Genomic DNA, 111881 nt, shown 5'->3' on the forward strand with positions numbered 1-111881 from the left:
TGCTGATCATCCTGGGCCTGCTGATCTCGATCCCGATCATCGTGTGGGGTTCGCAGCTGGTCATCAAGCTGATGGAGCGTTACCCGCTGATCATCGTCGCCGGCGGCATGCTGCTGGGCTGGATTGCCGGCGGCATGTTGGTGACCGACCCGCTGTTCGTGAACCCCGACCAGTGGACCTGGGCGCCCAAGTTGCTGGACTACAACGCTGAAACCAAGATGGCCGTGTTCAACGCGTCCATGCCCATCTACTGGGTGGCCCACGTGGGTGGCGCACTGCTGGTGCTGGCCATCGGCAAGATGGTGGCGGCCAAGCAGAAGAAGTCTGAAGCGGCCCACTAAGCCCTGTGATCGGCCGGCAGCCCCCGTGTGCGGGCTGCTGGGCAGATCCCCGCAGCCCTGCTTGTGGCGGCAAATGGAACCTCAGGCCCATTTGTGAGTCACAGCAGGGTTGTTTTTTCTTTACGAAGTCACCAAGGAGGGGTGCATGGACACCATCATCGTCTACGTAGATGACGCAGAGTACGCCAAACCATTGCTGCAGGCCATGGCCCAGGCACCGGGTGCGGACCGCCGCCACTGCGTGCTGGTGGCATGCGCGCCCCGCATCACGCACCGCGTCAGCCGCTTTGTCAGCAACCGCGCGCGCGAGAATTGGCGCAACAAGTGGGCCGACAAGTTGTTCGAAGCCTGTGCGCCCGCGCTGGCCCAGGGCGGCGGCCTGCAGGTCAGCACGATGCTGGCGCGTGGACCGTTGCCGGACGTGCTGGCCCAGCTGCAAGCCGAGCATGGCACGGCCGCACAGGTCGTGGACCTGCGCCGTCCCAAGCTGGAAGTGGCCGCCCCCAAGGCCGAGGCGCCGATGCTGCGCAAACTGGCCGGCACCCTGGCCGGCATTGGCGCGCTGTGGAGCGTGCTGATCGGCGAGACACTGGCGGCTTAAGCCCGCTGCGCCCAGGTTCTGGCCCGGGATGCCGTGATGGCATCGCCGGGCTTTTTTGTGGCCTGGCCGTGCCGAGCCCAAGCGGCTGCTTGGGGCCTGGGATCACGCGCCAACACCTGCGCGGGGCGGCTGGCGCATGCCCAGGGGTCAGGCCATGTGTACGCACCATGCTGCTATGCTGTGGCGCATGAAACTCTTGCTCAAATGGTTGTTGAATGCCGGGGCCCTGCTCCTGGTGGCGGCGGTGTTCAGTGGCGTGCAAGTGGAAAGCTATGCCTCTGCCCTGTGGGCCGTGGTGGTGATCAGCCTGCTGAACACCCTGGTGCGGCCCTTGTTGGTGTTGCTGACCTTGCCGGTGACCTTGCTGACCGTGGGCCTGTTCCTCTTCGTCATCAACGGGCTGATGCTGTGGGCGGCCTCGGGCTTGCTGGGCGGGCTGCACGTGGCAGGCTTCTGGGCTGCTGTCTGGGGGGCGATTCTCTACTCCCTGCTGGGTATGGCCATCGACTCACTTCTCGCGCGCCTGTTCCCGCAATAAGGCTTCCACGGCACGCAGGCGCGTGTCGATGATCGAGACCTCGATGTAGTCGGCGGCGCCCTGGCTGCGCCGTGCAGCATCCTGGCCGGCCTTGAAACGGTCCACGGCCGCCGCGTAGTCGTAATGCGCCGCATGGGCTTCGGCTTCCGCACGGATGGCGCGCAGCGTCTGGTGCTGCGCCTGCCAGGCCTGCGACAGTAGGCGCCAGGCGGCGGCATCGTGCGGGTGTGTGACCACCCAGGTCTGCAGGCGTTCCGCCACGGGCTGGGCCCGCCCGGTGGCCAGCAATGCCTGGCCGGCCAGCAGCAGCTGAGGGCGTGGCACATCGCCCCGCAGGCTGGCATCACCCAGGGCGCGCAGGGCCGCCTGGGGCTGCTGTGCGGACAGCTCCAGCTCAGCACCCAGCCATCGCACCTGTTGCTGCGCCGCACGGTCACCCTGGGCTTGCGCATGGCGGCCCAACTGGGTCCAGGCCTGGCGCGCGGCCTCCCAGTCTTTGAGCTGGATCTGGCTCAGGACCGCCGCGTACAGCTGTCCGGCTTGGTCGATGGCCGACAGTTGGGCGAACTCCGGCATCAGGGGCTGGCGGCTCCATTGGCGCAGCTTGTCCGTGCCTGGGCGGCTGAGCACCCGTGCACGTGCTGCCATCATGGCGTGTTCCATGGTCGGCTGTGCCGCCTGCTGCTGACCGTGCGGGATGCGCGCCTGCATGTCGGCAATGCGCTCGGTGGTCAGGGGGTGGCTGCGCAGATAGGGCCAGCTGCCGTTGTCGTTCAGGCGGCTGGCGTGCTGCAGCTTCTCGAACATGCTGACAGCCCCCTGGGGGGCAAACCCGGCAGGTGCCAGCAGGCTGGAGCCAATGCGGTCGGCCTCGCGCTCCATGTCGCGGGAGAAGCCCAGCTGGTTCTGGATGGCGGCCGCCTGACCACCGACGATCATCGCATTGGCCGCGTCGGGGCTTTTGCTGGCGGCCAGGGCGCCCAGGATCATCCCGGCAATCAACAGGGGTGTGCTCTTCTTTTCCTCGCCGATCATGCGTGCAATGTGGCGCTGGGTGACGTGTGTCAGTTCGTGGGCCATGACCGAGGCCAGCTCATCGCGGCTGGTGACGGCGCCAATCAAGCCCAGGTGCACCCCCAGGTAGCCCCCGGGCAACGCAAAGGCGTTGATGCTTTTGTCCCGGCCCAGCAGGACCTGCCAGGCAAAGCGCTCCTGCAGCTCCTGCGACATGTCGCCGCGGTCTTTGGAGGCCTGTACCAGGGGCAGCCAGATGTCCATCACATAGGCGTGCAGCTGGAGGTCGTCGATGTAGTCCGGGTCACGGTACAGCGAGCGGATGATGCGATCGCCCAGGCGGCGCTCCTCGCTGGTGGTGATGTCGGCACCGTCGCCCATGTTGGGAAGTGCCAATTGGGCTGAAGCCGTGGGAAGGTGTAGCAAAGGGGTGGCGAGGGCCAGCACCAGCAGGGCATGGCACAGGGCAGGTGTTGCCCGGCGAGAAAGCGGAAATGTCATTGGCGATGTAAAGGCACAAGGCCGTCTGAGGCGGGGACAGACTCTTATGATGCCTGCATTGCGCCATCGTTCCCAGCTTTACCAGCCAATCTGGCAGCGGAGCGCGTGGACTTCGTGCGCGGTGCAGGCCTTGCGAGGTGCTGCCCCCCAAGATCCATCCCCCTTCAGCGTCTGCCTGCATGCGCCGCGTCCGCTGAGGATGGTTTTTATGAACCCTGGACCCCTCCGAACTATGAACCCCGACCAGCACCCCAACCAAGGCCTGACCCACTTTGATGCCCATGGCCAGGCGCACATGGTGGACGTAGGTGGAAAAAGTACGACCCACCGCATTGCCGTGGCCGAAGGGCGCATCGTGATGCAGCCCTCCACCTTGGCCATCATCCAGAGCGGCACGGCCAAGAAGGGCGACGTGCTGGGCATTGCCCGGGTTGCCGGCATCATGGCGGCCAAGCAGACCAGCAACCTCATCCCCCTGTGCCACCCCCTGGCACTGACCCGTGTGGCGGTGGATTTTGAAGTGCTGGCCGATGCGAACGCCGTGCGCTGTACCGCCACCGTGGAAACCCACGGCCAGACCGGCGTGGAGATGGAAGCCTTGACGGCCGTCCAGATCGCCTTGCTCACGATTTACGACATGTGCAAGGCGGTGGACAAGGGCATGGTGATGGAGGGGGTCAAGGTGCTGGAGAAGCGGGGGGGAAAGTTGGGGGCCTGGAAGATCGATAAGGGCTGCTTGGGGTGATTGGCTATGGCCCCGGGATTTGTTGAAGCTGTGGGAATTGTTGTTGAAGCAGTTGCCAGCCCTCTTGGGCTTCTGTACAGCGCTGTGGACCATGGATATGGCAAATGCGTTGTAGCGTGATCTCGGCTTCGCGGGGGCGGCCATTTAATCCAGCGGCCAGCGCATAGCGGAACATTGCTGGGGGATATCCAAAGCGCATAGACACTTTGTGCATCCACTCCACTTGCTCGGCGGACATGTCTGGAGTCGCCTCCGTGCGTGCGAAAGTCAGGAAAGCTCTGAGTTGGGTCAGAAGGCGAAAGTTGGGGAGCTCATCGGCAACTTCGGACTCCCCAATCCGTGCCGATTCGAAACCCAGGCTGCGATGGTTGGCTTCGGCAGCAAGCCATTCTGACGCAACAATGATTGAGAGCGCGGAAAATGCGCCAACGCAGCAGGCAAATACTTTGCGTGAAATAGCTATATAGCTGCTTTTGGTTTGTGGGGTATTCGCTTCAATGCAGCCTATGAGTAAACCTGCTGGAATTAAGAAATAAGCATATTCCAACGGAAACTCCAGCATGCCGTGGATACCGAGTCCAATTAATCCTGCTAATAGCCAGCCAGTGCCTGGGTGAGTGTAGTTGCGGATATGCCGGTAAATCCAAGCTATCAGTAGTGCGGCGAGGAAAATTCCTAGAGGAATGCCATTCCAGAGCATCAAGTCCAGCGCAAAATTATGGCTGTGCTCGAAATATTCTCTGCTGGAGGGATGGTCGACAGCCACCATTTGCTGGGCTGAGCCGACTTGCTGCCAGCCGTAACCCCACCAGGGTTCACGCCATAAAGCATCCAACATGGATAGCCAGTATGCCGGGCGAGTTCCTGGATGCATTTGGCTGCTAAAATCTCGGCCAACATTGAATAACAATAAATCATTCAAAGGCTGCCATAACAAAACGCTAGCACAAAATAATACTCCAAGCAGAGCTAACCAAGTCAGAGGAATCCGGTTGTGCATCCGTATATTTTGAATGCCACCCCATGTGATAAGTAGGGCGATTTGCAGCCACCCTGTGCGGGATTGCGATAGCAGCATGCCGCTAGCCAAAAATAAAGTGCCCAGCCAAAAACCGATTTTTCCAGTTTGCCGCTGCTCATACAGCCAAAAAATGGAGCAAACACCCAAAAAGCACAGAGTGTTCAGGTGATTGGGTTGGGCTACATTCCCAAATGGACGACTTCCGGGAGGCAGGTCAGCGCCGTAAATACCCAGTGTAAGCGCTTCCGTCCACTGTACCAGTGCTATGCTTGTGCTAATGATGGCGCTCAATGCGCAGCTACTGGTGAGAGCACGGATGCCTTCTTCGGATCCTGAGGATGTGCGTTGAGTTAACCAGTTTCCTAAGCATACCGCGATTATTGCATAGGAGGCATAAAGGCTAACCATGATGGCGTCACCCATGAAAAATAGATGACCAGTTGCCAGCTGTAGCCAGGGTAGACTAAAAATTGCTAAGAAAAAAAATAGGATTTTTCGTGATATATGTAGCTGAGGCTTTATTGTCCATAGACTATAAAATGCTAATAAAAATAGTCCTGTGATGGATGTTGATTCATTCCATGCAGAAAGCCATGGTGAATAATGATTGGGGAGGAGCCATCCAAAAAAAATCCATCCGCAGAAAAAATAAAGCATAAATGTGCAAAATAAAAGCGTGCCATGCACGCTTTTATTTTATATAAAACTATTAAATAGTTGCTTTGCAGGAGCCGGGCAAATATTTTTTGATCTTCGATGAGCTAGGGGTTCCGCAAACCCATTGATTGATCTGCACAGGCATGTCAGCTGCAGAATATGCATCTGTAGCTGCACCGCCGGCATCACGAGGTTCCAAAATCACTGTTTGGCCGTCAATGTCCGCATCGTTGAAGCCATGCGTTGTTACGGTGATGCGTCCATTTGCATCGGTGACCACACTGTATACATACTTGGTAGGCGCGGAGGCTGTCGATGGATTGGATGCGTTCACTTCACAGCCCCAACCGTTGGCCCCTGGGGCATTTGAAGCAGAACCAGTTTGATAAACCTCGGTGATGGTTGTACGGCATCCCGAAGCAGCCAGAATCACCTCAGACATCTTGGCTTTGATCGTGTAGTCCTTGTAAGCAGGCAGTGCCACGGCGGCCAGAATACCGATGATCGCCACCACGATCATCAGTTCGATCAGGGTGAAACCCTGTTGCATCGTACGCTTCATGAAAAGCTCCTTGGAGTGAAGAAAAATGAAATATGCAGGACTTGGTGCAATTGGCGTGCCAGCAAGCGGTGGCCGGGAAATGGGGCGTTAGTCTGTGTCTTTGAAAAATTTGCTTGCAATTCGGCGTGAAATGTCACTTTTTGGGGATGATTCGCGTCTTGCGGGTGACGTTTTTGTCATGCGGTTATGTGTCTATTGAAAAGATAGCTGTCTGCGCAAATCGGGAAAGCTTTTGAAGCACTAATCACGTTGCATTTCTTTTGGAACCTGCGGAGCCTGCTCTACTTTTTAATTCAACCGGATGCTGCTGGCCGGGCCGCGGCGCCAACCGCTCTGTAGCGCGCACCCATGAAAAAAGCGCCCGAAGGCGCTTGGTGGGACTGAGGGGGCTGGTGGCCACTCAGGTGGCTTGGCTGGTTTGGCGGGTTTGCATCCACTTGCCCACGGCAACGACCAGCAGGGCGCCGGCGGCGGCTGCCGCGTAGTGCAGCCAGGGGTGGGCCAGGGTGTAGCCATGCAGCAGGTTGTCGTTGACGATGGTCTCGCCGCCGACCCAGCCGATCAGGGCGGCGCCCAGGGTGATGATCACGGGGAAGCGCTCCATCAGCTTGATCATCAGGGTGGAGCCGAAGATCACCAGCGGGATGGAAATGGCCAGGCCGAGGACCAGCAGCACCATGTTGCCCTGGGCGGTGGCGGCGACGGCGATCACGTTGTCCAGGCTCATGACCAGGTCGGCGATCAGGATGGTACGGATGGCGGCCACCATGGAGCCATGGCCCTTGGCTTCGCCTTCTTCGTCTTCACCACCGCTGAGCAGCTGGTAGCCGATCCACAGCAGCAGCACGCCGCCGATGACCTGCAGGAACGACAGCTCCAGCAGCTTGGCGGCCACGATGGTCAGCACGATGCGCAGCACCACGGCGGCGCCGGAGCCGAACATGATGGCTTTCTTCTGTTGGGCGGGTGGCAGCGAGCGGGCGGCCAGGGCGATGACGACGGCGTTGTCGCCGGAGAGGATGATGTTGATCCAGACGATCTTCACCAGGCCGATCCAGAAGTCGGCGCTATTGAGAAACTCCATTTTTACTCCACTGTTATGAATTGAAAACGCCAGCCTGCGTGCGCAGACCGGCGTTTCTTGTTGGAAGTGGGCAGTTTACGCCCGGGTGGGGGGCGTGGCGTGCGTAGTTTTGCGTAACCACAGGCGCGGGGGCATCGCCAAATCCATGGGGGCATCACGCGCCTTCCGCACGCTGTGGGCGTGCAGCCAGGCCAGTGTGTGCCGGTCGCGGCCAGCCTTTCCTGCAGGGCAAGGGACAACCAGAGCACCTCGGTGGCCTGCGCACTGCACAAAAAAAGCCGCCCCGACAGGATCGGGGCGGCTGGGGGTCAGCAGGGCGCGCTGGGGCTTACTTCTTCAGCAGGCCTTGCAGCAGGCGGCCCATTTCGGAAGGATTGCGGGTGATGGTGAAACCGCACTCTTCCATGATGGCCAGCTTGGCATCGGCCGTGTCGGCGCCGCCAGAGATCAGCGCACCGGCGTGGCCCATGCGCTTGCCGGGAGGGGCGGTCACGCCAGCGATGAAGCCGACCACGGGCTTCTTCATATTGGCCTTGCACCACATGGCGGCTTCGGCTTCGTCGGGGCCGCCGATTTCGCCGATCATGATCACGGCGTCGGTGTCAGGATCGTCGTTGAAGGCGCGCATCACGTCGATGTGCTTCAGGCCGTTGATGGGGTCGCCACCGATGCCGACGGCCGACGACTGGCCAATGCCCAGTTCGGTCAGCTGGGCCACGGCTTCGTAGGTCAGCGTGCCGGAGCGCGAGACCACGCCGATGCGGCCCTTCTTGTGGATGTGACCGGGCATGATGCCGATCTTGATTTCGTCGGGCGTGATCAGGCCGGGGCAGTTGGGGCCCAGCAGCAGGGTCTTCTTGCCGCCGGCGGCTTCCTTGGCCTTCATCTTGTTGCGCACTTCCAGCATGTCGCGCACAGGGATGCCTTCGGTGATGCAGATGGCCAGGTCCAGGTCGGCTTCGACGGCTTCCCAGATGGCAGCGGCTGCGCCTGCTGGGGGCACGTAGATCACGGACACAGTGGCGCCGGTTTCCTTGGCAGCGTCCTTGACGGAACCGAAGATCGGGATGTCAAAAATGCGCTCGCCGGCCTTCTTGGGGTTCACACCGGCCACGAAGCAGTTCTTGCCGTTCGCGTATTCCTGGCACTTTTCGGTGTGGAACTGACCGGTCTTGCCGGTAATGCCCTGGGTGATGACCTTGGTGTCTTTGTTGATAAAGATCGACATGTTTTTATCTCCGGGGGCGTTTACTTGACGGCGGCAACGATCTTGGTGGCGGCTTCGGCCATGGTGTCGGCCGAGATGATGGGCAGACCGGAATCAGCCAGGATCTGCTTGCCCAGCTGTTCGTTGGTGCCCTTCATGCGCACGACCAGTGGCACGCTCAGGTTCACGGCCTTGCAGGCGGTGACCACGCCGTTGGCGATGGTGTCGCACTTCATGATGCCGCCGAAGATGTTGACCAAGATGCCCTTGACTTCAGGGTTCTTGAGCATGATCTTGAAGGCTTCGGTGACCTTCTCGGCCGTGGCGCCACCGCCCACGTCCAGGAAGTTGGCGGGCTCGCCGCCGAACAGCTTGATGGTGTCCATGGTGGCCATGGCCAGACCGGCGCCGTTCACCAGGCAGCCGATGTTGCCTTCCAGGGAGATGTAGGCCAGGTCGAACTTGGAAGCTTCGATTTCGGCAGCGTCTTCTTCGTCCAGATCGCGGAAGGCCACGATTTCAGGGTGACGGAACAGCGCGTTGGGGTCGAAGTTGAACTTGGCGTCCAGGGCCATCAGGTCGCCCTTGGAGTCGCAGTTCAGGGGGTTGATTTCCACCAGCGACGCGTCGGTGTCCATGTAGCACTTGTAGATCTTGGCGAAGATGTCTACGGCTTGGTCGATGGACTTGCCTTCCAGACCGATGGCAGCTGCCACCTTGCGCGATTGCGCTTCGGTGATGCCGGTCAGGGGGTCGATCATCTCGGTGATGATCTTTTCGGGGGTGGAGTGGGCCACTTCCTCGATGTCCATGCCGCCTTCGCTGGAAGCGATCAGGGCCACCTTCTGGGTCGCGCGGTCGGTGACCAGCGACACATACAGTTCGTTCTTGATGTCGGCGCCGTCTTCGATGTACAGGCGACGGACCTTCTGGCCTTCGGGGCCAGTCTGGTGCGTGACCAGCTGCATGCCGAGGATTTGCTCGGCCAGCTTTTGCACATCTTCGATGGACTTGGCCACCTTGACGCCGCCGCCTTTACCGCGGCCGCCGGCATGGATCTGCGCCTTCACCACCCACACGGGGCCGCCAAGCTTTTGCGCTGCCTCTACAGCTTCCTGGACGGTGAATGCCGGAATGCCACGGGGGACTGGCACGCCGAATTGACGCAAGATTTCCTTGCCTTGGTATTCATGAATCTTCATGAGTTTTGTCTCTCTGAAACGGAGGGGAAATGCCCGTTTTCCTGCTGCCTAAACATGCGGAGCCGGGCTCGTATGACATGGCAATCGAAGAATGTACCATGGTGCAGTGCAACCAAAAAGTGCTTTGTCAAGCGTGATCTACGTATTTGTGTACGTAGGTTAATACGTAGAAAACCTGTGCGGCTAGCGCAATTGCGCGCCATTTGCCGATGAGTGCGCGCACACCGCGAATGCAGTGGACAATCGGCGTTTTTCAGCAGATGGCGCCGCGGCATGTGGCCCAGACACAGATATGCGCCAGAGGGCGCGGGAGCGTTGAGATGTCCAAAGTCTTTATTGATGGCGAAGCCGGCACCACGGGTCTGCAGATTCGTGACCGCTTGCAGGGTATGGCTGGCGTGGAGCTGGTCAGCATTGCGCCCGAGCTGCGCAAGGACCCTGCCGCCAAGCGCGCGCTGATCGCCGGCGTGGATCTGGTGATCCTGTGCCTGCACGACGATGCCGCGCGCGAGACGGCGGCCATGGTGGACGGCATCACCGCCGAGACCGGCCGCGCCATCAAGATCATCGACGCCTCGACCGCGCACCGCGTGGCCCCGGGCTGGGTCTATGGCTTCCCCGAACTGTGTGCCGGCCAGCTGGACGCCGTGAAGACCGCCACCCGCGTGTCCAACCCCGGCTGCTACGCCACGGGCGCGATCGCGCTGCTGCGCCCGCTGGTGGATGCGGGCCTGATTCCAGCGGACTACGGCCTGAGCCTGCCCTCCGTGTCCGGCTACAGCGGCGGTGGCCGCAGCATGATCGAGGCCTATGAGGCGGGTGGCGCTGCACCCTACGAAGCCTACGCGCTGGGCCTGTCGCACAAGCACATCCCCGAAATCCTGCAGTACACCGGCCTGACCCGCCGCCCCGTGTTCATCCCTGCCGTGGGCAACTACGCGCAGGGCATGCTGGTGCAGCTGCCCCTGCACCTGGACCTGCTGCCCGGCGCGCCCAAGGCCGCCGATCTGCACGATGCCCTGACCAGCCACTACGCCCAGACCAACGCGCCCGCGCAGTGGGTCAAGGTGCTGCCGCCCACGGAGGACCACAAGCTGGCCGCTGACACGCTGGCCGGCACCAACCAGCTGGAGTTGCGCGTGTTCGCCAACGAGCAGTACCGCCAGGCCGTGCTGATCGCCCGCCTGGACAACCTGGGCAAGGGTGCCAGTGGCGCGGCCGTGCAGAACCTGCAGCTGATGCTGGGGCTCTGAGCGGGTCGTTGGACCCTGCGCACCAGCGGCCTGCGGGCCGCTTTTTTGCACCCGGTGCCTTGGCATCTGTATAGCGGCTGGCGCAGTACTGGTGAGGGCTGCAGGTAGTTATCTATCTGAAACCTTTGTTGAACCTGCGCAAACTGCTCCTTTTCTTGATTCATCCATGTCTGCACCGTCTGCCCGTTCTGCCGAAATCCGCCGTGCCACCCTGATCGGCCTGGTGGCCGTGCTGTGCTGGAGCGGCACCGTCGGCCTGATGCGCTCGGTGTCCGAAGCCCTGGGCGCCCTGGGCGGCGCGGCTGTGCTGTTCAGCGTCAGCACCGCCTTCGTGCTGCTGGTCCGCGGCCTGCCCACGCGCGCCCAGTTGCGCAGCGTCTCGCGCGTGTACCTGGTGGCCTGCGGCCTGCTGTTTGCCTGCTACGAGATCAGTCTGTCCGTGGCCATCGGCCTGGCGCACGGCCGCCAGCAGGCTATGGAGCTGGGCATGATCAACTACCTCTGGCCCAGCCTGACCATCGTGCTGGCCGTGCTGTGCCGCCAGCAGGCCGCCCGCTGGTGGCTGTGGCCCGGCGCCGCGCTGTGCCTGTGGGGCCTGGGCCTGGTGATGGGCGATGGCGCCCCGGCGGGCGATGCCCCCGGCTGGCAGAGCCTGGTGGCGCACATGGCGGCCAACCCCCTGGCCTATGCCCTGGCCTTTGGCGCGGCGCTGATGTGGCCCGCGTACTCGGTGCTGTCGCGCGTGCATGGTGGCGGCTTCAACGGGGTCGGGCTGTTCCTGCTGTTCACCTCCGGCCTGCTGTGGGCGCAGTGGCTGGCCCTGCCGACTGTGCCCATGCAGTGGAGCTGGGGCGTCGCCGCCCAGGTGCTGGCCGTGGGCGGCTGCACGGCCCTGGCCTACAGCTGCTGGGAGCATGGCATCCAGCGCGGCAACCTGGCGGTGCTGGCCGCGGGCTCGTACTTCACGCCGGTGCTGTCGGCGCTGTGGGCCAGCGTCTGGCTGGCGGTGCGGCCCGGGCTGCCGTTCTGGCAGGGCGTGGTGCTGGTCACGCTGGGCTCCCTGGTCTGCTGGGGCGCCACGCGCGGGCGTTGATCCCGCGCAGCCCCGGTCGTTTGCCCGGCGGCCTGCGCTGCTCTAAGCTGCGGGCTCCTTCTTCCCTTGCTTTGGACCCCCTGGTTTATGGATTGGAATGCCACCAGCCTAGCCCTGCTGACCGCCCTGGGCGTTGGGCTCATGATCGGTGTGGTGCGCGAGCGCACCCAGCCTCCCCACCTGCTGCCGGCCGGTACGCGCACGCATGCGCTGGTGGCCTTGCTGGGCTGCATCACCTGGCTGCTGGGGCCCTGGGTGTTCATCGCGGCGTTGCTGGCACTGGCGGCGCTGACCCTGGCCGCCTACCTGCAGTCGGCCCACGAGGACCCCGGGCTCACCGGTGAGGTGGCCCTGCTGCTGGCGGCCGTGCTGGGCGCCCTGGCCGCGCACGAGGCGGCACTGTCCGGCGCCCTAGGGGTGCTGGTGGCCATCCTGCTGCAGGCCAAGGCGCCGCTGCAAAAGATCAGCCGCGAATGGATCAGTGAGCGGGAAATCCAGGATGCCCTGCTGCTGGGCGCGGCGGCCCTGGTGGTGATGCCGCTGCTGCCGCGCGAGCCCATCGACCCCTGGGGCGCCATCCGCCCCATGCTGGTCTGGCGCATCGTGGTGCTGGTGATGGCGGTGGGGGTGTTCGGCCACTTCGCGCAGCGCATCCTGGGGGCGCGCTGGGGGCTGGCCATCGCCGGCTTCTTCTCGGGCTTTGCCTCGTCCACCGCCGCGGTCAGCAGCCTGGGGCAGCAGGCGCGTGCCGATGCCGCCCTGGTCGTGCCCAGCGCGGCGGCGGCGCTGCTGGCCAACCTGGCCTCGCTGCTGCTGTTTGTGGCGGTGGTGGCGGCGGTGTCGCCCAGGCTGCTGCAGGCCACGCTGTGGAGCTGGGTGGCGGCCGTGCTGGGCTTGCTGGCGGCGATTGCCGCGCTGTGGTGGCTGGGCGGGGTGACGGCGCCAGCGGTGCAGGCCCCGCAGGAAGACCGGGCCTTCAAGCTCTCGCATGCCTTGCTGATTGCCGGCTTGATCTCCGGCGTCTCCTTGCTGGCGGCGTGGCTGGAGCAACTGTTCGGTCACACCGGGGCCCTGGCTGCGGCGGCCATGGTGGCGCTGGCGGAGGTGCAGGCCGCGGCCGCGGGCGTGGCCCAGTTGGTGGCCAAGGGCGGCATGCCGCTGGAGGTGGGGCGCTGGGGCACGCTGGCCGTGCTGGGCGCCAGCTGCGTCAGCAAGGGCGCGCTGGCGTTCGCGGTCGGTGGGGTGCGCTACGGGGTGCTGGTGGCGCTGGGCCTGCTGGCCATGCTGACCGGGGGTGTGCTGGGCCTGTGGGCCAGCGGCGCGGGCGCCTAGGCCCCGCCGTCGGTTGAGTGGCCGTGGTGCCTGGTCACGGCGCCGGTGGCAGGCACTGGCTCAGCCTTCCTCGCCGTCCGGGGACTGACCGCGCAAGACCTTGTTGACCACGTCGCCGCCAAAGCCGCGGCTGGCCAGAAAACGCATCTGCTTCAGGCGTTCCTGCGGCGTGGCGGCCACGGTGCCGAACTTGCGCTGCCAGACGTCCCAGGCGCGGGCGTGTTCCGTGTCCTTGAGCTGCTCGGCCGCCGCGCGCACGGTGGCATCGTCCAGGCCTTTGCTGCGCAGCTCGTGCAGCACGCGGGCATTGCCCAGCTTGCCGCTGCGCCGGTACAGCACGGACTGGGCCACGCGCTCGGGGCTGATGAAGCCCTTGGCCTCCAGCGCATCCAGCACGGCGGCCAGGTCGTCGCCTTCTTCCGCGTGCGGGGCCAGCTTGCGTTCCAGCTCCAGGCGCGCGTGTTCGCGCTGACCCAGCAGTTTGAGGGCGCGACCGGTGAGCGAGAGTTTGTCGAATCCCATGGTGCGAAAGTCTCAAAAAAATAGCTGCCCGCGCTTGCTAGGTCAGCGCTGGCAGCCATTTTGTCGTCGAATGTGATCAGCCGATCACGCCGTCTTCATCGGCCACGGCCTTGTCGGCCTTCTTGCCCTTGGCGGGCTTGGCGGCGGCTTCGCCTTCGGCCACGGGGATCAGGCTGATGCCCAGGCTCTCGCGCACCTTGTTCTCGATTTCCACGGCCAGCGCGGGGTTTTCCTTCAGGAACTCGCGGGCGTTGTCACGGCCCTGGCCGATCTTCTCGCCGTTGTAGGCATACCAGGCGCCGGACTTTTCCAGCAGCTTGGCTTCCACGGCCATGTCCAGGATCTCGCCCTCGCGGCTGATGCCTTCGCCGAACAGGATGTCGAACTCGGCCGTCTTGAACGGGGGCGACACCTTGTTCTTCACCACCTTGACCTTGGTCTCGTTGCCGATGGCGTTGTCGCCCTTCTTGATGGTGCCGGTGCGGCGGATGTCCAGGCGCACCGAGGCGTAGAACTTCAGCGCATTGCCGCCGGTGGTGGTTTCGGGCGAGCCGAACATCACACCGATCTTCATGCGGATCTGGTTGATGAAGATGACCGTGCAGTTGGTCTTCTTGATGGTCGCGGTCAGCTTGCGCAGCGCCTGGCTCATCAGGCGGGCCTGCAGGCCGGGCAGCTGGTCGCCCATTTCGCCTTCGATTTCGGCCTTGGGCACCAGGGCGGCCACCGAGTCGACGACGATCAGGTCCACGGCGCCGGAGCGCACCAGGCTGTCGACGATTTCCAGGGCCTGCTCGCCGGTGTCGGGCTGGCTGATCAGCACCTCGTTCAGGTTCACGCCCAGCTTCTGGGCATAGCTGGTGTCCAGCGCGTGCTCGGCGTCGATGAAGGCGCAGGTGCCGCCCAGCTTCTGCATCTCGGCCACGACCTGCAGGGTCAGCGTGGTCTTGCCGGACGACTCGGGGCCGTAGATCTCGATCACACGACCGCGGGGCAGACCGCCCACGCCCAGGGCCACGTCCAGGCCCAGTGAGCCGGTGGACACGACCTGGATGTCTTCCACGGCCTCGCCCTCGCCCAGCTTCATGATGGTGCCCTTGCCAAACTGCTTTTCGATCTGGGCCAGGGCGGCGGCCAGGGCCTTGGCTTTTTCGCTGTTGGCGTCGGTGTTGCGGGCGATGGCGTTCATGGCGGTTTCCTTGCAAAAAGACAGAGAGGGGTGGAAGTTGGCACCCCTGTGCATGTTCACAGGCTGGATGCTTGAACAGTAGTGTAGGTGCTTTCTGAAAAATATATAGTCAAGTTGTTTGACGTTTCTGAAAACTGACCATGTCAAAGATTGTGACCCCCTCGCTGCCCGATGAAGCCTGGCGCCACCTGCACCTGGGGCGCCTGCTGGGCCATGCCCAGCGCAAGTTCGATGCGCGCGTGCGCAGCCTGATGGCGCAGGACGACGAGACGCCGCTGGCCTTGTCCAACCTGGCGGCGCGCGACAAGGTGGGCGCGGCGCACATCCACATCACGCGGCACCTGTCGCTGCAAGGCGACCGCATCACCGACCTGGCCGAGCGCGCCGGCATGAGCAAGCAGGCCATGCTGGACCTGGTGGACCAGTGCGAGGCCTGGGGCCTGGTCACGCGCCAGGCCGATCCGCACGACCGCCGGGCCAAGCGCGTGGTCTACACCGAGGCCGGGCGCGAGTGGCACTGGGCCTTTCAGCGCGCCGTGCAGCAGGCCGAGGCGGAGTTCGTCGAGTCCGTCGGCCAGGAGGTGGCCACCGTGGTGCGCCTGGGGCTGGACGCCTATGGCAGCGAGGCCGGCGACCTGGCCTAGTGCGGGTGGCTTGATGCGGGTCAAGACTGCCGGGCTGCTGCACTGCAGCACCCGCGTAAACACCTGTAGGGCGCCTGCAGTGCGGCTCCTAGAATGGCCCGATGGACGGCGCAGGGAGTGCCGTTGGTGACAAGGCAGGCACGACGCCGCAGCCCGTGGCAGCAGATCGCGGCGCGGCAAGGAGACGAAGCGATGCGCATCCTGATAGCAGAAGATGACCAAGTGCTGGCCGACGGCCTGCTGCGCAGCCTGCGCGGCGCCGGGGCGGTGGTGGACCACGTGGCCAGCGGGACCGAGGCGGACACGGCCCTGGTCACCAACCACCATTTTGATTTGCTGATCCTGGACCTGGGCCTGCCGCGCATGCACGGGCTGGAAGTGCTCAAGCGCATGCGCGGGCGCGGCGATGCGCTGCCGGTGCTGATCCTCACCGCCGCCGACAGCGTGGAAGAGCGCGTGCAGGGCCTGGACTTCGGGGCCGACGACTACATGGCCAAGCCCTTCGCGCTGTCCGAGCTGGAAGCGCGCGTGCGTGCGCTGACGCGCCGTGGCATGGGCGGGGCCAGCAGCACCATCAAGCACGGGCCGCTGGTCTACGACCAGTCCGGGCGGGTGGCCACCATCGACGGCAAGATGGTGGAGCTGAGCGCGCGCGAGCTGGGTCTGCTGGAGGTGCTGCTGCAGCGCGCCGGGCGCCTGGTCAGCAAGGACCAGCTGGTCGAGCGCCTGTGCGAGTGGGGCGAGGAGGTGAGCAACAATGCCATCGAGGTCTACATCCACCGCCTGCGCAAGAAGATCGAACGCGGGCCGATCCGCATCGCCACGGTGCGCGGTCTGGGCTATTGCCTGGAGAAAATCACAGAATAGTTGATAGCTGTCGGCGCTTGCTGCATCGGCGCTGGAGGCTGAAAACACCCACATTCCAGGTCGCAGCCCGTGAAAATCTTCCAGCGCGAGCAGCGCTCCCTGTTTGGTGAAATCCTGGACTGGATGCTCACCCCCTTGCTGCTGCTGTGGCCGGTGAGCCTGGTGCTGACCTGGCTGGTGGCGCAGTCGCTGGCCAACAAGCCCTTTGACCGCGCGCTGGAGTACAACGTCCACGCCCTGGCCCAGCTGATCATGGTCGAGGACGACGGGCGCATCCAGTTCAACCTGCCGCTGCCGGCCACCGAAATCCTGCGCGCCGACGAGTCGGACATGGTGTTCTACCAGGTGCTGAACAACAAGGGCGAGCACCTGTCGGGCGACCGTGATTTTCCGGCCGCGCACCCGCGCTACGAGGTGCCGGCCGGCGAGGTCGTGCTGCGCGACGACGAGCTGCGCGGCGTGGACATCCGCGTGGCCGCCATGTGGGTGCGCCTGCCCCTGGTGGGCGACGACGAGCTGGCCCTGGTGCAGGTGGCCGAGACCCGCGAAAAGCGCAGCGTGCTGGCGGCCGAAATCATCAAGGGCGTGATGCTGCCGCAGTTCGTCATCCTGCCGCTGGCCGTGCTGCTGGTGTGGCTGGCACTTGCGCGCGGCATCAAGCCGCTGCACCGGTTGGAAGAGCGCATCCGGGCGCGCAAGCCCGAGGACCTGTCGCCGCTGAACCACCGTGGCGTGCCCATGGAGGTGGTGCCGCTGGTGGATGCGGTGAACGACCTGCTGCGCCGCCTCAACGAATCGCTGGCCACGCAAAAGCGCTTCCTGGCCGATGCGGCACACCAGCTCAAGACGCCGCTGGCCGGTCTGCGCATGCAGGCCGACCTGGCGCAACGCGATGGCAACAGCACCGAGGAGCTCAAGCGCTCGCTGGAGCAGATCGGCCGCTCCAGCATCCGCGCCACCCACACCGTGAACCAACTGCTGTCGCTGGCGCGGGCCGAGGCCGCCGGGGCTGGCCTGCAGCGCGCGCCCTGCGACCTGGCGCAGCTGGTGATCGAGGTGGTGCAGGAGCTGTTGCCCCTGGCCATGGACCGGCATGTGGACATGGGCTACGAGGGCGCCGATCCGGGCAGCGCCGGCGTCTGGCTGCACGGCAATGCCACCTTGCTCAAGGAGCTGGTGCGCAACCTGCTGACGAACGCCATCCACTACAGCCCGTCCAGCGCCGAGCAGCCGGCGGTGGTGACGGCGCGCGTGCTGCCCGACCCGCTGGCGCGCATGGTGCTGCTGCAGGTGGAGGACACCGGACCGGGCGTGCCGCCCGAGGAGCGCGAGCTGGTGTTTCAGCCGTTTTACCGCGCCCTGGGCACGGGCGCCGACGGCTCGGGCTTGGGCCTGCCCATCGTGCAGGAGATTGCCCGCCAGCATGGCGCCGAAGTGGTGCTGGACGACGCCCAGCCACAGCGCCAGCCGTGCGGCGCCTTGTTCAGCGTGCGCTTTCCGGCGTTGCGCAAAGCGCCTGTTTTGGAAGCAGTGGGCGATTGACGGACCAGGCCTGGGCCCTGTTTTACGTGAAGTCCGAACCGCTGCCGCGCAGCTTGGTGCGGCTTTTCTGCTGGGCGGCCAGGCTGGTGGTGGTTGGCTCCCTGTACGGGCGCGCCTGGGTCAGCAGCCAGTTGCGGAAGGCCACCAGCGGCGCGATGTTGGCGCGCGATTCGGGGTAGCACAGCCAGTAGCCCAGGTTGCTGACCAGGCCGTGCTCGGGCAGGGGTTCGCTGACCAGGCCGGCGGCAATCTTGTCTTCCACCAGGCAGCGCGGCACCAGGGCCACACCCATGCCGGCCATGACGGCCTGGATGATGGTCTGGAACTGGTCGAACTGCAGCCCGGCCAGCGGGTCCAGGTTCTCCACGTCCCAGGCGTGGGTCCAGGTCAGCCAGGCGTGCGGAATCGTCAGGTGACGCAGGCGCGTGTACTGGGCCACGTCGTGCGGGCTGCGGATGGGCGGGCCGCCAAAGCTGGCCGGCGGCGCGATCAAGGCCACATCCTGGCCGTCCAGGTAGTGCGCGCGGGCGCCGGGCCAGTGGCCTTCGCCGAACAGGATGGAGCAGTCCAGGTTGGGGCTCTCCAGGTCGTAGCTGTAGGGCACGAAGTGCAGCGTCACCTGGGGGTGCTGCTGCTGGAACTGCGGCAGGCGCGGGATCAGCCAGGTGGCGCCGAACGTGGGCAGGCTGGACAGGTGCAGGGCGCCGCCGCCGTCGGTGCTGGTGATCAGCTCCAGCGTGGCCGATTCCAGTTGCGACAGCAGCGCGCGCACGGCTTTTTCATAGCGCTCGCCCGCCGGTGTCAGCGTCAGGCGTTTGCGGCTGCGCTCGAACAGGTCCACGCCCACCCATTTCTCCAGCTCCTGGATCTGTTTGCTGACGGCGCTCTGCGTCAGGTGCAGGGCCTCGGCCGCGCGCGAGACGCCGCCGAACCGCGCGACCGTGGAGAAGGCGCGCAGCAGGTGGATGGGGGGCGTGAGCCGGCGAAGGGGGAGCAAGCTGGTGGACATGTTGATTCATTCCTTGCGGGAATAATAACAATAGGAGTATTTGTTTGGTCGCAACCCGGATTTACCCTAACCTTATGTGCTGGTCTTATAGATAACCCGCTTTCTCGACATAGGAGCCCACACGATGCAACGTCGTCACTTCATCTCCGCTGTTGCCGCCGCTGCAGCAGTGTCTGTCTCCGGCATGGCTGTGGCCCAGGATACGCGCCCTCTGCGCATCATCGTGCCTTTCCCTGCCGGTGGCTCGACCGACATGGTGCCCCGTAACCTGCAGGACGTCCTGGGCAAGCTGCTGGGCCAGCCCGTGATCGTGGAAAACAAGGCCGGCGCCGGCGGCTCCATCGGCATGGCCGAAGTGGCCCGTGCCACTGACGGCCTGACTTTCGGCATCGCCACCCTGTCGACCCACGGCGTCAACCCCGCCGTCTACACCAAGCTGCCCTACAACGCGACCGAAGATTTCGTCGGCGTGACCGAGATCGTGAAGGCCCCGGGCGTCATCGTGATCAACCCCAAGCTGATTCCTGCCAAGAATTTTGCCGAACTGGTGGCCTACCTGAAGGCCAACCCTGGCAAGGTCAGCTATGCCACCCCCGGCAACGGCACCATCGGCCACATGTGGGGCGCGCAGTTCATCAAGGCCACCGGCGTGGACATGCTGCACATTCCCTACCGCGGTGCGGGCCCTGCCATCAACGATGTGCTGGGTGGCCAGGTGCCGGTGTACTTCGACCAGGTGGCATCGTCGCTGCCCCACATCCAGGGCGGCAAGCTGCGCGCGATCGCCGTGTCCTGGAACGAACGTCTGGCCGTGCTGCCCGATGTGCCCACCTACAAGGAAGCTGGTCACCCCGAGCTGAACGATCCTTCGTGGTTCGGTCTGGTCGCCCCCAAGAGCACCCCGGCCGAGACCGTGGCCCGCGTGCAGAAGGCCGTGGCCGAAGCCCTGAAGGACCCCGCTGTGAAGAAGCGCATGGATGCCCAGGGCATGTACATCTCGGGCACGTCCAGCGCCGATTTCACCAAGCAGATCGCCAGCGAAGTCGCCAAGATGAAGAGCGTGGCCGCCTCGGCCAACATCAGCGTGAACTGATCCGGTCCTCCCGGTCTCCCGCCCACCCGCAGTGCCCAGCGCCTGCGGGTTTTTTCATGCCCGGCGCAGCCGTGGGGCATGGCACGCAGCTTGCATACCAGTCGACCTCCAAGGCGCGCCGTCGCGCCGGTTTTGATGGTTTGAAAGGTCTGTCTGATGCAACGACGCACATGGTTTGCTTCCCTCTCCGCCGCGGTGCTGGCCGCCAGCCTGCCCCTGGGCGCGACCGCCCAGGAATCGGGCGCGCTGCGCATTGTGGTGCCCTTCCCACCGGGCGGGGCCACCGACATGGTGCCGCGCAACATGCAGGATGTGTTGTCCCGCCTGCTGGGCCAGCCCGTGGTGATCGAAAACAAGGCCGGCGCTGGCGGCTCGATCGGCATGACCGAGGTGGCACGCGCCACCGATGGCCTGACCTTTGGTGTGGCCACCCTGTCCACGCACGGGGTGAACCCCGCCGTCTACAAGAAGCTGCCCTACGACGCGGTCAAGGACTTCGTCGGGGTGACCGAAGTGGTCAAGGCGCCGGGCGTCATCGTCATCAACCCCTCCATCATTCCGGTCAAGAACTTTGCCGAGCTGGTGGCCTACCTCAAGGCCCACCCCGGCAAGGTGAGCTATGCCACCCCCGGCAACGGCACCATCGGCCACATGTGGGGCGCGCAGTTCATCAAGGCCACCGGCGTGGATATGGTCCACATCCCCTACCGTGGGGCCGGTCCGGCGGTCAATGACGTGCTGGGCGGCCAGGTGCCGGTGTACTTCGACCAGGTGGCGTCCTCGCTGCCCCACGTCAGGGCGGGCAAGTTGCGCGCGATTGCTGTGTCTTGGAGTGACCGCCTCGCCGTGCTGCCCGATGTGCCGACCTACAAGGAGGTCGGCCACCCCGAGCTGAACGATCCCTCATGGTTCGGCCTGGTCGCCCCCAAGAGCACGCCGGCCGCGCAGGTGACCCGCGTGCAGAAGGCCGTGGCCGAGGCCCTGAAGGACCCCGCCGTGAAGCAGCGCATGGATGCCCAGGGCCTGTTCGTATCGGGCACGTCCAGTGCCGAGTTCACACAGCAGATCGCCAGCGAAGTCGCCAAGATGAAGGGCGTGGCGGCAGCGGCGGGCATCAGCATCGACTGAGCGCGAACCGCGCCCAACTCCCCACCACACGGCCCCGGCAACGGGGCCGTTTTTTGCAGGGCGCCGGCTTGTGGCGGGCGCTCAGTCGCCGCAGGGGCGCAGCGGCTTGGCCGCGAAGGCCGGGCGCAAGGCCTGCAGGCTGCTGCGCTGCGCGGGCGTCAGCTGCGCCAGGCGCAGGGTGTACAGCGTCTGCGCGGCGCGCTCCTGCACCACGCGGGCGCCGCGCACGCCCTGGTTCAGCATGTTGGTCAGCTCGCGCGTGGCGGCTTCCTCGGTCGAGAAGCGGCCCAGGGACAGGCCGGGCTCCAGGCTGCCACCCGCCCGGTCAAAACCGATCTTGCGCGTGCGCAACTCGGCCCGGCGCTTTTCCAGCGCCGTTTCGTTGGCGAACTTGCCGACGTAGACCATCCAGCGGCCCGCCACGGCGCTGGTCTGCCATTCCCAGCTGCTGGCAGGCAGCTCGCTCTGGCGCAGGGCCTGGCGCAGCCGGTTGGCCTGGGCTTCGTCCATGCTCTCGGTCTGCAGGCAGACCAGGGCTTCGGGCGCCGCGGCCGCTGCGGCCGCTGGTGCGGCGGGGGCAGGCAGCGCCACGTCGGGCGCAGGGACGGCCGGTGTTGGGGCTGCGGGGGCGGCCTCGGGTGCAGGCGCAGGCGGCGCCGTGATGGTGGGCTCGCGCACCACGCTGAGCACGTCGGGCCGCACCTGGCGCGCCAGACGCTGGGGCTCGGATTGCACGGCCGGGGTCCAGCCCAGGGTCGCCATCCAGCCCTGGGTCCAGGCCAGGTAACCCGCATTGGCCAGCAGCAAGACAAGCAAGGCAAAACGCAACATGGCAGCAGCTCCGTGGGTTAGGGGCGGGCAGTGGGCAAGGCCATGTCGATCGGGCGCACGCTGACATCGCCGCTGATGACGGGGCGCAGTCCCTGGGGGGTGCGCAGCAACAGGCTGCCGTCGGCGGCAATGCCTTCGGCCACGCCCTGGCTGCCATCACTGAGGTGCACGGCCCGGCCACGCAGCACGTCGCGGTGTGCAAAGCGGTCCACGAATGGCGCCAGACCGTGGTCGGCGAACAGCAGCACGTCCTCCACCAGCCGTGGCAGCAATCGCTGCAGCGCCAGCGGGGCGCTCCAGCGCGGGTCCAGGTCCTGCAGGCAGGCGACCGGGGTGGACAGGGCGTCGCTGCGGGACGGTGGCGGGCAGACGTTGATGCCGGTGCCGAGGATGACAAAGCGTGCCGGCCCGGGGCCGCTGCCATGGGCCGGGGCCAGTACGTCGGCGGGCACGTTGGCGGTTTCGATCAGGGTGCCGGCCAGCTTGCGCCCGTCCCACAGCCACAGGTCGTTGGGCCACTTGACGCCGAGGCGCGGGGCGCTGGCGTCGGGCGCGGCCTGCAGCGACTCGGCAATGCTCAGTCCCACCACCAGGGACAGGCCGGACCAGTCGGCGGGCTGCAGCATCAGGCCCAGCGAATACATCAGGCAATCCCCGGGCTGGTTGATCCACTGGCGCCCCAGGCGTCCGCGGCCGGCGGTCTGCGATTCAGCGACCAGCACGATGGGGTCGACCTGGCCGCTGCGCGCGCGGCGCATCAGCTCGGTGTTGGTGGAGTCGATCTCGGGCAGCACTTCCACCGTGAAACCCGGCAGCCGCGGGGCGATCTCCAGCCACAGGTCTTCCGCGGGCCAGCGGGTCGGGGTGGTGCTCACGGGGTGGTTCCTTGCGCGGCGAAGTCCTCGGGCATGGGCGGGCGCCAGCCGCGCTTGGGCGCCAGCATGGTGCCGCGGCAGGTGGGAGCGCCGCACCAGCAGGCGTACTCGGCCTTGAGCTTGGGCGTGTAGCGCTCCTCGATGATCAGGCCGTAGTCGTAGTTCAGCTCTTCCCCGGCGGCAATGTTGCGCAGCGCCACGATGAAGATGCGCCCCCCGCGTTCGTCGGTGTAGCAGTTGGGCGCGCAGCTGTGGTTGATCCAGCGTGCCGAATTGCCGCCATGCGCCGCATCGATGACCACATCCTCGTCCACGTGGAAGTAGAAGGTGTGGTTGGGCTGGCTGGGGTCGTGCGGGTGGCGGCGCTGTGCCTCGTCCCAGCTGATGACCTCGCCCCGGTACTCGATGATGGTCTCGCCGGCCGCAATGTCCTGCACGGCGAACACGCCCTTGCCATGGACGCCGGAGCGGCGCGCCTGGATGCGCTTGCCGTGAGATGGGGGATTGGCAGTGCTGGGCATTGGAATCTCTGATAACTTAAATAGGCACACATGCGCACATGCGCGCACATATGCATGCGCACGCACGCGTGCGTGAAGATGGATTGTAGAAGCGGTGGCTGCCCGGCGCGGCGCCCACCGCTGCAAAAAGACGAGAGCACTCAATGACAAAGACCTTGGTGATAGCGGAAAAACCGTCGGTGGCACAGGACATCGTGCGGGCCCTCACGCCCGCCTACGGCAAGTTTGACAAGCACGAGGACCATTTCGAGAACGAGCAGTTCGTGGTCACCAGTGCCGTGGGCCACCTGGTGGAGATCCAGGCGCCCGAGGAGTTCGACGTCAAACGCGGCAAATGGAGTTTTGCCAACCTGCCGGTGATCCCCCCGCGCTTCGACCTCAAGCCCGTGGACAAGACCAAGAGCCGCCTGAATGCCGTGGTCAAGCAGGCCAAGCGCAAGGATGTGACGCAACTGATCAACGCCTGTGACGCGGGCCGCGAAGGGGAACTGATCTTCCGCTTGATCGAGCAGTACGCCGGCGGCGCCAAGGGCGGCCTGGGCAAGCCCATCCAGCGCCTGTGGCTGCAGTCGATGACCCCGCAGGCCATCCGCGAAGGCTTCGAGAAGCTGCGCAGCGAGCAGCAGATGCAGGGCCTGGCCGATGCAGCGCGCAGCCGTTCCGAGGCCGACTGGCTGGTGGGCATCAACGGCACGCGCGCCATGACGGCCTTCAACTCGCGCGATGGCGGCTTCTTCCTGACCACCGTGGGCCGCGTGCAGACGCCGACGCTGTCGCTGGTGGTGGACCGCGAGGACAAGATCCGCAAGTTCGTCAGCCGTGACTACTGGGAAGTGCATGGCACCTTCGACGCGCAGGCCGGCCAGTACCTGGGCAAGTGGTTCAACCCCCAGTGGAAGAAAACCGAAGACGCGGAAGCCAAGGCCGATCGCGTGTGGAGCGCTGCCGAAGCGCAAGCGATTGCCGCAGCGGTCCGGGGCAAGCCCGCCACCGTCACGGAAGAGAGCAAGCCCACCACCCAGGCCTCGCCCCTGCTGTTCGACCTGACCAGCCTGCAGCGCGAGGCCAACGGCAAGTTCGGCTTCTCGGCCAAGACCACGCTGGCGCTGGCGCAAAGCCTGTACGAGCGCCACAAGGCCCTGACCTACCCGCGTACCGATTCGCGCGCCCTGCCCGAGGACTACGTGCCCGTGGCCAAGCAGACCTTCGAGATGCTGGCCCACAGCGGCATGCGCCACCTGGAGCCGTTCGCCCAGCAGGCCATCGGCGCGGGCTATGTGCGGCCCAGCAAACGCATCTTCGACAACAGCAAGGTCTCGGACCACTTTGCCATCATCCCCACCACCCAGGCCCCATCGGGCCTGAGCGAGGCCGAGCAGAAGCTCTACGACCTGGTCGTGCGCCGCTTCATGGCCGTGTTCTTCCCCAGCGCCGAATACCAGGTCACCACGCGCATCAGCAAGGTGGAGCAGCACAGCTTCAAGACCGAGGGCAAGGTGCTGGTCAAACCGGGCTGGCTGGCCATCTACGGCAAGGAAGCCGCCAACGAGGTGGAGGATGCCAAGGAAGGCGACAAGGGCCAGCCCCTGGTGGCGGTGCAGCCCGGTGAGCAGCCGCGCACCAGCGATGCCCAGCCCAAGGGCCTGAAGACCAAGCCGCCCGCGCGCTACTCCGAAGCCACGCTGCTGGGCGCCATGGAAAGCGCCGGCAAGCAGATCGACGACGAAGAGCTGCGCAGTGCCATGCAGGAAAAGGGCCTGGGCACGCCCGCCACGCGCGCGGCCATCATCGAAGGCCTGCTGACCGAAAAGTACATGCTGCGCGAAGGCCGCGAGCTGATCCCCACGGCCAAGGCCTTCCAGCTGATGACGCTGTTGCGCGGCCTGGAGGTGGACGAACTGTGCCGCGCCGACCTGACCGGCGAGTGGGAGTACAAGCTGTCGCAGATGGAAAAGGGCGCGCTGTCGCGCGCCGCCTTCATGCAGGAAATTGCCGCCATGACCGAGCGCATGGTGAAGAAGGCCAAGGAATACGACCGCGACACCATCCCCGGGGACTATGCGACGCTGGCCACGCCCTGCCCGAACTGCGGTGGCATCGTCAAGGAAAACTACCGCCGCTACGCCTGCACCGGCGTGCACGGCACCAGCGAGGGCTGTGGCTTCTCCTTCACCAAGTCGCCCGCGGGCCGCACCTTCGAGACCGCCGAGGCCGAGCAGCTGCTGCGCGACCGCCGCATCGGCCCGCTGGAGGGCTTCCGCTCCAAGGCCGGCTGGCCGTTCGTGGCCGAGGTCGGCATCGTGCGCGATGAGGAGGCCGGCAACTTCAAGCTGGAGTTCGACTTCGGCGACGACAAGGACGAGGAGTCCGGCGAGATCGTCGACTTCAGCCACCAACACAGCCTGGGCGCCTGCCCCAAGTGCGGTGCGCCCGTCTTCGAGCATGGCGCCAACTACGTCTGCGCCAAGGCCGTGCCCACGCCGCAGCAGGCCGTGCCCAGCTGCGACTTCAAGAGCGGCCAGATCATCCTGCAGCAGCCCATCGAGCGCGAGCAGATGGGCAAGCTGCTGGCCACCGGCAAGACCGACCTGCTGGAGAAGTTCGTCTCCAACCGCACGCGCCGCGCCTTCAAGGCCTTCCTGGTCTGGGACAAGGACGCGGGCAAGGTGAACTTCGAGTTCGAGCAGCGCGAGTCCAAGTACCCGGCGCGCAAGACTGCGGCAGCAAAAACAGGAGCTGCTGGCGCAGCCGGGACGAGCGCTGCAGCCAAAAAAGCACCCGCTGCCAAGAAGGCCCCTGCGGCCAAGAAGACCGCGGCGCGCAAGCCCGCGGCCGCCAACTACCGGCCCGATGCCGCGCTGGCCGCCGTGATCGGCGACGGCGCCGTGGCGCGCACCGAGGTGGTCAAGAAGGTCTGGGACTACGTCAAGGCCCACAACCTGCAAGACCCCAAGGACAAGCGTGTCATCGTCGCCGATGCCAAGCTGTTGCCCGTGTTCGGCAAGGACCGGATCAACATGTTTGAGCTGACCGGCATCGTCGGCCAGCACCTGCACAGCCAGGGCGAGGCCTGAGCGCCGACGCCGGCGCAGGTCCCGGGCGCACAGGCTGTCGCCCGGGTGCATGCGCCGGACCCGGAATGCCGGCCGCATGCCGGTGTGCGTGGCCGCCCGGCGGCCTGTCTTGAACGTTCGCCCGAAGGAGTGGTTCGCATGGAACTGGCCCCCCTGACCCCCGTGTCGCTGCCGCGCAGCATCGCCCTGGACGGCACAACCAATTTCCGCGACCTGGGCGGCTACGCGGGGGCCGACGGGCGCACCGTGCGCTGGCGCAAGCTGTTCCGCTCGGACCACCTGGCGGGCCTGAGCCCCGCCGACCTGCAGGCCTTGCAGGCCCTGGGTGTGGCGCGGGCCGTGGACTTCCGCGGGGTGCAGGAGCGGGCCAGCCAGGGCTATGCCTGGCCGTTCCTGGAGCAGCAGGTGCTGGGCATCGAGCCCACCGTGGTGCAGCGGGCCCTGGCCCTGGTGCAGCAGGGCCACCGCCTGACCGCCGACGAAACCGTGGGCCTGATGCAGGACACCTACCGCAGCTTCGTCATCGACAACGCCGACCGCTTTGCGCGCCTGTTCCGCCTGCTGCAGGACAGCGACCAGCCGCTGGTGTTCCACTGCACCGCCGGCAAGGACCGCACCGGCTGGGCCGCTGCGCTGATCCTGCTGGCGCTGGGCGTGTCGCGCGAGGCGGTGCGCGAGGACTATCTGCTGACCAACCAGCTCTACCGCCGCCCGGCCGAGCTGGCGGCCAAGGCCGCGCAGTCCGTGCCCCAGGACATCCTGGACGTGCTGTGGCGCGTGCAGATGCCGTTTCTGGACAGCGCCTTCGCGCTGGCCGAGCAGCGCGCCGGCAGCATGGACCGCTACCTGGCCGAGGTGCTGGGCGTGGACGCCGCAGCCCGCCAGCGCCTGGCCCAGCGTTACCTGGAAGGCTGAGCGGCGCGCGACAGCACCCCGCCGCGGCTTGCGCTAAACTTCACAAAATTAAGAGCGCCAAGCGCAGGATGGATCAGCGTTTACTGCTGTTTTGATACAAATTGAGGCTGCGGCTGCCCGCGCTGTCCGGGCTGGCTGTGGTCTTGCAACCGAGCCCGCCATGTCCCGCCGCCATTTTTTGTTGGCCGTTGCCGCTGCCACGACTTTGACCCTCAGCGCCTGCTCCCAGGCCGTGCCCACCAAGATCAGCGTCAGCCAGGCCCAGCTCGAGCAGGGCCTGCTGCAGCAATTCCCCAAGCGCTTCCCCGTCGCCGGCCTGCTGCAGCTGGAAATGCAGCGCCCCGCCCTGCAGCTGCTGCCGGCCAGCAACCAGTTGCAGACGCACCTGCCCGTGCAACTGTCCGGCCCCGCGCTGCGCCAGAGCTATGCCGGCCGCATGGAGGTGCGCTTTGCCCTGCGTTACGAGCCCCAGGACCGCACCGTGCGCGCGCACCGCGTGGAGGTGCTGAGCCTGCAGTTCGACGGCGCCGATCCCGCCGTGGCCGACATGGTCTCCACCTATGGCCCGCGCCTGGCCTCGCAGGCGCTGGAGGCCTTTGCGCTGTACCACGTCAAGCCCGAGGAGCTGCAGCTGGCCGACAGCCTGGGCCTGCAGCCCGGCGCCATCACCGTGACCCCGCAGGGGCTGGATGTGGCCATCGTCGCCAAGGACGCGGCGGCCAAGCCCTGAGGCCCTTGCCCGCAGGCGCCGCGGTGTTGTTGCCGGCGCCGCTACCATCGGACGACTTGGGGCCGCCATGGTGGCCGGCCCATGGACGGAGGTACGACTTGATGCAGCAATCCCACGCACACCCCATCAGCGGCAAGTGGCCGGCCCAGTTCCCGCAGCGCCTGCAGCTGTATTCGCTGCCCACGCCGAATGGCATCAAGGTCTCGGTGATGCTGGAAGAGGTGGGTCTGCCTTACGAAGCCCACCGCGTGGACATCCAGGCCGGCGACCAGTTCACACCCGAATTCCTGGCGCTCAACCCCAACAACAAGATTCCCGCCATCTGGGACCCGAACGGCCCGGGCGGCCAGCCGTTGGGCCTGTTCGAATCCGGCGCCATCCTGGTCTATCTGGCCGAAAAAACCGGCCAGCTCCTGCCCCAGGACCCTGCGCGGCGCTATGAAGCCCTGCAGTGGCTGATGTGGCAGATGGGCGGAGCCGGTCCCATGTTCGGCCAGGTGGGCTTCTTCTGGCGCTATGGCGGCAAGGATTTCGAGGACAAGCGCCCGCTGCAGCGCTATGTGACCGAGGCCAAGCGCCTGCTGGGCGTGCTGGATGCACGCCTGCAGGGCCGCGACTGGATCCTGGGCGCCGACTACACGATCGCCGACATCGCCGTGCTGCCCTGGGTGCGCTGCCTGTCGGTGAACTACGAGGCCGATGCCCTGTTGGGCCTGGCCGACTACGCCAACGTGCAGCGCGTGCTGCAGGCCTGGCTGGCGCGCCCCGCCGTGCAGCGCGGCCTGGGCGTGCCTGCTGCCGCGGCGGCCTGAGCACGGCGCGAAGGGGCCCGCCGCGCACGGACTGGGGTGAGGCCCCGCAGTCCGCGCACCCGCTGCGGGCCGTGGCCTGTGGCCCTGCGCTTGCCCGCTGGGACGTTGGCGGTGCCCGCGTGGCCACCGTCTTGCTGCTGGAACGCTCTGTTGCAGTGGCGGGGCTTGGAGCGGGGGGGCCGCGCCCTTATCTTCGAAGCATGTGCAACGCCGCAGTGTTGCCCGTCCGCAGGGGACGGGGATGGCGGCACCCAGCAGGAGCGACGGCCATGTCCGCATCCCCCATCCTTCAACGCCTGCCCCTGGGCAACCAGTGGCCGTGCATCGACCCCTTTCTGTTTTGCGCCCACCACAACGACGCCTACCCCGCCGGGGACGGCGCCCTGGGCGTGCAGGCCGTTGAGCTGGAAGACCGTCCCCTGGGCAGCGACTTCAGCGGCAAGGACGGTTTTTCCATGTACCACGGCGACCATGTGCCGGGCTTCCCGGGCCACCCCCACCGCGGCTTTGAAACCGTGACCCTGGTGCGCGAGGGCCTGATCGACCACGCCGACTCGCTGGGCGCGGCCGCGCGTTTTGGCGGCGGCGACGTGCAGTGGGTGACGGCCGGCGCCGGCATCATGCACTCGGAGATGTTTCCGCTGCTGCACACCGACCGGTCCAACCCGCTGGAGCTGTTCCAGATCTGGCTGAACCTGCCGGCCAGCCAGAAGATGGTCCCGCCCCACTTCACCATGCTGTGGAACGAGCGCATCCCGCGCCTGCAGCACACCGATGCCGCAGGGCGCCAGACCACGGTGACCGTGGTCGCCGGTGCCCTGGCAGGGGCGGGGACCCCGCTGCCCCCTCCGCCCGAATCCTGGGCCTCCCAGGCCGAGGCCGACGTCGCCATCTGGACCCTTCGCCTGCAGCCCGGCGCCCGCTGGACCCTGCCCCGGGCCGCAGGGGCGGCCACCCGCCGCATGCTGTACTGGTTTGTGGGCGACGCCCTGCAACTGGAGGGCGAGGACCTGGGCGCGCACGCCGCGCTGCAGGTGGAGGCCGGGCGCGACCTGGTCCTGGTCAACACTGGGGACGAGGTGGCCGAACTGCTGCTGCTGCAGGGCCGCCCGCTGGGCGAACCCGTGGTGCAGTACGGCCCCTTCGTGATGAATACGCAGCAGCAGATCATGCAGGCCATGCAGGACTTCCGCCGCACGCAGTTCGGGGGCTGGCCCTGGGACAGCCAGGCCCCGGTGCACGGCGCCACGCCGCGCCGTTTTGCGCGCCATCCGGGGCAGACCGCGGACGAAGTGCCCGCATCCGCCTGACGTGATGCCCACCCGGTGCCTGCAGGGCAGGCGGGCGATGGTGGACAATGCAGCGCATTCCAACCGTGGCGGCCCGGCCGCCACTTTTTTGTGGCAACGCACATGAACATCACCCAAGACACGGCGGTCACGCTGAACTACAAGATCCACGAACTGCTGCAGGGCGGCATCGCCGGCGCTGTGCTGGACAAGGGCGACGTGGCCTACCTGCACGGTGGCTACGACAACCTGTTTGCCAAGGTCGAGGCCGCGCTGGACGGCAAGGCCGTGGGCGAGTCGCTGACCGTGGACCTGAGCGTGGACGAGGCCTTCGGCCCCCACGACCCCAGCCTGCAGCGCACCATCCCCAAGGGCGAATTCCCCGCCGGCGTGAAGGTCGGCGGCCAGCTGCGCGGCACCAACGACCAGGGCCTGCCCCAGATCTACAACGTGGTGAAGATCAAGGGTCCCGTGGTCCAGCTGGACGGCAACCACCCCCTGGCCGGTAAGGCGCTGCGCTTCAGCTGCAAAATCACCGAAGTGCGTGCCGCCTCGGAAGAGGAAGTGGCGCACCGCCACGTGCACGGCGGCCACGGCCACCACCATTGAGCCCGCTGCGCCCCGCAGGAAGAACCGCCGTCAGGCGGTTTTTTTATGGTGTTTTCTCGAAAAACAGGAGCGTTTAGCGCAGACGGGACAAGGGCTGGATGCCGAAAAGGCTTGAAAAGTATGGATTCCGTCGTGCAGGGGGCTGGCTGGGGCCTGGGAGAGTTGGTGGTGGGCAGGCCACAGGGCGGTGCGCACGGACCGGGCCAGCGCATCTGGCCACGGCACCCCTGAGCCCAGGGGCGCGCACTGCCATGCCGGTGTGGTGCCATCGGTGAGCGCGTGTGTTATTCCCCACTGCGAATGGGGCTCCTGCCGGGAGCAGGCGTGCTTGGAGTGGTATAAATAAAAATAGTTCTCAATAATACTTCAGTTCATGCATTCTCCCGCCTTCCCCCTGCGACCGGTTGCGGTCGCTTTGTCGTTCTGGGCCCTGGGTTCGGCCGCATCCGCGCAGAACCAGGCCGCCGCCACCCTGGAGACCGTCACGGTCGAAGCCAGTGCCGATGCCTCGGCCGAAGGCCTGTCCAAGCCGTTTGCCGGCGGCCAGGTGGCACGCGGTGCGCGTGCGGGCGTGCTGGGCACGCAAGACATGATGGACGTGCCGTTCTCCGCCACCAGCTACACCAGCAGCCTGATCCAGGACCAGCAGGCCAAGAGCGTGGGGGACGTGCTGCTCAATGACGCCGGGGTGCGCCAGGCGCGCGGCTTTGGCAACTTCCAGCAGACCTATTTCGTGCGCGGCTTCACCCTGTACTCGGACGATGTGGCCTACAACGGCCTGTACGGCCTGGTGCCGCGGCAGTACATGGCCACCGAGTTTGTCGAGCGCGTCGAGGTGTTTCGCGGCGCCAACGCGTTCTTGAGCGGTGCGGGCGCCGGTAGCGTCAGCGGTGGCGGCCTGGGCGGGCTGATCAACGTGGTGCCCAAGCGCGCCAGCCATGAGCCGCTGAACCGGGTCACGGTCGGCGGCGCCAGTGGCGGGCAAAGCTATGCCGGGGCCGATCTGTCCCGCCGCTTCGGTCCTGACAACGCGACCGGCGTGCGCCTGAACCTGGCGCGCCGCAGCGGTGGCACCGGCGTGGATGACGAGAAGGCCCGCACCACCGTGGCATCGCTGGGCCTGGACTGGCGCAGCAGCCGTGCGCGCTTGTCGGCCGACCTGGGCTGGCAGGAGCACAATATGAGCGGCACGCGCCCCGCCGTCACGCCCAGCGCCGCGCTGCCCATTCCCCAGGCGCCGGACTCGGCCACCAACTATGGCCAGCCCTGGACGTACTCCAACAGCCGGGACCTGTTTGGCACCGTGCGCGGCGAGTTCGACTTCAACGCGCAATGGACCGGCTGGGCCGCCGCAGGCATGCGCCGTGGCAAGGAAGACAACCGCCTGTCGGGCCTGACGCTGTCCAGCGCTGCGGGCGATGCCACGGTCAACCGTTTTGACAACACCCGCGAAAACCACATCCAAACCGGCGAGCTGGGCCTGCGTGGCCAGTTCGCCACCGGTGCCATCACGCACGCGGTCGTGGCGTCGCTGAACCTGTTTGACTCCAGCGAGCGCAACGCCTGGGGCTACAACTATGGCACCGGCCTGAGCAACAACATATACCAGCCCGTGGCCCTGACCCCGCCGCCCCTGACCGGCTTTGGCGGCATCCTGGGCAGCCCGCGTGAAACCGAGCGCATCAAGAACACCAGCCTGGCTGTGGCCGACACCCTGGGGTTCATGGACGACCGTGTGCGCCTCACGCTGGGTCTGCGCCACCAGACCATCGAGGTGGAAGGCTTTGACGCCACCACGGGCGCCAGTTCGGGCCAGTACGAGAAAAGCCGTGTGACGCCGGTGGCCGGTGCCGTGTTCAAGCTGCGTCCCGACCTGTCGCTGTATGCCAATTACATCGAAGGCCTGGTCAAGGGCGGCACGGCGCCCGCGACCAATGGCGGCCAGCCGGTGCTGAATGCCGGGCAGGTGTTCGCGCCCTATGTCTCGCGCCAGAAGGAAGTGGGCCTGAAGTACGACGGCGGCCGCATCGGCGGCAGCGTCGCCTTCTTCACCACCGACATGCCCAGCGCCTATGTGGAGAACAACGTCTATGGCGTGTTTGGCGAGCAGCGCAACCGGGGCCTGGAATTCAACCTGTTTGGTGAACCGGTCAAGGGCCTGCGGGTGCTGGGGGGCCTGACCCTGCTGGACGCCACCTACCGCTCCACCGCCAACCAGGCCAACGACGGCCGCCGTGTGGTGGGGGTCCCGCGCAGCCAGGCCAACCTGGGTGCGGAATGGGATGTGCCCGGCGTGCACGGCCTGTCGCTCAACGCCCGCGCCATCTACACCGGGGCGCAGCAGGCGAATGCCGCCAACACCCTGCGCGTGCCCGCCTGGACCCGCCTGGACCTGGGTGCGCGCTACCTGATGGAGGTCAGCGGCAAGCTGGTCACGCTGAACGCCCGCATCGACAACGTGGCCGACCTCAGCTACTGGGCGTCCGTGGGGGGCTATGCCGCCAACGGCTACCTGGTCCAGGGCGCGCCCCGCACCTTCACGCTCAGCGCCAGCGTGGACTTCTGAGGCTAGGCTCGCATGCGTGAATTCTGGACCGTGGTCCACCGCTGGCTGGGCCTGACGGTGGCGCTGTTCCTCATCGTCGCCGGGGCCACCGGCGCCGTGATTTCCTGGGACCACGAGATCGACGAGTGGCTGAACGCCGACATCATGCACACGCCCGGCCGGGGTGCGCTGCAGGACCCGCTGGTGCTGGCCGCGGCCGTGGAGGCGCACGATCCGCGCGCCGAGGTGTCGTACATGACCCTGGGGCTGGAGGAAGGCCATGCCGCCTCGTTCCTGGTGCGTCCGCGCAAGGACCCGGCGACCGGCGCGCCCTATGTCCTGGGCTACAACAACGTGTTCGTCGACCCCGTGACCGCCCAGGTGACGGGCCAGCGCAACTCCAAGAGCCTGGTGCTGAGCCAGCGCAACCTCATGCCCTGGCTGCGCCACCTGCACGAAAGCCTGCACATGCCGGCTTTCTGGGGCAGTGACCGCTGGGGCTTCTGGCTGATGGGGGGCGTGGCGCTGATGTGGCTGATCGACAGCTTCGTGGCCCTGTACCTGACGCTGCCGCGCCGCCTGGCGGCCGTGCGCAGTGCGCGCGCGGCACCCGCACCGGCGCGCTCGTGGTGGGCCCGCTGGCAGCCCGCATGGGTGGTGCGCTGGCGTGCCGGCGGCTACAAGCTCAACTTCGACCTGCACCGGGCCGGGGGGCTGTGGGTCTGGCTGATCATCATCGTGGTGTCCTTCACCTCGTTCTCGCTGAACCTGTACCGCGAGGTGTTCTACCCGGTGATGCGCCAGATCTCGACCACCACGCCGGGCCCCTACGAAACGCTGACGCCCGCGCCGTTCGGCAGCTTCATTGAACCCAAGATCTCGTTCGCCCAGGCGATCGACATCGCGCGCGCGGAAGCCGAGCGCCAGGGCTTCGAGCACCCGCCCGGGGGCATCTGGTACGGCGGCGACTTCCCGTTCTACAACGTCTCCTTCTTCGACCCCAGCAACGAGCTGGGCGCGCAGGGCATGGGGCTGTCGAACCTCTACGTCAGCGCCGAGGACGGCGCGGTGCTGGGCCAGCACCGCCCCTGGCATGGCACGGCGGCCGATGTCTTCGTGCAGCTGCAGCTGCCCCTGCACTCCGGCCGCATCCTGGGCCTGCCCGGGCGCATCCTGATGTCGGTCATGGGGCTGATGGTGGTGATGCTGTCGGTCACCGGCATCGTCATCTGGGAGCGCAAGCGCCGCGCCCGCCGCGCGGCGGCGCGTGCCCCGCAGGGCCTGGTGGGCGACAGCGCCTGAGCGACGGGTCGGCGGCCTCGCTGCGGTGGGACTGGTGAAAAAGTGAGCGGTTAGCGCGCGTGTTTACTGGTTTTTGCTGCGTTTTGTATGCGAAATCACCGCAAGACGCGCGCGGGCTGCTCCTTTTTTTAGCGCCTGCGCAGCAGTGCCCGGCGCAGCAGGCGCGCGGCGCGGTCGCGGATGCGGAACGGGCTGTGGCCCACCGCAGGCTGGAACTTGGCACGCTGGCAGGCAGTCAGAAAGTCACCCAGCAGCACGTTGCTGTCGATGATGGGGCTGTCCGGGTGATGAAACTCCGGGTGCCACTGCGTGGCGGCGATGTAGCTCTGGCCCGGGGCCCGGCGGTAGATGGCCTCGGGGATGTGGTCGGGCACGCTCCAGGCCTCCACCTCGAAGCCGGGCGCCACGTCCTTGATGCCCTGGTGGTGGATGCTGTTGACCCGCGCCATGTAGGTGTTGGGGTAGAGCTGAGCCAGGCGCGAGCCCTTGACGATGTGGATGTCGTGCTGGTGCCGGTCGTAGGTGGTGGCATTGCGGTGCATCTGCGCGCCCGGCACCTGGGTCAGGATGTCCTGGTACAGCGTGCCGCCAAAGGCCACGTTGATCAGCTGCAGCCCGCGGCACACCCCGAAGATGGGCTTGCCCGCCTGGCTGAAGGCCTCGACCACGGCCAGGTCGTACAGGTCGCGCACGCGGTCGCCCAGCCATTCGGGGCGCAGCGGCTCCTCGCCATAGCTGCCAGGCCAGACATCGGCGCCGCCGTGCATGACCACGCCGTCCAGCCATTGCGCGTAATGCGCCAGGGTCACATCGCCCTTGGCGGTTTCGCCCATGGGGCAGGGCACCATCACCACCATCGCGCCCGAGGACATGATCCAGTGCGCGATCGACTGCTCCACGTACTGCAGGGTCTTGCCGGTGAACAGCGGGCGGCTGGGGTCGGCGTGGGAGAAGCAGGCGGACAGCCCGATCTTGAGGCGGCGCGAGGCAGGAGGGGACATGGCGACAGGCACGGCAGGGATGGCGATGCTTGGGTTTGTAACCGCGTCCCCGGGTTTTGTCATGTAGGAGAGCTGCCGCAACTGCCGCAGAACACCGCGCGATGGCTTTATCCAGACTATTAAGCGTGCTATGTATTTTGAGTGTATCCGGCCCCGCGATTGGGCCGGCATGTGGCGATGGGCTGACGTCGCGGCGGCAGTGGTCGGGTTGATCCGGGTCAATCAGGCGCCCTGGACTGACTTGCGGCGGCAGTTTTTGACCCCACACTGTGGTTGTCGGGCGGCAGGTGGCTGCAGCGCTGCTAGGATGTGTGCAGCAACCTGATTTCCGCTGGCCTCAGCAAAACCCGCCGTGCGATCAACGGCACGGCATTTGGTGATAAGGAGAGATGCATGCAAGTACAAGTCCATACCGACGCAACCATCCAGGGTGGCGATTCGCTGGAGACATGGGCCCATGAGGAAATCAACACCAAACTGGCCCGGCTCAAGGAGCATGTGGTGCGCGTCGAGGTATTCCTGACCGGGGTGGACGCCCTGAAAGCCACGGGCGGCCCGGGCAAGAAGTGCGTGCTGGAAACCCGGGCCAACGGCCGCCCCCCGGTGGCCGTGAATGCCGAGGCGGAAAAGGTCAAGGACGCATTCAATGCCGCGCTGGAAAAGCTGCGCCGCACCGTGGAAGCCGATCTGGACAAGCTGCGCGACAAGAACGGCCGTGAAAGCGTGCGCGGGGTGGACGACGCGGCCACCGGCACCAACGGCTGATTCCCACACCGCCACCGACAGTTTCTGTACCCCAAAGCCATGGCCGAGAGGCCATGGCTTTTTTCATGGGCCGGGCCCATGCAGGGCTGGCCTGCGGTGCCTTCTGGTTCAGGCCACCGCGGCCGTCAGCGCGCCGGGCGTGGTCAGCTTGTCGGCCACCAGCAGCGCGCGCATCTGCGCCTGGTCCATGATGCCCAGCTCCTCGGCCACCAGGGCGATGGGCTTGCCCGAGGCCATGGCCGTCTTGGCGATCTGGGCGGCCTTCTCGTAGCCGATCAGGGGGTTGAGGGCGGTCACCAGCGTCACCGACTCGTGGATGCGCGCGTCCAGCAGGGCGGTGTTGGCCTCGATGCCCTCGACGCAGTTGCGCTGCAGGGTGTGGCAGGCGCGGCCCAGGTGGCTCAGGCTCTGGTGCAGGGCCCAGGCCATCAGTGGCTCGAAGGCGTTGAGCTGCAGCTGCCCGCCTTCCACGGCCATGGTGATGGCCGCGTCATTGCCGATGACCTCGAAGCAGACCTGGTTCACCACTTCCGGGATCACCGGGTTGACCTTGCCCGGCATGATGGACGAGCCGGCCTGGCGTGCGGGCAGGCGGATGTCGCCCACGCCGGCCTGCGGGCCGGAGGACAGCAGGCGCAGGTCGTTGCTGATCTTGGACAGCTTGACGGCGATGCGCTTGAGGATGCCGGAGATGTCGGCAAAGGCGCCGGTGTCGCCGGTGGCGGCGATCAGGTCGCGCGCCTTGACCACGGGCACGCCGGACAGCGTGGCCAGCGTGGGCACCACCACGTCCACATAGCCCACGGGGGCGTTGATGCCGGTGCCGATGGCGGTGCCGCCGAGGTTGATCTCGCACATCAGGGTCGCCGATTCGCGCAGGCGCTGTTCATCGTCGGCAATCATCTGGGCAAAGGCCGTGAACTCCTGGCCCAAGGTCATGGGCACCGCATCCTGCAGCTGCGTGCGGCCGATCTTGAGGATGTGGGCGAACTCCCCGGCCTTGGCCTGGAAGGCGCCGCGCAGGGCGGCCAGTGCCGCCAGCAGGTCCTGGATGCCGAAGTAGGTGGCCAGCTTGACCGCCGTGGGGTAGGCATCGTTGGTGGACTGCGAGGCATTGACGTGGTCGTTGGGGTGGATCACGTCGTAGCGACCCTTGGGCAGGCCCAGGATTTCCAGCGCCAGGTTGGCGATCACCTCGTTGGCGTTCATGTTGGTCGAGGTGCCGGCCCCGCCCTGGATCACGTCCACCACGAACTGCTCATGGTGCTGGCCGGCGATCAGGCGCTGGCAGGCCTGGGCAATCGCATCCGCCTGGGTCTGGCTGATCACGCCCAGGCGCAGGTTGGCGGCGGCCGCGGCCTGCTTCACATGCGCCAGGGCGCGCACCAGGGCCGGCATCTGCGCCACGGTGTGGCCGGTGATGGGGAAGTTCTCCACCGCCCGGGCGGAGTGCACGCCCCAGTAGGCGTGGTCGGGGATGTCCTTGGGACCCAAAAAGTCGTGTTCCTGGCGCATGGCGGTGTGGCTCTCTCGTTGAATGGCGTGCCGACCCGCCAGACGTGCAAACGCCGCCCAGACAGGCGGCGTGCAGGGCCCGGATGGCGGGGCCGTGTGCCCGGTCGCAGGGCCGGGGGCGCTGCAGGGCATTGCCAGGAATTATGAAAGCCGTGCGCATGGGTTGCACCGCATTTGTGCATAGATGCCGTGCAATTGCACTTTTAAGGTGCTTTTTGCGTGTATTTGCCTAAATGAATCGCATAAAAATGATTAAATTGCATAGATCAGTGGTTTTTATCGCATATCGCACTGAAACAGTGCGAAAACATGGATGCAGAACGGTGCGTCTGTGGGCCTGGGTTCCTGCGGTCGGGGCGGTGATACGGCCCCCTGGCTGACAGACAGGGCGCGCGCGGCATGTTCAGATGGCAGGCCCAGCGCCGCCCACGGCCGCGCCCCGCAAACTAGGAGGAACCTATGACAACAATCCCAGAGACCGACGCCATCACCCAGTTGCCCGAACGCTTTCAGGCACGCATCGAAGGCCGGGTCCAGCACCGCGTGGGCGATGGCCCGCTGGACGATATCCCCCAAGGGCAGGAAGTGCAGGTGGACGTGGCCCTGGCCAGCATGGTGGTGTCCTGGACCAGCGAGGGCCAGCCGGTCACGGTGACCCTGGCACGCGAGGAGTTCATGTACTACGTGGACGAGGGCAGCATTGCCATCCTGCGCTGAGGCGCCGCCACCGGCCCTGGGGGCCATGGCACAAAAAAAGCCAAGTCGATGACTTGGCTTTTTTCATAGCTGCCAGCGCTTGATGGGCAAGCGCTAGAGCCTGTTTTTGGCAGGTAATCCGGAAGATTACTTGGCCACCACGCGCACCATTTCCAGGCACTTGTTGGAGTAGCCCCACTCGTTGTCGTACCAGGCCACGACCTTGACGAAGGTCTTGTCCAGGGCGATACCGGCTTCGGCGTCGAACACGGAGGTGCAGGTTTCGCCGCGGAAGTCGGTGGCCACCACCTTGTCTTCGGTGTAACCCAGCACGCCCTTCAGCGCGCCTTGCGACTGGGCCTTCATTTCGGCGCAGATTTCTTCGTAGGACGCTTCGGCGTTCAGTTCCACGGTCAGGTCGACCACGGACACGTCGGAGGTGGGCACGCGGAAGGACATGCCGGTCAGCTTCTTGTTCAGCTCAGGAATCACCACGCCCACGGCCTTGGCAGCGCCAGTGCTGGAGGGGATGATGTTTTCCAGAATGCCACGGCCGCCGCGCCAGTCCTTGTTCGAAGGGCCGTCCACGGTCTTTTGCGTAGCGGTGGCAGCGTGCACGGTGGTCATCAGGCCACGCTTGATGCCCCACTTGTCGTTCAGCACCTTGGCCACGGGGGCCAGGCAGTTGGTGGTGCACGAGGCGTTGGAGATCACGTCCTGGCCGGCATAGGTCTTGTCGTTCACGCCGAACACGAACATGGGGGTGGCGTCCTTCGAAGGGGCCGACATGATGACCTTCTTGGCGCCTGCGGCGATGTGCTTGCGCGCGGTTTCGTCGGTCAGGAACAGGCCGGTGGACTCGATCACGATGTCGGCGCCGACTTCGTTCCACTTCAGGGCGGCGGGATCGCGTTCCTGGGTCAGGCGGATCTTCTTGCCGTTGACGATCAGGGTGTTGCCTTCCACGGCGACTTCACCTTCGAAACGGCCGTGCACGCTGTCGTACTTCAGCATGTAGGCCAGGTAGTCGGGCTCCAGCAGGTCGTTGATGCCAACGATCTCGATGTCGGAGAAGTTTTGCACTGCAGAGCGCAGCACGTTGCGGCCGATGCGGCCAAAACCGTTGATGCCAACCTTGATAGTCATAGTTGCCTCGTTGCTATGGAATGTGAAAACAAAACCGGGTCACTGTACGTAAAACACCCGCCTCGGCCAAGGCGTGGGCGGGTGTTTCAGTCGTGATTACTTGTTGCGCTGGATCGCCTCGATCACGGTGGCGGCCACGTTTTCGGCGGTGAAGCCGAAGTGCTTGAACAGCACGGGCGCGGGGGCCGATTCACCGTAGGTGTCGATGCCCACCACGGCGGCGCAGCCGTACTTCCACCAGAAGTCGGTCACGCCCATTTCGACGGCGATGCGGGGCAGGCCGGCGGGCAGCACGCTGGTCTTGTACGCCACGTCCTGCTTGTCGAAGGTGGTGGTGCTGGGCATGGAGACCACGCGCACGGCAATCTTCTGGGCGGCCAGCTGCTTTTGCGCGGCCAGGGCCAGCTGCACTTCGGAGCCGGTGGCGATGATCACGGCCTGGGCCTTGCCCTTCAGGCCCACATCCTTGGGCTCGGACAGCACGTAGGCACCGTTGGCGATGTGGTCCAGCGCGTCTTCGCTCTTGGGTGCGTAGGCCAGGTTCTGGCGGCTCAGCAGCAGGGCCGTGGGCTTGTGCTTCTGGCTCAGGGCCACAGTCCAGGCCACGGCGGTTTCCGTGGTGTCGGCGGGGCGCCACACGTCCAGGCCGGGGATCAGGCGCAGCGAGGCGGCGTGCTCAATGGACTGGTGGGTGGGGCCGTCTTCGCCCAGGCCGATGGAGTCGTGCGTGAACACGTGCACCACGCGCTGCTTCATCAGGGCCGCCATGCGGATGGCGTTGCGGCTGTAGTCGGAGAAGGTCAGGAAGGTGCCGGCGTAGGGGATGAAGCCACCGTGCAGCGCAATGCCGTTCATGATGGCGGCCATGCCGAATTCGCGCACACCGTAGTTGATGTGGCGGCCGATCTGGCCGGCTTCGGTCTTGACCACGGCGCCCTTGGCATCCACGCGGAAGGCGGGGGTGGACTTGGTGTTGGTCAGGTTGGAGCCAGTCAGGTCGGCCGAGCCGCCCAGCAGTTCGGGCAGGGCGGCGGTCAGGCCTTCCAGGGCCAGCTGGCTGGCCTTGCGGCTGGCCACGGTGGCGCCGGCGTCATGCGCGTCGGAGGCGATCTGGGCGGCCACTTGCAGGAAGTTGGCGGGCAGCTCACCGGCCATGCGGCGGGTGAATTCGGCGGCCTGGGCGGGGAAGGCCTTGGCGTAGGCCGCGAACTTCTTGTTCCAGGCGGCTTCGGCCTTCTGGCCGGCGGCCTTGGCGTCCCAGTCGGCGTAGACCTCGGCGGGGATCTCGAAGGGCGCGTGCGTCCAGCCCAGGGCGGCGCGGGTCAGGGCGATTTCGTCGGCACCCAGGGGTTCGCCGTGGGCCTTGGCGGTGTTGGCGCGGTTGGGCGAGCCCTTGCCGATGCTGGTCTTGCAGCAGATCAGTGTGGGCTTGTCCTTGCTCTTCTTGGCCAGGGCGATGGCGGCGTCCACGGCGTCCACGTTGTGGCCGTCCACGGCGCGGATCACGTTCCAGCCGTAGGCTTCGAAGCGCGCGGGGGTGTCGTCGCCGAACCAGGGCGTGACCTGGCCGTCGATGGAGATGCCGTTGTCGTCCCACAGGGCGATCAGCTTGTTCAGCTTCCAGGCGCCGGCCAGGGCGGCGGCTTCGTGGCTGATGCCTTCCATCAGGCAGCCGTCACCCATGAACACGAAGGTGTGGTGGTCGACGATGGCGTGCTTGGGCTGGTTGAACTCGGCGGCCAGCAGCTTTTCCGCCAGGGCGAAGCCCACGGCATTGGTGATGCCCTGACCCAGGGGGCCGGTGGTGGTTTCCACGCCGGGGGTGATGCCCACTTCGGGGTGGCCGGCGGTCTTGCTGTGCAGCTGGCGGAAGTTCTTCAGCTCTTGCAGGGGCAGGTCGTAGCCGCTCAGGTGCAGCAGCGCGTAGATCAGCATCGAGCCGTGGCCGTTCGACAGGATGAAGCGGTCACGGTTGGCCCACAGGGGGTTGGCGGGGTTGTGCTGCAGGTGGCGGCTCCACAGCGCCACGGCCATGTCGGCCATGCCCATGGGGGCGCCGGGGTGACCGGAGTTGGCTTGTTGAACGGCGTCCATTGCCAGCGCACGGATTGCGTTGGCCATCATCGGGGTGTTTGCCATGGGAGATTGGCTCCGGGGTTGGTGTTGGTGCAAAGAATTGCGGGATTTTACCGGTGTGGGCTGGCGGCGGTTTCCAGTCGATTACATAGCCCCCTGCATCGCCTACAGTGTGGGCTGCTGCGTGCCTGCGCACGCCAGAGAAAACTGCTACGCCATGACTTTTGCCTCCCTTCCCGCCATGCTGCTGGCCGCCGGCCGCGGCGAGCGCATGCGCCCCCTGACCGACACCACCCCCAAACCCTTGCTGACGGTGCAAGGCCGTGCCCTGCTGGATTGGCACCTGGGGGCCCTGCAGCGCGATGGCGTGCGCCAGGTGCTGGTCAACACCGCCTGGCTGGGCGCCCAGATCCCTGCGCACCTGGATGCCGTCTGGCCCGCCCAGGGCCTGCAGCTGCAGTACTCGCACGAGCAGGACGACTTCGGCCAGGCCCTGGAAACCGCCGGCGGCATTGCCCGCGCCGTACCCCGACTGGGCGCCGCGTTCTGGCTGGCCGCAGGCGATGTGTACGCGCCGGACTTCGTTTTCGACGCGGCCCAGGCGCAGGCCTTTGCCGCGTCCGACGATCTGGCCCATGTGTGGCTGGTGCCCAACCCGGCGCACCACCCGGGTGGCGACTTTGGCCTGCAGGAAAGCACGCCCGGCAGCGGCACGGGCCGCGCGCTGAACCTGCCGCCCGCACCGGCCAGCCAGGCCGGTGCGGCACCGCGCTACACCTACAGCACCATCGCCCTGCTCAAGGCCGCGCTGTTTGCCGCGCCCTGGTGCGACATCGCCGCCGGCAACCCGCAGGGCGTGGCCGCGCCGCTGGCGCCGTTGCTGCGCCAGGCCATGGATGCGGGGCGCTGCGGGGCCTCGCTGTACACCGGCCGCTGGACCGATGTGGGCACGCCCGAGCGCCTGGCGGCCTTGAACCAGGCTACATAAAAAAGAGCGAGTAGCGCGCGCTGCGCCGAGGTTTTCAAGGCTTAGAGCTTTGAAACCCTGGCAGTACGACCGCGTGCAGCTCCTTTTTTTATTGGATGCGGCGCATGCCGCCGCGGCGGGGCCCGGGGGCGCCGCATGGGAGACCCGAGATGGTGGTGTGGGAATACGCGCAATTGTTCGTGGTGGTGGCCCTGGCGTCGATGTGCCAGAACCTCACGGGCTTTGCCTTTGGACTGATCTTTGTGGGCGTGGCCGGGGCCTTGCAGCTGATGCCGATTGCCGATGCCGCCAACGTGGCCTGCCTGCTGTCGCTGGTCAACGGCGCGGTCTATCTGCGCAGCCACCCGTTCGAGCCACGCTGGGACGTGCTCCAGCCGCTGGCCATCACCAGCCTGCTGGGCACGCTGCTGGGGCTGGCGCTGCTGCACTGGCTCAGCGGCAGCGCCCTGGGCGTGCTGCGCATGATCCTGGGCGCGGCCATCGTGCTGTGCGCCGTGGTCCTGCTGCTGCAGAAGGCGCAGCGCACGGCCCCCTCGCCCTGGCCGTCGACGTGGCTGGCCGGGGGGCTGGCGGGCGTGCTGGGCGGCTTGTTTTCCACGTCCGGCCCGCCCCTGGTCTACCACCTGTACCGCCAGCCGCTGTCGCCGCTGGTGGTGCGCCAGAGCCTGCTGGCCCTGTTCCTGATGGGCAATGTGCTGCGCCTGGGGGTGGTCATCGCCATGGGCGAGCTGGCCTGGTCCTCGGTGCTGGTCAGTGCGGTGGCCCTGCCCGTGGTGGCCGCCGTGACGTGGCTGGTGGCGCGGCATCCGCCGCCGCTGCCGCAGCGGGCCCTGCAGTGGCTGGTGTGCGCCTTGCTGATGCTGGCCGGTGTCAGCCTGCTGTGGGCCTGAACCCTGGCGCGCAGGGGCATTCGGGCGCAGTACCATCGGTGGCATGACTTCTGTTTACGCACAACGCCGCGCCCGCCTGGCCGCCCAATTGGGCGATGGCGGCATCGCCATCATTCCCACGGCACCGGAGCGCGGTCGCAACCGCGACAACAGCTATCTGTACCGGCATGACAGCTACTTCTACTACCTGACGGGCTTCACCGAACCCGGTGCCTGCCTGGTGCTGCGGGCTGATGGCAGCAGCACCCTGTTCTGCCAGCCCAAGGACCTGGAGCGCGAGATCTGGGACGGCTACCGCCTGGGCCCGCAGGCCGCGGTGCAGACCCTGGGCGTGAGCGAGGCCCTGTCCATCGACGACATCGACACGCGCCTGCCGCGCCTGCTGGAAAACCAGGCCACGGTCTGGTGGCCGTTTGCCACCCACGAGGGGCTGGCCGCGCGCGTCGAAGGCTGGCTGGGCCAGGTGCGCGCCCGCACCCGCGCCGGGGCGCTGTGCCCGGCGGCGCAGGGCGATGTCTGCACGCTGCTGGACGAGATGCGCCTGGTCAAGGACGCGCACGAGCTGGACCTCATGCGCCGCGCCGGCCAGATCAGCGCCCGCGCCCACATCCGTGCCATGCAGCGCTCGGCCCGCATGCTGCGCGCCGGTGAGGCCGTGTGCGAATACCACCTGGACGCCGAGCTGCTGCACGAATTCCGCCAGGGCGGCGCCAATGGCGTGGCCTATGAATCCATCGTCGCCGCCGGTGCCAATGCCTGTGTGCTGCACTACCGCGCCGACAAGGCGCCCGTGCGCGCCGGCGAGCTGGTGCTGATCGACGCCGGCTGCGAGCTGGACGGCTATGCCAGCGACATCACCCGCACCTTCCCGGCCAACGGCCAGTTCAGCGGCCCGCAGCGCGATCTGTACCAGCTGGTGCTGGCCAGCCAGAAGGCCGCGGTGGCGGTGACCAAGGCCGGCAGCCGCTTCAGCGATGCGCACGATGCCGCCGTGGCCGTGCTGGCGCAGGGCATGCTGGACGTGGGGCTGCTGGACCGCAACGTGTATGGCACGGCCCAGGACGTGATCGCGCAGCGCGCCTACTTCCAGTTCTACATGCACCGCACCGGCCACTGGCTGGGCATGGACGTGCACGACTGTGGCAGCTACGTGGAGCCGAGCGAGATCGACCAGAGCACGCAGCACACCGATGCGCTCAGCGGCCAGGTGGTGACCACTCGGCCCAGCCGCATCCTGCGGGCCGGCATGGTCACCACCATCGAGCCCGGCATCTACGTGCGCCCAGCGCCCGGCGTGCCGGAAGCCTTCCACCACATCGGCATCCGCATCGAAGACGATGCCGTGGTGACCGACACGGGCTGCGAGCTGATCACCCGCGGCGTGCCCGTGGAGGTGGCCGAGATCGAAGCCCTGATGCGCGATTAACCCCCCAAGAGAGACCTGTTTGATGAGCCTGCAAGACCTGTACATCCGCCGTGCCACCAAGATCGTGGCCACCCTGGGCCCCGCCTCGAGCGAGGTGGATCTGCTCGCCAAGATGATTGCCACGGGCGTGAACGTGGTGCGCCTGAACTTCAGCCACGGCACCGCCCAGGACCACATCGACCGCGCCAAGGCCGTGCGCGAGGCGGCCGTGCTGGCCGGGCGCGAAGTGGCCATCATGGCCGACCTGCAAGGCCCCAAGATCCGCGTCGGCAAGTTCGCCGACGGCAAGGTGCAACTGGTGGCGGGCGCCAGTTTCGTGCTGGACGCCAGCCGCAAGGAGCCGGGCGACCTGCAGGGCGTGGGCCTGGACTACAAGGAGCTGCCGCGCGATGTGAAGGCAGGCGACGTGCTGCTGCTCAACGACGGCCTGATCGTGCTGACCGTGGAGCGCGTGCTGGGCGATGCCGTGCACACCACGGTGACCATCGGCGGCGAGCTGTCCAACAACAAGGGCATCAACAAGCAGGGCGGCGGCCTGACGGCGCCGGCGCTGACGGCCAAGGACATGGAGGACATCAAGACCGCCATGGCCCTGGGCGCCGACTACGTGGCGGTCAGCTTTCCCAAGAACGCCACCGACATGGAAATGGCGCGCCAGCTGTGCACCGTGGCCTGCGCCGGCAGCGGCCACCGCCCCGGCCTGATCGCCAAGATCGAGCGTGCCGAGGCCATCCCGCTGCTGGAGGAAATCCTCAAGGCCTCGGACGGCATCATGGTGGCGCGTGGCGACCTGGCCGTGGAGGTGGGCAACGCCGCCGTGCCGGCACTGCAAAAGAAGATGATCCGCATGGCGCGCGACATGGACAAGGTGGTGATCACCGCGACCCAGATGATGGAGAGCATGATCACCAACCCCGTGCCCACGCGCGCCGAGGTCAGTGACGTGGCCAACGCCGTGCTCGACGGCACGGACGCCGTGATGCTCAGCGCCGAGACCGCGGCCGGCAAGTACCCGCTGGAGACCGTGCGCGAGATGGCCCACATCTGCGCCGCCGCCGAGGCGGCCGAGGACCGCAGCCAGGACGCCCAGTTCGGCGAGCGCGAATTCACCCGCATCGACCAGGCCATCGCCCTGGGCGCGCTGTTCACGGCCCACAAACTGGGGGCCAAGGCCATCGTGGCGATGACGGACAGCGGCTCGACCGCGCTGTGGATGAGCCGCCACCGCATCCACACGCCCATCTACGCGCTGACCCCCAAGGTCAGCACCCAGCGCAAGATGGCGCTGTACCGCAATGTGCGCCCGCTGCTGATGGACACCAGCGCTGAGCGTGACACCGCCCTGGTGCAGGCCGAAAGCCACCTGCGCATGCGCGGCATCGTGCAGTCCGGCGATGTCTACGCCATCACCTGCGGCGAGCCCATGGGCCAGCCCGGCGGCACCAACATGCTGCAGATCTGCCGCGTGCCCTGAGGGCGGCGCGGGCGCCCACCCCAGCGGGCTGGCGGGCGATTGCGCCGTGCCATGGTCAGCCGGGGTAGGGGCGGTTAAAATCGGCGGTTACGACGCGGTTACGGCCGCGCTACATTCCAACTTTTTTGACCGGACCACGACCATGCCTCTGATCTCGATGCGTGAAATGCTCGACCATGCCGCCGAAAACGGCTATGGCATACCCGCCTTCAACGTGAACAACCTGGAGCAGGTCCAGGCCGTGATGGCTGCGGCTGACGAAGTCGGCGCACCCGTGATCCTGCAGGCCAGCGCCGGCGCCCGCAAGTACGCTGGTGAGCCCTTCATCAAGCACCTGATCCAGGCCGCCGCCGAGATGTACCCCCACATCCCCCTGGTGATGCACCAGGACCACGGCACCACCCCCGAGGTGTGCCAGGGCGCGCTGAACCTGGGCTTCGGCTCGGTGATGATGGACGGCTCGCTGATGAGCGACGGCAAGACGCCTTCGTCCTTCGACTACAACGTGGATGTCACCAAGCAGGTCGTGGCCATGGCCCACCGCATCGGCGCCACTGTCGAAGGCGAACTGGGCTGCCTGGGCAACCTGGAAACCGGTGAAGCCGGCGAGGAAGACGGCATCGGCGCCGAAGGCAAGCTGGACCACAGCCAGATGCTGACCGACCCCGAGGAAGCCGCCCAGTTCGTGCAGGCCACGCAGCTGGACGCCCTGGCGATCGCCATCGGCACCAGCCACGGTGCTTACAAGTTCAGCCGCCCCCCCACGGGCGACATCCTGGCGATTTCCCGCGTCAAGGAAATCCACGCCCGCATCCCCAACACCCACCTGGTGATGCACGGCTCCTCCTCCGTGCCCCAGGAACTGCTGGCCATCATCAACCAGTACGGCGGCAAGATGAAGGAAACCTACGGCGTGCCCGTCAAGGAAATCCAGGAAGCCATCAAGTACGGCGTGCGCAAGGTGAACATCGACACCGACATCCGCCTGGCGATGACCGGCGCGGTGCGCAAGTTCCTGGCCGAGAACCCCGACAAGTTTGACGCCCGCGAATGGCTCAAGCCCGCGCGCGAAGCCGCCAAGCAGGTCTGCAAGGCGCGTTACCTGGAATTCGGTTGCGAAGGCCAGGGCGGCAAGATCAAGGGCTACAGCCTGGAGCAGATGGCCAAGAAGTACGCTGCGGGCGAACTGGCCCAGCTCGTGAACTGAGCGCACTGGCGCTGCCGGCGCCCAGCGCCTGACAGACCCCGGCCCGCAGGCACCGCCTGCGGGCTTTTTTCATTTCACCATGACTCCAGCACCGAACTTCGCTGGACTACGCCGAAGCCCGATACAGCAGGTTTATCAATAACTTAGGCGAGTTCAACATATGCCGGTGCTTTCCGAAACCTGACCCGGCTTCCCCTCTGCTGGCCCCTATGAGGCTCCTGGGAAACGGGTCTTTCCGAGGAGTCATCATGGCGAAAACCAAGCTCACCAAGACCGCTGTTGAGGCGGCGCAACCCCAGGCTCAGGCCGTCGAACTCCGGGACACGCTGGTGCCCGGCTTCCTGTGCAAGATTACACCAGCCGGCCGCAAGGTGTTCATGCTCCAGTACCGCACGAACGCCGGTGAGCGGCGCAAGCCCGCCCTGGGCCTGTTCGGGGAACTGACCGTCGAGCAAGCCCGCTCGCTGGCGCAGGAGTGGCTGGCGCAGGTGCGCCGGGGCAGCGACCCGGCCGCCGACAAGGCAGCGGCGCGCAAGGCCCCCACGGTCAAGGAGTTGTGCGAGAAGTTCATGGAGGATCACTCCAAGCAGCGCAACAAGCCCAGCACGCAGGACGGCTACCAAGGCGTCATCGACCGCAACATCATCCCGATGCTGGGTCGCATGAAGGTGCAGGACGTGAAGCGCCCGGATGTGGCCGGAACGATGAAGAAGATGGCGCACAAGCCGGCCGAGGCGAACCGCACATTCAGCGTGATGCGCAAGATGTTCAACTTGGCCGAGGTGTGGGGCTACCGGCCTGACGGCACCAATCCGTGCCGCCATGTCCCGACCTACCCCGATGGCAAGGCCACGCACCTCATCAGCGATGAGGAAATGGGCAAGCTGTTCCGGCATCTCGATTTTCTGGAAACCGACGGGCTGGGCCTAGACCATGCGGTTCTTCCGCTGGCGATCCGGCTGCAATTCGAGTTTGCGGCCCGCCGCTCGGAGATCGTCACGCTGCAGTGGGATTGGGTGGACTTGGAGAACAGGCGTGTGGTCTGGCCCGACAGCAAGACTGGCGGCATGTCCAAGCCCTTGAGCGATGAAGCCTGCCGGCTGCTGTCCACCGCACCGCGCCAGGATGGCTGCCCGCATGTGTTCCCGTCCCCCAACCATCCGGGACAGCATATGACCACGGGCGAGTATTACGGTGGCTGGACGCGCATCCTCAAGCGCGCTGGCGTGACCCATGTGGGTACGCACGGCGTTCGGCACCGCTCGGCCACCGACATTGCTAACTCGGGCATCCCGGTCAAGGTGGGAATGGCGCTGACGGCGCACAAGACCGTGGCCATGTTCATGCGCTACGTCCACACCGAGGATGCGCCGGTGCGCGCAGCGGCCGAGCTGGTGGCAAACCGGCGCCAGGCCATCGCAGGAACTCGACGCAGCGCGCCGGCCGAGGCAGCGACCGCCTGAACAGCTAGCCCGAATTGTTGTACCGCTGAAACGACAATTCGGGCTCTTGCGATCTATACCTGAACGGATATGATCATGGAGCAGAAACGAAAGCTGCTGTACTGGGAAGGCTCCTCGAAAAAGGACTTCAAGGACTTTCCCATCGACGTGCAGAAGGACATGGGCGTGGCGCTGTTCATCGTCCAGTTGGGCAGTACGCCGGATTCGGCCAAGCCTTGGAAGGGGCTGGGCTCTGGCGTGTACGAACTTGTGGAAGACCACCGGGGCGATACCTTCCGGGCGGTTTACACCGTGAAGGTGGGCGATGCGGTGCATGTGCTGCATGCGTTCCAGAAGAAGTCCAAGTCCGGCATCGCCACGCCGCAGCCGGACGTGGAGTTGATCGAGAAGCGGCTGAAAGCAGTGCTCGCCCGTCACGGGGCGAGCGGGAGAAAGTGATGATTCGCAATGAGCATCCCCAAGGCACCGACAACGTGCTGATGGATCTAGGCTTTGACGATGCCGAGGAACTGACGGCCAAGGCCGCGCTTGCGCTCAAGCTCAATACCTTGATCGACCAGCGCGGTCTGAGCCAGACCGAGGCGGCGGCGATCACGGGCATGACCCAGCCCAAGGTGTCGCAGGTGCGCCGCTACAAGCTCCAGAACATCTCGCTGGAGCGGCTGATGCAGGCGCTGGTGTCGCTGGATCAGCAGGTCAAGATCGTGGTGCAGCCTGCACGGCGGGCGCATGCGCCGGGGATTCTGGTGGCGGGCTGAGATTCATTTTTTGAGTTGGCCAACTTCCCCAACATTGAGTGGAGCCTGTGCGGCGATGCAGTCAAGCCGGGCCAATGGAGCGCAGATGAGAAGAAGCAGGCCCCATGGTGAAGCAATGGCCGAGCTGTACCGCAGCGATCCGGCTCTGGCGCTGGAGGTCATCCAAGGCATCGAAGCGGACAGCGATCACGCCGAACTGCCAAGCGTGCTGCAGCAGGTAGCGCAAGCTCTCGGTGGAATGGAGAGCAGCCCGATCATTGAATCCCTGCGGGGTGAACTGGTTGCGCTGTGCGCGGGAGGCGCTGTCAGCCGGGAGGTGGTGCAGGCATTTGATGCGCTGCTGGCGCAGGATGGAGATGGAGATTGTCGTATCGCTGATACGACAATTGCTCACGCCCCTTGAGTCCATTCGCCAGACACTGTCTGGCGAATTTCCTTCCAGGTCTTCGGGGCTGGCAACCACATCCCCGGCGTTGGCAATTTCCCAGACAGTGTCTCGGAAATTCGATCTGTTCCTGCCAAGCGGAGTCAGAAAACAGTGATGACTGAATGAGCCTCAGGGCGTGCCGGCACGCAGTGCCGCCAGACGCTAATTGCCTTGAAGCCCATCCGCCTGGTCATGTTTTGACCAAACCCCGTCTCAGCGGTGAGCATGGTCAATGTAATATAGCCCCCTAGGCTATATTGACTGACCTCGCCATGTCCCACACTTCCCGAGAAAAAGCCAAGCTGATCGCGCGCGTGCGCCGCATCAAGGGTCAGCTTGAAGGCATCGAGCGCGCCCTGGAAGCAGATGCAGCCTGTGTCGAGGTGCTGCGCCAGATCGCGTCCGTGCGTGGCGCGGTCAACGGCCTGACTGCGGAGGTGATGGAAGACCATCTGCGCGAGCACGTCATCGCGCCATCGACCGACAAGGAACGCCACCAGGGCGGCGAGGAAATGATCGAAGTCATTCGGGCCTACATGAAATGACCTTGTTGCCCGCGCCTCTCATTGCAGAAATTCAGCCATGAATCTCCACGCCCCCACCACGCCCGCACACGACCATTTCTTCCTCGGCGCTAACCACCAGCGCAACGAGAGCAAGGTATGGCTGGTGATTGCGCTCACGGCCAGCATGATGCTGGTAGAAATCGTTGCGGGCACCGTCTATGGCTCGATGGCGTTGGTGGCGGACGGCTGGCACATGTCCACCCATGCGGGTGCGATGCTGATCACCGCGCTGGCCTACCGTTTCGCGCGCCGGCATGCCGGCAATCCGCGTTTCACCTTCGGCACGGGCAAGCTCGGAGACTTGGCGGGATTTGCCAGCGCGGTGGTGCTGGCCCTGATCGCCTTGCTGATTGGCTGGGAAAGCCTGGTGCGCCTGACCCAGCCAATCCAGATCGACTTCAACCAGGCGATCGCCGTGGCCGTCGTGGGGCTGCTCATCAACCTGGTCTGCGCCTGGCTGCTGAAGGATGACCACGCGCACCATGCCCATCACGGTCATGCGCATGGGCATGGGCATCACCACGATCACGACGACGATCACCATGCGCCGGGCAAGGGACGGGACAACAACCTGCGTGCGGCCTATGTGCATGTGCTGGCCGATGCCCTGACCTCCATCCTGGCCATCGTCGCGCTGCTGCTGGGCCGCAGCTATGGCTGGCTCTGGGCCGATCCGCTCATGGGCGTGATTGGCGCGCTGGTGATTGCCCGCTGGTCATGGGGGCTGATCCAGGACTCCGGCAGCGTGCTGCTGGACGCCGCCGCCGAGGGGCAGGAAGTGCGGCAGGAGATTCGGGAGGCGATGGAGCCCACCGGAAGCCATGTCACCGATCTGCATGTCTGGCAGGTGGGGCCGGGACATTTCGCGGCCATCGTTTCGTTGATGGCCAGGGAACCGAAGGAGCCCGTGCACTACAAGGCGCTGCTGGCGCATATCCACGAGCTGTCGCATGTCACGGTCGAGGTGCAGCGGGCCACCACATGACGATGCACCTCCCCCTCAATCATTCTGGCATTCATTGGCAAACTAGAATCGCATGATGCGCCGCAAGTTCGCCCTTGCCCTGATGTTGCTCTCCATGCTGTGGCAGTCCCTTGCCATAGGAGGGCAAGCTGCGGCATTCGCGGATGTTCACGAAGTGGCGCATATGGCGATGCACTCGCTGAGCGAGGCGCACCACCACCATGACGATGGCTCGGTCGTCCAGGACGACTCCGACGAGTCCCGGCAGCATGTCGTTGCCGATGGCGGCGTGAGCAGCCCCTTCCTATGGGCTGTCACATCCTTCTCGCTCATTCCCACCGGTTCCGCGCGTCCGCCCATGATGGACGAATGGCCACTGCCGCCGCCTGTGCTCGACGGCCCGCGAAGACCCCCCCGGCTGTCCTGACCTTCTGAAAACTCCTCCCCCCGCTGCGCTCCCCGCGCGGCCGGGCTGTTTTCAAGCCGGCGATTCCCTCATCTCTTTGCCCGCCCGCGCATGTCCATGTGGGCAGGCATCGCGTGCCTGTGGATCGCCATCGAATGAGTCAGGACTTTCGTGAAACCCGTTCCTTGGTTCGTGGCCTGCGCCATCGCAGGCTGTGCGGCTGTGGGGGGCGCCTTGCCCGCCGCCGCGCAAACCCCTTCGCCAACTCTCCCAGCCCCTCCGGCTGACAACCTCCGAGTCACCCTGGCCGAAGCCGTGGAGGCCGCATGGCAGCGCGCCGTGCAGGCACGCGAAGTTCAGGCCCAGGGCCGGCGCGCCCAGGCCGAGCAGACCGCCGCCTCCAGCCTCTGGGCCGCGCCACCGGCGCTCGAACTCAACCACCGCAATGACCGCTGGCAAACCAACGTCGGGCGGCGCGAGAACGAGATCGGCGTCGCATTGCCGCTGTGGTTGCCTGGTCAGCGCGACGCACGTTCCGCTGCGGCTGGCGCCGAACTCCAGCTTGCCGATGCGCAAACCCAGGCCGCGCGCCTGCGGGTGGCGGGCCTGGTGCGCGAGGCGGCCTGGCGCTGGTCGGCGGCCCAGGCCGAAGCCGATGCGGCCGAAGCCCAGGTGCAATACCTGCAGCGCCTGTCCGACGACGTGCAGCGCCGTGTCCGCGCCGGCGACCTGGCGCGCGCCGATGCCCTGGCGGCGCGGGCCGAGCTGCTGGATGCCCAATCCCTGGCGGGCGAGGTGCGCCAGAAGCGCCAGGGTGCGCAGGCGCAGTGGCGCAATCTGACCGGCCTGGAGGCCATGCCGGAGATGGCACCTCCATCCACGCCATCGGCGGGACTCGACGTTGCGACCAGTGACGTGCACCCCGAACTGCGACTGGCCGCGCAGGCCGTGGAACGGGCGCGCAAGCGGGTGGGCGTGGTCAACACATCCCGGCGTGATCCGCCCGAGCTGCTGCTGCGCTACCGTGAAGAATCGCCGGGCACCGGCCAGACGACTCAGCGCAGCATCGGCATTGGCGTGCGCATCCCCTTTGGCACCGATGGCCGCAATGCGCCGCTGCAAGCCGCTGCCCTGGGCGAACTGGATGTCGCTGAAACCACCGAACTGCGACTGCGCGAGCGCCAGGAAGCCGACCTCGGCCTGGCCCGCTCGGCCATGCGCAACGCTGCCCGCCAACTCGAAGACGCCCGCGACCGCGCCGCGCTGCTGCGCGAGCGCACCCAGCTCATCGACAAATCGTTCCAGGCTGGAGAAACACCGCTGCCCGAGCTGCTGCGCGCAGCCAATGCCGCCGCACAGGCGGATGCCGCCCTGGCCCGCCAACAAGCGGCGCTGGGCCTGAGCCAGGCCCAACTGCAACAAACCCTCGGACTCCTTCCATGAATTCCCTATCCCTTTCCCGACGTGGCTCGTGGTCCGGTGGCTGGCAGCAATGGCTGTCCGGCGCCGCGGTGGCCTTCCTGCTGATTCTTTCCAGCGCGGGTACCTGGGCTGCGCCCGGCGCCCATGGCCCCAATGGCGAACACCTGGACACTCCCACGGCGGCGGCAGGCAGCGCCAGCACCGCGCCGCGCATGGAGGCCCGCTCCGAGAGTTTCGAGCTGGTCGCCCACCTCCGGGGCGATGAGCTGTCGATGCTCATCAACCGCTTCGAGACCAACGAGCCGGTGCTCAAAGCCCAGGTCGAGGTTGAATCCGGCACGGCGAAGGCGACCGCCAAGTTCCACGAGGACATGGGCGACTACGCCGTCGATGACCCGGCTTTCCTCAAGGCGCTGAAGGCCCCGGGGTCGCATCCGCTGGTGGTCACGATCCTGGCCGGCGAGGAGTCGGACCTGCTGGAAGGGACGCTGCAAACAGGCCCGGCAACCACGGCCAGTGGCGATGACCACGGACATGCACACGATGGCGCTGGACACAGCGACGGGCACGGCATCCCCAACGTGGTTTGGGTCGTGCTCGTGATGCTGTTGTTGGCAGCGGCCAGCGCCTGGAGGACCCGCCGTTCCCGCAAAGCCCAAGGAGGCGCCCAATGAACACCCGTCTGATTTCTGTGTCGATTCTTGTGACGGCCATCCACATGCTGGCGGCTGGGAATGCCTGGTCGGCCCCTGGCGCGCATGGCCCCAACGGCGAACACCTCGATGCGCCGCAGGCTGTGAATGTCAACGGGCTGATGCGCCTGCCCGACGGCAGCGTCAACGTGCCGATGCTCGCGCAGCGGCGCATGGGCATCCGTACGCAGATCGTGGCCGCTTCGCAGGCACAGGCCACGGTGGAGCTGGCGGGCCGCGTGGTGATGGACCCGAATGCCGGTGGTCGCGTGCAGGCGGTGCATGGCGGCCGCGTCGAGGCCGGCCCACATGGCCTGCCCGTCGCCGGACAGGCAGTGCGAAAAGGCGAGGTGCTGGCCTATGTTCGCCACCATGCCGAACCCTATGCCCAGGCAAACCAGGAAGCGCAACTGGCCGAACTGCGCAGCAGCCGCCAGCTTGCCGCCCAGCGCGTTGAACGCCTGCAGTCGCTGGAAGGCACGGTGCCGCGCAAGGACATCGAGGCCGCGAAAGCCGAGTTGCAAAGCCTGTCCGCACGAGAAAAAAGCATTGGCGCCAGCCTGGGCGCACGCGAAGCACTGGTGGCCCCGGTCTCGGGCGTGATCGCCCGTGCGCAGGCGGTGGCCGGCCAGGTGGCCGATGACCGCGAACTGTTGTTCGAGATTGTCGATCCCTCCCGGCTGATGGTCGAGGCCTCGACCGCGGACGCGGCGCTGCCGGCCCGCATGGCCGGCGCTTCGCTGCGCGAGGCGCCCGGCGCACGCCTGCAACTGGTGGGTGCGGGTGGCGCGCTGCGCGACGGCGTGATGCCGGTCAACTTCCGCCTGCAAGCCGCTGGCGCAGGGCAAGCCCTGCCGCTCGCGGTGGGCCAGCCCGTGACGCTGATTGCCCAGCTTGCCGAGCGCATCGAAGGCTTCACGCTGCCCGCTCAGGCCGTGGTGCGCAATGCCGCCAACGAGCAGGTGGTGTGGATCAAGTCGGGCGCGGAGCGCTACATCCCGCAGCCGGTGCGCGTGCGCACGCTGGACGCGGCCACGGTGGTCGTGGTGCAAGGGCTGGGCGCGGACAACCGCGTCGTGGTCGAAGGCACCGCGCTGCTGGCGCAGATCCGCTGAGGAGCACGCCATGTTCAACTGGATCGTGCGCAGCAGCCTGCGCAATCGCCTGTTCGTGCTCGCCGTCGCGGCTTTTCTGCTGGTGTGGGGCGCCGTCAGCGCTTGGCGCACCCCCGTGGACGTGTTCCCCAACCTGGACAAGCCCCTGGTCACCGTGCTGACGGAGGCCGGCGGCATGGCGCCGCAGGAGGTGGAGCAGCTCGTCACCTTCCCGCTGGAGACCGCGCTCAACGGCATGCCGGGCGTCACCCGCGTGCGCTCGATGTCCGGCGTGGGCCTGTCCATCGTCTATGCCGAGTTCGACTGGGGCACCGACATCTACCGCAACCGTCAGCTCGTCGCCGAGCGCCTGGCGCTGGCGCGCGCGCAGTTGCCCGCCGGCATCGAGCCGTCGATGGGACCCGTGTCCTCGATCATGGGCGAGATCATGCTGATCGCGCTGCCGATCACCGCGCAGGCCCAGGACGGCGCTTCGCCCATGCAGGCGCGCGAGTACGCGGACTTCGTGCTGCGCCCGCGCCTGCTGTCCATTCCCGGTGTGTCGCAGGTGATTCCGATCGGCGGTGACGTGCGCACGCTGCGCGTCGCACCGGACACGGCGCGCATGGCGCAGTTCGGCGTCTCGCTCAACCAGGTGGAGCAGGCCATGAAGGGTTATGCCTCCAATGCGGGTGGCGGCTTCATCGACCTGAACGGGCGCGAGTACCTGATCCGCCACGTCGGCCGCACGGCCGACCGTGATGCGCTGGGCGGTGACCTGGCCGGCGTGGCCGTCGCCTGGAAGGACGGCCGCCCCGTGCTGCTGGAGCAGGTGGCACAGGTCGGCTTCGCGCCGGGCCTCAAGCGCGGCGATGGCGGCTACAACGGCGGCCCCGCCGTGATCGCCAGCGTGCAGAAGCAGCCCGGCGCCGACACCGTGAAGCTCACCGCTGCCGTGGAGGCGGCGCTGCAGGAGCTGGTGCCCGGCCTGCCCAAAGGCCTGGCCCAGCCGCAGGTGCTATTCCGCCAAGCCGACTTCATCCGGGCCTCGGTGGGCAACGTGGGCGAGGCGCTGCGCGACGGCGCTGTGATGGTCGCGGTCATCCTGTTCGCTTTCCTGCTGTCGGCGCGCACCACGCTGATCTCGCTGCTGGCCATCCCGCTGTCGCTGGCGGTGGCGGCGCTGGCCTTCCGCGCCTTTGGCCTGTCGATCAACGTGATGACGCTGGGCGGGCTGGCCATCGCCATCGGCGAACTGGTGGACGACGCCGTGGTGGACGTGGAGAACATCCTGCGCCGCCTCAAGCAAAACCGCGCGGCGGACGATCCGCTGTCGGTGCTGGAGGTGGTGCGCCGCGCCAGCGTGGAGGTGCGCTCGGGCATCGTTTACGCCACGCTGGTCGTGGTGCTGGTGTTTGTGCCGCTGTTCGCGCTGCCGGGCATCGAGGGGCGCTTGTTCGCGCCGCTGGGCGTGGCCTACATCGTCTCCATCCTGGCCTCCATGCTGGTGTCGATGACGGTGACGCCGGTACTGGCCTACTACCTGCTGCCGCGCATGAAACGCATCGACCACGGCGACAGCCCGCTGGTCGCGTGGCTCAAGCGACTGGATACGAGGGTGCTGGCTTGGTCTTTCCCACGGGCGAGGGCGCTGGTGGCTTGCGCTGCCGTGGCGGTGCTGCTGGCTGGGGCCAGCGTGCCGTTCTTCCCGCGCGCTTTCCTGCCCGCGTTCAACGAGGGTTCGCTGGTTCTCGGGCTCGTGCTCTCTCCGGGCACCTCGCTGGAACAGGCCAACCGCATCGGCGCCGAGGCCGAGCGGCTGATCGCCGAGGTGCCCGAAGTGCGGCAGGTGGGCCGGCGCACCGGCCGCGCCGAGCTGGACGAGCATGCCGAGGGCGTGCATGCGGCCGAGATCGACGTGGACCTCAAGCCCTCGGCGCGCAGCCGCGAGGCCATCATGGCCCACATCCGCGAACGCCTGGCCCTGCTGCCCGCGCAGGCCACCATCGGCCAGCCGATCTCGCACCGCCTGGATCATTTGCTCTCGGGCGTGCGGGCGCAGATCGCGCTCAAGGTCTTCGGCGATGACACGGATGCGCTGCGGGGGCTGGCCGAGCAGTTGCGCGGCCGCCTGGCCGGCATTCCGGGCCTGGTGGACCTCACGGTAGAAAAGCAGGTGCTGATCCCGCAGATCACCGTGCGCATCGACCCGCGCAAGCTGGCGCAGACGGGCCTGGCGCCTGGCGAGGCGGTGCGGCTGCTGAAAGCGCTGACCGACGGTGCGCACAGCGCCGAGATCGTGGACGGCCCGCGCCGCTACGACCTGGTGCTGCGGCTGCCCGACCAGCGGCGCAGCCCGCAGGACCTGGCCGCCACGCTGATCGACACGCCAGCCGGGCGTCTGCCGGTCTCTGCCTTCGCCACGGTGGCGGAAGAAGACGGCCCCAACCAGATCGGCCGCGAGAACGGACGCCGGCGCATCGTGGTCTATGCCAACACCGATGGCCGCGACATGAGCGCCATCGTCGCGCAGATCCGCCAGGCCATCGGCGAGACACCGTTGCCGCTGGGCTACTTCATCAGCCTGGAGGGCCAGTTCCAGGCCCAGGAGCAGGCGGCGCAGTTGATCGGCGCGTTGTCGCTGGTCTCGCTGGCGATGATCTTCCTGGTGCTGTACGCGCGCTACCGCTCGGCGGTGCTGGCCGGCATCGTGATGGCCAACATCCCGTTGGCGCTGATCGGCAGCGTGGTGGCGATGTGGATCGCGGGCGTGAGCCTGTCTGTGGCCTCGATGGTGGGCTTCATCACCCTGGCGGGCATCGCCACGCGCAACGGCATCCTGAAGATCAGCCACTACATCAATCTGTGCAAGTTCGAGGGGGAGACCTTTGGCATGCCGATGATCGTGCGCGGCTCGCTGGAGCGGCTGACGCCGGTGCTGATGACGGCCTTGGTGGCCGCCTTTGCGCTGACGCCGCTGCTGCTGGCCGCCGATGCGCCCGGCAAGGAAATCCTGCACCCGGTGGCGGTGGTGATCTTCGGTGGGCTGGTCAGCTCGACCGTGCTGGATACGTTGCTCACGCCCGTGCTGTATTGGCTGCTGGGTCGCAAGCCCACCGAGCGGCTGCTGCAGGCGGAGCCGGAGGCCGCAGGCCAGGTGCCAGTGCCGCAGGAGGCGTACTGATGCGGGGTGACGCACACCCCGCCTGAATGCTGTTTCGACAAGGCTTTGCGGCGCCGCCTTTTTTGCAAGCGCGCTGCACCCTGAAAGGATGATCCGATGAACTTCAAACCTGCCTCCCTGCGCCTGCTGGCGGCTTCTGCCTTGTGCGCGGCTTCTCTGCTGGCTGCTCCCACTGTCTTCGCGCATGGCGATGCCAAGCCACAGCATGGCGGCATCGTGCGAACCGCCAGCGACCTGTCGTTCGAGCTGGTGGCCGCCGCCGATGGCGCGACGCTGTATGTCATCGACCACGGCAAGGACTACGACACCGCCGGCGTGAGTGGCAAGCTGACCGTGCTCAATGGTGCGGACAAGTCCGAGGCCGACCTCAAACCCGCCGGTGGCAACAAGCTGGAGGCCAAGGGCGTGAAGCTGGGCAAGGGTGCCAAGGCTGTGGCTGCGTTGCAGACCGCCGACAAGAAGACCGTGACCGTTCGCTTTACGGTCAAGTAACGCACCAAGGGTACGCTGGCGCACCATGAAACACGCTTCCATGCCTTGGCCCGCCCTGCGGGGCGGCCTGTTGGCCTTGCTGGCCGCAGCCCTGTTTGGCATCAGTACGCCGCTGGTGCAGCGCATCGGCGCGGGCGTGGGTGCGTTCTCGACGGCGGCGCTGCTTTACGCAGGCGCAGCCATCGTTGGCCTGCTCTCGCGTCAGCGGGTGGACAAGGAAGCGCGGCTGGTGCGCGGCGACTTTCCGCGCCTGCTGGCCATGGCCGCCTTTGGGGCGGTCCTGGGGCCGGTCGCGCTGGCCTGGGGTTTGCAGCACACCAGCGGCACAGGCGCTTCGCTGATGCTGACCCTCGAAGCCCTGTTCACCGCGTTGCTGGCACGGCTGCTGTATGGCGAGACCATGGACCGGCGTGTCTGGGCCGCCATGCTCCTGCTGCTGGCCGGAGGCCTGGCCCTGGTGCTCGATCAGGGGCGCGAGGGCGGCAGCCAGCTTTGGGGGTTGCTCGCCGTGCTCGTCGCCACGATGGCCTGGGGCACGGACAACACCTTGTCGCGCGCGCTGGCCGAGCGTGATCCCGGCCAGGTGGTGCTGGGCAAGGCCGTCCTGGGGACTTCGGCCACGGCCCTACTGGCCGTTTTGGCGGGGGATCCGTTGCCGACGCTGGGCGCGGCCCTGGGCCTGATGGCCGTGGGTGCCACGGGCTACGGCCTGAGCCTGCGCTTTTACCTGCTGGCCCAGCGGGCCTTCGGCGCGGCGCGCACGGGGTCGGTGTTTGCGTTTGCACCCTTCATCGGCGCCGCGATCGCCATGGCCCTGGGAGACCGCAGCGGCACGTGGATCATGGCGGTGGGGGGCCTGCTGATGGTGCTGGGGGTAGTGCTGCACCTGGCGGAGTCGCACGGACACGAGCATGCACATGAGCGGCTGGAACACGAGCACGCACACAGCCACGGCGACGGCCACCATGACCACGCGCACGATCCCATGCCTGTAGGCACGCACAGCCATGCCCACGTACACGAGCCGATGGTGCATGTGCACCCGCATGTGCCGGATGCGCACCATCGACACGAGCACTGACATTTGCTCAGAATGACCTTGAACGGGCTGGATCGAAATGCGAAAGCATGTCTCGGTGCACGCTCAAGCGCCCGTTTGGCCGCCACATAGGGCTCAAGCTACCAGCAGACGCGCCAAGGTGGCCGCGAGGCCGATCACTGCGCACGCACCCAGCAGTGGCATCACGCCCAGCTTGAAACGGAACAGGGCCACCGCGGCGCCCAGTGCGATCAGGGCCGAAAGCCAGTCGAATGCGCCGCTGAAGCCCTGAGGCCACAACACGTGGTACGCGAAGAACAACGCCAGGTTGAGGATCACGCCCACGACGGCCGCCGTGATCGCCGACAGCGGTGCGGTGAAGCCGAGTTTGCCGTGCGTGGCCTCGATGGCCGGGCCGCCCGCCAGGATGAAGACGAAGGACGGCAGGAAGGTGAAGAAGGTCACCACGGCAGCGGCCAGTGCGCCGCCGAGAAACAGCGCATCGGGGCCAAGCACCTGCTTGAGCCAGCCGCCGACGAAGCCGACGAAGGCCACCACCATGATCAGCGGCCCCGGGGTGGTCTCGCCCAAGGCCAGACCGTCGATCATCTGCGCGCCCGAGAGCCACTGGTGATGCTCCACCGCGCCCTGGTACACGTAGGGCAGCACCGCGTAGGCGCCGCCGAAGGTCATCAGTGCGGCCTTGGTGAAGAACCAGCCCATCTGGGTCAGCGTGCCCTGCAGCCCCTGTACCGCGACGAGCGTACCCATCGCGAGCGCCCACAGCCCCAACCCGGCGGCGAGAACCTTGGCCAGGTGGCTGCGCGAGAAGCGCGCGTGCGCCGGCGTCGGCGTGTCGTCGTCGATCAGGGCCGGGCCATAGCCTTGCTGGGCACCGCCATGGCCGCCGCCGAGTGCGAACACGCCCGGCGCCCAACGGGCACCGAAGTAGCCGATCAACGCGGCGGCCAGGACGATTGCCGGGAAGGGTGTGCCGAAAGCGAAGATCGCAACGAAGGCCAGCGCCGCGATGCCCCACATCCAGCCGTTCTTGAGCGCCCGGCTGCCGATGCGGTGCGCGGCATGCAGCACCAGCGCCGTGACGGCCGGCTTGATGCCGTAGAAGATGCCCGCCACCACCGGCACGTCGCCAAAGCGCAGGTAGATCCACGACAGCGCGATCAGGATGAACAGCGAGGGCAGCACGAACAGTGCGCCGGCCACGATGCCGCCCCAGGTGCGGTGCATCAGCCAGCCGATGTAGGTGGCGAGCTGCTGCGCCTCCGGGCCGGGCAGCAGCATGCAGTAGTTCAGCGCATGCAGGAAGCGCTTCTCGCTGATCCAGCGCCGCTGCTCCACCAGTTCGGTGTGCATGATCGCGATCTGCCCGGCCGGCCCGCCGAAGCTGATGAAGCCGAGCTTGAGCCAGAACCAGAAGGCCTCCCGAAAACTCACGGGCGCGGGCGCTGCATCTTGCTGCTGCGGGCGTTGGAGAACGGCACTCATGAAGAGGCTCCCGGCGCCGCGTAGAGCGCATCGAAGACCGCGGATGCGGCGAGGACCAGTCGATCGTCGTCGGCATGCACTTCGCGCAGGCCGTCGAGCACGGCTTCCAGCCCAGCCGCTTCGGCCACGGGAATGCCGCCGACGTCGAGGTAATGCACGGCCCCGGCGATGCGCTGCAGCTTCGGATCAGCGTCCAGGCCGAAGCTCGCGGCCATCACCTCGAAGGTCACGCGTGCGCCGACGTGGGTGAAGCGGGCGCCGTCGTAGTCGAAGCCGATGACGCCGCGCGGCGCCTTCCTGGCATCGCTCAGCCAGGTGAACTTGGCCTTGGGATCGATGAAGCGCCGGACCAGCCAGGCGCAGGCCAGCCGGTCCACCCAGGGCCTTGCCCGGGTCGCCCAGGCCTTGCCTTTGAACTTGGCGGGGTCGAGCCGCTCGATGCCATCGTCGGCGCGCGGCTGTGGCTCGCCCTTGGAGAAATGGTTGTCGAAAGCGCGCCGCAGCGCCAGGAGGTCCGAGTCGGCCTGCTGCGCGGCGGGGCCGGGGTAGTAGTCGATGCGTCGCAGCGTCTGCAGGGCATCCGCCACGCCGCGCAGGCGGCGCCGTGTCTCGGTTTCGCCCAGCTTCTCGAGTTCGGCCTGGAGCGCTGTGGCAGTGTCGCGCCATTGCGCGTAGGCCTCGGTCCGGTCGAACTGGGCCAGCACCTCGGCGCGTTGCGCCTCGTCGCGCGGCGACAGGATCAGGACAGAGGCCGTGCCGCCGTGCTCCCGGACCTCGGTGGCCAGGGACTCCAGCGCCGCCGCGTGTTTATCGGGCAGCAGGTAGGCGCCATCGCGCAGGGCGGCGCAGCCCAGCGCCTTGAGGGCGCGCCAGATGCGCAGGCGCACGGCGTTGGGCTGGGTGGGGAGCGTGACGATCAGGATGGACCACATCCAATGAATCATACGCTACAGATATTGAAATATTTATCTCTAAATTTTTGGTGTAGCTGAGTGATGGCTGGGGCACGGCAAACCGTTGATGGCGTCTCGGCGTACCGCCGTCGGGCTCGCGGGCTGCGCCCCGCGCCTCGTTCCGAGTCGCGGCCATTCGGCTTTGATCCCTGACGCCTCCGGCCCTCTCGGGCCTGCGCGCTTCGCTTGCCAAAGGCAGGCATGTGTAGGGGGCGGGGTGTGGGCGGTCTTGCTGTTCCCTTCACCGTATCACGGCGCTCTCGCCGTCAATGACTGCGCGTGCTTGCACGCTTGCGGCCTGGTGGCCGTCTTCGATCTTTGACCGCTTGCTCTGCGCCGTGCTGGCGACGGTTCCGGGCAATTCCGCCCGAGTAACCGGAGTTCATCATGAGCGACAAATCACACGTTTCCATCGAACAGCACATTTGCCTGGTCTGCGGCGCGGCCTTCGAGACGGGCAGCATCCTGTTGGACCGCCGCCTGCGCGCGAGCATGGAGCATCACACGAAGACGGGCTGGGGGCTGTGTCCCGAGCACCAGAAGCTGGCCGATGACGGCTTTGTCGCATTGGTCGAATGTGATCCGCAGCGCAGCGGCTCGCAGGCCGACGGGCGCATGAAGCCCGAGCAGGCGTACCGGACGGGGCGGCTGGCCCATCTGCGGCGCACAGTGTTCGCCCAGGTGTTCAATGTGCCGATCGCGGATGAGCAGGCCTGCGTGTTCGTGGAGCCTGGCGTGATCGACCACTTGCAGTCAATGACGGCGCCAGCGGCGAACTGATCTCGCCGTGCTGCCTTCGGTGCGTCATTCCTTCGGGAGCGACGCACTTTTTTTCTGCTACGCCTGGTGCCGGTGCCTTCGCGCCCCTGGCGAGGCGCTGCGCGCTTCGCTTGCCTCCAGGGGAAAGCCCTGCGGGCTATCCCCGCCGCGCAGGCTTGGCGCCCCTGAACACCGCCGACCCGGCTGCGCCGGATCGGCCAGACAGCAGCCGCATCAGGCCCACGATGCCTTGCGTGTGCTCGTCCTGATTCTGTCGTTCCTTCGTCTTTGAAGTCCGGGCGTCCCCGGCCACCTGGGAGATGGCCGGTCGCGCTGTCGTGCGCGTAGCGCATCGAGCCGCCTGCGGCATCTCGCCCCCTGAGGGGCTTCCATCGTTTCCTCGCTCCGCTCGGCTGACGCCTCCGGCCCGGCTTCCAGCTTCGGGCCTGCGCGCTTCGCTTGCCGTGCGGTCGGCATGTAGAGGGCCGTTGCCATGTCCAGCCGTCTTCCCTGACCTCATCACCTTGTCCGCGACTGTAGCCCGCGCCCGTGTGCCGTCAAGGCGCGCAGGGCCGTGTCCTCGGCTGCGCCTGCGGGCCGCACCCACCCTGCGCTTGTCTCCTTGACGGCCCCCGTCCGCGCGCTCCTGACCGTCGCGGGCGATGAACTCAGGAAAGACGGTGGCAACAGGGCCAACCGGGTTCTTCGTGCCGACCGCACCGAACAGCCGAAAGGCTGGGCTCCGAATCTAGGAATCCGGTGTGCGGTTTCTTCAACAGCCAAGTCAGGAGAAAGACATGCTTGCAACCCGTTTCGCTTCCCACTCCCCAGCATTGCGCAGCGACTACCCGCTGTCCGATGACCAGATTCGTAGGGTGGCCCCGTCCATCTTCGCGGACGCGCCACATGAAAGCCGTTCCGAGCGGTACAGCTACATCCCCACCGCAGCCGTGCTGACCGAGCTGCGCAAGGAGGGGTTTCAGCCCTTCATGGTGACGCAGACCCGCGTGCGCGATGAAGGCAAGCGCGAACACACCAAACACATGATTCGCCTGCGCCACGCCAGCCAGATCAACGGCGCAGAGGCTAACGAAATCGTGCTGCTGAACTCGCACGACGGCACCAGCAGCTATCAGATGCTGGCCGGAATGTTCCGTTTCGTGTGCAGCAATGGCCTTGTTTGCGGCGACACCGTGGCGGACGTGCGCGTACCCCACAAAGGCGACGTGGCCGGTTCCGTTATCGAAGGCGCTTTCGAGGTGTTGAGCGGCTTCGAGCGCGTGAAGGAATCCCGCGACCTGATGCGCGGCATCACCTTGGACGATGGCGAATCCGAAGTGTTCGCCCGCGCCGCGCTTTCCCTCAAGTACGACGACCCGGACAAGCCCGCGCCCATCACCGAATCGCAAATCTTGATACCGCGCCGGTTCGACGACCGCCGTCCCGACCTGTGGAGCGTGTTCAACCGCACGCAGGAGAACTTGACCAAGGGCGGATTGCATGGCCGCAGCGCCAACGGACGCCGCCAGCGCACCCGCCCCGTGCAGGGCATTGATTCCGATGTGCGCCTCAATCGCGCCCTGTGGCTGCTGGCCGATGGCATGCGCCAGCTCAAGGCTTGAGCCGTTCCCCCGCCGGAGGGGCGGTTCCCCTCCATTCCTTTGTTTCACTTGACTGGAGATACACCATGAACGCCGTTACCCAAACCGAAGCCCGTGCCATCCAAGCCCCTGCGCTGGAAGCCGCCGACCCGACCAAGAACCTGATTCTGGTTCCGCTGTCGCGGCTGGTGCTGCGCCCCACGGGTCGCAATGTGCGCAAGACCCCGCGCATGTCCATCCACGAACTGGCCGCGAGCATTCAGCGCGTGGGCTTGCTGCAAAACCTGATCGTGATTGCATCCGCCGATGGCGAGCATTACGAAGTCGTGGCCGGTGGCCGTCGCCTCGCAGCCCTCAAGCTGCTGGCGAAGAAACACCGCATCCCGAAGGAGTGGGCGGTGCCTTGCCTGCTGGTGGCCGATGGCACGGCCCGCACCGCCAGTCTCACCGAGAACGTGCAGCGCGAAGCCATGCACCCGGCAGACCAGTTTGAAGCCTTCGCGGCGCTGGTGGCCGAAGGCCGCCCCATCGAGGACATTGCGGCGGATTTCTCCGTCACGCCGCTGGTGGTGCAGCGCCGCTTGAAGCTGGCGAATGTTTCGCCGCGCTTGATGGCCGACTATCGGGCCGATGCCGTGAGCCTTGACCAGTTGATGGCGCTGTCCATCACCGACGACCACGCCGCGCAGGAAAGCGCCTTCTACGACGCGCCGACATGGCAGCGCGGCCCCTCCGCGCTGCGCGAACGCCTGACCGAGCGGGAAATCGACGCCTACCGGCATCCGCTGGTGCGCTTCGTCGGGCTGGACACCTACGAGGCCGCAGGCGGTGGCGTGCGCCGTGACCTGTTCGCGGAAGGCGATACGGGCGTGTATCTCGCCGACGCCGCGCTGTTGGAACGGCTGGCGCAAGACCGGCTGGCAGGCATCGCCGCCGCTGTCCGCGCCGAGGGTTGGGCATGGGTGGATGCCACGCCGGGCCTGACCCATACCGATCTGCACGCTTTTCAGCGTGCGCCGAGGGAACGGCGCGAGCCGAACAAGCGTGAGGCGCAGCGCATCGAAAAGCTGCAAGCCAAGATGCACGAACTGGCCGAAGCGGTGGATGCCGCAATGGACGCCGAGGACGAGGACAAGGCAGACGCCTTGCAGGAGGAAGGAGAAGCCTTGGGCGAGCAGTTGCAGGCAATGGAAGATGGTTTGCAAGGGTATGCCCCGAGCGTGAAGGCCGCAGCCGGTGCCATCGTCACCATCGACCGCAACGGTGAGGCCGTGGTTCATCGTGGGCTGCTGCGCGAAGCGGAAGCGAAAGCACTTCGCACGCTGGAGAAGCTGCGCCAAGGTTTCGGCAGCGTGGAAGGCGAAGCCGAGAGCGGCAACGAAACTGAGGACGACGAGCAGCCCAAGACCGCCGCCATGTCCGATCGGCTGGCGCAGCGGTTGAGCGCCCACCGTACCGCCGCGCTGCAAATCGAAGTCGCCCGGCATCCGCAAACCGCGTTGGCTGCTGTGGTGCATAGCATGGTGCAGACCGTCTTGCAGGAACGCCACTACGGCCACGGCTTACCGCTGGGAGTAAGCCTGAAAGTGCAAGACCGGCTGGAAGGCATGGCCCCGGACTGGCCGGAATCCCCTGCGGCCGTGGCGCTGCGCGAACTGCAACAGGTGGTGGGCGAAGCCTTGCCGGAGGACAGCGCCGAACTGTTCGCCGCGCTGCTGGCGAAGCCGCAAGATGAACTGGTGCGGCTGCTGGCGGTATGCGTGGCCTCCACGGTGGACGTGGTAACGCTTCGCACCACGCAGCGCCAGCCCGGCGCGGAACTGGCGCAGGCCGTGGGCTTCGACATGGCCGCATGGTGGACGCCGACCGCAGAAGGCTACTTCAAGCACGTTTCCAAGGCCGTGATTCTGGATGCCGTGGGCGAGTACGCGCCGGAGCACGTCACCCGGCTGGCGAAGTTGAAGAAGGCCGACATTGCCAGCGAGGCCGAACGGCTGGCGGATGGCACGGGCTGGATGCCCGCCATCTTCAAGGCCGAAGGCCCGCAGCAGGCAGCGCAGGAAAGCGCGCAGGAAGAAGGCCCGGAGCAGGACGCCCCGCAGGATGCCGAGGCAATGGCGGATGAACCCGCCGTGGCGCTGGCCGCTTGACCCGCGCCGAAGGCAAGCGCCCCGGCTTCAACCGGGGCGCTTCGCAGGAAGGAGAAGCTCCATGAACCATACCACGCCCCCCCCCGCGCATGGTGGCGATCTATGGCCCCGGCACGGTGCGCGCCCGCCGCTGGCACGGCGCAGGCGACGTGCGCGGCTACCATCCGCCTTCGGGCTGGACGGCCCGCGCTGACCTCACCGACATTCATCCCATCACGGGCCGCACCTTGCCGCGTGCCGTGTGGTGGCTCATCGAGACGAAGGAATGACGCCGGCACTGGCCCCAGCGTTTCGCGCTGGGGCCGGTGGATTCAAAAATCCGGGCGCGGCAGTGGCCGCGCCCGGTGTTGAAGGCCAACAACCGGTTCAGAGCGCCGCCGCCTTCGCGGCGGCGTCAGACGATGCCGTGCTGCCTCAACAGCGCCTGTTCATCGCCTGATACCCAGCCGAATATCTTGGGTTCGCCGTCAAGCTGCTGCACGAGGTAGTGAACGTCGAAGTCGATGGACACGTCCGGGGTTGCGCCCCGGTCATAGGTCGCCGTCCAGGCGACGTGTGCAAGGCAATGGTGTTCGTCGATGGGGTCGATGCGAACACCGCGCAGAACCATATCCTTTGTGCCGAGCTGGCGGTAACGCTCGAATCCTTGGCTCATGACCTGTTTCAGTTGCTTGTCGTTCTGGCCGGCCATGACACCGGCCGGCGAGGCAGCGATGAAAGCTGTGGCATAGGACGAGGCGACTTGCTCCATGTCCGCTTCGTTTTTCAAGCCTTGGCGGAAGAAGTCCTGGTATCGCTTGAAGAACTCATGGATGAACTTTTCTTCCATCGGTGCTCCCTGGTTTTGGGCCATCGCTGTTCATGCCCATCATGGTAGAGCGTGTCGGCGCAATGCGCCGCCGGGCTTTCGGGCTGCGCCCCGTGCCGTCTTTGCCGTCACGGCCATTCGGCTTCAATCCCTTGTATCTTTGAAATGCGTGTTCGGCAGTGCCGTCACGCCCGGACCTGTCAGGGTTCGGGGTTGGCCGCAGCATGTAGCCCGTCATCCCTCGGTGCCCATGGAGCCCGTGCGTGAGTCTTGGGCGCATGCTCGCGCCCGATCTCTGAGAGCCCGAACAGTTGCATGAACGCCGTTCGCATTTGCAAGGAAGGGACGCGGAGATCATGGCCAATCAAATTGCAGTCGGTATCGACATCTCCAAGAAAGCCATGGATGTAGCCATCGGGCACGAGCAGCCCACGGCCATATTCAGCAACGATGGTGCCGGGCACCAAGCGTTGATCGAAGAGCTGAAAAACCATCAGGTCTCGCTGATCGTGATGGAGGCGACCGGGCAGTACCAACTGGCCTGTGCCTGCGCGCTCCAGGCTGCGGGATTCGCGGTCGTCGTGATCAACCCTCGGCAGGCGCGGGACTTCGCCAAGGCCATGGGGCGCCTGGTCAAGACCGACAGCGTGGATGCCCGCATGCTGGCTGAGCTGGCCCAGGTGCTGAATCTGCGGCCGGATCGAGACCGCTTCATCAAGCCGATGCCAGACCAGGCTCAGCAGTATCTGCATGCGCTGGTGCTTCGACGCCGGCAACTGGTGCGCCTGTTGGTCAGTGAACGCCAGCGCAAGCACATGGCGCACGCGGAGGTGGCGCAGGACATTGCGCAACTGATGGATGTGCTGTCGAGACAGCTTGAAGCGCTGGATCGGAGGATTGCGGAACACCTGGCGCAGCACCAACCCAATCTGGCCGCCTTGCTCAAGAGCGTCAAAGGGGTTGGCCCGGCAACGGCTGCGACGCTGATGTCCGAGCTGCCAGAGCTTGGTCAGCTCAAGGCCAGGCAGATCTGTGCGCTGGTGGGCGTTGCTCCGATGAACCGGGACTCGGGCCAGGCCCGCGGCAAACGCTTCATCTGCGGCGGACGTGCCACGGTCAGGAGTGCCTTGTACATGGCCGCTATCGTCGCCATGCGTCACAACGCCGTGATACGGCACTGCTATGAGCGTCTTCTAGCGGCGGGCAAGCCGAAGAAGGTTGCCATCGTGGCCTGCATGCGCAAGCTGCTGATCATCATGAATGCCATGGTCAAAAGCGGGCGGCCATGGAGTGATCAACTGGCACAAGCATGAAATGGTGATTCAGAATGCCCAATCGCCTGCGCGGGAGGAGTTCAGACCCTGCGGCCCTCTGCGTCCACGATCGCCTCGCCATCCTCTTTGTTGAACGCGCCGCGCTGCGGCTGCGGCAGGATGTCCAGCACGGCCTCTGAGGGCCGGCACAGGCGCGTGCCCAGCGGGGTCACCACGATGGGCCGGTTGATGAGGATGGGGTGCTGGAGCATGAAGCCAATCAACTGCTCGTCACTCCACTTCGGGTCATCGAGGCCCAATTCCGCATAGGGCGTGCCCTTCTCACGCAGCACGGCGCGCATTGGCACGCCCATGTCCTGTGATCAGGCGTTGCAGCGTTTCGCGGTCAGGCGGTGTCTTCAGGTATTCGATAACGTTCGGCTCTTCGCCGCTGTTGTGGATCAGAGCCAGCACGTTGCGCGACGTGCCGCAGGCGGGGTTGTGGTAAATGGTGATGTTGCTCATGAGTCGTGTCTTGGTTATCCGCGGGCAGGGTTCGGGCCGCACTCATACCAGCCCTTGCTTTGGTTGACGATCCGAACGACCAGCAGCATGACTGGCACCTCGATCAGCACGCCGACCACGGTGGCCAGCGCGGCGCCGGACTGGAAGCCGAACAGGCTGATGGCGGCGGCTACGGCCAGCTCGAAGAAGTTGCTGGCGCCGATCAGCGCCGAAGGACAAGCGATGCTGTGCTGCTCGCCCGCCTTGCGGTTGAGCCAATAGGCCAGGCCGGAGTTGAAGAACACCTGGATCAAGATCGGCACGGCCAGCATGGCGATCACCAGCGGCTGGCGGATGATGGCCTCGCCTTGGAAGGCGAACAGCAGCACCAGCGTGAGCAGCAGCGCCGCGATCGACAGCGGGCCGATGCGCTCCAGCGCCCGGTCGAAGGCGGCTTGGCCCTTGCTCAGCAGCGCGCGGCGCCAGAGCTGGGCCAGGATGACTGGAATCACGATGTACAGGCCGACCGATACCAGCAGCGTGGCCCACGGCACCGTGATGGACGACAGGCCCAGCAGCAGGCCGACGATGGGCGCGAAGGCGAACACCATGATGGTGTCGTTCAGCGCGACCTGCGACAGCGTGAACACCGGATCGCCCCCGGTCAGCCGACTCCAGACGAACACCATGGCTGTGCAAGGTGCGGCGGCCAGCAGGATCAGGCCCGCGACATAGCTGTCGAGCTGGTCGGCGGGCAGCCACTGCGCGAAGACCTGGCGGATAAAGATCCAGGCCAGCAGCGCCATCGAGAAGGGCTTGACGGCCCAGTTGATGAACAGCGTCACGCCGATGCCGCGCCAGTGCTGCTTGACTTGGCCGAGAGCGCCGAAGTCCACCTTGAGCAGCATGGGAATGATCATCACCCAGATCAGCAGGCCCACGGGCAGGTTGACCTGAGCCACTTCCATGCGGCCGATGGCCTGGAACACGCCCGGCGCGAACTGGCCGAGCGCGATACCGGCGACGATGCACAGAAGCACCCACACGCTCAGGTAGCGCTCGAAGACGCTCATGGTGGAGGTGGCCGGCGCACGGCCGGCCGTTTGGGTTCCAACACTCATCGCGCCAACCTCACTTCGTACCGATGCTGCGCAGCTCGTGCTGCAACGACATGGCATCCAAGCGCTGCATCGGCAGCGACAGGAATAGCTCGATGCGCCGGCGCAAGGTCAGCGCCGCATCCGTGAACGCCTTGCGCTTCTGTTCGTCGGTGCCCTCGACGGCTGCGGGATCGGGCACACCCCAATGCGCCGACATCGGGCGTCCCGGCCACACGGGGCAGACCTCGCCGGCGGCGTTGTCGCAGACCGTGAAGATGAAATCCAGCTCCGGCGCACCGGGCGCCGCGAACTCGTCCCAGTTCTTGCTGCGGTAGCCGGCGGTCGGCATGTGCAGCCGCTCCAGCGTGGCGAGCGCCAGTGGGTGGACTTCGCCCTTGGGGTGGCTGCCCGCCGAGTAGGCGCGAAAGCGCCCCTGGCCCAATTCATTGAGGATGCCTTCGGCCAGGATGGAGCGGGCCGAGTTACCCGTGCAGATGAACAGGGCGTTGTAGGTCTTGTCGGTGGTCATGGGTATCTCGTATCAGCAGCAGGAGGAAGCCGGCTTCACCGCAACGCCTACCGGCTTGCCGCGCGCCGGGGCGCAGCACGCTGCAGCGGCACCCGCTGCAGGCGCCGCTTCGTTGAAGACGGGGATGTTGCCCAGCGTGTGGAAGTGTTCCCAGGCCACGCCCTGCGGGTCGGTGATCCAGTGCTTCTCGCTGCGCGCGTAGCAGCAGGTGGTGGTGCCTTCGTCCAGCAGCGCCATGTCGGCCGCTTCGGCGCGGGCCTTCAGCACGGCCAATTCCTCGGCGTCATCGGTCTGGATGCCCAGGTGGTCGATGCCCGGCTTGTTGCCGCGCGTGGAGATGGCGAAGTTGACCGGCGGGTCTTCGAGCATCCACTTCGCATAGTCGCCTTCGACGCGCGCGGGCTGCGCGGCGAACAACTGGGAATAGAAGCCGATGCTGCGGTTCAGGTCATCGACGTGCAGGTGGACGTGAAAGCGCTTCATGGGGGTGATCCTTTCAGCAGGAAATACAGGCAGAGGAGGATTCGGTGACCTCGCACGCGCCGCCCTGGCAGCAGTGCTCGGTCAGATAGCCGAGCAGCCCATTCATTTGGGTGAAGTCGGCGCGGTAGATCAGGTTGCGGCCCTGCTGCTCGATGGTGACCAGGCCGGCATGGGCCAGTTCCTTCAGGTGGAAGGACAGGGAGTTGCGGGCCACGTCGAGCTGGTCGGCGAGGACGCTGGGTGTCAGCCCTTCGGGGCCGGCGACCACCAGGGCGCGGAACACGCGCAGCCGCTGGGTATGGGCCAGGGCGCCGAGGGCGGAAACGGCTTGGGTCTCGTTCATGGTTCGATAATACAACATTTATTGAATCATCGGCAAAACGCCTTCAATTGAATGGAGCCTGCGCGCTTGCGAGGCTTGACTTTCAAGACAGTTGCTCACGCCTTCGCGCCTGCGGCGCTGCGCGCTCCGCTTGCCTCCGGGGGAAAGCCCTGCGGGCTATCCCCGCCGCGCAGGGCTTGGCGCCCCTCGATGCCGCCGAACCGGCGTGCGCCGGATCGGCCCGGCCAGCGCCTACGGCTGGGCCGCTGTGAGCTGGCCTTCCGTCGCGGTCATCAGCACCGCCGTGCTGCATTCAAGCGCGCTGGCGATCTTGAAGATGATGGCCAGCGTGGGCATGTGCTCGCCGCGCTCGACCTTGCCCATGTGGGAACGCTCGACGCCAGCCAGGTGCGCCAGTGATTCCTGCGCGATGCCGCGCTCCATCCGCAGCGCACGCACCGCCGCGCCGAAGGCGTGAGCCAACTCGGCGTCATGGGTGGTGGAGCCGGCCGGTCGGCCGCGCTGAACGGATCGCTTCTGCATGGACAGAAGCGTCAAGTCGCAGCACAATTAAAACCACGTTATCTTTAACTCTTTCATGCCATTGGCCGTATTCGTGCTTTTACGGAAATCCGCTTTTGCGGATTCCGCCAAAACCGGAGAACCGCCATCGTGTCTTTCCAGATTTCTACAATTCCGCTTTTGCGCTTCCGTACTTCCACGGCTTGGGTGGAATACGCCTCCGCGCTTCGACGTGGAAACGCAAAACCGGCTGGGCACTCCCATGTTGAAGCAGGAATACCGTGATGAACGCTCCCCTTGTCACCGATGAACAGCGCGCCGCGCTGCTGGTGAACGGGTGGCTTGCTGCCACTGGCGAACCGAACGACCCGTTGCCGGTCGTGCGGCTGTTCACGCCCGACGCGCACGCCACCTGGCTGCTCACCGCGCTCGATCCCACTGACGGCGATACGGCCTACGGCCTGATCGACCTGGGAATCAGCATGCCCGAGCTGGGCCGCGTGAAGCTGTCCGACCTCGCGTCCATCGTCGGGCCGAACAAGTTGCCCGTGATGCGGGATCGGTATTTCCAGGCGGTGCGCCCGCTGTCGGAATATCTGCGGCTGGCGCAAGAGAACGGTTCCATTGTCGATTGAACCGCCCACGCACCGGCGAAACCGGGCGTATTGAGACTATTTCAGTTTTATTCCAGACTCGCCAAGTCTCAATTGGCACTCATGCATCCAAGCCCTGCGCTTCTGCTTGAAAAAGTCACGATCTTTCACGCGGCTTGCGGCATGGTGTTTTGTGCCGCCGTGACATTTTTTGGCTCATGCGGCCGTCGCATTCGGACGGATTTCGCAATGCACCGGAGCCCATCGGTCTTGACTACCAATGGTTACAGCCTGCCCCGATTCTGATGATGTTTTGACCTTGATGCGATAGCTCCGCGTTTCTCGCCGTGGCGGCGTTCCTGAATTCGACAGGAGCTTTCGTCATGGTCGATCCTCACCATCTTGCGCACTGGTATCCCACCGCCGCCTACCTCTACGTCTTGTGGCTGGATGCGCTCGCGCTGGCCTGGGAGTACCTGCGCCGTCATCCCGATTACCGGCTCGACTGGCTGCGCCAGCATCGCCGGCCACAAGCCGCACAGCAGGCGGCGCATCGCTGGGGCTTGCGCCTGTTGGAAGACCCGGCCTTGGATGCGCGCGACGCGCATCCGGCTTGGCTGCCCGGCCATGCCGGCGTGGTGCAGCTCTATCCCGATGCCGATCCGCCGTCCGACGCTGTGACCTTCGCGTTCTGGCGTATCCCCGGCCACAAGCAGCTGCTGCATGACGGCAAAGGGCTGGCGCTGATCGCGCTCCGCCCCGGCCAGTGCCTGCGCTTCGTGCTGGCGCATGGCCTGGAAGACGGCATGGCCGTGGCCTATGCCCATCGCGGCGGCGCTACCGCACCTGCGCGCGGTCATGTGCCTGGCGCAGCCCTGGCCGATACCAAGCCCAGGCCAACGCCTGCCGCGCTGCTGGAGTTGCACACCCTGCAGGCGCTTGACGCGACCCTGGCGGGCGCGTCCTTGCGCGAGGTGGCCGAAGGACTGTTCGGTGCAGATACCGTGGCCGCTGACTGGCACGCCGATGGCGACCTGCGCGCCCGCGTGCGGCGTCTGGCACGGCGCGGCGATGCGTTGATGCGCGGCGGCTACCGCCGACTAGCACAGCTTCCGCCGTTTGAGAAGGGACGTTTTGAAGGGGACGCAAAACGTCCCTGAGCAGGAGAGCTTCGTTTTCTGAGACTGCCTCCATCCGGTTGCGCTGTGTGGCCGGAGCTTCAAAACCGATGGAGGTTCACACCATGCGTCCCGCTCCCTTGCGGCCTGCCGCCACTGTCTCGACCGCTGCCGCGCAGCCGCAGCGTTATCTCACCAACGACGAAGCCGCCGAGTACCTGCGGCTGTCGCCGCGCACGCTGGAGAAGCAGCGCGTGATCGGCGGCGGCCCGCGCTTTCGCAAGTTCGGCCGGCGCGTCATGTACGCCGTGGCCGACCTCGATGCCTGGGCGGCCGACCGCAGCTTCGAGACCACTTCCGATCCCGAGTACGCCGAGCACCATGCGGCGGACAGCCGTGCGCGCTGATCGGCGGTGCGCGGGTGGGCTTCGCCATGTCCAAACCCTCGCAGGAACGCGAACAGCTCGATCTGTTCCGCGCCCTGCCGGGCGACATGGCGCCGCGCGACAGCCAGGATTTGATGGCCTTTCCGTTCTTCTCGCTGGCGAAGTCGCGGCGCACGGCGCCGATCGACTTCCGCGCCAGCGGCATCACGATCCGCGTGGAGGGCACGCAGGAACACGGCATCGCCACGATCTGGGACGCGGACGTGCTGATCTGGGCGGCCTCGCAGATCGTGGAAGCCCGCGACGCGGGGCTGCGCGCGTCACGACTCATGCAGGCAACGCCCTACGAGATCCTGCGCTTCATCGGGCGCGGTACGTCGCTGCGCGACTACCAGCGCCTCAAAGCGGCCTTGGACCGCCTGCAATCGACCACGGTGGCCACGTCCATTCGCGAGACGACCGGGCGGCGCCTGCACCGCTTCTCGTGGATCAACGAGTGGAAGGAGCTGGCCGATGCCAGCGGTACGCCGCTGGGCATCGAACTGATCCTGCCGGACTGGTTCTATGGGGGCGTGCTGGATGCGGCACTGGTGCTGACCATCGACCCGGCGTACTTCCGGCTGACGGGTGGCATCGAGCGATGGCTGTACCGCCTGGTGCGCAAGCATGGTGGACGGCAGCCGGGCGGCTGGCAGTTCGATTTCCAGCACCTGTATCGCAAATCGGGCAGCGTGGCGCGGTACTACGACTTCGCCGCCGACCTGCGGGCGCTGGTGGCGCGGCAAACCTTGCCCGGCTACCAGTTGGGAATCGAGTACGTATCCGGGATTTCCTCGCCGCTGCTGACTTTCCGGCCCGTGCCGCAAACGGCACGGGGATAACTACGGCAAAGCCTGTGGATGGGCTCGTGCTATCAGGCAACAAAGGTATCGTGCTATCAGGCAACGAATCCTCGTGCTATCAGGCAACAAAATCGGCCGCAAACCCGCGCCAGCATTGGGATTGCGCGTCCTCTAACTTCCCTAACTTAATTTCTCTAACTTTTAGTAGGGAAACGCCGCTGCGGTGGACAACCACCACGCGGCCACAAACGGCAGGCAAAACCAGCCACCAGCCGACAGGTTTTGCAGGCCGATCAATGCAAGGCTTTCCAGCATGGAGGGCCGCGCCATGATCGTCGCTCTGCTCAACCAGAAAGGCGGCGTGGGCAAGACCACGCTCGCCACACACATCGCCGGCGAGCTGGCGATGCGCGGCCAGCACGTCGTCCTGCTGGACGCCGACCCGCAGGGTTCATCGCTGGACTGGACACAGCGCAGAAGCCAGCAGGGTTTGCCAAGGTTGTTCAGCGCCGTGGGCCTGGCACGCGAAACGCTGCATCAGGAAGCACCAGAACTCGCCAGGCGGGCCGATCACGTCGTCATCGACGGCCCGCCACGCATCGCGGCACTGGCGCGCTCCGCGCTGCTGGCGGCCGAGCGCGTGCTGATCCCCGTGCAACCCAGCCCCTACGACCTGTGGGCCAGCGCCGAGATGGTGGCGCTGATCCGCGAGGCCCAGGTGTTCCGGCCTGCGCTGCGCGCGGCCTTCGTCATCAACCGGCGCGTCAGCACCACGATCATCGGGCGCGAGGCGCGGCAGTCGCTGGCCGACCAACCGCTGCCGGCGCTGCGCGCCGAGGTTCGCCAGCGCATCGTCTTCGCCGACAGCGTGGCCGCCGGTCGGCTCGCACGCGAGACGGCGCCGGACAGCGCCGCCGCGCGTGAAATCACCGCGCTGGTGGACGAACTGCTGCGGTGGCCGACATGACCGAGAAGCCGCCACCGAACAGCAGACGCACGGCAAAGCGCGTCGGCATCGGCGCGCGTCCGCCCGCGAATCCGCACGCCGAGGCGTGGATTCGCCAAGGCGACGCCGATGCGCTCAACAAGGGCGACCTCTACACCGCCCGCCTGACCCTCGACATCACGCCCGCGCTGCGCGCGCGCATCAAGGTGTCGGCCTTCACGCAAGGCGTGACCGTGGCCGATCTGCTGCGCGGCCTGCTGGAGCGGGAGTTTCCCGGGCATCGCAGGGAAAACACCCCATGACCGCATCCGCTTCGCCTGCCGCTGGCGCGGCTACGGCTGCGCTCGCAGCTCCTTCCGGCCATCCTGCCAGGGCGCCGCTGACGCGCGTGGCACTGGCCTACATCGAACCGCGCTTCAAGCTCTACCTGCGCTTCGGCGAACCTGCGCGCACGCACCAGCTCGACCGCTGGCGGCGCTGCGCCGTGTTCCTGCCGGGCGCGATGTTGTGCCGCATCCGCTGGCAGGCCAACGACTACGGCACGATCCGCTGGCAGCTCATGGTGATGCAGGCTTGCACGCCGCTCGATGCGGCGCAGCGCATTCCCGGCGTGCAGCCGGGCGCACGCCTGCTGCTGCACGCCGAGGGCGAGAATCAGGTGCGCGCCGTGCTGGAGCGCATCGACGCCATCGAGGCGCTGGGCATCGCACCTGTCGGTGCCTCGCCCGCGTACTGGCGCACGCTCGCCAACCGGCTCGCTGCGCGCCTGCCGCTGCCCGAATACACCGCCGAGCGGCACGCCGCCTGGCTGACCGGGAGGGCCCTGCCATGACGCTTCCATCCGCCGTTGCCGGTGCAGCGGGCATTCCGCCGCGTCCTCACTCGCGCCTGCGCGCTCGCATCGTGCTGGCGGGCCTGTCCGCCTGCGGCCTCGCTGCGCTGGCCTGGGCGTCCTTCGTGCATCCGCTGCCGCGCCTGATCTACAACCCGTCCGACAGCGTGGCGGTCGGCTGGTATCGCGTCGATCCGCAGGGCCACGGCACCGACTCGCTGCCACGTCCTTTGTCCGTGGGCAGCATCGTCCTGACCACGCTGCCGCCAGATGCCGCCGCGCTGGCCGCGCAGCGCGGCTACCTGCCGGCGCGCGTGCCGCTGCTCAAGCGCGTGGGCGCCGTCGCGCCGCAGGAAGTGTGCATCGCTGGCGACATTGTCCGCATCGACGGCGTGCCTTCGGCCGCCGTGCTGCCTGCCGACCGCTGGGGCCGGCCTCTGCCATCCTGGCAGCAATGCCGCCGCCTTGAACCCGGCGAACTGTTCTTGCTCAGTGTGACCAACCCTGCATCGTTCGACAGCCGGTATTTCGGGCCGGTCAGCGCATCCGCCGTGATCGGCGTCGCGCATCCGGTCTGGCTGGAGTCCCGCCCATGATGGCCGCCGACTCGCTGCACGTCGCCGTGCATCTCATCGTGCCATCGGGCGTGTCGTTCTGCCGTTCGTCGCCGTGTCGTCGCGCGTGCAGTGCGAGCGCATTCGCGCCGCACTTCGCGTTGCCTTCGGCGCAGCCATCCAACGTGCAGGCGTCTTGCCTCGAACGCGCCCGGCCTGCGGCCGTGTCCGCGTTCGCCGGCGCGCTGGCTGCTCACGCAGCAGCGCCGCCGGGCCGCCGCTGCCCGGAGCGCCAGCGAGGGGCAAAGGCGGAAGGCAAGACAAAAGGGTGCGGCACCTGCCTGCCCGCAAAGCCAGTCTGCACGTGGGGGTGGCGCGGCACGCAACGGCTTCGCCGCCGTGCCGCTGGGGGTGCGTGGCCCGCGCCAATGCGGGCTTGTCCGCGTGCTTCGCACGACGGACTACGCCCCAGCTTTCAGGGAGAGAAGTCATGACCAACCGCCGCGACGACGATTTCCGCATCCGCCCGAACCCTCCAAAGACTCCGAAAAACCGGGGCCAGAGCTTCATCGCCAAGGTGCTCCAACAGACCGGCAAGGCCAGCAGCGGCAAGTCCTCGGTGCGCCGCCCGGCATCGGCTGGCGGCGGCAAGACCACCGGCCCGCGGCCTGGCTCGCGCCTGGGTCGGGGCCACACAGCGGCCCGCTTCGCCGGGGCCAAGCTGACGCCCATGTCGCGGCGCGTGACCATCAAGACACTGCTGGTCAACCAGCAGCGGGCCAGTCCGCAGTCGCTCGCCAAGCACCTGCGCTACATCGAGCGCGACGGCGTGGGCCGCGACGGCGAACCGGGTCGGGCCTATGGGCCGCAGACCGACAAAGCTGATCTGGACGCTTTCAAGGAGCGCTGCGCCGATGATCGGCACCACTTTCGCTTCATCGTCTCGCCCGAGGAAGGGGGCGAGCTGGAAGACCTGCGCACCTACACGCGGCACCTGATGGGCCGCATGGAGGCCGACCTGGGCACGCGGCTGGAGTGGGTGGCCGTCGATCACTGGAACACCGACAACCCGCATACCCACCTGATCGTGCGCGGGCGCGATGACACCGGCAAAGACCTCATCATCGCGGGCGATTACATCGCCGATGGCTTTCGGCATCGCGCCGCCGAGCTGGCGACCGAATGGCTGGGGCCGCGCACCGAACAGGAGATCCGGCGCACCCTGGCCCGCGAAGTGGAGCAGGAACGGTGGACGAGCCTGGATCGTATGCTGGAGCGCGAGCTGGGTGACGACGGCCGGGTGCAGATCGAACGCTTCAACGAACCGCGGCTGCAACGCCAGCGCCTGCTGCTGATCGGCCGGCTGCAACGCTTGCAGCGCCTGGGCCTGGCCGACGAGATGCGGCCCGGCACCTGGGCCGTCCATGCCGACGCGGAAAAAACGCTGCGCGCCCTGGGCGAGCGCGGCGACATCATCCGCACCATGCAGCGGGCCATGCGCGGCGAGCCGCGCGAGCTGGCGGTATTCGAGCCGGGCGACGACGGCCGAACCATCCTCGGCCGCGTCGCCGCAAAGGGGCTGGCCGACGAACTGCGCGACCGGGGCTATCTGGTCATCGACGGGGTGGACGGCAAGGCCCACTACGTCGCGCTCAACGCCCGCGACGAGCTGGCGAACTATCCCGCCGGCGCCGTGGTGGAGGTGAAGGGATCGGCCGCCGTGCGCGCGGCCGACAAGAACATCGCCGCGCTGGCGAGCGATGGCCTGTACCGCACCGACCACCACCTTGCCATCGCGCAGGGTCAGGCCGTGCCCGGCCGCGATCCGCAGGAAGTGGTCGCGTCCCACGTCCGCCGGCTGGAAGCCTTGCGCCGTGCCGGTATCGTGGAACGGGTGGCCGAGGGGCTATGGAAGGTGCCGGACGACCTGCCCGAGCAGGGCCGTCGCTACGATGCGCAGCGCCTGGGCGGCGTGGCGGTGGAGCTGAAATCGCACCTGCCCATCGAGCGGCAGGCCCGCGTGATCGGAGCCACCTGGCTCGACCAGCAGTTGATCGGCGGCGGCTCGGGCCTGGGCAACCTGGGCTTTGGCAGCGAGGTCAACCAGGCGATGCAGCAGCGCGCCGAATTCCTGGCCGAACAGGGGCTGGCAGAGCGGCGCGGGCAGCGCGTAATCCTCGCGCGCAATCTATTGGCGACACTACGCGATCGGGATGTGATTCGGGCTGCCAAGGATATTGCCACCGAAACCGGGCTGGAACACCGTCTGGCGGCCGATGGCCAGCGCGTGACCGGCATCTACCGGCGCAGCCTCATGCTCGCCAGTGGCCGCTTTGCCATGCTCGATGATGGTATGGGGTTCAGCTTGGTGCCATGGACGCCGGTCATCGAACAACGACTCGGCATGCTGATTTCTGGGCAGGTACATGGTGGCACCCTATCCTGGCAAATCCGACGGCAGCAGGGTTTATCCGTTACCTGACGCCAGCAGCGATTGAGCACCTACCGACCGGATGCGTCTACAGCCGTTCAGCGTCCGGCAAACTGCGGGACTCGCTTTGCGACGAACGCGTGAACCGCTTCCAGCGAATCTGTGGTTTTCGAGGCTCGATTCATTTCGGCCGCCTCCAGCCTCAATGAGGTCGCCAGATCACTCTCGAAGGCAGCGAGTTGCAGGCGCTTGGCGCCCGCATAACCTTGCGTTGGTCCGACCGAAAATTGCACCGCCATACGCCGCGCTTCGCCCAGCAGGCTCTCGCCAGGAACCACTTTCTCGACCAATCCCCAGGCCAAGGCCTCGTCCGAACTGACTACGCGATTGGTCAAGATCATGTCTCGTGCGCGTCGTCCACCCACTGCGCGTGGAAGTAGCCAGCTGATGCCGAAATCCCCCGCGTATCCGAGGCCGGTATGGGCCGCCACAAACTTCGTCCCACTTGCGGCAATCAGGTAGTCAGAAGGCCAAGGCAAGCCCGAGACCGCCTCCGGCTACCGCGCCTTGTACGGCGCAGACTACCGGGAACGGCAGGCTGGCGAATTGAGGAATCATGCTTTCGGCCACTCTCAGTTCGTCATCGACCAAGGTAGACAACGCATCGCCTGCGGCCACCATTTCTTCGATGTCGCCTCCGCAACTGAACATCCGGCCCTCGCCGCGCAGCAGCAAAGCTCGGATCGAGCCATCGCGTTCGACATCTGCAATGACACCAGCGAGCACGTTTACGACCGACGTGCTCAACGCATTCATTTTTTTGGCGAGTTGAGTGTTATGGTCGCGACGGCACCATTCTTTTCGAGAATTACCGGATTTCCAGGCATGCTGACGTTCCCTGATTGATCAAAATTTCAGCGTCAGCGTCAGCGTCAGCGCGGCGCCATGCGAATGGCACCATCCACACGAATGGACTCGGCATTCATGTAGCCGCAAGTAACGAGAAACTCGACGGCCTGCGCGAATTCATCGGGGTCGCCTAAACGCTTGGGGAAGGGCACGCTGGCCGCCAGCGCCTGTTTGACGTTGTCCGGCAGACCCAGCAGCAACGGTGTACCGAAGATCCCCGGCATGATGGTGTTGATCCGGATCCCTTCGTCCATCATGTCGCGCGCGATTGGCAGGGTCATGCCCACGATGGCTGCCTTGCTGGCCGCATAGCTGGCCTGGCCGACCTGGCCGTCCTGCGCGGCGGCCGAAGCAGTGTTGACGATGGCGCCGCGGTCGCCATCGGCCAGCGGCGCGAGCGTCAACATGCCCGCAGCTGACTTGGCGATGCAGCGGAAGGTGCCCACCAGGTTGATCTGAATGATGCGATTGAAACGATCTGCCGCGCATGGGCGGATTTCGCCGGTTTTCTTGTCGCGGCTGACAGTCTTGACGGCATCGGCAGTGCCGGCGCAGTTGACCAGAATGCGTTCCTGCCCAATGGCCGCGCGGGCCTTGGCGAAGGCGGCGTCCACCTGCTCCTCGGACATCACGTCCACATTGCAGTAAACGCCGCCGAGTTCGCTAGCCAACGCCTGGCCGACGGTTTCGTTCATGTCGAAGATGGCGACTTTGACGCCATGGCTGGCCAAACGCCGGGCCGTGGCGGCTCCCAGGCCGGAAGCGCCCCCGGTGATGACGGCAGAGATGTCGGAGTTCAGTTGCATGGTTTTTCCTCGATGGGTGAGAAACAGGCGTTATTGGCCGGTAAAGTTGGGTGTGCGCTTGCCTAGGAATGCCGCTTGCCCTTCCAGGTTGTCGGCCGAACGCAAAGCGACGAGGAAATTGCGCTTCTCATGCTCCAGGCCTTGCGCGAGCGGAGTCTCAAAGCTGGCCAGTGCCGCATCTTTCGCCAGCGCCACGGCCAGCGGCGAATTGGCTGCAATCCGGTTGGCCATCGCCAACGCCGTCGGCAGGGCCTGGCCATCAGCCGTCACTTCGGCGACCATGCCTGCATCGCAAGCCTTGCGGGCGTCGATGAAATCGCCGGTCAGCAACAGGGCCATGGCCTTGGACTTACCGATAGCGTGGATCAGGCGCTGCGTGCCCCCGGCACCCGGAATGGCGCCCAGCTTGACTTCCGGCACACCAAAATTGGCAGACTCGCCAGCGATCGCGATGTCGCAGGCCAGCGCTAATTCTGTGCCGCCGCCCAGCGCGAGCTTTTCCACCGCTGCGATGACGGGCTTGGGGAAGCGCTCCAGTTCCGACCAAAAGTGGCCGCCTGCTGCCGCACGATCGCCCAGCAGTGGCTCGGCGCGCAGCGCATCGAAGGCCGTGATGTCGGCCCCGGCGCAGAACACGCCCTCGGCGCCGGTGATGATGACCGCGCGCACGGTATCGTCGTCGCGCAGTTGCACAAGCTGCGCACGCAGGCCATCGAATACCGCGCGGTTCAAGCTGTTCTTCGCGCGCGGGCGGTTGATGGTCAAGGTGGCGATGGCGCCATCGCGGCTGACGAGCACTTCGCTGGCTTCGCTCATGGTGGCCCCGCTCATCCAAGCCGCTCGATGATGGTGGTGTTGGCCGTGCCCGAGGCCTCGCAAATCGTCTGCAGGCCATAGCGGCCGCCCCGGCGCTCCAGCTCGCACAGCAGGTCAGTGAGCATGCGCGCGCCGGTAGAGCCCAGCGGATGGCCGATGGCTATCGAGCCGCCGTTGACGTTGAGGCGGTCGTCCAGGATGCCGAACTCCTGCTGAAACATCAGCGGCACGCCGCCGAAGGCCTCGTTGACTTCGAACAGATCGATATCGTCGAGGGTCAGACCCGATTCCTTCAGTGCCTTGCGGGTGGCGTCGAGCACGGCGGTGAACTGGATCACCGGGTCGGCGGCTGCCACGGCGGTGCTGACGAAGCGCGCACGCGGCTTCAGGCCGTATTGCTTGGCGTAGGCACGGCTGGCGATCAGCAGCGCGGCGGCACCGTCGCTGATCTGCGATGAGTTGGCGGCCGTGGTGGCGCCGTCGGCGGCAAACACGGCTTTCAGCGTGGCCATCTTCTCGGGGTTGGGGTCCGCGCGCACGCCCTCGTCGGCGGCGACGATCGGGCTGTCCGGATCAGCCGGATCCTCGGTCAGCCGCACCAGTTGATCCCTGACGCGGCCAGCCTGCGAGGCCTCGGTGGCCCGCCGATGGCTACGCACGGCGAAGGCATCCAAGGCCTCGCGCGTGAGACCGAAGCGCTTGTTCATCAACTCCGAGGAAGCGCCCTGCGGTATCAGCGGGTTGTCCTGGTAGCGCGCCAGTTCGCTCGGGCTGTATTGCGAGCCCAGCGGCGCGCCGGGCTTGAACGACGGCGGCATGGGGGCCTGCGACATCGATTCCACCCCGGCGCCGATGACCAGTTGGTAAGCGCCCGCCTGGATGCCATGCACGGCAAAGCTCACCGCCTGCTGGCCGGAGCCGCATTGCCGGTCAACCGTCACCGCCGGGACGGATTCGGGCAGCCCCGCCGCCAATACGGCATGACGGCCCAGGTTGCCGTGCTGTTGGTCCCATTGCAGCACGCAGCCGACGATCACATCGTCCAGATCGGCGGGGTTGATGCCGGAGCGCTCGACCAGCTGGCGCAGCGTCTCGCCCAGCAGATCGACGGGGTGCCATTTCTGCAGGCGCCCGCCGCGCTTGCCCACGGGGGTGCGCAACGCACCGACGATGACGGGTTCATGGTCATTCATGTTCTTCTCCTGGTGCAAAAAGGTTGGCTCACTCGGCGTAGCGGCCCGCATGCTCGGCGCGGATGCGCTTCTTGTCGAGCTTGCCGACGCTGGTCTTGGGGATGGCTTCGACAAACAGAACTTGGTCTGGCAACTGCCACTTGGCGAAGGCGCTGGTCAGGTGTTCCTGCAATTGCTCCTGAGTCGCCTGCTGGCCGGGCCTCAGCACCACCAGGGCCAGCGGCCGTTCCTGCCACTTCGCATGGGGAATGCCGACCACCGCGGCGTCGCGCACGGCCGGGTGGCCCATGAGCAGGTTTTCCATGTCGATGGAAGAAATCCATTCACCACCGCTCTTGATCACGTCCTTGATGCGGTCGGTGACTTTGAGGTAGCCGTTCTCGTCCACCGTGCCGACATCGCCCGAGCGCCACCATCCGCCCTCCAGGAAGCGGTCTCCGGAATCGGGCATGTCGTGGTAGCTGGCCGTTATCCAGGGGCCGCGCAGGCAGATCTCGCCTGCCGACTGTCCGTCGTGTGGCAAGTCCTTGTCGTTGGCATCGAGGATGCGGATGTCTACCCCGGTCAGAACCAGGCCCTGCTTGCGCTTGAGGTTCCACCGCTCGTCCTGGGTCAGGCGCTTCTTGAGCGTGGACTTGAGGCGGTTCATCGTCACCAACGTTGTGGCTTCGGTGGCGCCGTAGGCATGCACCACCTCGGCACCCGTGAGGTCGTAGAAACCGATCATCATCGACAGCGGCGGCTCGGTGGCGCCAGACAGCATGCGCATGCGGCTGAAGTCCGGCTTGACCGGCATCGTCTCGATGTACTGCAGCATGGGCTGGAAGATGGCCGGTGCGCCATTGGCGATGGTCACGCCCTCGGCGATCATGGCATCGACCAGCGGCTTGGTGTCTTCGGCAACGTAGCGGCCCGGCAGCACGATCTTGTCGGCGAGCAGCGTGGCGGCCTGCGGCAGGCCCCAGCATTGCCCGTGGAACATGGGCGTGATGAGCATGACGCAGTCGTCCAGCGTCATGCCCAGATTGGTGGCCATGGCCGTGGAGTGCAGGTAGATGCCGCGGTGCGAGTAGTACACGCCCTTGGGCTTGCCCGTGGTGCCGGTGGTGTAGCAGGCGCTGTAGGCCGAGGTTTCGTCGATCTCGGGCCAGTCGATCTTCGTGTCGGCGGCGGCCAGCAGGTCTTCGTAGTGCAGCAGCGGTTTCAGCGTGGTCTTGATCTGGTCCAGCGGCTTGTCGGTCATGACGATCCAGCCCTTGATCTGGGGCGAATTCGCCGCGATGGATTCGGCAATGGGCAGCAATGTTTCGTCCACGCAAACGTAGGACACCTCGCTGTGGCCAACCACGTAACCCAGATCCTCGGCGCCCAGGCGCAAGTTCATCTGCAGCATGACCGCGGCCAGGCCGGGAATGGACCAGTACAGCTCGAAGTGGCGTCGGCTGTTCCAGTCCAGGATGCCGACCCGGTCGCCCGGCTCGACGCCGAGAGCGCGCAGTGCATTGGCGCTGCGGCAGACGCGCGCGTAGCAATCGGCATAGGTGTAGCGATCCCAGCCGCCATCGGGTGTGCGGTAGACGATCTCCTGGTCCCCGTGGGTGCGCGCAGCGTGCCGGATCAGCGTTGTGGTGTTCAGTTGGCGCTCGTTGCCCGTGGTGGACGGGCAGCCGCGGACAGGCTTGGTGGGCTGGATGGTGTCGGTCATGTGCTTGTCTCCTAGGTAGTTGTGTCGAGTGCCTGGAACCGTGGGGCCGGGGCCGCTTCGATGGCGCCGGATGGGGTGATCTGGTAAATGCCCCGTGCTGCGTTATGCGGATGCCGCACCGCCTCGGCGAGGCTGAGCACGGGCGCAAAGCAGGCGTCGCTGCCTTCGAGCAGCGCGCACCAGTGCGCCCTGGGTTGGCTGCGGATAAAGGCTGCGATCCGCTCTTTCAGCGCTGGCCACGTCGCCGCGTCGTACTGCTCGGCGGGGTTCACGTCAGCAAGGCCCAGCTTCGACAGCAGAAGCGCGTGGAACGCTGGCTCCACTGCTGCGAGGCTGATGAAGCCGCCGTCAGCGCAAGCGTATACGTCATAGAACGGCGAATCGTGAAACGGGCTCGGCTGCGCGCCGTCAATTTGCCCATTGGCGCGAATCCAATGCACCAGCGTGCCCAGCATGGCCACGATGTCAATGATCGCGGCGTCCACGACCCGGCCGCGGCCGGTGGCGCGCGCATCGACCAGCGCGCAGGCGACGCCGAAGGCCATGCCCAGCGCCCCGGCCCCATCCCCGAGTACCGAGGGCGGCACGATGGGCGCCTGCCCCCTGTGCGCCGACAGCGACAGCAGGCCTGTCAGCGCGACGTAGTTCAGGTCGTGGCCTGCGGCCTGGGCGAGCGGGCCGTCCTGGCCCCAGCCCGTCATCCGGCCGTAAACCAGCCGTGGATTGCGCGCCGCGCATTCAGCGGGGCCGAAGCCCAGCCGTTCCATCACACCGGGGCGAAAGCCTTCGATCAGGGCGTCGGCCTGGGCAATCAGCTCCAGTGCGCGCGCTTTGCCACCGGGCGACTTCAGGTCGATGACCTCGACCGTCTTGCCGCGATGCAGCGGGTTCTCTACCGCTCCACCCAGACGCTGCGCCCCAGCAGCCTGCTCGGCCCGTGTCAGCGCGATTACCTCGGCGCCCATGTCGGCCAGCATCCTGGCGGCCAGAGGGCCTGGACCGATGCCCTCGAACTCCACCACGCGGACGCCGTGCAGCGGCATCTGCAGCGTGTGCAACGTGTGCGGCATGTTCACAGCTTCCTCGAAACCAGATCTTTCAGGACCTCGTTGGCGCCGCCATAGATCTTCTGCACTCGCGAAGCGGCATACATCCGCGCGATCGGGTACTCGGCCATGTAGCCGTAGCCGCCGAACAATTGGAGGCACTCGTCCACCACTCGGCACTGCTGCTCGGTGCACCACCACTTGGCCATGTAGGCGGCCTCGTTATCCAGCGTGCCGTCCAGCAGGCGCTGGGTGCAGTCGTTGACGAAGCTGCGAACCACATGCGCGGTAGTGGCCACCTCGGCCAGTTTCTGGCGCGTGAGCTGCATGTCGAAGAGGGGCGCGCCGAAGGCCTTGCGCTGCTTCGTGTACTCCACCGTGACGGCCAGCGCCTGCTCGATAGTGGCGGCCGCCGGCACGGCAATGAGCATGCGCTCGTAGGGCAACGCGCCCATCAACTGCCCGAAGCCCTGGCCTTCGACCTCGCCCAGCAGTTGGTCGGCCGGCACGCACACGCCGTCGAAGAACAACTCCGCCGTGTCCGAGGCCTGCATGCCGATCTTCTCCAGTAGTCGGCCAACGCGAAAGCCGGGCAGATTCTCGGTTTCCAGCACGAACAGCGACACCCCCTTGCTGCCCGCACCGCTGGTGCGCGCCGCGACGATCAACAGGTTGCCGGTGAAGCCGTTGGTGATGAAGGTCTTGGCGCCGTCGATCACGTAGTGGTCGCCGTCGCGCCGGGCACGGGTGGAGATGGCCTTCAGATCCGAGCCGCATCCCGGCTCGGTCATCGCGATGGCGGCCAGCATCTCGCCGTTCGTCACCTTGGGCAGCCAGCGCTGCTTTTGCGCTTCCGTGCCGAAGTCCAGGATGTAATGCGAAGCGATGGTGTGCACCGCGATATTGACCGGCATCTCGGCCTTGGCCAGTTCGTCCTGCACCACCAGCTGGTAGGCGAGGCTGGCGCCGGCACCACCATAGGTCTCGGGCATCTCGGGCAGCAGAAAGCTCATCTCGCCGAACGGACGCCAGACCTCGCGCGGGATGTAGCCCTGGCGGCGCCATTCGTCGAGCCGGGGCGTGAATTCGGCGGCAACGTAGCGGCGGACCTGCTCGCGAAAGGCGTCGATCTCGCCGTCCATCCAGGCGTGGCGATACAGCTGTGGCAGCATGAGCGTGTCTCCTTGTATGCTGGTTTCTGAACCCGCACCGGGCGTTCCGCACAGCGTCACTGCCGAAGTGTTTTAGGGGATGCGACAATCGTAGTAATTGGCCCCTGCGAGGGCTATAACGGATTGCCTCAATCAACTGACAAATAACTTCTTTCGGCCCATGCGACCGGCATTGGCCTCTTCGATCACACGCCATGCTGCAACCCGTCTTCACCGTTCCCATCTTTGCCGTGCATGGCCTGCTGGACGGTGCGCGCGGCAAGGGGCTGGCCACGCCAGAATGGCTGGAGGGCGTGCTGGGGCGCGCGGGCGTTAGCGAATCGCTGCTGGAGTTGGAGGAGTCGCGCGTGACCGTGGAGCAGTTCAACGCGCTGTTCATCGCCGTCAAGGACAGTCTGAACGACGAGTGCCTGGGCTACCTGCATGGGCGGCCGATGCGCCCGGGCAGCGTTGCACTGATGGTGCGCAGCGCGTTCAGCGCACATTCATTGTCGTTCGCCCTGCGGCGCCTGGGTGAATCCTTTGCCCTGCTGCAGGACGACGTGGGGCTGGTGCCGGTGACCGAGGGTACGCTGGGGGGCATCGCGCTGGAGATGCGCGGTGGCCCGGGCGCGCATGCCGACTTCCTGCACGCACATCTGCTGCGCGTGTTCTGGCGCCTGCTGGTGTGGCTGCACGGCGGCCGGCTGGTGCCGCAGCGATTCGACTTCAATTTTGCGCCGCCGCTCCATGCGATGAGCTACGGGCGCATCTTTTCCGGCACGCTGTGCTTCGGGCAGCCGCGCACGGCCGCCTGGTTCGACGCCGATGCCTTTAAACAGCCGGTGCGGCGCGATCGGGACGCGCTGCAGTCCTTCCTGCGCGCCACGCCGGGCAACGTGGTGGGGCCTTACCTGAACGAGCGCAGCGCCAGCGCGCGGGTCCGCATGGTGCTGCAGCGGGCCAGCCCGGAATGGCCCGACCTGGTCGTCACCGCGCAGCGCCTGCACTTGTCGGTGAGCACGTTGCAACGGCACCTGGCCTCCGAGGGCACTTCCTTCCAGGCGCTAAAGGACCAGTTGCGGCGCGACATGGCGATCGTGCGCCTGACCAGCAGCGAAGCCTCGCTCGTCGCCATCGCCGCCGACCTGGGCTTCACCGACAGCACCGCCTTCCAGCGCGCCTTCAAGGTCTGGACCGGCAGCGCGCCGGGAGCCTACCGTGCCCGCTCGCGCAGCAGGTAGAACCCTACATAGAGGCATTCGACGGATTCCGGCTCGGCCACGAGGCTGTAGCCGGCCACCGAGAAGATCGGTGCCTTCATAGCTGCCGGGGCCCTGGCCTACCTCGAGCGAGGCTCTCGTGCGCTCAAGAGACTGTTTGCCGCCGTTGGGGCAGTTGCACCGACGGCAGCGCAGCGACAGGCTGTGCCAGGAAGCAGACGTTTTCCATCAGCCTATCGAGGTCATTCGTCATTGCCACCTGTCGGGGCTGACCCTAAGCTAAAAATGATCTCGCACAGCATAAGAGTGATGGCCGTGCGCCATTTGAAGCGGCATTGCCAGAATGTAAACCAAGCATCATGACCGACGCAGCCCCGGCACTCTCGTATCCGTTCTCGGATCTCCCGCTCCCTGGCCAGGCCACGGAAATCAAGCCAGGTGTGCTGTGGCTGCGCATGCCGCTGCCGTTTTCCCTGGATCACATCAACCTCTGGGCATTGAGCGACGGTCCTGGTTGGGCGGTCGTGGACACGGGAATTCGTAGCGTGGACGTAATGAACGCGTGGCTCGCCTTGCTCGCTCCGCGGGGGCCGTTAGCCGGCCGTCCCGTCTCCCGTGTGATGGTGACGCACATGCACCCGGATCATGTGGGCATGGCGGGATGGTTGACACGTCGCTTTGAATGCGCGCTGTGGATGACACGAGACGAGTATTTGAGCTGCCGGGTGATGCTTGCCGATACGGGGAGGGAAGCGCCAGTCGATGGCGTTCACTTCTATCGGAGGGCCGGATGGAGCGACACTGAGGTGGATGAGTACCGCACCCGGTTCGGTGACTTCGGCAATATGATCCATCCTTTGCCTGACAGCTTTGTGCGGCTCACGGATGGTCAGTTGTTGCGGATCGGGGATCAGGAATGGGAGGTCATCGTCGGCACAGGACATTCCCCCGAGCACGCGTGCTTCTACTCCCGCGAACTGGATTTGCTGATATCGGGGGATCAGGTTCTTCCCAGGATCAGTTCCAATACCTCCGTGTACGCCACCGAGCCGCATGCTAATCCTCTGCAGGGCTGGTTCGATTCCATCGACCGGTTGCTGCAACGCGTACCTGGGAGCGCCCTGGTTCTGCCTGCCCACAACGAACCTTTCCATGGCCTGCACCTACGGTTGGAGCAACTACGTGCGAGCGCCATGAGAGGCACAGACCGCGTCAGGCAACAACTTGCGCAGCCTTTGAGGGTCATCGACCTAGTTCGCGCCCTGTACCGTTCGTCCATTGTTGCGGAGCAAATGCACCTCAACCTCGCGACCGGAGAGACGCTCGCCCACCTGAACTATCTCGACCAGCGTGGGGAAATCGTGTCTGCAAAGGACGAAGACGGTGCAATGCGCTATCGGCTCGCCTGATGCACTAATTTGCCCTCAAGGATATAGAAGCAACCCAATCAAGCCCTGTCATTGACTGGGTTCTTTACTGGTGTGTTTCGAGAGCAATGGGTTCTTGCACCAGCGCGTCGTGTACGGCCTCCAGATCTTTGAACACCGTGTTGGCGAACGAGTCCTGGCGCGGCACCTTTCACAGATGCTCGACCGGATTCAGCTCAAGGCTGTAGGGTGGCAGAAACTCTTGGCTCATATTCTGTGGCACATCCAAGTGACCCGCGATGTGCCAACCCGCTTGATCCATGACCATGATGATGAACTCGACGACATGGCGTCGCGCCATCTCTGCCAGGAACACCGGCATTGTCTCAGCGTTAGCCCAGGGCGGCTCCAGAGAGTCCATCACGCCATCGTGCGTGCTAACGGCAGCGAAGGCGTACAGGTACTGGCGTTGCAGGCGTGCGCCGACGATGGGGCGTGAGCCCCTGGGCACCCAACCCTGCCGGGGTGTTCCCAGCAGGTCGAAGTGCCCTTCGTGCTGGAACACCAGCCGCACGCGGCGAGCATATTCAGCTTGACGCTTGACCTCTTGGTGCACTTGAACAGACTCTCAGAAAGGGGCCGTTTGTCATTCGATCGGGGCGCTTCGTCATCGCGGCTCGCAGCACCGGCACCTAGGATTCCTTGTGTGCGCTGGACGACATGTAGCGGAGCGGCGATGACCGCCGCCCCACGATCCAGAGCCTAACTCAAAGGAGACAAACACGTGTGCCAAATCGACATGCAGAAGCTCGCCGACGACGCTCGCTTCAACCGCTTTCATGCCAAGGTGCTTCTGTGGTGCCTGTTGATTCTCATCATCGACGGCTATGACATCGCCGTGATGGGCATCGCCCTGCCGTCCATCATGCAGCAGATGGGCGTGAACGCATCGACTGCCGGTTTCATGGCCAGTTCGGCCCTGTTCGGCATGATGTTCGGCGCCATGGTTCTGGGCACGCTGTCCGACCGGATTGGTCGGCGCTGGGCCCTCTCCATTGGCGTCATGCTGTTCAGCGTGTTCACCGCGGCCGCCGGATTCACCAAGGATCCCATCAGCTTCAGCGTGGTGCGCTTCATCGCGGGCCTGGGGATTGGCGGTGTGCTGCCGGTCATCGTGGCACAGATGGTCGAGTACTCGCCCAAGAAGATCCGCAGCCTGATGACGGCGCTGATGACTTCGGGCTACGCACTGGGCGGCATCCTGGCCGCGGTATTGGGCAAGCAACTGATCGGCGAGTACGGCTGGCAGGCCGTGTTCATCGCGGCGGGGGTGCCCGTGCTGCTAGTTCCGTTCATCCTGAAGTTGGTGCCGGAGTCCATGACCTACCTGATCTCTCAACGTCGCAACGGCGAGCTCGCCGAAGTGGCACGCCATCTCCAGCCGGGGGGCAAGCACCCGGCGGACGCGCAGTTCGTCGTGCCCGCTGCCGACCGCGTGGCGGGTGCGCCGGTTGCCCGCCTGTTCCAGGACGGGCGGGGCCTGAGCACGATGCTGTTCTGGGTGGCCTTCTTCTCGGGTCTGTTCATGGTCTATGCGCTCAGCAGCTGGCTGACCAAGCTGATGGCGATGGCTGGCTACAGCCTGGGGTCTGCACTCAGCTTCGTGATCGCGCTGAACGTTGGCGCCATCATCGGTGCCGTGGGCGGCGGATGGCTCGCCGACAAGTTCAACATCAAGTGGGTGCTGGTGGCGATGTATGCGCTGGGCGGCGTGCTGCTGTACCTGATGACGTTCCAGACCTCGACCGAGCTGCGTTATCTGATCATCGGCGCGGTCGGCGCCTGCACCACCGGCGCGCAATTGGTGGCCTATGCCTACTGCGGGCAGTTTTACCCGATGTCCATCCGCTCGACCGGCATCGGCATGGCCTCCGGCGTGGGGCGCCTGGGCGCGATCGTGGCGCCGCTGCTAATCGGCCAGATCGTTGCGCTTGAGCTGCCGCTGGAGCAGAACTTCCTGGTGATCGGGGCTTTCGGAATCATCGGCTCGATCGCTCTGGCGTTCATCAGGCATGGCGGCCCGGCGTCGGTGGGCCCGCAAGAGGCTGCACGCGAGTTGCGCCCGTCGCAACAGACGCCGCAAAACGCCTGATCGTAGCCATCAAGGAAATTCGCTGTGTCTGTCTACATAGCCCCCCTGCGCGAAATGCTGTTCGCCATGAAAGAGGTCGGCGGCCTGGACGCGATCTGCGCCCAGCCCGACCATGAAGAAACCACGCCCGACCTGGTCGAGGCCATCCTGCAGGAGGCGGCTAATTACGCCGCTGGCGTGCTGGATCCGCTCAACCGCCCCGGCGACGTGCAGGGCGCGCGCTGGCACGATGGTCGGGTCACGCCCGCCGACGGCTTTCGCGAAGCCTGGGCCAGCTTCTGCGAGAACGGCTGGAACGGCATGCCCGCTGCCACCGAATGGGGCGGCCAGGGCCTGCCCACGCTGGTCTCCACCGCCGTGCTGGAGATGTGGAAGTCGTCCAACCTCGCGTTCAGCCTGTGCCAGATGCTCACGCTGGGCGCGGTGGAGGCCATTGCGCACCATGGCAGCGACGCACTCCAGCGCCGCTTCCTGGCACCCATGGTCGAGGGCCGCTGGACGGGCACCATGAACCTCACCGAGCCCCAGGCCGGCTCTGACCTGGCCGCGCTGCGCAGCCGTGCCGTACACGAGGGCGACCACTACCGCGTCAGCGGCAACAAGATCTTCATCACCTGGGGCGAGCACGACATGGCCGAGAACATCGTGCACCTGGTGCTGGCGCGCCTACCCGATGCGCCACCGGGGGTGAAAGGCATCTCGCTGTTCCTTTGCCCGAAGTACCTGGTCAACGACGATGGCACCCTGGGCGAACGCAACGACTTGGCCTGCACGTCGATTGAGCACAAGATGGGCATCCACGGCAGCCCCACGGCGTCGATGAGTTTTGGCGACAGCGGCGGCGCTATCGGCTACCTGGTCGGCGAGCCGCACCAGGGGCTGGCCTGCATGTTCACCATGATGAACCACGCGCGGCTGAACGTTGGCCTGGAAGGCGTGGGCATTTCCGAGCGCGCCTACCAGCGCGCACGCGCCTATGCGCTGGAGCGGGTGCAGGGCAAGCCGCTGATCAGCGGCAGCACCGCCATCGCAGGCCACCCGGACGTGCGGCGCATGCTGATGGACATGAAGGCCCGCACCGAGGCCATGCGCGCGCTGGCCTACTTCTGCGCCGGTCAGATGGACCGCGCCGCGGGCCACGCCGATGCGCAGGAGCGCGCGCAGGCGCAGGCCCTGGTCGGCCTGCTGATACCGGTGGTCAAAGGCTGGTGTACCGACAGCGCGCAGGGCATCACGTCCGACGGCGTGCAGGTGCATGGCGGCATGGGCTACGTCGAGGAAACCGGCGCCTCCCAGCACATGCGCGACGCGCGCATCACGACCATCTACGAAGGCACCACGGGCATCCAGGCCAACGACCTGATCGGCCGCAAGCTGGCACGCGAGGGCGGGCGCACGCTGAAGGCGCTGCTGGGCCGCATCGACGGCGATGCGCGCCGGTTGGTCGAATCGCCCGATGCAGTGCTGGCGCAGATCGGCCGCGCGTTGGCAGCCGCTGCCCAGGCGCTGGACGAAGCGGTCGACTGGCTGCTGGCCCACGACGGTCAACCCGCGCAGTGCGCGGCGGGCGCCGTGCCCTTCCTGCGGCTGGCGGGCACCGTGATCGGCGGCTGGCTGTCGGCGCGCATGGCCGAAGCCGCTACCGCGCAACTCGCGGCGGGCGCGGGCGATGCGGGCTTTCTCGGTACCAAGCGCGCCACAGCCAGCCATTACGCGGCGCATGTCCTGGTGCAGGCGCCGATGCTGCGCGACATCGTCACGGGCGGCGCCGCCAGCACGCTGGCCCTGGCGGACGATCAACTCTGAATGATCCTGAAAGGAAACCCTCCCATGAAAATCCTGGTTCCCGTCAAGCGGGTGGTTGACTACAACGTCAAGGTCCGCGTCAAGAGCGATGGCAGCGGCGTGGACATCGCCAATGTCAAGATGAGCATGAACCCCTTCGACGAGATTGCCGTCGAAGAGGCTGTGCGGCTCAGGGAGAAAGGCGCGGCAACGGAGATCGTCGCCGTCTCGTGCGGCGTGTCTCAATGCCAGGAGACGCTGCGCACCGCCATGGCCATCGGTGCCGACCGCGGCATCCTAGTCGAGACCAATGAAGAACTGCAGCCGCTGGCCGTGGCTAAGCTGCTCAAGGCCCTGATCGACAAGGAACAGCCCGGCCTCGTGATCCTGGGCAAGCAGGCCATCGACGACGACTGCAACCAGACCGGCCAGATGCTGGCGGCGCTGGCCGGTCTACCGCAAGCCACCTTCGCCTCCAAGGTCGAGCTCGCCGGCGACAAGGCAGCCGTGACCCGCGAAGTGGACGGCGGCCTGGAAACCCTTAGCCTCACGCTGCCCGCGGTCATCACCGCCGACCTGCGTCTGAACGAACCGCGCTACGTCACCTTGCCCAACATCATGAAGGCCAAGAAAAAGCCGCTGGACACCATCAAGCCCGAAGACCTCGGCGTTCAAGTCGCCACGCGCCTGAAGACCCTGAAGGTGACCGAACCCGCCAAGCGCGGCGCCGGCGTGAAGGTGGCTGACGTGGCCGCCCTGGTCGAAAAACTCAAGAACGAAGCGAAGGTGATCTAAATGTCGGTACTCGTTATTGCTGAACACGACAACGCATCCATCAAGGGCGCAACCCTGAACACCGTGACGGCTGCAGCCGCTTGCGGTGGCGACGTGCACGTGCTGGTGGCCGGCCACAATGTCGGCGCTGCCGCACAAGCCGCCGCCCAGATCGCCGGTGTCGCCAAGGTCATCCACGCCGACGCCGCAGGCTTGGCCCACGGCCTGGCCGAGAACGTGGCCGCCCAGGTGCTGGCCATCGCCGGCAACTACAGCCACATCCTGTTCCCGGCCACGGCCGGCGGCAAGAACGTGGCCCCCCGCGTGGCCGCCAAGCTCGACGTCGCCCAGATCAGCGACATCACCAAGGTGGTGAGCGCCGACACCTTCGAACGCCCCATCTACGCCGGCAATGCCATCGCCACCGTGCAAAGCAGCGACGCCACCAAAGTCATCACCGTGCGCACCACCGGCTTCGACGCCGCCGCCGCCACCGGAGGCTCGGCCGCCGTCGAAACCACCGCAGCAGCAGCAGACGCCGGCAAGAGCAGCTTCGTGGGCAGCGAAATCGCCAAGAGCGACCGCCCCGAACTCACCGCCGCCAAGATCATCGTCTCGGGCGGCCGGGCGCTGGGGAGCAAGGAAAAGTTCGACGAAGTCATGACCCCGCTGGCCGACAAGCTGGGCGCGGCCATTGGCGCCAGCCGGGCGGCGGTGGACGCGGGCTACGCCCCCAACGACCTGCAAGTGGGGCAGACGGGCAAGATCGTGGCGCCGCAGCTGTACGTGGCCGCCGGCATCTCGGGCGCCATCCAGCACCTGGCGGGGATGAAGGACTCCAAGGTGATCGTGGCGATCAACAAGGACCCGGAGGCGCCGATCTTCAGCGTGGCCGACTACGGGCTGGAGGCGGACCTGTTCGCGGCTGTGCCGGAACTCGTCAAGGCCTTTTAACTTGGATGAGATACACCATGGAGCTTCGGCATTTGCGTTGCTTTATAGCGGTGGCCGAAGAACTTCACTTTGGCCGCGCAGCGGAAAAGCTGCACATCGATCAGTCCCCTTTGTCGCGCACCATCAAGGAGATAGAGGAAGAGCTCGGGGCGCAACTGTTCACGCGAACCACGCGAAGCACCCGCCTGACCTTTGCCGGAATGGCATTCCTGGAGCGGGTGCCGCGAATCTTCGAAGCTCTGAAACAGGCGTGTGACGGCGTCAAGTCCGCCGCCAGTGGGTTTCAGGGACAGTTGCGCATCGCTTTGTCCGATGGCATCACGCCCTCGCGAATGCCGACGCTGCTGGCACGGTGCCGAGAGGAAGATCCAGAGATTGACATTCGGTTATTTGAGGTGCCGTTGGACCAACAGATCAAGGGTCTGCACGATGACCTGTATGACGTCGGCTTTTCGATGGCCGAAGAGGTGGGCGACGGCATTGTGGTCAGGCCTGCGTGGGAAGACGAGCTGATGGTGGCGGTCCCAGCTCGCCATCCTGTGCTGGCCCACAAGCACGTTCCGTTGGAAGAAGTGCTGCGCTATCCGCTGGCGCTATGCGATCCGGCGATATGCGAAGGCCATGCACGCCAAGTTGATCGCGTTTTGCAGCGCTACGAGCAACAGCCACTGATCGCCCAGCGCGTGGCGTCCTATGAGGTGATGATGACCTTAGTCTCCGCCGGATTGGCACTTGGTTTGGCGGGCGCCGCGCACATTGCATCCGGCCGTGGGCCAGGTGTTGTGGCCCGGCGCTTGGCGGGCAAGTCGCAGATGCTGGCCACGTATCTGCTGCACCGTGACGTGGAGCCCTCCGAAATGCTGGCTCGGTTCATCGCACGAGTGGACTCCATTGATTCGGCGGATGGCTCCAGCGCCGCCGAGGACTCCTGATCCACCTGCTGAAAGGACCCAAGCCATGCCCCGATTCCTGTCGCTGCTGATGGCCGCTGCACTGACAGCCTCCTGTGGGCCATCCCAACCGACGGAAACCGTGGACTTCCTCGTGGCCCATCCTGAGCGTCTCAAGGAAGTCCAGCGCCTGTGCAAGGAAGAGCGCGCGAAGGCCGGCGAAGAACTCTGCCGACGTGCCGCCGAGGCCGCGAATCGCCGCTTCTTCGGTGATCGGCCGGAGCAGAAGCCTCAATAGGGCACCCCTCCGTCGCGGCGCCGCGACGAAGGTCTCACTGTTACCTCATCACGCCGCAGCGCGCTCGCGCATGCGGCATTTTTATTGTCTTCGCCACAGCAATAAGTCTGGCTCTTTTGGCCTGAATCCCCGCCACAACGGTCTTTGACCGACCTGCACGCTCGCCTTGATCCTCGGCACTACGGCACGTTCCTGTGCCGTAGTGGGAGGTTGACCAATGCAAGGAACGAACGTGCTGTTCGGTCAGATTGCCGTTGTCTTCGGCATCGTGATCGCTGGCGTATGGAGCGCTACGCAATGGACGGCCGCCGCCCTGGGCTACCAGCTACGCCTGGGCTCGCCGTGGTTCGATTTCTTCGGCACGCCGGTCTATCACCCCTGGCGCCTGTTCGAGTGGTGGTTCTTCTTCGACGCCTACGCGCCGCATGTCTTTGACGTGGGCGGTGCCATTGCCGCAGGCAGCGGCCTGATCGCGGTGGTGGTTGCCATCGGCATGTCGATCTGGCGCTCGCGCCAGTCCAAGCTGGTCACGACCTACGGGACGGCTCGCTGGGCCAACGCGGAGGACATTTGCAAGGCGGGGCTTGACCAGCCTGCGGGCGTGTTCCTCGGCCAGCATCGCCAGCAGTACCTGCGACATGAAGGCCCAGAGCATGTTCTGACCTTCGCGCCTACCCGCTCGGGCAAAGGCGTGGGCCTGGTGGTTCCCACCTTGTTGAGCTGGCCTGCATCGGCCGTCATTCACGACATCAAGGGCGAGAACTGGAGCATCACCGCCGGCTGGCGCTCGCGCTTCTCGCATTGCCTGCTGTTCAACCCGACCGATGCGAAGTCGTCGGCCTACAACCCACTGCTGGAGGTGAGGCGCGGCGCGCACGAAGTGCGCGACGTGCAGAACATCGCAGACATTCTGGTCGATCCCGAAGGAGCACTGGAGCGGCGCAACCATTGGGAAAAGACTAGCCACGCGCTACTTGTCGGCGCCATCCTCCATGTGCTCTATGCGGGCGAAGACAAGACGCTGCGCGGCGTCGCCAACTTCCTCTCCGACCCGGCCAGCCCGTTCGAGCTGACCTTGCACCGGATGATGACCACGCCGCACCTCGGCGATGGGCCGCATCCGGTCGTCGCATCGGCGGCGCGTGAAGTCCTCAACAAGAGCGACAACGAACGCTCCGGCGTGCTGTCCACGGCCATGTCGTTCCTTGGCCTGTACCGCGATCCCACGGTGGCCGAAGTCACCTCACGCTGCGACTGGCGCATCGCTGACCTGATCGCGGCCGAGCATCCGGTATCGCTGTATCTGGTGGTGCCGCCTTCGGACATATCGCGGACGAAGCCGCTCATTCGCCTGATCCTCAACCAGATCGGGCGGCGCCTCACCGAATCGCTCGATGGCTCCGATGGGATCGAGCGCCGCCACAAGCTGCTGCTGATGCTCGATGAGTTCCCTGCGTTGGGGCGCCTGGACTTCTTCGAGACGGCGCTGGCCTTCATGGCCGGCTACGGTATCCGCAGCTTCCTCATCGCCCAGTCGCTCAATCAGATTGACAAAGCCTACGGCCAGAACCATTCGATCCTGGACAACTGCCATGTCCGGGTGACGTTCGCCACCAACGACGAGCGCACCGCCAAGCGCATCTCCGAAACGCTGGGCACCGCGACCGAGCTGCGCGCGCAGCGCAACTACGCCGGCCACCGGCTCGCGCCATGGCTCGGGCATCTGATGGTGTCGCGCCAGGAGACGGCACGTCCGCTGCTCACGCCGGGCGAGGTAATGCAGCTTCCGCCCGACGAGGCCGTGGTGATGGTGTCCAGCGTGGCGCCCATCAAGGCCAAGAAGCTGCGCTACTACGCGGACAGCAATTTCAAGCGGCGCGTGCTTCCGCCGCCGGTGCTTGCAACCCTGTCCATGCAGGGGCGCTATGCCGATGTGCCACCGGAACGCACCGACGACTGGAGCGGGCTGGCGATTCCCGCCATGCCGGTCGCACCGACGGCCGACGCCGCCGATGGGCTGGAGAACCTGGGTTCGGCCGACGACAGCGGCCCACGCCGCCAGCCCGAACTTTCCGAAGCCGTCACCTACGACCCCGACCTGGTTGCGCCCGCAGCCGACCTCGGGCTGCTCGATGACGACGACATGCCGCATCCCCTTCCTCGCCAGCTCGATCCGGCCCTGCAGCGCACGGCCCGGCTGGCTTCCCTCGACCCTGACGACGGAATCGACCTATGACCCAACACCGCCTCAATGTGTTCATCCAGCCGGAGCACAGCAAGCGGCTCGATGAACTGGCCGCCAAGAAGGGCGTGTCCAAGTCCAGCATCGTCGCGGCGGCCCTGGCCTCCTGGCTGTCGCCCGATGCGGCCGACCAGCGCGAGGCGGCAATTGCCAAGCGGCTGGACCGCCTGTCGCGCCACGCCGAGCGCCTGGAGCGCGACCAGAACATTGCCATCGAAACATTGGCGCTGTTCATCCGCTATTTCCTCACGGTGAGCACACCCGTGCCCGAGGCCCATCAGGATGCCGCTCGCGCCCAGGGCAAGGCCCGCTTCGAGCAGTTCGTCGAACAGCTCGGACGGCATTTGCTGCGCGGGCGCAGCCTGGTGCGGGATGTGGTGGAGGAACTGCACACCGATCCGACGCGACCGGAGGGCGCTGCGGCCGTCGCGGATGCCCAGGAGCGTGCCTTATGAGCGCCGTTCCTTCCTCCTTCACGGCCACCTCGCTGGATCGCCGCATCCAGATGCTGCGCACGGCCATGGGGCCGCTGATCGCTGCCGCGCTCGAAGACCCAGACGTGGTGGAAATCATGCTCAACCCCGACCGCACGCTCTGGGTGGATCGGCTGTCCACGGGCCGCGCGCCGATGGGCGTGGAGCTGTCCGAGGCCGATGGCGAACGCATCATCCGCCTCGTTGCAGCTCACGTTGGCGCGGAAGTTCATCGGGGCCAGCCGTTGTTGACGGCAGAGCTGCCCGAGACGGGCGAACGCTTCGAGGGCATCCTGCCGCCCGCCGCGCCGGGGCCGGCCTTCGCCTTGCGCAAGCGCGCCTTTGGCGTGATCCCACTGTCGCGCTACATCGAGGACGGAATGATGACCGCCGCGCAGGCGGGCCTGCTGGTGCGCGCCGTGCGCGAGCGCCAGAACATCCTGATCGCAGGCGGCACCAGCACGGGCAAGACCACGCTCGCCAATGCCTTGCTCGCCGAGATTGCCGCTACCGGTGACCGCGTGCTGGTGCTTGAAGACACGGTGGAGCTGCAATGCGCGGCGCGCGATCACGTACCGCTGCGCACGCGCCAGGGCGTGGTGTCGATGACCGAGCTGGTGCGCTCTTCCATGCGCCTGCGCCCGGATCGCGTGATCGTTGGCGAAGTGCGTGGTGCCGAGGCGCTGGATCTCATCAAGGTATGGGGCACGGGCCACCCCGGCGGCATCGCCACCATCCACGCCGGCTCCGCGCTGGGCGCGCTGCTGCGCCTGGAGCAACTGATTCTCGAAGTGGCGGAGAACCCGCCCCGTGCGCTGATCGCGGAAGCGGTCAACGTGGTCATCCACATCGCCGGGCGCGGACGCAAGCGCCGCATCGAGAGCATCGCCCGCGTCGTCGGCTTCGATGGCGCGGGCTACCAACTGGCGGATGCGCTGGAGGCTCCATTCCCGGAGCTGCTGTCGCAGTCCGACCTTTCTTCCCTGTCCCTTGACCAACCTGGAGAACTGCCATGACGCAGATGATCGTTCCTGCTTTCCGTATTTCTGCAAACCCGCTTGCCCTGCGCTGCCGTCCCGCGCGGCTGGATGGCTTGGCACGCCCAGCCCTGCAGGGCCTGATGCTCGCGGCGCTGACGCTGCTGCTCGCAGGCACCGCGCAGGCCGCCGGTTCCTCGATGCCTTGGGAGGGGCCGCTGCAATCCATCCTGGAGTCGATCCAGGGTCCGGTGGCCCGGATCATCGCGGTCATCATCATCATCGCCACGGGCCTGGCGCTGGCCTTCGGCGATGCCTCGGGCGGTTTTCGCAAGCTGATCCAGATCGTCTTCGGTCTGTCGATCGCGTTTGCCGCGTCCTCGTTCTTCCTGTCGTTCTTCAGCTTCTCGGGCGGGGCTGTCGTATGAGCGCGGCCCACGATGGCGTGCAGGGGTTCGCTCCGGGGTTCGAAGTGCCACTGCACCGCTCGCTGACCGAGCCGATCCTGCTGGGCGGCGCGCCGCGCACGGTGGCGATTGCCAATGGCACCTTGGCCGCGGCCGTGGGCTTGGGCCTGCAACTGTGGATTCCGGGCGTGGTGCTCTGGATCGCCGGCCATGCGCTGGCGGTCTGGGGCGCGCGTGTCGATCCGCAGTTCATGCAAGTCTTCGCGCGCCATATCAAGCACCGGCCGCTGCTGGACGTGTAGGGGCAAAGGGAGATATCGCATGCTGAACCTTGCCGAATACCGCCAGCGCCCGGCCTTGCTGGCTGACTGGCTGCCTTGGGCCGGGCTGATCGCTCCGGGCGTCGTGCTGAACAAGGATGGCTCCTTCCAGCGCACGGCGCGCTTTCGGGGGCCAGACCTCGACAGTGCCACGCAGGGCGAGCTGATCTCTACGTCAGCACGGTTGAACAACGCGCTGCGCAGGCTGGGTTCGGGCTGGGCCTTGTTCATCGAAGCCGAGCGCCGGCCCGCCGCCAACTACCCGCACTCGGAGTTTCCCGAGCCGCTGTCCTGGCTGGTGGACGAAGAGCGACGGGCAGCCTTCGAGGACTCCGGCAACCATTTCGAGAGCGGCTATCACCTCACGCTGGTGTATCTACCGCCCGAGGAGGCCCGCGCCCGTGCGGTCGGAATGCTGTACGAGAACCGTCCGACCGAGGGCGTGGACTGGCGTGAGCGCCTGACCGCGTTCGTCGCGGAGACGGATCGGATTTTCGACCTGCTCGATGGTGTGATGCCGGAGATTGCGTGGCTCGATGACAGCCAGACGCTGACCTACCTGCACTCGACTATTTCCACGCGGCGCTACCGCGTGGGCGTGCCAGAGGTGCCATTCCACCTCGATGCCTTGCTGGCCGATTCCGCGCTGATCGGCGGACTGGCACCGATGCTGGGCGACCAGCACCTGCGCGTGGCGACGGTGCGGGGATTTCCGACTTCGACTTGGCCGGGGATTCTGGATGACCTCAACCGTCTCAGCTTTGCGTACCGCTGGAGTACGCGCTTTCTCTGCCTCGACAAAGCCGATGCGGAAAAAGAGCTTTCCCGCCTACGCCGCCAGTGGTTCGCCAAGCGCAAAAACGTGATCGCGCTGCTGCGCGAGACGATCTTCCAGCAGGAAAGCCCGCTGGTCGATACCGACGCCAGCAACAAGGCCACCGATGCTGATGCCGCCTTGCAAGAGCTGGGCAGCGATCAAGTGGCCTTCGGCTACGTGACGGCGACCGTCACAGTCATGGACGCGGATGCCGCCGTGGCCGACGAGAAGCTGCGCAGGGTGGAGCGCGTCATCCAGGGGCGTGGCTTCGTCACCATCCCCGAAACGCTCAACGCCGTGGATGCGTGGCTGTCGTCCATTCCGGGCCATGCCTACGCCAACGTCCGCGAGCCCATCGTCTCGACGCTGAACCTGGCGCACCTGATGCCGGTGTCGGCGGTATGGGCCGGGCCGGAGAAGAACGCGCATCTCGACGGCCCGCCGCTGATCGTCACGCGCACTGAGGGCGCGACGCCGTTCCGGCTGGTTACGCACATCGGCGACGTGGGCCACACGCTGGTGGCTGGGCCAACCGGTATGGGCAAGTCCGTGCTGCTCGCCACTTTGGCGATGCAGTTTCGGCGCTATCGCGGCTCGCGCATCTTCGCCTTCGACATGGGGCGCTCGATGCGCGCCACGATCCTGGGCCTGGGCGGCGAGCACTACGACCTTGGGCTGGATGGCGAGATCGCTTTCCAACCACTCGCGCGCATCGACCGCGAGGGCTACCGCACCTGGGCGGCTGAATGGATCGAAGGCCGTTTGCGGCATGAGGGCGTGGCCGTCGGCCCCGAGGAGAAGGTGGCCATTTGGTCGGCGCTGGGAAGCCTGGCCGGAGCTCCGGTGGAGCAGCGCACGATGACGGGCCTTTCCGTACTGTTGCAATCGAACGCGCTGCGGCAGGCGCTCGCGCCCTATGTGCTCGGCGGCGCCCACGGCAAGCTGCTGGACGCGGATTCGGATCGACTGGGCTCCGGCTCCGTGCAGTGCTTTGAGATGGAAGAGCTGATGCACAACAAGGCCGCCGTCATGGCCGTGCTGCATTACCTCTTTGCACGGTTCGATGAACGCTTTGACGGCGCACCGACGCTGCTGATCCTCGATGAAGCGTGGCTGTTCCTCGATGACCCGGTGTTCGCGGCGCGCATCCGCCAATGGCTCAAGACGCTGCGCAAGAAGAACGTGAGCGTCATCTTCGCCACGCAGAGTCTGGCGGACATCAAGGATTCGAGCATCGCGCCCGCAATCATCGAGAGCTGCGCGAGCCGCATCTTTCTGCCGAACCCGCAGGCGACCGAGCCGCAGATTCGCACCATCTACGAGGGCTTCGGCCTCAACAGGCGGCAAATCGAGATCGTCGCCACGGCGCAGCCCAAGCGCGACTACTACTACCAATCGCGCCTGGGCAATCGCCTGTTCGACCTCGACCTGGGAACCGCGACGCTGGCCTTTGCGGGCGCATCCACGCCGCAAGACCAGCGCGACATCGACGCGGTGCTCGCTGCCGCCAGCACCTCCACGCCTTCCGCTTCCACCCCGTTCGCAGCCGCCTGGCTGCGCCACTGCAGCCTCGATTGGGCGGCCGATCTGCTGCGCGATTTCCCCGGCCCCGCGCCGGGTGCCGCCCCCATCCCCAGCCATCCCCAGGAGAACCTGCCATGAAAACCCATACCCACAAGCTCGCCGCGCTGACCACCGCCTGCGTGCTCGCCTTCGGCATCGCGCAGCCCGCGCATGCACTGTTCGGCGTCGGCGACATCGTGTTCGATCCGACCAATCTGGTGCAGAACACGCTCACCGCCGTTCGCACGCTGGAGCAGATCAACAACCAGATCCGCCAGCTTCAGAACGAAGCGCAGATGCTCATCAACCAGGCGCGCAACCTGGCCAGCCTGCCGTCCAGCGTGGTGGGCCAGCTGCGCGCCAACCTAGCGACCACCCAGCGGCTCATCGCCCAGGCCAAGGGCATGGCCTACGACGTGGCGAACATGGACCAGATGTTCCAGCGTCTGTACCCCGAGCAGTACGCCGCCACCGTCAGCGGCAATCAGATGTACCGCGACGCGCAGGAGCGCTGGAAGAACACGCTCACTGGCCTGCAGACCACCATGCAGATGCAGGCCCAGGCGTCGCAGAACCTCAGCGATGACGAGGGCGTGCTGGCCGACCTCGTGGGCAAGAGCCAGTCCGCCGTGGGCGCTCTCCAGGCGATGCAGGCCATGAACCAGCTGCTAGCCCTGCAGGCCAAGCAGTCGATCCAGACGCAGCGGTTGCAGATCACGCAGGACCGCGCGGCCTCGCTGGAGCTGGCGCGGCAGGCCGCCGCCGTGGAGCGGGGCCGCGAAGTCACGCGCCGCTTCCTGGGGTCAGGCACGCCGTACACACCGCAGCCCGTCGATTTCTACAGCCGCTGACGAGGCCGGGCCATGAATGACGTATCGGTCATTGATCGTTTCCTCGACACCTTTTCGCGCTACATCGACTCGGGCTTCGGCCTGCTGCACGGCGAGGTGGCATTCCTCACGGCCACGCTGATCGTCATCGACATGACGCTCGCCGGGCTGTTCTGGGCGATGGGCCATGCCACCGGCCAGGGCGAGGACGTAATCGCCAAGCTCATCCGCAAGGTGCTGTACGTCGGTGCCTTCGCCTACATCATCGGCAACTTCAACACCCTGGCGGGCATCCTGTTCCGGTCTTTTGCCGGACTGGGCCTGACGGCCAGCGGCTCGACCTTGAGCATGGGCAACTTCCTGCAACCGGGACGGCTGGCCAAGGCCGGTATCGACGCGGCGGCGCCCATCCTCGACCAGATCCGGGAGATGGCGGGCTTCCCAGAGGTCTTCATCCACATCGCGCCCATCGTCGTGCTGTTCCTCGCGTGGCTGGTGGTCATCGTCAGCTTCTTCGTGCTGGCGGTGCAGCTTTTTGTCACGCTGATCGAGTTCAAGCTGACCACGCTGGCGGGCTTCGTGCTGGTGCCGTTCGCCCTCTGGAACAAGACTGCGTTCCTCGCCGAGAAGGTCTTGGGCAACGCGGTGTCCTCAGGCATCAAGGTACTGGTGCTTGCCGTCATCGTGGGCATCGGCTCGGGGCTGTTCGCCGAATTCCGGATACCGCCGGGCTCCGAGCCCTCCATCGACCAGGCACTGGTCATCATGCTGGCTTCGCTGTCACTGCTGGCCCTGGGCATCTTCGGTCCGGGCATTGCGACGGGCTTGGTATCGGGCGGCCCGCAGCTCGGCGCTGGCGCGATGGCCGGTGCTGCCGTTGGGGCGGCCGGCGCCGCCGTCGCGGTCGGCGCAGCGGCCTCTGGCGTCGGCAGCGCCGTGGCGGCTGGGGCGCGCATGGCACCCGCCGCCGCGAGGATGGCTGGGGACGGGGCCCGCTCGATGGCATCGACCGCCGGCAGCGCCCGGTCGGCGTACCAGGCAGGTTCCGCCCCGGCCGGTGGCAGCCTCAAGGGTGCCCCCGCCGGCGTGGGCAACGTGGCCAAGACCGGTGCGCAGGCCGCCGGACAGAAGGTGGCCGACGGAGCGCGCTCGATGAAGGAGCGTGTCGCTGCTTCCTTCCGACCCGATGACGCCGGATCGGCATCGGGGGCAGCTGCTGGGACGCAGAGCACCAGCGAAGCCGCCGCACGACCTCCATCCACCGAGCAGCCGGCCTGGGCCAAGCGCCTGCATCGCAGGCAGCAACTCACCCATGCCGCGACCACCGCCGCCCACACGCTGCGTGGCGGCGATGGCGGCAGCTCCAGCCAGGGCCCAAGCCTTCGCGATTCCGATTCATAAGGAGAACTCCCATGCGATTCAAACGACCGCAGCTGCGCTACGCCGACACACCGCAACCTGCCACTCCGTACCAAGCCGCAGGCCAGGTGTGGGACGAGCGTATCGGCTCGGCCCGCGTGCAGGCAAAGAACTGGCGTTTCATGGCACTGGGCTGCCTCACCTTGGCCGTGCTGATGGCGGGCGGCCTGGTCTGGCGTTCCGCGCAGTCCATCGTGACGCCCTACGTGGTGGAGGTGGACAACGCGGGCCAGGTGCGCGCGGTCGGCGAGGCCGCCACGCCATATCGACCCAACGATGCGCAGATGGCCTATCACCTGGGCCGCTTCATCGGGCTGGTGCGCTCGCTGTCCATCGACTCCATCGTCGTGCGGCAGAACTGGCTCGATGCCTACAACTACACCACGGACAAGGGTGCCGTGGCGCTCAACGAGTACGCCCGCGTGAACGATCCGTTCGCGCGCATCGGCAAGGAGTCGGTGACGGTGCAGATCAGCAGCGTGACCCGCGCCAGCGACCAGTCGTTCAACGTGCGCTGGACGGAGACGCGCTTTGTGAACGGTGCGCTGGATCGCACCGAACGCTGGAACGCAGTGGTTTCCATCGTGCAGCAGACCCCTCGCACCGAGCAGCGGCTGCGCAAGAACCCCCTGGGCATCTACGTCAACGGGCTGTCGTGGAGCCGTGAGCTGGAAGGAAACGAAGGAGCAAAACCATGAATGATCTTTTGCGTAAATCCGCCTTGCCGGCGATCCTGCTGGCATCCACCGTCCTGTTTGCAGGCTGCGCTTCGCAGGGCAAGCCGCCGCCGGCCATCTCGCTCGATGAGCCGGTGCAGGCCCAGCCGCTGCCGGAGCCACCCAAGCCGGTGGAGGTGGTCACGGTGCCCCAGCCGCTCGCGCTGCCGTCGCAGCTGAAGCCGCTGCCCGAAGGTGAAGAAGCCAAGCCTGCGCCAGAGCCTGCCGACGAAAAGGTGCGCGTGTCGCGTGCCAATGCCGAGGCCCGTGTGGCGCCCACGCGCGAGGGCTACGTCAATGCGATCCAGGTGTGGCCCTTCACCGATGGCGCGCTGTACCAGGTCTATGCAGCCGTGGGCCGCGTGACGGTGGTTTCGCTGCAACCGGGCGAGGAACTGGTGACGGTGGCCGCTGGCGATACCGTGCGCTGGATCGTTGGGGACACATCGAGCGGCAGCGGTGATGCGTTGCGCGTCAACGTGATGGTCAAGCCCATCCGCTCGGGCCTCAAGACCAATCTGGTCGTCACTACCAGCCGGCGCACCTATCTGCTGGAGCTGACCTCGACTGAGAAGACATGGATGGCTTCGGTGTCCTGGGAGTACCCCAAGGACAAGATGCTGGCCCTGCAGCGCCAGGCGCAGGCGGCCAGCACTGCCGCTTCGGTCGATACTGGCCTGTCGCTGGAGAAGATCCGTTTCCGCTACGCAGTCAGCGGCAGCAATCCGCCGTGGAAGCCGCTGCGCGCCTTCGATGACGGCGAGAAGGTCTACATCCAGTTCCCGCCGGGCATCGCCCAGGGCGAACTGCCGCCGCTGTTCGTGATCGGTGCGCAGGGCGATGGGCAGTTGGTGAACTACCGCTTCCGCTCGCCGTACTACATCGTCGATCGCCTGTTCGGCGCGGCCGAGCTGCGCCTGGGTGGCGGCAAGGGCACTGAAGGCGACGTGGTGCGGATTGAGCGCACGGATGGTGCTTCGAGTGGCACGCGGAGGAACTGACCATGAGCCAGGACGATTCTCCTGACCTTGCGCCGCAGGCGGGCAAGGTGGCACCCGAGGCGGTGGCGCTGCGCGCGCAGCCGCGTCCGGTCACGCGCCTGAACCGACGCACGCTGGCCATCCTCACCGGCGGCCTGTCGGTTGCCGTGCTCGGAGCCACGATCTGGTCATTGCAGCCGCACCGGCGCAATGCAGGCGAGCAGACCGAGCTGTACAACGTAGATCGTGTCTCTAAGTCCGAAGGGCTGGACGGCCTGCCTTCGGACTATTCCAAACTGCCCGCGAAGGTGCCCGAGCTGGGGCCGCCGCTGCCGGGCGATCTCGGCCCGGCGATCGTGAAGTCGCAGCAGCCGGCGACGCCCACCTATGCGCCGCCGGGCAACGACCCGGATGATGCACGGCGCAAGGAGGCCGATGCCGCAGCGGCTTCGTCGGTATTCTTCCGCTCGGGCACGCCCGGCAAGACGAGTGCGCCAGCGACCGCGCAAGTCGCCGCCGCCGGTTCGGCATCGACCTTGGCGGGGTTCGATCCTCTGGCTGCCGGGCCGGCCTCGACGGCGGCCCAACCCACCGACCCCACCGCTGCGCAGAACCGGCAAGACCAGAAAGAGGCTTTCCTGAAAGGCGGTTCTACGGAAACCCTCAATTCCGGCAATCTGCAGATGCCAGCCTCGCCGTACCAGGTCATGGCTGGGACCGTGATCGCGGGTGCGCTGGTGACGGGTATCAAGTCCGATCTTCCGGGCGACGTGATCGCCACCGTGACGGAGCCGGTCTATGACACGGCCACGGGCAAGTTCCTGCTGATCCCGCAGGGCTCGCGCATCCTGGGCAAGTACAACAGCCAAGTGAGCTACGGGCAAAGCCGCGTGCAGGTGGTGTGGAACCGCATCATCCTGCCCGACACGTCGTCGCTGAAGCTCGACAACCTCGCGGGCACCGATCCTGCCGGCTACGCCGGCCTGGAGGATGGCGTCGATTGGCACTGGGATCGCGTCTTCGCGGGCGCGGCGCTGACCACGTTGCTGGGCGTGGGCGCCGAGTTGGCCGCGCCGCAGAACCGGCAGGACGGCAACCGCGTCATCATCGCCGGGCGCGACAGCCTGCAGGACAGCGTGAACCAGGTCGGCCAGGAGATGACCCGGCGCAACATGAACATCCAGCCCACCCTGACCGAGCGGCCGGGCCTGCCGGTGCGCATCATCGCCAACCGCGACCTCGTCTTGCGTCCGTACCAGCCCTTGTTCTTCAACCGGGGAGCCGCGAAATGAACACCTCCAAGAAACTGCGGCTGGGGCCGCTGCCCAAGACCGAGGCCACGAAGCTCACGTTCTCTTGCCCGACCAGTCTGAAGGCTGAACTCGACCGCTATGCCGCGCTGCACGCACAGACCTACGGCGAGGCGGCCGATGCGGCCACGCTGATCCCGCACATGCTAGAGGCGTTCATGGCGGGGGACCGGGGCTTTAGGCGGGTGGATGCCAAGCGCAAAGCGCAGAAGAGCCTGCCGGCGCACACGCCTGGCTGAACTTGCTAAGATGGCACCATGCACGGGTAGGTGCTGGCCGTCCGCAATGGCAAAGTTCACTCACTACCAATGGCGATTTCCATTGGAATCTTGGTCGGATTCCTACTGAGCGGACCCTAGGAGTCTTCGATTGAGAAACCAATGAAGATGAACACCATCACATGGGCCGATCTGGCCCGCCTCAAGAAGGCCGCCAAGGCGGCCAAAGCCACACTCCCCGACCTGACGCATATGCAACGGCTCAATGCCGTTGCCGCGGCCGAGTATGGAGTGCGCCACTTCCACGAGCTGGAGAAGCGCTACGAAGCGCAATTGGCCAGCCACGTGGACATGGACGGCGGTGCGCACCACTGCCGCTTCTGCTCCTTCACCTTTGATGGAAGGCTGCCCGCTGACATCAAGGCGCACAGCGAGCGGCATCAGCTCTTCGAGGAAGCGCAGGCGACGCTGGGCTTCGTGCCCATGCCGTACAAGGAGCGCGAGCAGGTCAAGCGCACCGGGTACGACTGGATGCGTTCGCCCGACCAGGGAACTCAGCGCCAAGGTGCGCTGGCTGTTCTGCTGTCCCACTTCGAGCGTTCGATGGAGCGCGCCGTTGACGGTGGGCGCTGGCACAAGCACCCGTACTTCGTGGAGTACCTGGCGTATGCGCTGCCCGGCGCTGCCTTTGTCCCTGAGTCGATCCGGCAGCGGCTCGCCAACGAGTTCGGCGAGCAGCCTGGGGTCATTCTGACCGGTTCGACGGACTGGCCGTCGCAGGCCGCCGTCAAGGTGACCCGTTCGACCCCAGATGCCGCTGCCTCTGTGCGGCTTCGCGAAAGCGTGTCGCAGGCGGCGAAAACTGCCGCAGAGGCGTCGATCGCTGCCTGACTGGTTCCTCCACGGAGGGGGAAACCCCCTCCAGAGCATGACGGTGTTTGCCACCGCCATGCTCCCATGTGGCACCTAGCCCACGCAGGCCAACCACCAAAGAGTGACCGATCCAGGCCTAACTGCCTGTGGCGTAAGGGGTTTTAGGCCGGTGCAGGTCCACAGCGGGGACTTGACATCGGACATTTTTCATGGGCGCGTGGCGGCTTCGCTGCGGGTGCCATCTTGGTGCGGGGTGCACCCCGCACGGTACGGACGCCCTGTTTCGGGTCGCCGGTCTTGCGCATGTGGCATGTCAACATTGCATATATTCATGCAAACATTGTGAAAAGTTGTTCACAATCCGGGCAACAAGGACCTTTTATGACCACAACCATTCTTCGTCGCACCCTGATTGCCTGCGGTGCTGCCATGCTGGCAGCCGGCCCCGCGTTTGCGGATGACGCCGCTTCCTTCCCCAACAAGCCCGTGACCATCGTCGTGGGTTACCCCGCGGGCGGTTCGACCGACCTGGTGGGCCGTCTGGTGGCCAACGAAATCGAAAAGCACCTGGGCCAGACCGTGGTGGTCGAGAACCTGGGCGGCGCCGGTGGCGCCATTGGTGCACAGAAGGTGGCCAGCGCCAAGCCCGACGGCTACACGCTGCTGGTGGGCGCGAACAACGAAATCGCCATCGCCAACCAGATCAACAAGGCCGTGAAGTACAAGATCAGCGACTTCACACCCATCGGCATGGTGGCGTCGCAGCCCATGGTGCTGGTGGCTTCCAAGAAGGCCGGCGTGAAGACCGCCGCCGAGTTCGTCAAGGCCGTCAAGGCCAACCCCGGCAAGTTCAGCTACGGTTCGTCGGGCGTGGGCACGGCCCTGCACCTGGCCGGTGAAATGATGAAGGACCAGGGCAAGATCGACATGCAGCACGTGCCTTACCGCGGCGTGCCTGCGCTGACGAACGACGTGCTGGGCGACAACATCGAGTACGGTGTGTTCGTGCTGTCCTCGGGCCTGCCGCTGATCAAGGCCGGCAAGGTGACCCCCATCGGCACCACCGAAGCCAAGCGCTACGCGGCCACCCCCGACATTCCTGCCCTGGCGGAAACGCCCGAGTTCAAGCATGTGGA

General features: G+C 66.2%; 110 protein-coding genes and 1 pseudogene (2 of these 111 cut by a window edge). 76 read left to right on the plus strand and 35 right to left on the minus strand.

Annotated elements, in window-relative coordinates; translation table 11 throughout:
- The 3 genes from FYM52_RS03475 to FYM52_RS03485 form a co-directional block, all read left to right on the plus strand.
- On the plus strand, nt 1–341 hold the 3' end of the coding sequence (locus tag FYM52_RS03475) for a TerC family protein (protein WP_154163106.1). It extends 427 nt beyond the left edge of the window; only the last 341 of its 768 coding nucleotides appear in the window; its start codon lies beyond the left edge, outside the window; its stop codon occupies nt 339–341.
- A gap of 145 nt (nt 342–486) precedes the next feature.
- Complete coding sequence (locus FYM52_RS03480; RefSeq protein WP_154163107.1) at nt 487–942, plus strand: hypothetical protein; 456 nt, start codon at nt 487–489, stop codon at nt 940–942.
- A gap of 187 nt (nt 943–1129) precedes the next feature.
- Nucleotides 1130–1480 (plus strand): phage holin family protein, encoded by a 351-nt coding sequence (locus FYM52_RS03485; RefSeq protein ID WP_043378824.1) that lies wholly within the window; start codon nt 1130–1132, stop codon nt 1478–1480.
- Here the strand turns inward: FYM52_RS03485 and FYM52_RS03490 are convergent.
- Nucleotides 1451–2995 carry a M48 family metalloprotease gene (locus FYM52_RS03490; RefSeq protein WP_154163108.1) on the minus strand — a complete coding sequence of 515 codons (1545 nt, stop codon included), beginning with the start codon at nt 2993–2995 and terminating at the stop codon, nt 1451–1453. The two genes, FYM52_RS03485 and FYM52_RS03490, sit on opposite strands and share 30 nt — an antisense overlap.
- Nucleotides 2996–3227: 232 nt before the next feature.
- On the opposite strand from FYM52_RS03490, the gene moaC reads away from it, so the two are divergent.
- Nucleotides 3228–3740, plus strand: a complete 513-nt coding sequence (gene moaC, locus FYM52_RS03495; protein WP_154163109.1) for a cyclic pyranopterin monophosphate synthase MoaC — start codon at nt 3228–3230, stop codon at nt 3738–3740.
- 4 nt (nt 3741–3744) lie between these two features.
- On the opposite strand, the gene FYM52_RS03500 is transcribed toward moaC, so the two are convergent.
- The 5 genes from FYM52_RS03500 to sucC all read right to left on the minus strand — a co-directional run bounded on the left by FYM52_RS03500 (nt 3745) and on the right by sucC (nt 9473).
- Nucleotides 3745–5418, minus strand: coding sequence for a PglL family O-oligosaccharyltransferase (locus FYM52_RS03500; protein WP_154163110.1), 1674 nt, complete (start codon nt 5416–5418; stop codon nt 3745–3747).
- A gap of 52 nt (nt 5419–5470) precedes the next feature.
- Nucleotides 5471–5980 carry a pilin gene (locus tag FYM52_RS03505; protein WP_154163111.1) on the minus strand — a complete coding sequence of 170 codons (510 nt, stop codon included), beginning with the start codon at nt 5978–5980 and terminating at the stop codon, nt 5471–5473.
- A gap of 400 nt (nt 5981–6380) precedes the next feature.
- Nucleotides 6381–7064 carry a TerC family protein gene (locus FYM52_RS03510; protein ID WP_154163112.1) on the minus strand — a complete coding sequence of 228 codons (684 nt, stop codon included), beginning with the start codon at nt 7062–7064 and terminating at the stop codon, nt 6381–6383.
- A 328-nt stretch (nt 7065–7392) separates the two neighbouring features.
- Nucleotides 7393–8292, minus strand: a complete 900-nt coding sequence (gene sucD, locus FYM52_RS03515) for a succinate--CoA ligase subunit alpha (RefSeq protein ID WP_042415991.1) — start codon at nt 8290–8292, stop codon at nt 7393–7395.
- Between the two features lie 20 nt (nt 8293–8312).
- Nucleotides 8313–9473, minus strand: coding sequence for an ADP-forming succinate--CoA ligase subunit beta (gene sucC / locus FYM52_RS03520; protein ID WP_154163113.1), 1161 nt, complete (start codon nt 9471–9473; stop codon nt 8313–8315).
- 320 nt (nt 9474–9793) lie between these two features.
- Here sucC and argC point away from each other — a divergent pair, with 320 nt between their 5' ends.
- The 3 genes from argC to FYM52_RS03535 all read left to right on the plus strand — a co-directional run bounded on the left by argC (nt 9794) and on the right by FYM52_RS03535 (nt 13151).
- The gene (gene argC / locus FYM52_RS03525; RefSeq protein ID WP_154163114.1) at nt 9794–10726 is read left to right on the plus strand and encodes an N-acetyl-gamma-glutamyl-phosphate reductase; all 933 of its coding nucleotides are present in this window, start codon (nt 9794–9796) and stop codon (nt 10724–10726) included.
- Between the two features lie 166 nt (nt 10727–10892).
- The gene (yddG, locus tag FYM52_RS03530; protein ID WP_042415981.1) at nt 10893–11819 is read left to right on the plus strand and encodes an aromatic amino acid DMT transporter YddG; all 927 of its coding nucleotides are present in this window, start codon (nt 10893–10895) and stop codon (nt 11817–11819) included.
- 87 nt (nt 11820–11906) lie between these two features.
- Nucleotides 11907–13151 (plus strand): MgtC/SapB family protein, encoded by a 1245-nt coding sequence (locus FYM52_RS03535; protein ID WP_154163115.1) that lies wholly within the window; start codon nt 11907–11909, stop codon nt 13149–13151.
- Between the two features lie 60 nt (nt 13152–13211).
- Here the strand turns inward: FYM52_RS03535 and recX are convergent, their stop codons facing one another.
- Nucleotides 13212–13673, minus strand: coding sequence for a recombination regulator RecX (gene recX, locus FYM52_RS03540; RefSeq protein WP_154163116.1), 462 nt, complete (start codon nt 13671–13673; stop codon nt 13212–13214).
- 76 nt (nt 13674–13749) lie between these two features.
- Entirely contained in the window at nt 13750–14862 is a 1113-nt protein-coding gene (recA, locus tag FYM52_RS03545; RefSeq protein WP_042415972.1) for a recombinase RecA, read from the minus strand.
- Between the two features lie 140 nt (nt 14863–15002).
- On the opposite strand from recA, the gene FYM52_RS03550 reads away from it, so the two are divergent.
- The 3 genes from FYM52_RS03550 (at nt 15003) to FYM52_RS03560 (ending at nt 17915) form a co-directional block, all read left to right on the plus strand.
- Nucleotides 15003–15506 (plus strand): MarR family winged helix-turn-helix transcriptional regulator, encoded by a 504-nt coding sequence (locus tag FYM52_RS03550; RefSeq protein WP_154163117.1) that lies wholly within the window; start codon nt 15003–15005, stop codon nt 15504–15506.
- 192 nt (nt 15507–15698) lie between these two features.
- The gene (locus FYM52_RS03555; protein ID WP_042415966.1) at nt 15699–16373 is read left to right on the plus strand and encodes a response regulator transcription factor; all 675 of its coding nucleotides are present in this window, start codon (nt 15699–15701) and stop codon (nt 16371–16373) included.
- 69 nt (nt 16374–16442) lie between these two features.
- Nucleotides 16443–17915, plus strand: a complete 1473-nt coding sequence (locus tag FYM52_RS03560) for a sensor histidine kinase N-terminal domain-containing protein (protein ID WP_043378590.1) — start codon at nt 16443–16445, stop codon at nt 17913–17915.
- Nucleotides 17916–17937: 22 nt separating this feature from the next.
- Here the strand turns inward: FYM52_RS03560 and FYM52_RS03565 are convergent, their stop codons facing one another.
- The gene (locus tag FYM52_RS03565) at nt 17938–18924 is read right to left on the minus strand and encodes a LysR substrate-binding domain-containing protein (RefSeq protein WP_154163118.1); all 987 of its coding nucleotides are present in this window, start codon (nt 18922–18924) and stop codon (nt 17938–17940) included.
- 124 nt (nt 18925–19048) lie between these two features.
- Between FYM52_RS03565 and FYM52_RS03570 the strand changes: the two genes are divergently transcribed.
- On the plus strand, nt 19049–20017 hold the full coding sequence (locus tag FYM52_RS03570; RefSeq protein ID WP_154163119.1) for a tripartite tricarboxylate transporter substrate binding protein BugE: 969 nt from the start codon (nt 19049–19051) through the stop codon (nt 20015–20017).
- Nucleotides 20018–20173: 156 nt separating this feature from the next.
- On the plus strand, nt 20174–21145 hold the full coding sequence (locus FYM52_RS03575) for a tripartite tricarboxylate transporter substrate binding protein (protein WP_154163120.1): 972 nt from the start codon (nt 20174–20176) through the stop codon (nt 21143–21145).
- 81 nt (nt 21146–21226) lie between these two features.
- Here FYM52_RS03575 and FYM52_RS03580 read toward each other — a convergent pair whose 3' ends face one another.
- Genes FYM52_RS03580 through FYM52_RS03590 form a run of 3 tightly spaced genes read right to left on the minus strand, consistent with a single transcriptional unit; the run spans nt 21227 to nt 23372 of the window.
- Nucleotides 21227–21976, minus strand: coding sequence for an SPOR domain-containing protein (locus tag FYM52_RS03580; protein ID WP_154163121.1), 750 nt, complete (start codon nt 21974–21976; stop codon nt 21227–21229).
- 17 nt (nt 21977–21993) lie between these two features.
- Entirely contained in the window at nt 21994–22851 is an 858-nt protein-coding gene (locus FYM52_RS03585) for a biotin--[acetyl-CoA-carboxylase] ligase (protein WP_162524645.1), read from the minus strand.
- On the minus strand, nt 22848–23372 hold the full coding sequence (locus FYM52_RS03590) for an SET domain-containing protein (protein ID WP_154163122.1): 525 nt from the start codon (nt 23370–23372) through the stop codon (nt 22848–22850). The genes FYM52_RS03585 and FYM52_RS03590 overlap by 4 nt, the downstream gene beginning before the upstream one ends.
- Nucleotides 23373–23515: 143 nt before the next feature.
- On the opposite strand from FYM52_RS03590, the gene FYM52_RS03595 reads away from it, so the two are divergent.
- From FYM52_RS03595 to FYM52_RS03630, 8 genes are all read left to right on the plus strand, one after another.
- Nucleotides 23516–26446, plus strand: a complete 2931-nt coding sequence (locus tag FYM52_RS03595; protein ID WP_154163123.1) for a DNA topoisomerase III — start codon at nt 23516–23518, stop codon at nt 26444–26446.
- Between the two features lie 138 nt (nt 26447–26584).
- Nucleotides 26585–27361, plus strand: a complete 777-nt coding sequence (locus FYM52_RS03600; protein ID WP_154163124.1) for a tyrosine-protein phosphatase — start codon at nt 26585–26587, stop codon at nt 27359–27361.
- A 160-nt stretch (nt 27362–27521) separates the two neighbouring features.
- On the plus strand, nt 27522–28091 hold the full coding sequence (locus FYM52_RS03605) for a DUF1439 domain-containing protein (RefSeq protein ID WP_042415939.1): 570 nt from the start codon (nt 27522–27524) through the stop codon (nt 28089–28091).
- Between the two features lie 101 nt (nt 28092–28192).
- A complete protein-coding gene (locus tag FYM52_RS03610; RefSeq protein ID WP_154163194.1) occupies nt 28193–28903 on the plus strand; it encodes a glutathione S-transferase N-terminal domain-containing protein in 711 nt (236 codons plus the stop codon).
- 269 nt (nt 28904–29172) lie between these two features.
- Nucleotides 29173–30213: a pirin family protein gene (locus FYM52_RS03615; RefSeq protein ID WP_154163125.1), complete on the plus strand. Its 1041-nt coding sequence runs from the start codon at nt 29173–29175 to the stop codon at nt 30211–30213.
- Nucleotides 30214–30315: 102 nt separating this feature from the next.
- Nucleotides 30316–30801 (plus strand): peptidylprolyl isomerase, encoded by a 486-nt coding sequence (locus FYM52_RS03620; protein WP_043378616.1) that lies wholly within the window; start codon nt 30316–30318, stop codon nt 30799–30801.
- A gap of 373 nt (nt 30802–31174) precedes the next feature.
- Nucleotides 31175–33367, plus strand: coding sequence for a TonB-dependent siderophore receptor (locus FYM52_RS03625; RefSeq protein WP_154163126.1), 2193 nt, complete (start codon nt 31175–31177; stop codon nt 33365–33367).
- A gap of 12 nt (nt 33368–33379) precedes the next feature.
- Complete coding sequence (locus tag FYM52_RS03630) at nt 33380–34648, plus strand: PepSY domain-containing protein (RefSeq protein WP_154163127.1); 1269 nt, start codon at nt 33380–33382, stop codon at nt 34646–34648.
- Between the two features lie 128 nt (nt 34649–34776).
- On the opposite strand, the gene FYM52_RS03635 is transcribed toward FYM52_RS03630, so the two are convergent.
- Nucleotides 34777–35649: a gamma-glutamyl-gamma-aminobutyrate hydrolase family protein gene (locus tag FYM52_RS03635; RefSeq protein WP_154163128.1), complete on the minus strand. Its 873-nt coding sequence runs from the start codon at nt 35647–35649 to the stop codon at nt 34777–34779.
- A gap of 393 nt (nt 35650–36042) precedes the next feature.
- Here FYM52_RS03635 and FYM52_RS03640 point away from each other — a divergent pair, with 393 nt between their 5' ends.
- The gene (locus FYM52_RS03640; RefSeq protein WP_042415921.1) at nt 36043–36414 is read left to right on the plus strand and encodes an HPF/RaiA family ribosome-associated protein; all 372 of its coding nucleotides are present in this window, start codon (nt 36043–36045) and stop codon (nt 36412–36414) included.
- A gap of 108 nt (nt 36415–36522) precedes the next feature.
- On the opposite strand, the gene FYM52_RS03645 is transcribed toward FYM52_RS03640, so the two are convergent.
- Nucleotides 36523–37929: an aspartate ammonia-lyase gene (locus tag FYM52_RS03645; protein ID WP_154163129.1), complete on the minus strand. Its 1407-nt coding sequence runs from the start codon at nt 37927–37929 to the stop codon at nt 36523–36525.
- Between the two features lie 459 nt (nt 37930–38388).
- On the opposite strand from FYM52_RS03645, the gene FYM52_RS03650 reads away from it, so the two are divergent.
- Complete coding sequence (locus tag FYM52_RS03650; RefSeq protein ID WP_042415910.1) at nt 38389–38646, plus strand: hypothetical protein; 258 nt, start codon at nt 38389–38391, stop codon at nt 38644–38646.
- Nucleotides 38647–38772: 126 nt separating this feature from the next.
- On the opposite strand, the gene gap is transcribed toward FYM52_RS03650, so the two are convergent.
- Together gap and tkt are read right to left on the minus strand one after the other, a co-directional pair.
- Nucleotides 38773–39771, minus strand: a complete 999-nt coding sequence (gap, locus tag FYM52_RS03655) for a type I glyceraldehyde-3-phosphate dehydrogenase (RefSeq protein WP_154163130.1) — start codon at nt 39769–39771, stop codon at nt 38773–38775.
- A gap of 96 nt (nt 39772–39867) precedes the next feature.
- Nucleotides 39868–41910: a transketolase gene (gene tkt, locus FYM52_RS03660; RefSeq protein WP_045265874.1), complete on the minus strand. Its 2043-nt coding sequence runs from the start codon at nt 41908–41910 to the stop codon at nt 39868–39870.
- 154 nt (nt 41911–42064) lie between these two features.
- On the opposite strand from tkt, the gene FYM52_RS03665 reads away from it, so the two are divergent.
- From FYM52_RS03665 to FYM52_RS03750, 18 genes are all read left to right on the plus strand, one after another.
- Nucleotides 42065–42835 (plus strand): nucleotidyltransferase family protein, encoded by a 771-nt coding sequence (locus FYM52_RS03665; protein ID WP_154163131.1) that lies wholly within the window; start codon nt 42065–42067, stop codon nt 42833–42835.
- 149 nt (nt 42836–42984) lie between these two features.
- On the plus strand, nt 42985–43725 hold the full coding sequence (locus FYM52_RS03670; protein ID WP_042415898.1) for a TSUP family transporter: 741 nt from the start codon (nt 42985–42987) through the stop codon (nt 43723–43725).
- A 43-nt stretch (nt 43726–43768) separates the two neighbouring features.
- Nucleotides 43769–45151 (plus strand): aminopeptidase P N-terminal domain-containing protein, encoded by a 1383-nt coding sequence (locus FYM52_RS03675; protein ID WP_154163132.1) that lies wholly within the window; start codon nt 43769–43771, stop codon nt 45149–45151.
- A 37-nt stretch (nt 45152–45188) separates the two neighbouring features.
- Entirely contained in the window at nt 45189–46625 is a 1437-nt protein-coding gene (pyk, locus tag FYM52_RS03680; protein WP_154163195.1) for a pyruvate kinase, read from the plus strand.
- 142 nt (nt 46626–46767) lie between these two features.
- Nucleotides 46768–47832, plus strand: coding sequence for a class II fructose-bisphosphate aldolase (gene fba, locus FYM52_RS03685; protein ID WP_154163133.1), 1065 nt, complete (start codon nt 46768–46770; stop codon nt 47830–47832).
- 248 nt (nt 47833–48080) lie between these two features.
- Nucleotides 48081–49295 carry a site-specific integrase gene (locus tag FYM52_RS03690; RefSeq protein WP_043371948.1) on the plus strand — a complete coding sequence of 405 codons (1215 nt, stop codon included), beginning with the start codon at nt 48081–48083 and terminating at the stop codon, nt 49293–49295.
- A gap of 75 nt (nt 49296–49370) precedes the next feature.
- Nucleotides 49371–49733, plus strand: coding sequence for a type II toxin-antitoxin system RelE/ParE family toxin (locus FYM52_RS03695; RefSeq protein ID WP_043371950.1), 363 nt, complete (start codon nt 49371–49373; stop codon nt 49731–49733).
- A complete protein-coding gene (locus FYM52_RS03700) occupies nt 49733–50053 on the plus strand; it encodes a helix-turn-helix domain-containing protein (protein ID WP_043371951.1) in 321 nt (106 codons plus the stop codon). The genes FYM52_RS03695 and FYM52_RS03700 overlap by 1 nt, the downstream gene beginning before the upstream one ends.
- A 115-nt stretch (nt 50054–50168) precedes the next feature.
- The gene (locus tag FYM52_RS18850) at nt 50169–50456 is read left to right on the plus strand and encodes a hypothetical protein (RefSeq protein ID WP_311231422.1); all 288 of its coding nucleotides are present in this window, start codon (nt 50169–50171) and stop codon (nt 50454–50456) included.
- A 296-nt stretch (nt 50457–50752) separates the two neighbouring features.
- Nucleotides 50753–51025, plus strand: a complete 273-nt coding sequence (locus tag FYM52_RS03710; protein ID WP_043371954.1) for a metal/formaldehyde-sensitive transcriptional repressor — start codon at nt 50753–50755, stop codon at nt 51023–51025.
- A 37-nt stretch (nt 51026–51062) separates the two neighbouring features.
- Complete coding sequence (gene dmeF, locus FYM52_RS03715; protein ID WP_154163134.1) at nt 51063–52031, plus strand: CDF family Co(II)/Ni(II) efflux transporter DmeF; 969 nt, start codon at nt 51063–51065, stop codon at nt 52029–52031.
- Between the two features lie 52 nt (nt 52032–52083).
- Nucleotides 52084–52437, plus strand: a complete 354-nt coding sequence (locus FYM52_RS03720; RefSeq protein ID WP_051962158.1) for a hypothetical protein — start codon at nt 52084–52086, stop codon at nt 52435–52437.
- A gap of 150 nt (nt 52438–52587) precedes the next feature.
- The gene (locus FYM52_RS03725; RefSeq protein WP_043371958.1) at nt 52588–53859 is read left to right on the plus strand and encodes a TolC family protein; all 1272 of its coding nucleotides are present in this window, start codon (nt 52588–52590) and stop codon (nt 53857–53859) included.
- Nucleotides 53856–54512 carry a hypothetical protein gene (locus FYM52_RS03730; RefSeq protein ID WP_154163135.1) on the plus strand — a complete coding sequence of 219 codons (657 nt, stop codon included), beginning with the start codon at nt 53856–53858 and terminating at the stop codon, nt 54510–54512. Before FYM52_RS03725 ends, FYM52_RS03730 begins: the two co-directional genes overlap by 4 nt.
- Nucleotides 54509–55645 (plus strand): efflux RND transporter periplasmic adaptor subunit, encoded by a 1137-nt coding sequence (locus FYM52_RS03735; protein ID WP_043371960.1) that lies wholly within the window; start codon nt 54509–54511, stop codon nt 55643–55645. The genes FYM52_RS03730 and FYM52_RS03735 overlap by 4 nt, the downstream gene beginning before the upstream one ends.
- Before the next feature lie 10 nt (nt 55646–55655).
- On the plus strand, nt 55656–58808 hold the full coding sequence (locus tag FYM52_RS03740) for an efflux RND transporter permease subunit (protein ID WP_154163136.1): 3153 nt from the start codon (nt 55656–55658) through the stop codon (nt 58806–58808).
- A gap of 96 nt (nt 58809–58904) precedes the next feature.
- A complete protein-coding gene (locus FYM52_RS03745) occupies nt 58905–59300 on the plus strand; it encodes a hypothetical protein (RefSeq protein WP_179954928.1) in 396 nt (131 codons plus the stop codon).
- A 25-nt stretch (nt 59301–59325) separates the two neighbouring features.
- Entirely contained in the window at nt 59326–60381 is a 1056-nt protein-coding gene (locus FYM52_RS03750; protein WP_154163137.1) for a DMT family transporter, read from the plus strand.
- A gap of 93 nt (nt 60382–60474) precedes the next feature.
- Here FYM52_RS03750 and chrA read toward each other — a convergent pair whose 3' ends face one another.
- Together chrA and FYM52_RS03760 are read right to left on the minus strand one after the other, a co-directional pair.
- The gene (chrA, locus tag FYM52_RS03755; protein WP_154163138.1) at nt 60475–61845 is read right to left on the minus strand and encodes a chromate efflux transporter; all 1371 of its coding nucleotides are present in this window, start codon (nt 61843–61845) and stop codon (nt 60475–60477) included.
- Nucleotides 61842–62777, minus strand: a complete 936-nt coding sequence (locus FYM52_RS03760; RefSeq protein WP_043371969.1) for a chromate resistance protein ChrB domain-containing protein — start codon at nt 62775–62777, stop codon at nt 61842–61844. Before FYM52_RS03760 ends, chrA begins: the two co-directional genes overlap by 4 nt.
- A gap of 408 nt (nt 62778–63185) precedes the next feature.
- Here FYM52_RS03760 and FYM52_RS03765 point away from each other — a divergent pair, with 408 nt between their 5' ends.
- The 4 genes from FYM52_RS03765 (at nt 63186) to FYM52_RS03780 (ending at nt 67577) form a co-directional block, all read left to right on the plus strand.
- Nucleotides 63186–63578, plus strand: a complete 393-nt coding sequence (locus FYM52_RS03765) for a hypothetical protein (RefSeq protein ID WP_043371971.1) — start codon at nt 63186–63188, stop codon at nt 63576–63578.
- A gap of 776 nt (nt 63579–64354) precedes the next feature.
- Nucleotides 64355–65179 (plus strand): DUF932 domain-containing protein, encoded by an 825-nt coding sequence (locus FYM52_RS03770; protein WP_043371975.1) that lies wholly within the window; start codon nt 64355–64357, stop codon nt 65177–65179.
- Between the two features lie 65 nt (nt 65180–65244).
- Entirely contained in the window at nt 65245–67308 is a 2064-nt protein-coding gene (locus FYM52_RS03775) for a ParB/RepB/Spo0J family partition protein (RefSeq protein ID WP_154163139.1), read from the plus strand.
- An 89-nt stretch (nt 67309–67397) separates the two neighbouring features.
- A complete protein-coding gene (locus tag FYM52_RS03780) occupies nt 67398–67577 on the plus strand; it encodes a hypothetical protein (protein WP_043371977.1) in 180 nt (59 codons plus the stop codon).
- A 125-nt stretch (nt 67578–67702) separates the two neighbouring features.
- Here the strand turns inward: FYM52_RS03780 and FYM52_RS03785 are convergent, their stop codons facing one another.
- Entirely contained in the window at nt 67703–68137 is a 435-nt protein-coding gene (locus FYM52_RS03785) for a nuclear transport factor 2 family protein (protein ID WP_154163140.1), read from the minus strand.
- A 335-nt stretch (nt 68138–68472) separates the two neighbouring features.
- On the opposite strand from FYM52_RS03785, the gene FYM52_RS03790 reads away from it, so the two are divergent.
- A complete protein-coding gene (locus tag FYM52_RS03790; protein WP_154163141.1) occupies nt 68473–69429 on the plus strand; it encodes a transposase in 957 nt (318 codons plus the stop codon).
- 41 nt (nt 69430–69470) lie between these two features.
- Here the strand turns inward: FYM52_RS03790 and arsC are convergent.
- The 6 genes and pseudogenes from arsC to FYM52_RS03820 all read right to left on the minus strand — a co-directional run bounded on the left by arsC (nt 69471) and on the right by FYM52_RS03820 (nt 72850).
- A pseudogene (arsC, locus tag FYM52_RS03795) lies at nt 69471–69894 on the minus strand (arsenate reductase (glutaredoxin)).
- Nucleotides 69895–69908: 14 nt separating this feature from the next.
- Nucleotides 69909–70994: an ACR3 family arsenite efflux transporter gene (gene arsB, locus FYM52_RS03800; protein WP_154163142.1), complete on the minus strand. Its 1086-nt coding sequence runs from the start codon at nt 70992–70994 to the stop codon at nt 69909–69911.
- 10 nt (nt 70995–71004) lie between these two features.
- Nucleotides 71005–71502: an arsenate reductase ArsC gene (locus FYM52_RS03805; protein WP_013721777.1), complete on the minus strand. Its 498-nt coding sequence runs from the start codon at nt 71500–71502 to the stop codon at nt 71005–71007.
- A 12-nt stretch (nt 71503–71514) separates the two neighbouring features.
- Nucleotides 71515–71985, minus strand: a complete 471-nt coding sequence (locus FYM52_RS03810; RefSeq protein ID WP_154163143.1) for an ArsI/CadI family heavy metal resistance metalloenzyme — start codon at nt 71983–71985, stop codon at nt 71515–71517.
- A gap of 13 nt (nt 71986–71998) precedes the next feature.
- A complete protein-coding gene (locus FYM52_RS03815) occupies nt 71999–72328 on the minus strand; it encodes a helix-turn-helix transcriptional regulator (RefSeq protein ID WP_154163144.1) in 330 nt (109 codons plus the stop codon).
- Nucleotides 72329–72559: 231 nt separating this feature from the next.
- On the minus strand, nt 72560–72850 hold the full coding sequence (locus FYM52_RS03820) for a helix-turn-helix domain-containing protein (RefSeq protein WP_043376311.1): 291 nt from the start codon (nt 72848–72850) through the stop codon (nt 72560–72562).
- 263 nt (nt 72851–73113) lie between these two features.
- Between FYM52_RS03820 and FYM52_RS03825 the strand changes: the two genes are divergently transcribed.
- From FYM52_RS03825 to FYM52_RS03840, 4 genes are all read left to right on the plus strand, one after another.
- On the plus strand, nt 73114–73464 hold the full coding sequence (locus tag FYM52_RS03825) for a DUF2958 domain-containing protein (RefSeq protein ID WP_043371981.1): 351 nt from the start codon (nt 73114–73116) through the stop codon (nt 73462–73464).
- Between the two features lie 341 nt (nt 73465–73805).
- Nucleotides 73806–74582 (plus strand): DUF2285 domain-containing protein, encoded by a 777-nt coding sequence (locus FYM52_RS03830; RefSeq protein ID WP_043371984.1) that lies wholly within the window; start codon nt 73806–73808, stop codon nt 74580–74582.
- Nucleotides 74583–74665: 83 nt separating this feature from the next.
- Nucleotides 74666–74947, plus strand: coding sequence for an AlpA family transcriptional regulator (locus FYM52_RS03835; protein WP_043376313.1), 282 nt, complete (start codon nt 74666–74668; stop codon nt 74945–74947).
- A 26-nt stretch (nt 74948–74973) separates the two neighbouring features.
- A complete protein-coding gene (locus tag FYM52_RS03840; RefSeq protein ID WP_154163145.1) occupies nt 74974–75807 on the plus strand; it encodes a replication initiator protein A in 834 nt (277 codons plus the stop codon).
- Nucleotides 75808–75969: 162 nt separating this feature from the next.
- On the opposite strand, the gene FYM52_RS19035 is transcribed toward FYM52_RS03840, so the two are convergent.
- On the minus strand, nt 75970–76098 hold the full coding sequence (locus tag FYM52_RS19035) for a hypothetical protein (RefSeq protein ID WP_255446750.1): 129 nt from the start codon (nt 76096–76098) through the stop codon (nt 75970–75972).
- Here FYM52_RS19035 and parA point away from each other — a divergent pair.
- The 5 genes from parA (at nt 76097) to FYM52_RS03865 (ending at nt 80582) form a co-directional block, all read left to right on the plus strand.
- On the plus strand, nt 76097–76735 hold the full coding sequence (parA, locus tag FYM52_RS03845; RefSeq protein WP_043376318.1) for a ParA family partition ATPase: 639 nt from the start codon (nt 76097–76099) through the stop codon (nt 76733–76735). The genes FYM52_RS19035 and parA overlap by 2 nt on opposite strands.
- Nucleotides 76732–77016, plus strand: coding sequence for a chromosome partitioning protein ParB (locus FYM52_RS03850; RefSeq protein ID WP_154163198.1), 285 nt, complete (start codon nt 76732–76734; stop codon nt 77014–77016). Before parA ends, FYM52_RS03850 begins: the two co-directional genes overlap by 4 nt.
- Nucleotides 77013–77546, plus strand: a complete 534-nt coding sequence (locus tag FYM52_RS03855; RefSeq protein ID WP_043371986.1) for a DUF2840 domain-containing protein — start codon at nt 77013–77015, stop codon at nt 77544–77546. Before FYM52_RS03850 ends, FYM52_RS03855 begins: the two co-directional genes overlap by 4 nt.
- Nucleotides 77543–78142, plus strand: coding sequence for a S26 family signal peptidase (locus FYM52_RS03860; RefSeq protein ID WP_154163146.1), 600 nt, complete (start codon nt 77543–77545; stop codon nt 78140–78142). The genes FYM52_RS03855 and FYM52_RS03860 overlap by 4 nt, the downstream gene beginning before the upstream one ends.
- Nucleotides 78143–78590: 448 nt before the next feature.
- On the plus strand, nt 78591–80582 hold the full coding sequence (locus FYM52_RS03865) for a relaxase/mobilization nuclease and DUF3363 domain-containing protein (RefSeq protein WP_154163147.1): 1992 nt from the start codon (nt 78591–78593) through the stop codon (nt 80580–80582).
- 47 nt (nt 80583–80629) lie between these two features.
- On the opposite strand, the gene FYM52_RS19040 is transcribed toward FYM52_RS03865, so the two are convergent.
- From FYM52_RS19040 to FYM52_RS03900, 8 genes are all read right to left on the minus strand, one after another.
- On the minus strand, nt 80630–81022 hold the full coding sequence (locus FYM52_RS19040) for an enoyl-CoA hydratase/isomerase family protein (protein ID WP_253279287.1): 393 nt from the start codon (nt 81020–81022) through the stop codon (nt 80630–80632).
- A 31-nt stretch (nt 81023–81053) separates the two neighbouring features.
- Nucleotides 81054–81347: an enoyl-CoA hydratase/isomerase family protein gene (locus FYM52_RS19045; RefSeq protein WP_255446752.1), complete on the minus strand. Its 294-nt coding sequence runs from the start codon at nt 81345–81347 to the stop codon at nt 81054–81056.
- A gap of 116 nt (nt 81348–81463) precedes the next feature.
- On the minus strand, nt 81464–82246 hold the full coding sequence (locus FYM52_RS03875) for an SDR family NAD(P)-dependent oxidoreductase (RefSeq protein WP_015014604.1): 783 nt from the start codon (nt 82244–82246) through the stop codon (nt 81464–81466).
- A 30-nt stretch (nt 82247–82276) separates the two neighbouring features.
- Nucleotides 82277–83077 carry an enoyl-CoA hydratase/isomerase family protein gene (locus FYM52_RS03880; RefSeq protein ID WP_034386985.1) on the minus strand — a complete coding sequence of 267 codons (801 nt, stop codon included), beginning with the start codon at nt 83075–83077 and terminating at the stop codon, nt 82277–82279.
- The gene (locus tag FYM52_RS03885) at nt 83074–84255 is read right to left on the minus strand and encodes a thiolase family protein (protein WP_154163148.1); all 1182 of its coding nucleotides are present in this window, start codon (nt 84253–84255) and stop codon (nt 83074–83076) included. Before FYM52_RS03885 ends, FYM52_RS03880 begins: the two co-directional genes overlap by 4 nt.
- 28 nt (nt 84256–84283) lie before the next feature.
- Nucleotides 84284–85960 carry a long-chain fatty acid--CoA ligase gene (locus tag FYM52_RS03890; RefSeq protein ID WP_154163149.1) on the minus strand — a complete coding sequence of 559 codons (1677 nt, stop codon included), beginning with the start codon at nt 85958–85960 and terminating at the stop codon, nt 84284–84286.
- Nucleotides 85961–85971: 11 nt separating this feature from the next.
- The gene (locus FYM52_RS03895; RefSeq protein WP_154163150.1) at nt 85972–87030 is read right to left on the minus strand and encodes a CaiB/BaiF CoA-transferase family protein; all 1059 of its coding nucleotides are present in this window, start codon (nt 87028–87030) and stop codon (nt 85972–85974) included.
- 2 nt (nt 87031–87032) lie between these two features.
- The gene (locus tag FYM52_RS03900) at nt 87033–88178 is read right to left on the minus strand and encodes an acyl-CoA dehydrogenase family protein (protein ID WP_154163151.1); all 1146 of its coding nucleotides are present in this window, start codon (nt 88176–88178) and stop codon (nt 87033–87035) included.
- A gap of 194 nt (nt 88179–88372) precedes the next feature.
- Here FYM52_RS03900 and FYM52_RS03905 point away from each other — a divergent pair, with 194 nt between their 5' ends.
- Both FYM52_RS03905 and FYM52_RS03910 read left to right on the plus strand, forming a co-directional pair.
- The gene (locus FYM52_RS03905) at nt 88373–89401 is read left to right on the plus strand and encodes an AraC family transcriptional regulator (RefSeq protein ID WP_154163152.1); all 1029 of its coding nucleotides are present in this window, start codon (nt 88373–88375) and stop codon (nt 89399–89401) included.
- Between the two features lie 338 nt (nt 89402–89739).
- Nucleotides 89740–90789 (plus strand): MBL fold metallo-hydrolase, encoded by a 1050-nt coding sequence (locus tag FYM52_RS03910; RefSeq protein ID WP_179954930.1) that lies wholly within the window; start codon nt 89740–89742, stop codon nt 90787–90789.
- Nucleotides 90790–90958: 169 nt separating this feature from the next.
- Here FYM52_RS03910 and FYM52_RS03915 read toward each other — a convergent pair whose 3' ends face one another.
- Entirely contained in the window at nt 90959–91363 is a 405-nt protein-coding gene (locus tag FYM52_RS03915; protein WP_154163153.1) for a transposase, read from the minus strand.
- 168 nt (nt 91364–91531) lie between these two features.
- Here FYM52_RS03915 and FYM52_RS03920 point away from each other — a divergent pair, with 168 nt between their 5' ends.
- From FYM52_RS03920 to FYM52_RS04015, 20 genes are all read left to right on the plus strand, one after another.
- The gene (locus FYM52_RS03920) at nt 91532–92899 is read left to right on the plus strand and encodes an MFS transporter (protein ID WP_162524646.1); all 1368 of its coding nucleotides are present in this window, start codon (nt 91532–91534) and stop codon (nt 92897–92899) included.
- Between the two features lie 24 nt (nt 92900–92923).
- A complete protein-coding gene (locus tag FYM52_RS03925) occupies nt 92924–94705 on the plus strand; it encodes an acyl-CoA dehydrogenase (protein ID WP_043373373.1) in 1782 nt (593 codons plus the stop codon).
- Nucleotides 94706–94729: 24 nt separating this feature from the next.
- A complete protein-coding gene (locus FYM52_RS03930; protein ID WP_154163154.1) occupies nt 94730–95479 on the plus strand; it encodes an electron transfer flavoprotein subunit beta/FixA family protein in 750 nt (249 codons plus the stop codon).
- Nucleotides 95480–96412, plus strand: coding sequence for an electron transfer flavoprotein subunit alpha/FixB family protein (locus FYM52_RS03935; RefSeq protein ID WP_154163155.1), 933 nt, complete (start codon nt 95480–95482; stop codon nt 96410–96412). It abuts the gene before it with no gap.
- Between the two features lie 17 nt (nt 96413–96429).
- The gene (locus FYM52_RS03940; RefSeq protein WP_027015136.1) at nt 96430–97344 is read left to right on the plus strand and encodes a LysR family transcriptional regulator; all 915 of its coding nucleotides are present in this window, start codon (nt 96430–96432) and stop codon (nt 97342–97344) included.
- Between the two features lie 25 nt (nt 97345–97369).
- Nucleotides 97370–97600 carry an EexN family lipoprotein gene (locus tag FYM52_RS03945; RefSeq protein ID WP_027015135.1) on the plus strand — a complete coding sequence of 77 codons (231 nt, stop codon included), beginning with the start codon at nt 97370–97372 and terminating at the stop codon, nt 97598–97600.
- 217 nt (nt 97601–97817) lie between these two features.
- Nucleotides 97818–99836 carry a conjugal transfer protein TraG gene (locus tag FYM52_RS03950; protein ID WP_154163156.1) on the plus strand — a complete coding sequence of 673 codons (2019 nt, stop codon included), beginning with the start codon at nt 97818–97820 and terminating at the stop codon, nt 99834–99836.
- Complete coding sequence (locus tag FYM52_RS03955; protein ID WP_012436232.1) at nt 99833–100297, plus strand: CopG family transcriptional regulator; 465 nt, start codon at nt 99833–99835, stop codon at nt 100295–100297. The genes FYM52_RS03950 and FYM52_RS03955 overlap by 4 nt, the downstream gene beginning before the upstream one ends.
- Nucleotides 100294–101331, plus strand: a complete 1038-nt coding sequence (gene trbB, locus FYM52_RS03960; RefSeq protein WP_027015133.1) for a P-type conjugative transfer ATPase TrbB — start codon at nt 100294–100296, stop codon at nt 101329–101331. Before FYM52_RS03955 ends, trbB begins: the two co-directional genes overlap by 4 nt.
- On the plus strand, nt 101328–101720 hold the full coding sequence (locus FYM52_RS03965) for a TrbC/VirB2 family protein (protein WP_154163157.1): 393 nt from the start codon (nt 101328–101330) through the stop codon (nt 101718–101720). Before trbB ends, FYM52_RS03965 begins: the two co-directional genes overlap by 4 nt.
- Nucleotides 101717–102001 (plus strand): VirB3 family type IV secretion system protein, encoded by a 285-nt coding sequence (locus FYM52_RS03970; RefSeq protein ID WP_154163158.1) that lies wholly within the window; start codon nt 101717–101719, stop codon nt 101999–102001. Before FYM52_RS03965 ends, FYM52_RS03970 begins: the two co-directional genes overlap by 4 nt.
- Nucleotides 102002–102020: 19 nt before the next feature.
- Nucleotides 102021–104498 carry a conjugal transfer protein TrbE gene (trbE, locus tag FYM52_RS03975; RefSeq protein ID WP_154163159.1) on the plus strand — a complete coding sequence of 826 codons (2478 nt, stop codon included), beginning with the start codon at nt 102021–102023 and terminating at the stop codon, nt 104496–104498.
- Nucleotides 104495–105250 carry a P-type conjugative transfer protein TrbJ gene (trbJ, locus tag FYM52_RS03980; RefSeq protein ID WP_154163160.1) on the plus strand — a complete coding sequence of 252 codons (756 nt, stop codon included), beginning with the start codon at nt 104495–104497 and terminating at the stop codon, nt 105248–105250. Before trbE ends, trbJ begins: the two co-directional genes overlap by 4 nt.
- A gap of 12 nt (nt 105251–105262) precedes the next feature.
- Nucleotides 105263–106630 carry a P-type conjugative transfer protein TrbL gene (trbL, locus tag FYM52_RS03985; protein WP_027015128.1) on the plus strand — a complete coding sequence of 456 codons (1368 nt, stop codon included), beginning with the start codon at nt 105263–105265 and terminating at the stop codon, nt 106628–106630.
- 11 nt (nt 106631–106641) lie between these two features.
- Nucleotides 106642–107346 (plus strand): conjugal transfer protein TrbF, encoded by a 705-nt coding sequence (trbF, locus tag FYM52_RS03990; RefSeq protein WP_154163161.1) that lies wholly within the window; start codon nt 106642–106644, stop codon nt 107344–107346.
- Nucleotides 107343–108365 carry a P-type conjugative transfer protein TrbG gene (gene trbG / locus FYM52_RS03995; protein ID WP_154163162.1) on the plus strand — a complete coding sequence of 341 codons (1023 nt, stop codon included), beginning with the start codon at nt 107343–107345 and terminating at the stop codon, nt 108363–108365. Before trbF ends, trbG begins: the two co-directional genes overlap by 4 nt.
- Nucleotides 108366–108367: 2 nt before the next feature.
- Nucleotides 108368–109636, plus strand: a complete 1269-nt coding sequence (locus FYM52_RS04000) for a TrbI/VirB10 family protein (protein ID WP_154163163.1) — start codon at nt 108368–108370, stop codon at nt 109634–109636.
- Nucleotides 109633–109893 (plus strand): DUF2274 domain-containing protein, encoded by a 261-nt coding sequence (locus FYM52_RS04005; protein ID WP_154163164.1) that lies wholly within the window; start codon nt 109633–109635, stop codon nt 109891–109893. The genes FYM52_RS04000 and FYM52_RS04005 overlap by 4 nt, the downstream gene beginning before the upstream one ends.
- Nucleotides 109894–110034: 141 nt before the next feature.
- Nucleotides 110035–110763: a hypothetical protein gene (locus FYM52_RS04010; RefSeq protein WP_154163165.1), complete on the plus strand. Its 729-nt coding sequence runs from the start codon at nt 110035–110037 to the stop codon at nt 110761–110763.
- 363 nt (nt 110764–111126) lie between these two features.
- A protein-coding gene (locus FYM52_RS04015; RefSeq protein WP_154163166.1) for a tripartite tricarboxylate transporter substrate binding protein crosses the window boundary here: on the plus strand, nt 111127–111881 show its 5' portion. 226 nt of this gene lie beyond the right edge of the window; the window shows 755 of its 981 coding nt (coding positions 1–755); the start codon lies at nt 111127–111129; its stop codon lies beyond the right edge, outside the window.

Origin of the sequence: Comamonas sp. CAH-2 (assembly GCF_009668305.1) — a bacterium.
GTDB classification, from domain to species: Bacteria; Pseudomonadota; Gammaproteobacteria; order Burkholderiales; family Burkholderiaceae_C; genus Comamonas; species Comamonas aquatica.

Bases quoted from the DNA above. Each gene is read 5' to 3' on its own strand.
- FYM52_RS03835 (WP_043376313.1), top strand. From the start codon at position 74,666: ATGCGTCCCGCTCCCTTGCGGCCTGCCGCCACTGTCTCGACCGCTGCC.
- FYM52_RS03490 (WP_154163108.1), bottom strand. From the start codon at position 2,995: ATGACATTTCCGCTTTCTCGCCGGGCAACACCTGCCCTGTGCCATGCC.
- FYM52_RS03740 (WP_154163136.1), top strand. From the start codon at position 55,656: ATGTTCAACTGGATCGTGCGCAGCAGCCTGCGCAATCGCCTGTTCGTG.
- FYM52_RS03810 (WP_154163143.1), bottom strand. From the start codon at position 71,985: ATGAAGCGCTTTCACGTCCACCTGCACGTCGATGACCTGAACCGCAGC.
- FYM52_RS03570 (WP_154163119.1), top strand. From the start codon at position 19,049: ATGCAACGTCGTCACTTCATCTCCGCTGTTGCCGCCGCTGCAGCAGTG.
- FYM52_RS03575 (WP_154163120.1), top strand. From the start codon at position 20,174: ATGCAACGACGCACATGGTTTGCTTCCCTCTCCGCCGCGGTGCTGGCC.
- FYM52_RS03950 (WP_154163156.1), top strand. From the start codon at position 97,818: ATGCAAGGAACGAACGTGCTGTTCGGTCAGATTGCCGTTGTCTTCGGC.
- FYM52_RS03650 (WP_042415910.1), top strand. From the start codon at position 38,389: ATGACAACAATCCCAGAGACCGACGCCATCACCCAGTTGCCCGAACGC.
- FYM52_RS03565 (WP_154163118.1), bottom strand. From the start codon at position 18,924: ATGTCCACCAGCTTGCTCCCCCTTCGCCGGCTCACGCCCCCCATCCAC.
- FYM52_RS03820 (WP_043376311.1), bottom strand. From the start codon at position 72,850: ATGCAGAAGCGATCCGTTCAGCGCGGCCGACCGGCCGGCTCCACCACC.
- FYM52_RS03930 (WP_154163154.1), top strand. From the start codon at position 94,730: ATGAAAATCCTGGTTCCCGTCAAGCGGGTGGTTGACTACAACGTCAAG.
- FYM52_RS04010 (WP_154163165.1), top strand. From the start codon at position 110,035: ATGAAGATGAACACCATCACATGGGCCGATCTGGCCCGCCTCAAGAAG.
- FYM52_RS03760 (WP_043371969.1), bottom strand. From the start codon at position 62,777: ATGTGGTCCATCCTGATCGTCACGCTCCCCACCCAGCCCAACGCCGTG.
- trbJ (WP_154163160.1), top strand. From the start codon at position 104,495: ATGAAAACCCATACCCACAAGCTCGCCGCGCTGACCACCGCCTGCGTG.
- FYM52_RS03745 (WP_179954928.1), top strand. From the start codon at position 58,905: ATGAACTTCAAACCTGCCTCCCTGCGCCTGCTGGCGGCTTCTGCCTTG.
- FYM52_RS03550 (WP_154163117.1), top strand. From the start codon at position 15,003: ATGTCAAAGATTGTGACCCCCTCGCTGCCCGATGAAGCCTGGCGCCAC.
- FYM52_RS03850 (WP_154163198.1), top strand. From the start codon at position 76,732: ATGACCGAGAAGCCGCCACCGAACAGCAGACGCACGGCAAAGCGCGTC.
- FYM52_RS04005 (WP_154163164.1), top strand. From the start codon at position 109,633: ATGAACACCTCCAAGAAACTGCGGCTGGGGCCGCTGCCCAAGACCGAG.
- FYM52_RS03500 (WP_154163110.1), bottom strand. From the start codon at position 5,418: ATGCTTTATTTTTTCTGCGGATGGATTTTTTTTGGATGGCTCCTCCCC.
- sucC (WP_154163113.1), bottom strand. From the start codon at position 9,473: ATGAAGATTCATGAATACCAAGGCAAGGAAATCTTGCGTCAATTCGGC.
- trbL (WP_027015128.1), top strand. From the start codon at position 105,263: ATGAATGACGTATCGGTCATTGATCGTTTCCTCGACACCTTTTCGCGC.
- FYM52_RS03630 (WP_154163127.1), top strand. From the start codon at position 33,380: ATGCGTGAATTCTGGACCGTGGTCCACCGCTGGCTGGGCCTGACGGTG.
- FYM52_RS03505 (WP_154163111.1), bottom strand. From the start codon at position 5,980: ATGAAGCGTACGATGCAACAGGGTTTCACCCTGATCGAACTGATGATC.
- FYM52_RS03580 (WP_154163121.1), bottom strand. From the start codon at position 21,976: ATGTTGCGTTTTGCCTTGCTTGTCTTGCTGCTGGCCAATGCGGGTTAC.
- FYM52_RS03695 (WP_043371950.1), top strand. From the start codon at position 49,371: ATGGAGCAGAAACGAAAGCTGCTGTACTGGGAAGGCTCCTCGAAAAAG.
- FYM52_RS03635 (WP_154163128.1), bottom strand. From the start codon at position 35,649: ATGTCCCCTCCTGCCTCGCGCCGCCTCAAGATCGGGCTGTCCGCCTGC.
- chrA (WP_154163138.1), bottom strand. From the start codon at position 61,845: ATGAGTGCCGTTCTCCAACGCCCGCAGCAGCAAGATGCAGCGCCCGCG.
- recA (WP_042415972.1), bottom strand. From the start codon at position 14,862: ATGAACGCCATCGCCCGCAACACCGACGCCAACAGCGAAAAAGCCAAG.
- arsB (WP_154163142.1), bottom strand. From the start codon at position 70,994: ATGAGTGTTGGAACCCAAACGGCCGGCCGTGCGCCGGCCACCTCCACC.
- FYM52_RS03620 (WP_043378616.1), top strand. From the start codon at position 30,316: ATGAACATCACCCAAGACACGGCGGTCACGCTGAACTACAAGATCCAC.
- recX (WP_154163116.1), bottom strand. From the start codon at position 13,673: ATGGGATTCGACAAACTCTCGCTCACCGGTCGCGCCCTCAAACTGCTG.
- FYM52_RS03765 (WP_043371971.1), top strand. From the start codon at position 63,186: ATGAGCGACAAATCACACGTTTCCATCGAACAGCACATTTGCCTGGTC.
- FYM52_RS03910 (WP_179954930.1), top strand. From the start codon at position 89,740: ATGACCGACGCAGCCCCGGCACTCTCGTATCCGTTCTCGGATCTCCCG.
- FYM52_RS03880 (WP_034386985.1), bottom strand. From the start codon at position 83,077: ATGAGCGGGGCCACCATGAGCGAAGCCAGCGAAGTGCTCGTCAGCCGC.
- FYM52_RS03480 (WP_154163107.1), top strand. From the start codon at position 487: ATGGACACCATCATCGTCTACGTAGATGACGCAGAGTACGCCAAACCA.
- FYM52_RS03485 (WP_043378824.1), top strand. From the start codon at position 1,130: ATGAAACTCTTGCTCAAATGGTTGTTGAATGCCGGGGCCCTGCTCCTG.
- FYM52_RS03885 (WP_154163148.1), bottom strand. From the start codon at position 84,255: ATGAATGACCATGAACCCGTCATCGTCGGTGCGTTGCGCACCCCCGTG.
- FYM52_RS03735 (WP_043371960.1), top strand. From the start codon at position 54,509: ATGAACACCCGTCTGATTTCTGTGTCGATTCTTGTGACGGCCATCCAC.
- FYM52_RS03600 (WP_154163124.1), top strand. From the start codon at position 26,585: ATGGAACTGGCCCCCCTGACCCCCGTGTCGCTGCCGCGCAGCATCGCC.
- FYM52_RS03555 (WP_042415966.1), top strand. From the start codon at position 15,699: ATGCGCATCCTGATAGCAGAAGATGACCAAGTGCTGGCCGACGGCCTG.
- FYM52_RS03865 (WP_154163147.1), top strand. From the start codon at position 78,591: ATGACCAACCGCCGCGACGACGATTTCCGCATCCGCCCGAACCCTCCA.
- FYM52_RS03640 (WP_042415921.1), top strand. From the start codon at position 36,043: ATGCAAGTACAAGTCCATACCGACGCAACCATCCAGGGTGGCGATTCG.
- FYM52_RS03840 (WP_154163145.1), top strand. From the start codon at position 74,974: ATGTCCAAACCCTCGCAGGAACGCGAACAGCTCGATCTGTTCCGCGCC.
- FYM52_RS03675 (WP_154163132.1), top strand. From the start codon at position 43,769: ATGACTTCTGTTTACGCACAACGCCGCGCCCGCCTGGCCGCCCAATTG.
- FYM52_RS03905 (WP_154163152.1), top strand. From the start codon at position 88,373: ATGCTGCAACCCGTCTTCACCGTTCCCATCTTTGCCGTGCATGGCCTG.
- FYM52_RS03890 (WP_154163149.1), bottom strand. From the start codon at position 85,960: ATGACCGACACCATCCAGCCCACCAAGCCTGTCCGCGGCTGCCCGTCC.
- FYM52_RS03710 (WP_043371954.1), top strand. From the start codon at position 50,753: ATGTCCCACACTTCCCGAGAAAAAGCCAAGCTGATCGCGCGCGTGCGC.
- FYM52_RS03730 (WP_154163135.1), top strand. From the start codon at position 53,856: ATGAATTCCCTATCCCTTTCCCGACGTGGCTCGTGGTCCGGTGGCTGG.
- parA (WP_043376318.1), top strand. From the start codon at position 76,097: ATGATCGTCGCTCTGCTCAACCAGAAAGGCGGCGTGGGCAAGACCACG.
- FYM52_RS04000 (WP_154163163.1), top strand. From the start codon at position 108,368: ATGAGCCAGGACGATTCTCCTGACCTTGCGCCGCAGGCGGGCAAGGTG.
- FYM52_RS03720 (WP_051962158.1), top strand. From the start codon at position 52,084: ATGATGCGCCGCAAGTTCGCCCTTGCCCTGATGTTGCTCTCCATGCTG.
- FYM52_RS19035 (WP_255446750.1), bottom strand. From the start codon at position 76,098: ATGGCGCGGCCCTCCATGCTGGAAAGCCTTGCATTGATCGGCCTGCAA.
- FYM52_RS03690 (WP_043371948.1), top strand. From the start codon at position 48,081: ATGGCGAAAACCAAGCTCACCAAGACCGCTGTTGAGGCGGCGCAACCC.
- moaC (WP_154163109.1), top strand. From the start codon at position 3,228: ATGAACCCCGACCAGCACCCCAACCAAGGCCTGACCCACTTTGATGCC.
- FYM52_RS03780 (WP_043371977.1), top strand. From the start codon at position 67,398: ATGGTGGCGATCTATGGCCCCGGCACGGTGCGCGCCCGCCGCTGGCAC.
- fba (WP_154163133.1), top strand. From the start codon at position 46,768: ATGCCTCTGATCTCGATGCGTGAAATGCTCGACCATGCCGCCGAAAAC.
- FYM52_RS03935 (WP_154163155.1), top strand. From the start codon at position 95,480: ATGTCGGTACTCGTTATTGCTGAACACGACAACGCATCCATCAAGGGC.
- sucD (WP_042415991.1), bottom strand. From the start codon at position 8,292: ATGTCGATCTTTATCAACAAAGACACCAAGGTCATCACCCAGGGCATT.
- FYM52_RS03625 (WP_154163126.1), top strand. From the start codon at position 31,175: ATGCATTCTCCCGCCTTCCCCCTGCGACCGGTTGCGGTCGCTTTGTCG.
- FYM52_RS03940 (WP_027015136.1), top strand. From the start codon at position 96,430: ATGGAGCTTCGGCATTTGCGTTGCTTTATAGCGGTGGCCGAAGAACTT.
- FYM52_RS03700 (WP_043371951.1), top strand. From the start codon at position 49,733: ATGATTCGCAATGAGCATCCCCAAGGCACCGACAACGTGCTGATGGAT.
- FYM52_RS03830 (WP_043371984.1), top strand. From the start codon at position 73,806: ATGGTCGATCCTCACCATCTTGCGCACTGGTATCCCACCGCCGCCTAC.
- FYM52_RS03590 (WP_154163122.1), bottom strand. From the start codon at position 23,372: ATGCCCAGCACTGCCAATCCCCCATCTCACGGCAAGCGCATCCAGGCG.
- FYM52_RS03815 (WP_154163144.1), bottom strand. From the start codon at position 72,328: ATGAACGAGACCCAAGCCGTTTCCGCCCTCGGCGCCCTGGCCCATACC.
- FYM52_RS03535 (WP_154163115.1), top strand. From the start codon at position 11,907: ATGGATTGGAATGCCACCAGCCTAGCCCTGCTGACCGCCCTGGGCGTT.
- FYM52_RS03805 (WP_013721777.1), bottom strand. From the start codon at position 71,502: ATGACCACCGACAAGACCTACAACGCCCTGTTCATCTGCACGGGTAAC.
- FYM52_RS03665 (WP_154163131.1), top strand. From the start codon at position 42,065: ATGACTTTTGCCTCCCTTCCCGCCATGCTGCTGGCCGCCGGCCGCGGC.
- FYM52_RS03775 (WP_154163139.1), top strand. From the start codon at position 65,245: ATGAACGCCGTTACCCAAACCGAAGCCCGTGCCATCCAAGCCCCTGCG.
- FYM52_RS03970 (WP_154163158.1), top strand. From the start codon at position 101,717: ATGAGCGCGGCCCACGATGGCGTGCAGGGGTTCGCTCCGGGGTTCGAA.
- FYM52_RS03825 (WP_043371981.1), top strand. From the start codon at position 73,114: ATGAACGCTCCCCTTGTCACCGATGAACAGCGCGCCGCGCTGCTGGTG.
- gap (WP_154163130.1), bottom strand. From the start codon at position 39,771: ATGACTATCAAGGTTGGCATCAACGGTTTTGGCCGCATCGGCCGCAAC.
- FYM52_RS03965 (WP_154163157.1), top strand. From the start codon at position 101,328: ATGACGCAGATGATCGTTCCTGCTTTCCGTATTTCTGCAAACCCGCTT.
- FYM52_RS03785 (WP_154163140.1), bottom strand. From the start codon at position 68,137: ATGGAAGAAAAGTTCATCCATGAGTTCTTCAAGCGATACCAGGACTTC.
- FYM52_RS03855 (WP_043371986.1), top strand. From the start codon at position 77,013: ATGACCGCATCCGCTTCGCCTGCCGCTGGCGCGGCTACGGCTGCGCTC.
- FYM52_RS03670 (WP_042415898.1), top strand. From the start codon at position 42,985: ATGGTGGTGTGGGAATACGCGCAATTGTTCGTGGTGGTGGCCCTGGCG.
- FYM52_RS03900 (WP_154163151.1), bottom strand. From the start codon at position 88,178: ATGCTGCCACAGCTGTATCGCCACGCCTGGATGGACGGCGAGATCGAC.
- trbF (WP_154163161.1), top strand. From the start codon at position 106,642: ATGCGATTCAAACGACCGCAGCTGCGCTACGCCGACACACCGCAACCT.
- FYM52_RS03595 (WP_154163123.1), top strand. From the start codon at position 23,516: ATGACAAAGACCTTGGTGATAGCGGAAAAACCGTCGGTGGCACAGGAC.
- FYM52_RS03955 (WP_012436232.1), top strand. From the start codon at position 99,833: ATGACCCAACACCGCCTCAATGTGTTCATCCAGCCGGAGCACAGCAAG.
- FYM52_RS03615 (WP_154163125.1), top strand. From the start codon at position 29,173: ATGTCCGCATCCCCCATCCTTCAACGCCTGCCCCTGGGCAACCAGTGG.
- yddG (WP_042415981.1), top strand. From the start codon at position 10,893: ATGTCTGCACCGTCTGCCCGTTCTGCCGAAATCCGCCGTGCCACCCTG.
- trbG (WP_154163162.1), top strand. From the start codon at position 107,343: ATGAATGATCTTTTGCGTAAATCCGCCTTGCCGGCGATCCTGCTGGCA.
- FYM52_RS03875 (WP_015014604.1), bottom strand. From the start codon at position 82,246: ATGCAACTGAACTCCGACATCTCTGCCGTCATCACCGGGGGCGCTTCC.
- FYM52_RS03770 (WP_043371975.1), top strand. From the start codon at position 64,355: ATGCTTGCAACCCGTTTCGCTTCCCACTCCCCAGCATTGCGCAGCGAC.
- dmeF (WP_154163134.1), top strand. From the start codon at position 51,063: ATGAATCTCCACGCCCCCACCACGCCCGCACACGACCATTTCTTCCTC.
- trbE (WP_154163159.1), top strand. From the start codon at position 102,021: ATGCTGAACCTTGCCGAATACCGCCAGCGCCCGGCCTTGCTGGCTGAC.
- FYM52_RS03610 (WP_154163194.1), top strand. From the start codon at position 28,193: ATGCAGCAATCCCACGCACACCCCATCAGCGGCAAGTGGCCGGCCCAG.
- FYM52_RS03605 (WP_042415939.1), top strand. From the start codon at position 27,522: ATGTCCCGCCGCCATTTTTTGTTGGCCGTTGCCGCTGCCACGACTTTG.
- tkt (WP_045265874.1), bottom strand. From the start codon at position 41,910: ATGGCAAACACCCCGATGATGGCCAACGCAATCCGTGCGCTGGCAATG.
- FYM52_RS03945 (WP_027015135.1), top strand. From the start codon at position 97,370: ATGCCCCGATTCCTGTCGCTGCTGATGGCCGCTGCACTGACAGCCTCC.
- FYM52_RS03750 (WP_154163137.1), top strand. From the start codon at position 59,326: ATGAAACACGCTTCCATGCCTTGGCCCGCCCTGCGGGGCGGCCTGTTG.
- FYM52_RS18850 (WP_311231422.1), top strand. From the start codon at position 50,169: ATGGCCGAGCTGTACCGCAGCGATCCGGCTCTGGCGCTGGAGGTCATC.
- FYM52_RS03790 (WP_154163141.1), top strand. From the start codon at position 68,473: ATGGCCAATCAAATTGCAGTCGGTATCGACATCTCCAAGAAAGCCATG.
- FYM52_RS19045 (WP_255446752.1), bottom strand. From the start codon at position 81,347: ATGAATGCGTTGAGCACGTCGGTCGTAAACGTGCTCGCTGGTGTCATT.
- FYM52_RS03860 (WP_154163146.1), top strand. From the start codon at position 77,543: ATGACGCTTCCATCCGCCGTTGCCGGTGCAGCGGGCATTCCGCCGCGT.
- FYM52_RS03510 (WP_154163112.1), bottom strand. From the start codon at position 7,064: ATGGAGTTTCTCAATAGCGCCGACTTCTGGATCGGCCTGGTGAAGATC.
- FYM52_RS03645 (WP_154163129.1), bottom strand. From the start codon at position 37,929: ATGCGCCAGGAACACGACTTTTTGGGTCCCAAGGACATCCCCGACCAC.
- argC (WP_154163114.1), top strand. From the start codon at position 9,794: ATGTCCAAAGTCTTTATTGATGGCGAAGCCGGCACCACGGGTCTGCAG.
- FYM52_RS03895 (WP_154163150.1), bottom strand. From the start codon at position 87,030: ATGCCGCACACGTTGCACACGCTGCAGATGCCGCTGCACGGCGTCCGC.
- trbB (WP_027015133.1), top strand. From the start codon at position 100,294: ATGAGCGCCGTTCCTTCCTCCTTCACGGCCACCTCGCTGGATCGCCGC.